Annotated in this window: 103 protein-coding genes and 3 tRNA genes (2 of these 106 running past the window's edge); 60 read left to right on the top strand and 46 right to left on the bottom strand. The window is 57.0% G+C overall.

What is annotated here, in order from left to right; genetic code table 11:
* The 8 genes from glpX to J7447_RS07030 form a co-directional block, all read left to right on the top strand.
* Positions 1 to 221 carry the final stretch of a class II fructose-bisphosphatase gene (gene glpX / locus J7447_RS06995; RefSeq protein ID WP_022999409.1) on the top strand. 775 nt of this gene lie to the left of the window's left edge, so only the last 221 of its 996 coding nucleotides appear in the window; the start codon falls outside the window, past its left edge; the stop codon is at positions 219 to 221.
* Between the two features lie 10 nt (positions 222 to 231).
* Positions 232 to 2,049 (top strand): single-stranded-DNA-specific exonuclease RecJ, encoded by a 1,818-nt coding sequence (gene recJ / locus J7447_RS07000; protein ID WP_209169161.1) that lies wholly within the window; start codon positions 232 to 234, stop codon positions 2,047 to 2,049.
* Positions 2,050 to 2,134: 85 nt separating this feature from the next.
* Entirely contained in the window at positions 2,135 to 2,326 is a 192-nt protein-coding gene (locus J7447_RS07005; RefSeq protein ID WP_022999407.1) for a hypothetical protein, read from the top strand.
* Between the two features lie 117 nt (positions 2,327 to 2,443).
* On the top strand, positions 2,444 to 3,334 hold the full coding sequence (locus J7447_RS07010) for a nitrilase-related carbon-nitrogen hydrolase (protein ID WP_022999406.1): 891 nt from the start codon (positions 2,444 to 2,446) through the stop codon (positions 3,332 to 3,334).
* A gap of 113 nt (positions 3,335 to 3,447) precedes the next feature.
* On the top strand, positions 3,448 to 3,933 hold the full coding sequence (locus tag J7447_RS07015; RefSeq protein ID WP_022999405.1) for an NUDIX hydrolase: 486 nt from the start codon (positions 3,448 to 3,450) through the stop codon (positions 3,931 to 3,933).
* Between the two features lie 32 nt (positions 3,934 to 3,965).
* Positions 3,966 to 5,474, top strand: coding sequence for an inorganic phosphate transporter (locus tag J7447_RS07020; protein ID WP_055653955.1), 1,509 nt, complete (start codon positions 3,966 to 3,968; stop codon positions 5,472 to 5,474).
* 121 nt (positions 5,475 to 5,595) lie between these two features.
* Positions 5,596 to 6,081, top strand: a complete 486-nt coding sequence (locus J7447_RS07025; RefSeq protein ID WP_022999403.1) for an NUDIX hydrolase — start codon at positions 5,596 to 5,598, stop codon at positions 6,079 to 6,081.
* A 120-nt stretch (positions 6,082 to 6,201) separates the two neighbouring features.
* Positions 6,202 to 7,692 carry an inorganic phosphate transporter gene (locus tag J7447_RS07030; protein WP_055653956.1) on the top strand — a complete coding sequence of 497 codons (1,491 nt, stop codon included), beginning with the start codon at positions 6,202 to 6,204 and terminating at the stop codon, positions 7,690 to 7,692.
* A gap of 12 nt (positions 7,693 to 7,704) precedes the next feature.
* Here the strand turns inward: J7447_RS07030 and J7447_RS07035 are convergent, their stop codons facing one another.
* The 6 genes from J7447_RS07035 to J7447_RS07060 all read right to left on the bottom strand — a co-directional run bounded on the left by J7447_RS07035 (position 7,705) and on the right by J7447_RS07060 (position 15,075).
* Positions 7,705 to 8,421: an endonuclease/exonuclease/phosphatase family protein gene (locus J7447_RS07035; RefSeq protein ID WP_055653958.1), complete on the bottom strand. Its 717-nt coding sequence runs from the start codon at positions 8,419 to 8,421 to the stop codon at positions 7,705 to 7,707.
* Between the two features lie 72 nt (positions 8,422 to 8,493).
* Complete coding sequence (locus tag J7447_RS07040) at positions 8,494 to 9,855, bottom strand: HD-GYP domain-containing protein (RefSeq protein ID WP_209169162.1); 1,362 nt, start codon at positions 9,853 to 9,855, stop codon at positions 8,494 to 8,496.
* A gap of 79 nt (positions 9,856 to 9,934) precedes the next feature.
* Positions 9,935 to 10,510, bottom strand: coding sequence for a sarcosine oxidase subunit gamma family protein (locus J7447_RS07045; RefSeq protein ID WP_168686960.1), 576 nt, complete (start codon positions 10,508 to 10,510; stop codon positions 9,935 to 9,937).
* Positions 10,503 to 13,505: a sarcosine oxidase subunit alpha family protein gene (locus tag J7447_RS07050; RefSeq protein WP_168686959.1), complete on the bottom strand. Its 3,003-nt coding sequence runs from the start codon at positions 13,503 to 13,505 to the stop codon at positions 10,503 to 10,505. Before J7447_RS07050 ends, J7447_RS07045 begins: the two co-directional genes overlap by 8 nt.
* Complete coding sequence (locus J7447_RS07055; protein WP_062488901.1) at positions 13,502 to 13,807, bottom strand: sarcosine oxidase subunit delta; 306 nt, start codon at positions 13,805 to 13,807, stop codon at positions 13,502 to 13,504. The genes J7447_RS07050 and J7447_RS07055 overlap by 4 nt, the downstream gene beginning before the upstream one ends.
* 14 nt (positions 13,808 to 13,821) lie before the next feature.
* The gene (locus J7447_RS07060; protein ID WP_031268788.1) at positions 13,822 to 15,075 is read right to left on the bottom strand and encodes a sarcosine oxidase subunit beta family protein; all 1,254 of its coding nucleotides are present in this window, start codon (positions 15,073 to 15,075) and stop codon (positions 13,822 to 13,824) included.
* A 392-nt stretch (positions 15,076 to 15,467) separates the two neighbouring features.
* Between J7447_RS07060 and J7447_RS07065 the strand changes: the two genes are divergently transcribed.
* Both J7447_RS07065 and fghA read left to right on the top strand, forming a co-directional pair.
* On the top strand, positions 15,468 to 16,580 hold the full coding sequence (locus J7447_RS07065) for an S-(hydroxymethyl)glutathione dehydrogenase/class III alcohol dehydrogenase (protein ID WP_022999395.1): 1,113 nt from the start codon (positions 15,468 to 15,470) through the stop codon (positions 16,578 to 16,580).
* A 151-nt stretch (positions 16,581 to 16,731) separates the two neighbouring features.
* Entirely contained in the window at positions 16,732 to 17,559 is an 828-nt protein-coding gene (gene fghA, locus J7447_RS07070) for an S-formylglutathione hydrolase (protein ID WP_209169163.1), read from the top strand.
* 1 nt (position 17,560) lies between these two features.
* Here fghA and J7447_RS07075 read toward each other — a convergent pair whose 3' ends face one another.
* The 5 genes from J7447_RS07075 to J7447_RS07095 form a co-directional block, all read right to left on the bottom strand.
* Entirely contained in the window at positions 17,561 to 18,400 is an 840-nt protein-coding gene (locus J7447_RS07075; RefSeq protein WP_286189078.1) for a lysophospholipid acyltransferase family protein, read from the bottom strand.
* A gap of 230 nt (positions 18,401 to 18,630) precedes the next feature.
* Complete coding sequence (locus J7447_RS07080) at positions 18,631 to 20,061, bottom strand: cytochrome P450 (protein ID WP_209169165.1); 1,431 nt, start codon at positions 20,059 to 20,061, stop codon at positions 18,631 to 18,633.
* 58 nt (positions 20,062 to 20,119) lie between these two features.
* On the bottom strand, positions 20,120 to 20,515 hold the full coding sequence (locus J7447_RS07085) for a DUF423 domain-containing protein (RefSeq protein WP_031268787.1): 396 nt from the start codon (positions 20,513 to 20,515) through the stop codon (positions 20,120 to 20,122).
* A 63-nt stretch (positions 20,516 to 20,578) separates the two neighbouring features.
* Complete coding sequence (locus J7447_RS07090; protein ID WP_286188956.1) at positions 20,579 to 22,621, bottom strand: M3 family metallopeptidase; 2,043 nt, start codon at positions 22,619 to 22,621, stop codon at positions 20,579 to 20,581.
* Between the two features lie 225 nt (positions 22,622 to 22,846).
* Positions 22,847 to 23,455: a pyridoxamine 5'-phosphate oxidase family protein gene (locus J7447_RS07095; RefSeq protein ID WP_209169166.1), complete on the bottom strand. Its 609-nt coding sequence runs from the start codon at positions 23,453 to 23,455 to the stop codon at positions 22,847 to 22,849.
* 484 nt (positions 23,456 to 23,939) lie between these two features.
* Here J7447_RS07095 and J7447_RS07100 point away from each other — a divergent pair, with 484 nt between their 5' ends.
* The 7 genes from J7447_RS07100 to J7447_RS07130 all read left to right on the top strand — a co-directional run bounded on the left by J7447_RS07100 (position 23,940) and on the right by J7447_RS07130 (position 31,367).
* Entirely contained in the window at positions 23,940 to 25,286 is a 1,347-nt protein-coding gene (locus tag J7447_RS07100) for a substrate-binding protein (protein ID WP_031268785.1), read from the top strand.
* Positions 25,287 to 25,375: 89 nt separating this feature from the next.
* Positions 25,376 to 26,404 carry a branched-chain amino acid ABC transporter permease gene (locus J7447_RS07105; RefSeq protein WP_022999387.1) on the top strand — a complete coding sequence of 343 codons (1,029 nt, stop codon included), beginning with the start codon at positions 25,376 to 25,378 and terminating at the stop codon, positions 26,402 to 26,404.
* A gap of 73 nt (positions 26,405 to 26,477) precedes the next feature.
* Positions 26,478 to 27,545 (top strand): branched-chain amino acid ABC transporter permease, encoded by a 1,068-nt coding sequence (locus J7447_RS07110; RefSeq protein WP_228148144.1) that lies wholly within the window; start codon positions 26,478 to 26,480, stop codon positions 27,543 to 27,545.
* Positions 27,546 to 27,556: 11 nt separating this feature from the next.
* On the top strand, positions 27,557 to 28,312 hold the full coding sequence (locus J7447_RS07115) for an ABC transporter ATP-binding protein (protein ID WP_022999385.1): 756 nt from the start codon (positions 27,557 to 27,559) through the stop codon (positions 28,310 to 28,312).
* Complete coding sequence (locus J7447_RS07120; RefSeq protein ID WP_022999384.1) at positions 28,309 to 29,088, top strand: ABC transporter ATP-binding protein; 780 nt, start codon at positions 28,309 to 28,311, stop codon at positions 29,086 to 29,088. The genes J7447_RS07115 and J7447_RS07120 overlap by 4 nt, the downstream gene beginning before the upstream one ends.
* Before the next feature lie 131 nt (positions 29,089 to 29,219).
* Entirely contained in the window at positions 29,220 to 30,320 is a 1,101-nt protein-coding gene (locus tag J7447_RS07125) for a calcium:proton antiporter (RefSeq protein ID WP_353653748.1), read from the top strand.
* 102 nt (positions 30,321 to 30,422) lie between these two features.
* Complete coding sequence (locus J7447_RS07130; RefSeq protein ID WP_022999382.1) at positions 30,423 to 31,367, top strand: ornithine cyclodeaminase family protein; 945 nt, start codon at positions 30,423 to 30,425, stop codon at positions 31,365 to 31,367.
* Between the two features lie 35 nt (positions 31,368 to 31,402).
* Here J7447_RS07130 and J7447_RS07135 read toward each other — a convergent pair whose 3' ends face one another.
* Positions 31,403 to 32,254 carry a GNAT family N-acetyltransferase gene (locus J7447_RS07135; protein ID WP_022999381.1) on the bottom strand — a complete coding sequence of 284 codons (852 nt, stop codon included), beginning with the start codon at positions 32,252 to 32,254 and terminating at the stop codon, positions 31,403 to 31,405.
* 382 nt (positions 32,255 to 32,636) lie between these two features.
* Here J7447_RS07135 and J7447_RS07140 point away from each other — a divergent pair, with 382 nt between their 5' ends.
* The 7 genes from J7447_RS07140 (at position 32,637) to J7447_RS07170 (ending at position 42,527) form a co-directional block, all read left to right on the top strand.
* On the top strand, positions 32,637 to 35,261 hold the full coding sequence (locus J7447_RS07140) for a caspase family protein (RefSeq protein ID WP_209169167.1): 2,625 nt from the start codon (positions 32,637 to 32,639) through the stop codon (positions 35,259 to 35,261).
* A gap of 20 nt (positions 35,262 to 35,281) precedes the next feature.
* On the top strand, positions 35,282 to 35,599 hold the full coding sequence (locus J7447_RS07145; RefSeq protein ID WP_187306522.1) for a hypothetical protein: 318 nt from the start codon (positions 35,282 to 35,284) through the stop codon (positions 35,597 to 35,599).
* Between the two features lie 24 nt (positions 35,600 to 35,623).
* Complete coding sequence (locus J7447_RS07150) at positions 35,624 to 37,249, top strand: caspase family protein (protein WP_083660549.1); 1,626 nt, start codon at positions 35,624 to 35,626, stop codon at positions 37,247 to 37,249.
* Between the two features lie 161 nt (positions 37,250 to 37,410).
* A complete protein-coding gene (locus J7447_RS07155) occupies positions 37,411 to 38,091 on the top strand; it encodes a hypothetical protein (RefSeq protein WP_208984155.1) in 681 nt (226 codons plus the stop codon).
* Positions 38,088 to 40,025, top strand: a complete 1,938-nt coding sequence (locus tag J7447_RS07160) for an adenylate/guanylate cyclase domain-containing protein (protein ID WP_286188960.1) — start codon at positions 38,088 to 38,090, stop codon at positions 40,023 to 40,025. The genes J7447_RS07155 and J7447_RS07160 overlap by 4 nt, the downstream gene beginning before the upstream one ends.
* A gap of 280 nt (positions 40,026 to 40,305) precedes the next feature.
* The gene (locus tag J7447_RS31520) at positions 40,306 to 42,123 is read left to right on the top strand and encodes a M23 family metallopeptidase (protein WP_209169169.1); all 1,818 of its coding nucleotides are present in this window, start codon (positions 40,306 to 40,308) and stop codon (positions 42,121 to 42,123) included.
* A 107-nt stretch (positions 42,124 to 42,230) separates the two neighbouring features.
* A complete protein-coding gene (locus J7447_RS07170; RefSeq protein WP_031268781.1) occupies positions 42,231 to 42,527 on the top strand; it encodes a PAAR domain-containing protein in 297 nt (98 codons plus the stop codon).
* A 91-nt stretch (positions 42,528 to 42,618) separates the two neighbouring features.
* Here the strand turns inward: J7447_RS07170 and tssH are convergent, their stop codons facing one another.
* The 9 genes from tssH to J7447_RS07215 all read right to left on the bottom strand — a co-directional run bounded on the left by tssH (position 42,619) and on the right by J7447_RS07215 (position 54,860).
* Positions 42,619 to 45,426, bottom strand: coding sequence for a type VI secretion system ATPase TssH (gene tssH / locus J7447_RS07175; protein ID WP_055653991.1), 2,808 nt, complete (start codon positions 45,424 to 45,426; stop codon positions 42,619 to 42,621).
* A 25-nt stretch (positions 45,427 to 45,451) separates the two neighbouring features.
* Positions 45,452 to 47,029: a type VI secretion system baseplate subunit TssG gene (gene tssG / locus J7447_RS07180; protein ID WP_209169170.1), complete on the bottom strand. Its 1,578-nt coding sequence runs from the start codon at positions 47,027 to 47,029 to the stop codon at positions 45,452 to 45,454.
* Positions 47,026 to 49,023, bottom strand: coding sequence for a type VI secretion system baseplate subunit TssF (gene tssF, locus J7447_RS07185; RefSeq protein WP_209169171.1), 1,998 nt, complete (start codon positions 49,021 to 49,023; stop codon positions 47,026 to 47,028). The genes tssG and tssF overlap by 4 nt, the downstream gene beginning before the upstream one ends.
* Positions 49,020 to 49,571 carry a type VI secretion system baseplate subunit TssE gene (tssE, locus tag J7447_RS07190; protein WP_022999369.1) on the bottom strand — a complete coding sequence of 184 codons (552 nt, stop codon included), beginning with the start codon at positions 49,569 to 49,571 and terminating at the stop codon, positions 49,020 to 49,022. The genes tssF and tssE overlap by 4 nt, the downstream gene beginning before the upstream one ends.
* 144 nt (positions 49,572 to 49,715) lie before the next feature.
* Positions 49,716 to 50,201, bottom strand: coding sequence for a type VI secretion system tube protein Hcp (locus J7447_RS07195; protein WP_022999368.1), 486 nt, complete (start codon positions 50,199 to 50,201; stop codon positions 49,716 to 49,718).
* A gap of 204 nt (positions 50,202 to 50,405) precedes the next feature.
* Positions 50,406 to 51,929, bottom strand: a complete 1,524-nt coding sequence (tssC, locus tag J7447_RS07200) for a type VI secretion system contractile sheath large subunit (RefSeq protein ID WP_022999367.1) — start codon at positions 51,927 to 51,929, stop codon at positions 50,406 to 50,408.
* On the bottom strand, positions 51,930 to 52,484 hold the full coding sequence (tssB, locus tag J7447_RS07205; RefSeq protein WP_022999366.1) for a type VI secretion system contractile sheath small subunit: 555 nt from the start codon (positions 52,482 to 52,484) through the stop codon (positions 51,930 to 51,932).
* Positions 52,485 to 52,755: 271 nt separating this feature from the next.
* On the bottom strand, positions 52,756 to 54,039 hold the full coding sequence (locus J7447_RS07210) for a type VI secretion system ImpA family N-terminal domain-containing protein (RefSeq protein WP_209169172.1): 1,284 nt from the start codon (positions 54,037 to 54,039) through the stop codon (positions 52,756 to 52,758).
* Between the two features lie 116 nt (positions 54,040 to 54,155).
* The gene (locus J7447_RS07215) at positions 54,156 to 54,860 is read right to left on the bottom strand and encodes an OmpA family protein (protein ID WP_209169173.1); all 705 of its coding nucleotides are present in this window, start codon (positions 54,858 to 54,860) and stop codon (positions 54,156 to 54,158) included.
* A gap of 361 nt (positions 54,861 to 55,221) precedes the next feature.
* Here J7447_RS07215 and tssI point away from each other — a divergent pair, with 361 nt between their 5' ends.
* The 11 genes from tssI to J7447_RS07270 are packed head-to-tail and all read left to right on the top strand — an operon-like array spanning position 55,222 to position 71,782.
* On the top strand, positions 55,222 to 57,084 hold the full coding sequence (gene tssI / locus J7447_RS07220) for a type VI secretion system tip protein TssI/VgrG (RefSeq protein ID WP_145903415.1): 1,863 nt from the start codon (positions 55,222 to 55,224) through the stop codon (positions 57,082 to 57,084).
* Between the two features lie 51 nt (positions 57,085 to 57,135).
* Entirely contained in the window at positions 57,136 to 57,732 is a 597-nt protein-coding gene (locus J7447_RS07225) for a hypothetical protein (RefSeq protein ID WP_139314123.1), read from the top strand.
* Positions 57,733 to 57,753: 21 nt separating this feature from the next.
* Positions 57,754 to 59,475, top strand: coding sequence for a type VI secretion system-associated FHA domain protein TagH (gene tagH, locus J7447_RS07230; protein WP_209169174.1), 1,722 nt, complete (start codon positions 57,754 to 57,756; stop codon positions 59,473 to 59,475).
* 58 nt (positions 59,476 to 59,533) lie between these two features.
* Entirely contained in the window at positions 59,534 to 60,868 is a 1,335-nt protein-coding gene (gene tssK, locus J7447_RS07235) for a type VI secretion system baseplate subunit TssK (protein ID WP_055654006.1), read from the top strand.
* Positions 60,868 to 62,487 carry a type IVB secretion system protein IcmH/DotU gene (icmH, locus tag J7447_RS07240; protein WP_209169175.1) on the top strand — a complete coding sequence of 540 codons (1,620 nt, stop codon included), beginning with the start codon at positions 60,868 to 60,870 and terminating at the stop codon, positions 62,485 to 62,487. Before tssK ends, icmH begins: the two co-directional genes overlap by 1 nt.
* Positions 62,488 to 62,520: 33 nt before the next feature.
* A complete protein-coding gene (gene tssM / locus J7447_RS07245; protein WP_055654010.1) occupies positions 62,521 to 66,174 on the top strand; it encodes a type VI secretion system membrane subunit TssM in 3,654 nt (1,217 codons plus the stop codon).
* Between the two features lies 1 nt (position 66,175).
* Positions 66,176 to 66,850, top strand: a complete 675-nt coding sequence (tagF, locus tag J7447_RS07250) for a type VI secretion system-associated protein TagF (RefSeq protein WP_209169176.1) — start codon at positions 66,176 to 66,178, stop codon at positions 66,848 to 66,850.
* Positions 66,847 to 67,611 carry a PP2C family serine/threonine-protein phosphatase gene (locus J7447_RS07255; RefSeq protein ID WP_209169177.1) on the top strand — a complete coding sequence of 255 codons (765 nt, stop codon included), beginning with the start codon at positions 66,847 to 66,849 and terminating at the stop codon, positions 67,609 to 67,611. Before tagF ends, J7447_RS07255 begins: the two co-directional genes overlap by 4 nt.
* Complete coding sequence (locus tag J7447_RS07260; protein ID WP_077292978.1) at positions 67,611 to 69,590, top strand: serine/threonine-protein kinase; 1,980 nt, start codon at positions 67,611 to 67,613, stop codon at positions 69,588 to 69,590. Before J7447_RS07255 ends, J7447_RS07260 begins: the two co-directional genes overlap by 1 nt.
* A gap of 39 nt (positions 69,591 to 69,629) precedes the next feature.
* Positions 69,630 to 70,052 (top strand): biopolymer transporter ExbD, encoded by a 423-nt coding sequence (locus tag J7447_RS07265; RefSeq protein WP_055654016.1) that lies wholly within the window; start codon positions 69,630 to 69,632, stop codon positions 70,050 to 70,052.
* Positions 70,049 to 71,782, top strand: a complete 1,734-nt coding sequence (locus tag J7447_RS07270) for a hypothetical protein (RefSeq protein WP_209169178.1) — start codon at positions 70,049 to 70,051, stop codon at positions 71,780 to 71,782. Before J7447_RS07265 ends, J7447_RS07270 begins: the two co-directional genes overlap by 4 nt.
* Here the strand turns inward: J7447_RS07270 and J7447_RS07275 are convergent.
* The 3 genes from J7447_RS07275 to J7447_RS07285 all read right to left on the bottom strand — a co-directional run bounded on the left by J7447_RS07275 (position 71,774) and on the right by J7447_RS07285 (position 73,437).
* Positions 71,774 to 72,445, bottom strand: a complete 672-nt coding sequence (locus J7447_RS07275; protein WP_022999352.1) for a MotA/TolQ/ExbB proton channel family protein — start codon at positions 72,443 to 72,445, stop codon at positions 71,774 to 71,776. The genes J7447_RS07270 and J7447_RS07275 overlap by 9 nt on opposite strands.
* A 35-nt stretch (positions 72,446 to 72,480) precedes the next feature.
* Positions 72,481 to 72,837 carry a hypothetical protein gene (locus J7447_RS07280; protein ID WP_022999351.1) on the bottom strand — a complete coding sequence of 119 codons (357 nt, stop codon included), beginning with the start codon at positions 72,835 to 72,837 and terminating at the stop codon, positions 72,481 to 72,483.
* A 141-nt stretch (positions 72,838 to 72,978) separates the two neighbouring features.
* Positions 72,979 to 73,437 (bottom strand): DUF1036 domain-containing protein, encoded by a 459-nt coding sequence (locus J7447_RS07285; protein ID WP_082444406.1) that lies wholly within the window; start codon positions 73,435 to 73,437, stop codon positions 72,979 to 72,981.
* Positions 73,438 to 73,582: 145 nt separating this feature from the next.
* Here J7447_RS07285 and J7447_RS07290 point away from each other — a divergent pair, with 145 nt between their 5' ends.
* Positions 73,583 to 74,008, top strand: a complete 426-nt coding sequence (locus J7447_RS07290) for a biopolymer transporter ExbD (RefSeq protein WP_209169179.1) — start codon at positions 73,583 to 73,585, stop codon at positions 74,006 to 74,008.
* Between the two features lie 129 nt (positions 74,009 to 74,137).
* Here the strand turns inward: J7447_RS07290 and J7447_RS07295 are convergent, their stop codons facing one another.
* A complete protein-coding gene (locus J7447_RS07295; protein WP_209169180.1) occupies positions 74,138 to 75,703 on the bottom strand; it encodes a caspase family protein in 1,566 nt (521 codons plus the stop codon).
* 476 nt (positions 75,704 to 76,179) lie between these two features.
* On the opposite strand from J7447_RS07295, the gene J7447_RS07300 reads away from it, so the two are divergent.
* Positions 76,180 to 77,034 (top strand): hypothetical protein, encoded by an 855-nt coding sequence (locus J7447_RS07300; protein WP_209169181.1) that lies wholly within the window; start codon positions 76,180 to 76,182, stop codon positions 77,032 to 77,034.
* A gap of 54 nt (positions 77,035 to 77,088) precedes the next feature.
* Here the strand turns inward: J7447_RS07300 and J7447_RS07305 are convergent.
* A tRNA-Glu gene (locus J7447_RS07305) sits at positions 77,089 to 77,164 on the bottom strand.
* 125 nt (positions 77,165 to 77,289) lie between these two features.
* On the bottom strand, positions 77,290 to 77,730 hold the full coding sequence (locus J7447_RS07310) for a VOC family protein (protein WP_022999346.1): 441 nt from the start codon (positions 77,728 to 77,730) through the stop codon (positions 77,290 to 77,292).
* 54 nt (positions 77,731 to 77,784) lie between these two features.
* Here J7447_RS07310 and J7447_RS07315 point away from each other — a divergent pair, with 54 nt between their 5' ends.
* The 3 genes from J7447_RS07315 to J7447_RS07325 all read left to right on the top strand — a co-directional run bounded on the left by J7447_RS07315 (position 77,785) and on the right by J7447_RS07325 (position 79,937).
* Positions 77,785 to 78,546 (top strand): Sir2 family NAD-dependent protein deacetylase, encoded by a 762-nt coding sequence (locus tag J7447_RS07315; RefSeq protein ID WP_209169182.1) that lies wholly within the window; start codon positions 77,785 to 77,787, stop codon positions 78,544 to 78,546.
* A 154-nt stretch (positions 78,547 to 78,700) separates the two neighbouring features.
* Complete coding sequence (locus tag J7447_RS07320) at positions 78,701 to 79,282, top strand: cold-shock protein (protein WP_209169183.1); 582 nt, start codon at positions 78,701 to 78,703, stop codon at positions 79,280 to 79,282.
* Between the two features lie 169 nt (positions 79,283 to 79,451).
* Positions 79,452 to 79,937, top strand: coding sequence for a DUF192 domain-containing protein (locus J7447_RS07325; protein ID WP_055654032.1), 486 nt, complete (start codon positions 79,452 to 79,454; stop codon positions 79,935 to 79,937).
* Positions 79,938 to 79,973: 36 nt separating this feature from the next.
* Here J7447_RS07325 and J7447_RS07330 read toward each other — a convergent pair whose 3' ends face one another.
* Entirely contained in the window at positions 79,974 to 80,501 is a 528-nt protein-coding gene (locus J7447_RS07330; RefSeq protein ID WP_206906376.1) for a hypothetical protein, read from the bottom strand.
* 362 nt (positions 80,502 to 80,863) lie between these two features.
* On the opposite strand from J7447_RS07330, the gene J7447_RS07335 reads away from it, so the two are divergent.
* Together J7447_RS07335 and J7447_RS07340 are read left to right on the top strand one after the other, a co-directional pair.
* Positions 80,864 to 80,940 (top strand) — tRNA-Pro (locus J7447_RS07335).
* 231 nt (positions 80,941 to 81,171) lie between these two features.
* Complete coding sequence (locus J7447_RS07340; RefSeq protein WP_209169184.1) at positions 81,172 to 81,882, top strand: hypothetical protein; 711 nt, start codon at positions 81,172 to 81,174, stop codon at positions 81,880 to 81,882.
* Here the strand turns inward: J7447_RS07340 and J7447_RS07345 are convergent.
* Positions 81,854 to 82,360, bottom strand: coding sequence for a hypothetical protein (locus J7447_RS07345; RefSeq protein ID WP_077292969.1), 507 nt, complete (start codon positions 82,358 to 82,360; stop codon positions 81,854 to 81,856). The genes J7447_RS07340 and J7447_RS07345 overlap by 29 nt on opposite strands.
* Positions 82,361 to 82,447: 87 nt before the next feature.
* The gene (locus J7447_RS07350; RefSeq protein WP_055654038.1) at positions 82,448 to 82,696 is read right to left on the bottom strand and encodes a hypothetical protein; all 249 of its coding nucleotides are present in this window, start codon (positions 82,694 to 82,696) and stop codon (positions 82,448 to 82,450) included.
* Between the two features lie 348 nt (positions 82,697 to 83,044).
* On the opposite strand from J7447_RS07350, the gene J7447_RS07355 reads away from it, so the two are divergent.
* The gene (locus J7447_RS07355; protein WP_022998830.1) at positions 83,045 to 83,350 is read left to right on the top strand and encodes an ETC complex I subunit; all 306 of its coding nucleotides are present in this window, start codon (positions 83,045 to 83,047) and stop codon (positions 83,348 to 83,350) included.
* A gap of 236 nt (positions 83,351 to 83,586) precedes the next feature.
* Positions 83,587 to 83,663: transfer RNA gene (locus J7447_RS07360), tRNA-Arg, on the top strand.
* A gap of 191 nt (positions 83,664 to 83,854) precedes the next feature.
* On the opposite strand, the gene J7447_RS07365 is transcribed toward J7447_RS07360, so the two are convergent.
* Positions 83,855 to 84,109 (bottom strand): hypothetical protein, encoded by a 255-nt coding sequence (locus J7447_RS07365; RefSeq protein ID WP_022998829.1) that lies wholly within the window; start codon positions 84,107 to 84,109, stop codon positions 83,855 to 83,857.
* Positions 84,110 to 84,289: 180 nt separating this feature from the next.
* Between J7447_RS07365 and J7447_RS07370 the strand changes: the two genes are divergently transcribed.
* A complete protein-coding gene (locus J7447_RS07370) occupies positions 84,290 to 86,278 on the top strand; it encodes a BTAD domain-containing putative transcriptional regulator (RefSeq protein ID WP_209169185.1) in 1,989 nt (662 codons plus the stop codon).
* Position 86,279: 1 nt separating this feature from the next.
* Here the strand turns inward: J7447_RS07370 and J7447_RS07375 are convergent, their stop codons facing one another.
* Positions 86,280 to 86,561, bottom strand: a complete 282-nt coding sequence (locus tag J7447_RS07375) for a hypothetical protein (protein ID WP_168686929.1) — start codon at positions 86,559 to 86,561, stop codon at positions 86,280 to 86,282.
* Positions 86,562 to 86,750: 189 nt separating this feature from the next.
* Complete coding sequence (locus J7447_RS07380) at positions 86,751 to 87,041, bottom strand: hypothetical protein (protein ID WP_209169186.1); 291 nt, start codon at positions 87,039 to 87,041, stop codon at positions 86,751 to 86,753.
* Positions 87,042 to 87,325: 284 nt separating this feature from the next.
* On the opposite strand from J7447_RS07380, the gene J7447_RS07385 reads away from it, so the two are divergent.
* Positions 87,326 to 88,699, top strand: a complete 1,374-nt coding sequence (locus J7447_RS07385) for a YcaO-like family protein (RefSeq protein WP_209169187.1) — start codon at positions 87,326 to 87,328, stop codon at positions 88,697 to 88,699.
* A 151-nt stretch (positions 88,700 to 88,850) separates the two neighbouring features.
* Here J7447_RS07385 and J7447_RS07390 read toward each other — a convergent pair whose 3' ends face one another.
* Together J7447_RS07390 and J7447_RS07395 are read right to left on the bottom strand one after the other, a co-directional pair.
* A complete protein-coding gene (locus tag J7447_RS07390) occupies positions 88,851 to 89,399 on the bottom strand; it encodes a CAP domain-containing protein (RefSeq protein ID WP_209169188.1) in 549 nt (182 codons plus the stop codon).
* Positions 89,399 to 90,235, bottom strand: coding sequence for a phosphodiesterase (locus J7447_RS07395; RefSeq protein WP_055654057.1), 837 nt, complete (start codon positions 90,233 to 90,235; stop codon positions 89,399 to 89,401). Before J7447_RS07395 ends, J7447_RS07390 begins: the two co-directional genes overlap by 1 nt.
* Positions 90,236 to 90,429: 194 nt before the next feature.
* Between J7447_RS07395 and J7447_RS07400 the strand changes: the two genes are divergently transcribed.
* The 4 genes from J7447_RS07400 to J7447_RS07415 all read left to right on the top strand — a co-directional run bounded on the left by J7447_RS07400 (position 90,430) and on the right by J7447_RS07415 (position 94,279).
* Positions 90,430 to 92,247 carry a glycosyltransferase family 39 protein gene (locus J7447_RS07400; protein ID WP_209169189.1) on the top strand — a complete coding sequence of 606 codons (1,818 nt, stop codon included), beginning with the start codon at positions 90,430 to 90,432 and terminating at the stop codon, positions 92,245 to 92,247.
* Positions 92,231 to 93,142 (top strand): phosphatase PAP2 family protein, encoded by a 912-nt coding sequence (locus J7447_RS07405; RefSeq protein WP_062488857.1) that lies wholly within the window; start codon positions 92,231 to 92,233, stop codon positions 93,140 to 93,142. The genes J7447_RS07400 and J7447_RS07405 overlap by 17 nt, the downstream gene beginning before the upstream one ends.
* Positions 93,139 to 93,900, top strand: a complete 762-nt coding sequence (locus J7447_RS07410) for a glycosyltransferase family 2 protein (protein ID WP_022998820.1) — start codon at positions 93,139 to 93,141, stop codon at positions 93,898 to 93,900. Before J7447_RS07405 ends, J7447_RS07410 begins: the two co-directional genes overlap by 4 nt.
* Positions 93,901 to 93,964: 64 nt before the next feature.
* Complete coding sequence (locus J7447_RS07415; protein WP_022998819.1) at positions 93,965 to 94,279, top strand: lipid-A-disaccharide synthase N-terminal domain-containing protein; 315 nt, start codon at positions 93,965 to 93,967, stop codon at positions 94,277 to 94,279.
* 28 nt (positions 94,280 to 94,307) lie between these two features.
* Here J7447_RS07415 and metC read toward each other — a convergent pair whose 3' ends face one another.
* Complete coding sequence (gene metC / locus J7447_RS07420) at positions 94,308 to 95,486, bottom strand: cystathionine beta-lyase (RefSeq protein WP_209169190.1); 1,179 nt, start codon at positions 95,484 to 95,486, stop codon at positions 94,308 to 94,310.
* 470 nt (positions 95,487 to 95,956) lie between these two features.
* Between metC and J7447_RS07425 the strand changes: the two genes are divergently transcribed.
* The 5 genes from J7447_RS07425 (at position 95,957) to J7447_RS07445 (ending at position 101,176) form a co-directional block, all read left to right on the top strand.
* Positions 95,957 to 96,976, top strand: a complete 1,020-nt coding sequence (locus J7447_RS07425; protein ID WP_031268586.1) for an amino acid ABC transporter substrate-binding protein — start codon at positions 95,957 to 95,959, stop codon at positions 96,974 to 96,976.
* A 228-nt stretch (positions 96,977 to 97,204) separates the two neighbouring features.
* The gene (locus J7447_RS07430; RefSeq protein WP_081713351.1) at positions 97,205 to 98,419 is read left to right on the top strand and encodes an amino acid ABC transporter permease; all 1,215 of its coding nucleotides are present in this window, start codon (positions 97,205 to 97,207) and stop codon (positions 98,417 to 98,419) included.
* A gap of 10 nt (positions 98,420 to 98,429) precedes the next feature.
* Positions 98,430 to 99,581 carry an amino acid ABC transporter permease gene (locus tag J7447_RS07435; protein ID WP_031268584.1) on the top strand — a complete coding sequence of 384 codons (1,152 nt, stop codon included), beginning with the start codon at positions 98,430 to 98,432 and terminating at the stop codon, positions 99,579 to 99,581.
* A 69-nt stretch (positions 99,582 to 99,650) separates the two neighbouring features.
* A complete protein-coding gene (locus J7447_RS07440; RefSeq protein WP_022998815.1) occupies positions 99,651 to 100,454 on the top strand; it encodes an amino acid ABC transporter ATP-binding protein in 804 nt (267 codons plus the stop codon).
* Positions 100,455 to 100,471: 17 nt separating this feature from the next.
* Positions 100,472 to 101,176 carry a TIGR02117 family protein gene (locus J7447_RS07445; RefSeq protein WP_209169191.1) on the top strand — a complete coding sequence of 235 codons (705 nt, stop codon included), beginning with the start codon at positions 100,472 to 100,474 and terminating at the stop codon, positions 101,174 to 101,176.
* On the opposite strand, the gene J7447_RS07450 is transcribed toward J7447_RS07445, so the two are convergent.
* On the bottom strand, positions 101,159 to 101,791 hold the full coding sequence (locus J7447_RS07450; protein WP_075283030.1) for a TetR/AcrR family transcriptional regulator: 633 nt from the start codon (positions 101,789 to 101,791) through the stop codon (positions 101,159 to 101,161). The genes J7447_RS07445 and J7447_RS07450 overlap by 18 nt on opposite strands.
* Here J7447_RS07450 and J7447_RS07455 point away from each other — a divergent pair.
* Both J7447_RS07455 and J7447_RS07460 read left to right on the top strand, forming a co-directional pair.
* Positions 101,775 to 102,674 (top strand): HD domain-containing protein, encoded by a 900-nt coding sequence (locus tag J7447_RS07455; protein ID WP_209169192.1) that lies wholly within the window; start codon positions 101,775 to 101,777, stop codon positions 102,672 to 102,674. The two genes, J7447_RS07450 and J7447_RS07455, sit on opposite strands and share 17 nt — an antisense overlap.
* Positions 102,675 to 102,941: 267 nt before the next feature.
* Positions 102,942 to 104,282 carry a globin-coupled sensor protein gene (locus J7447_RS07460; protein ID WP_209169193.1) on the top strand — a complete coding sequence of 447 codons (1,341 nt, stop codon included), beginning with the start codon at positions 102,942 to 102,944 and terminating at the stop codon, positions 104,280 to 104,282.
* A 20-nt stretch (positions 104,283 to 104,302) separates the two neighbouring features.
* Here the strand turns inward: J7447_RS07460 and sseA are convergent, their stop codons facing one another.
* The 4 genes from sseA to J7447_RS07480 form a co-directional block, all read right to left on the bottom strand.
* Positions 104,303 to 105,148, bottom strand: a complete 846-nt coding sequence (gene sseA / locus J7447_RS07465) for a 3-mercaptopyruvate sulfurtransferase (protein WP_075283028.1) — start codon at positions 105,146 to 105,148, stop codon at positions 104,303 to 104,305.
* 9 nt (positions 105,149 to 105,157) lie between these two features.
* Positions 105,158 to 105,631, bottom strand: coding sequence for a GFA family protein (locus tag J7447_RS07470; protein WP_077292957.1), 474 nt, complete (start codon positions 105,629 to 105,631; stop codon positions 105,158 to 105,160).
* Positions 105,632 to 105,653: 22 nt separating this feature from the next.
* Positions 105,654 to 106,370 carry an alanyl-tRNA editing protein gene (locus J7447_RS07475; protein WP_209169194.1) on the bottom strand — a complete coding sequence of 239 codons (717 nt, stop codon included), beginning with the start codon at positions 106,368 to 106,370 and terminating at the stop codon, positions 105,654 to 105,656.
* 145 nt (positions 106,371 to 106,515) lie between these two features.
* Complete coding sequence (locus tag J7447_RS07480) at positions 106,516 to 106,941, bottom strand: hypothetical protein (RefSeq protein ID WP_139314165.1); 426 nt, start codon at positions 106,939 to 106,941, stop codon at positions 106,516 to 106,518.
* Positions 106,942 to 107,033: 92 nt separating this feature from the next.
* Between J7447_RS07480 and J7447_RS31525 the strand changes: the two genes are divergently transcribed.
* Positions 107,034 to 108,095: an AraC family transcriptional regulator gene (locus J7447_RS31525; RefSeq protein WP_209169195.1), complete on the top strand. Its 1,062-nt coding sequence runs from the start codon at positions 107,034 to 107,036 to the stop codon at positions 108,093 to 108,095.
* Positions 108,096 to 108,148: 53 nt separating this feature from the next.
* Here J7447_RS31525 and J7447_RS07490 read toward each other — a convergent pair whose 3' ends face one another.
* From J7447_RS07490 to J7447_RS07500, 3 genes are all read right to left on the bottom strand, one after another.
* Positions 108,149 to 108,793 (bottom strand): LysE family translocator, encoded by a 645-nt coding sequence (locus tag J7447_RS07490; RefSeq protein ID WP_075283025.1) that lies wholly within the window; start codon positions 108,791 to 108,793, stop codon positions 108,149 to 108,151.
* Positions 108,794 to 108,976: 183 nt separating this feature from the next.
* Complete coding sequence (cls, locus tag J7447_RS07495) at positions 108,977 to 110,491, bottom strand: cardiolipin synthase (protein WP_022998804.1); 1,515 nt, start codon at positions 110,489 to 110,491, stop codon at positions 108,977 to 108,979.
* A 24-nt stretch (positions 110,492 to 110,515) separates the two neighbouring features.
* Entirely contained in the window at positions 110,516 to 111,550 is a 1,035-nt protein-coding gene (locus J7447_RS07500) for a cysteine synthase A (RefSeq protein WP_209169196.1), read from the bottom strand.
* 314 nt (positions 111,551 to 111,864) lie between these two features.
* Between J7447_RS07500 and J7447_RS07505 the strand changes: the two genes are divergently transcribed.
* Both J7447_RS07505 and J7447_RS07510 read left to right on the top strand, forming a co-directional pair.
* Positions 111,865 to 112,521, top strand: a complete 657-nt coding sequence (locus J7447_RS07505; RefSeq protein ID WP_062488847.1) for a ChrR family anti-sigma-E factor — start codon at positions 111,865 to 111,867, stop codon at positions 112,519 to 112,521.
* A 58-nt stretch (positions 112,522 to 112,579) separates the two neighbouring features.
* On the top strand, positions 112,580 to 113,386 hold the full coding sequence (locus tag J7447_RS07510; protein WP_209169197.1) for an SDR family NAD(P)-dependent oxidoreductase: 807 nt from the start codon (positions 112,580 to 112,582) through the stop codon (positions 113,384 to 113,386).
* A 38-nt stretch (positions 113,387 to 113,424) separates the two neighbouring features.
* On the opposite strand, the gene J7447_RS07515 is transcribed toward J7447_RS07510, so the two are convergent.
* Together J7447_RS07515 and J7447_RS07520 are read right to left on the bottom strand one after the other, a co-directional pair.
* Positions 113,425 to 114,654 carry a cyclopropane-fatty-acyl-phospholipid synthase family protein gene (locus J7447_RS07515; protein WP_209169198.1) on the bottom strand — a complete coding sequence of 410 codons (1,230 nt, stop codon included), beginning with the start codon at positions 114,652 to 114,654 and terminating at the stop codon, positions 113,425 to 113,427.
* Positions 114,655 to 114,673: 19 nt separating this feature from the next.
* Positions 114,674 to 115,343 carry the 3' portion of a DUF1365 domain-containing protein gene (locus J7447_RS07520; protein ID WP_286188968.1) on the bottom strand. It continues 113 nt past the right edge of the window, so 670 of the gene's 783 nt are visible here — the last part of the coding sequence; its start codon lies off the right edge, out of view; the stop codon is at positions 114,674 to 114,676.

The following is a 115,343-nucleotide window of genomic DNA, read 5'->3' on the forward strand; positions in this document are numbered from 1 at the left end:
TGGGCATCGAGGACATCAAGAAGAAGTACACGCTTGAAGAAATGGCCGGGCCGGACGTGCTTTTTGCCGCAACGGGTGTAACCGACGGCAACTTCCTGCAGGGCGTCCGCTTCGGCCGTCATCACATCACCACGCACACCGTTGTCATGCGGTCCTCCACTGGGACGGTGCGCTACATCAAGGCCCAGCACACGGATCTTGAGAAGTTTCATCTGGACTAAGCGCGGCTGAATGCTGGGACAATCCGGGGAAGACGAAAGGCGGCTCGTACTTGGGGTCGCCCGTTCCGCAAACGACAACGCCTGGCGCGAACGCCTGAGTGGCGCTGACCTGCGAACCGCGATGGCGATTTCGCAGGTTCACGGACTGCCGGACGTGCTGGCGCGTGTCATGGCTGCGCGCGGCGTCCAGGCCGACGAGGCAACCGGCTTCCTGGAACCTTCACTCAAGCTGCTGATGCCCGATCCTTCCGGTCTGGTCGATATGGACGCCGCCGTGGCAAGGGTCGCGGATGCCGTCCAGGCTGGTCGAAAGATTGCGATCTTCGGCGACTATGATGTCGACGGGGCGACATCGTCGGCGATATTCGCCAAATACTTGCAGTGGCTCGGCCTTGACCCTGTGATCCATATTCCGGATCGGATCATCGAAGGATACGGACCGAACGGTCCGGCCATCGAACATCTTCGCCATGGCGGGGCTGATCTGCTGGTGACGCTCGACTGCGGCAGCACGTCGTTTGAAGCTTTTGAAACTGCCCGGCAACTCGATCTCGACGTCGTGGTCATCGATCACCACCAGGTTGGCGAAACGCTTCCGGCGGTTGCGGCGCTCGTCAACCCGAACCGGCAGGATGATCTGTCGGGGCAGGGGCATCTGGCAGCTGTCGGCGTCACGTTCCTGTTTCTTGTCGGCCTGAACCGCGAGTTGCGACGCCGCGGGGTTTTCCAGGGCAGGCAGGAGCCGGATCTCATGGCGCTGCTCGATCTGGTGGCGCTTGGTACCGTGTGCGACGTCGTTCCGTTGCAGGGCCTGAACAGGGCCTATGTGACACGTGGCCTTGCGGTGATGCACCAACGCCGCAATTACGGGCTGACTGCGCTTGCGGACACTGCGCGCGTGAGCGGAAAGCCGGCGCCTTATCATCTGGGTTTCTTGATAGGCCCGCGGATCAACGCGGGCGGCCGGATTGGCGACGCTGCACTGGGCGCGCGCCTTCTGACGACGGAAGATCCGCACGAAGCACGGGCAATCGCCGAGCGGCTGGACCAGCTCAATACCGAACGTCAGTCCATGGAAGCAGTGATGCTGGAACAGGCCGGCGCAGAAGCCGCAATGGCGATCCAGGCACGTGATCCGGCGGTTCTCCTGACCGGTTCCGACGATTGGCACCCCGGGATTGTTGGACTGATTGCCTCTCGGCTCAAGGAAGCTCACCGCAGGCCTTCCTTTGCGGTCGCCTTTGATGAAACCGGCAAGGGGACTGGTTCCGGGCGCTCCATCCCCGGTGTTGACCTTGGCAAGGCCGTTCGCAGAGCGGTTGACGAAGGTTTGCTCGAAAAGGGTGGTGGGCACGCCATGGCGGCAGGGCTTACGGTTCTGCGGGAGAAGACCGCCGACCTGGAAGCGTTTTTCAACGATGTGCTGAAGGACGACGTCGAGGCGGCAAGTGCGATCCGGGAACTGAAGATTGATGCCGCGCTGACGGCAACGGGCGCAAATCTCGATCTTCTGGAATTGCTGGAAAAGGCGGGGCCCTATGGTGCCGGTCATGCTGAACCGGTGTTTGCCTTTCCCGCCCACCGGATTTCCTTCGCCGATGTGGTCGGTAAGGGACATGTCCGGGCCTCGATTACTTCTGGTGACGGCACTGCGTTAAAGGCAATCTGCTTCAAGGCGGACGACAAACCGCACGGTCAGATGCTTTTGCAGGGCCGGGGACAGTCGCTGCATGTGGCAGGTACGCTGTCAATCGACACCTGGCAGGGGACACCCAAGGTGCAACTGCGCATCCTTGATGTCGCGGATCCGCAGAAAACCCGCCTTTGATGCGGCGCAGGTAAACGTGAATTAACCAAACGCTAAGTCTCCGGGCATAAGGTTTGAACCCACGAAGGAATCGTGAGGATCAGGCATGCGTGCTCAGAATGAGCTTTCGCCCTATTTCGAAGAAATAGACAGGCGTACGGACCGGGCCCTGAAAGGGATTCGGGAAGTCAGACGTTCAGCAAAACTCACCGCCCTGCCGCAAGAGCCGAAAGCAGCCCTTGTCGGAACAGGATTTCTGATGGTTCTGGTAGCATTTCTCGGACTGTTCATCGATTGAACCTTCCGGAAATACCGGACGAGCCACGTTCAGGTGAACGAAAGACAGACAAGGGCTTGAAACGCTCTGCGTGCTGCCTTTAAGTCTTGCGTCTTAGTTATCGAGACGTCGGGCACCATGACAGATTATCCCATTGCACTTTGGTCCTTTAACCTGAGCCGCGCTCCAGCTTCGGTGGCAGCTTTTGCTGCACAGATAGAAGAGGGAATGCAGCGCGCCGCGGGAGAGGGCGCAAAGCTCCTGATGCTTCCTGAATATCTTGTGGAATGTTGCCTGGCGTTCAAACCCGAAGGTCTGCTGCCTGACCAGGAAATGGCGTTCCTGGCGGACGTGGGCACCGACTTGCTCGCGATACTTGCTCCGCTGCCTGCCAGGTATGGTGTGTCGCTGTTGGCTGGATCGATGCCTGTTCAGGCGCCTGCGGGTTTCACCAACACAGCCGTTCTGCTGACAGCCGACGGGCGCGAGATCCGTCAGGACAAATTGTGCCTCACACCGTTTGAGCAGGATCCGGAGATCTGGCATCTGGTGCCGGGAGCTGATCTGAAGACGTTCGAGCTCGACGGATTGAAGATGGCGATCCTGATCTGCCTGGATGTCGAAATGCCGGCGCTCAGCAGCCTGCTGGCGAAGCTGGATCTCGATCTTCTGCTCGTGCCTTCAATGACGGAAAAACTCTCCGGCTATCACCGTGTCTTCGGCTGTGCCAAGGCACGTGCTGTTGAGCTCATGTGCGCGGTCGCCGTTTGCGGTCTTGTCGGCACATCAAAGGGCACAACGCAGAACGACACCAACGTTTCCGGGGCGGCGCTGTATCTGCCGTGTGAAGAGGAATTCGGTTTTACAGGTGTTGCCGCAGAGGTAGCCGCGACCTCCGGAAGCAACGGGGAAGAACCGTTCCTTGTCGTTTCGGTCCCCCTCAACGAACTTCGAGACCTGAAGTCCGGCAAGGCGGAAGTTTGGCCGGGAGCCTGGACAGCCGATCACGTTTCCGTTTCGGCGGCCTGAAGCGGACTTGTAATATTTGTAATAAAAATGTGCGCGCACCGAGTGCACTTTTCTCTAGACGTCCCTAAGGGAACTCCCTATACACCTGCTGTTCCAGAACAACAGGTGTGGAGATGGGATTCGCTAAGGCACTGACAGCGCGGGATGCATCGTGGCTGCACGGTATTGCAGGTTTGTTTGTCAAACCGCTCCGTCTGCAGATCGCGGCTCTTTGCGTGCGTCCGGGCGAGGCGGAGCCTGAAATTCTCCTGGTCTCGACCCGCGAGACCGGCCGGTTGATCTTGCCGAAAGGCTGGCCTGAAAAGGACAAGCCCGCGTTTGAAACGGCGTTGATCGAAGCCTATGAGGAAGCGGGTATTGTCGGCACGGCCGACCCGCGGGCCATTGGCAGCTTCCGGTCCTACAAGGGTCTTGCGGACGGATTGAAGATCCGTACCAAGGTGATTGTCTTCAAGATCCGTTTTGAAAAACAGTTGAAAGACTTTCCTGAACTCGGGCAACGCAAAAGGGTCTGGCTGCCTTTCTCGAAGGCAATCGAGGCCGCCGAAGAGCCGGCGTTGAGACGGTTTTTGCGGCAGCACAAATCGCAAATCTGTTAGACATTTCCTGAGGGATAGCGAGGCGTGTTCGGGTGCTCACCAACAAGGACCTGAAAAAGAAGGCTCTGGACAAGGATCTCGACAAGATCAGCTTTGTCAGTGAGGCGGCGGAGGCTATGGGCCGGCGTCTTGTCGGACCGGGTCTTGCCCTGGTGTTCTTGGTGATCTGCGCCTGCGTTGCCGCATTCCAGGTGTCTTCCAGCGGTTTCTCCAACATGCTCATCCTTGTGGCCGCCAGTGCAATTGGCGGCTACATGGCGCTCAATATCGGCGCCAACGACGTTGCCAACAATGTCGGTCCTGCCGTGGGCGCGCGCGTCGTCAGCCTCACCGGCGCCTTGCTGATTGCGGCCGTTTGCGAAAGCGCGGGCGCATTGCTTGCCGGAGCGGATGTCGTCTCGACCGTTTCCGGAGATATCCTGAGCCCCAGCGATGTCCGAAACAGTTCGGAATTCATGCTGGCAATGCTGACGGCCATGGCAGCCTCAGCGTTGTGGATCAATTTCGCGACCGTGATCGGCGCACCTGTTTCGACCACCCATTCGATCATTGGCGGTGTTGTCGGCGCCGGGATTGCAGCAAGTGGCTTTGCAGCCATCAACTGGACAACCATTTCGACAATTGCTGCTTCCTGGGTTCTGTCTCCGGTGCTCGGCGGTCTTGTCGGGGCCGGGATCATGGCCTTTATCAATTCAAGGGTCGTCTATACGCCGGACCGGCTGAAAGCTGCCAGATATTGGTTGCCGATACTGCTGGGCCTCATGGGGGCGACCTTCACCGGCTACATTCTGCTGAAAACGTCCGACCGGCTCATCTCTGTTCCTGAATGGCTCGCCATCGTGCTGTCGCTCACCGTCGGCTTCGTTGTCTGGCGGATCTATTGCCGGGTAATCCACGCCCAAACGCTTACGCTGGAAAACAGTGCGCGCGCCTTGCGCAACCTGTTTGCAGTACCGCTCATGGTCGCGGCAGGTTTGCTGTCATTTGCCCATGGTGCCAACGACGTTGCAAACGCCATCGGGCCGCTGGCAGCCATCGTTCTCAGCCAATCGAATGATTTTCCGGATCTCGTATTTTGGTATCTGGGGGCGCTCAATCCCGAAGTGCCGATCTGGGTGAGTGCAGTCGGCGCATGCGGGATTTCCGCCGGTCTTTTGCTGTTCGGCAGACGGCTTGTCACTGTTGTCGGCAAGAAGATCACCAAACTTAGTCCCGTACGTGCCTTTTGCATCACCCTGGCAACCGCCGCGACCGTGCTGACGGCTTCTGGTGCGGGGCTGCCGGTATCGTCCACCCATATCGCGGTTGGTGCGCTGTTCGGTGTGGGTTTTTACCGGGAATGGTATCGCAACAAGTATGTTGCGGAAGGCGGGGTCATGAAACCGCGCAAGATGATGAAAAACAGGGAAGAGCGTCGCAGACGCCTACTGGTGCGTCGATCAAGCCTGATCACCATCATCGCTGCCTGGGTTGTCACTGTTCCCGCCTCAGCCTTGCTGGCCGCCGGCCTATTCACGGCGCTCAAGCTTGTCCTCTCATGAGAATTCCGTTCTGCTCTAACAAGTTTGACGGATAACAAGCAGCACACAGTGCGCATTTTCTGGACAAGCCTGAGTTCCGGCCTTATCTTTCGAGTGTCATCAACATTTCGGAAAGGGCATCATGGCGCAGCTTTATTCAGCAATCGACACCCGGACTTCCTGGTTTCAGAACCTGCTTCTGTTGTTCAGGCGCCCTTCGAGATTGCAGATCGCAGCGTTGTGCCATCGTTTGCGTGACGGGGAGCGGGAAGTTCTGCTTGTGACGACCAAATCCACGCATCGCTGGATTCTTCCCAAAGGCTGGCCGATCATGTCGTTGAAAGCACACCACACCGCAGCGGTAGAGGCTTTCGAAGAGGCAGGCGTTATCGGAAATGCGCAGAAGAAACCCTTTGCCAGCTTTCAGTCGCACAAAGGCGGCGAAGGCGGCTTGCAACTCAGGACGGAAGTTCTTGTGTTCCTTGTCGACGTGGAAAGCACGACAAGCAGTTTTCCCGACAAGGACGAGCGCGATGTCCGGTGGCTTCCGATACAGGAAGCCATGCGGCTTGCCGGCGATCCGGGCCTCGTGAAGGTGCTTCGCAAACTGGAAAATTTACCCAACTAAGAAATTTTGGCCAATGAGGGCCGTTTTGGTTGACCTTTTCGGACGATTGTTTAAGGCAGGCGCCAGATGACGCTTGGCTTGCAAGACTTGCCTTCAAAGGACTTCCCGACTGGAACGCCCATGCCGAATTTGAAAAAGCCGACCCTCGACAAGGATCTAGACAAGCTGAGCTACATGGAAGAGGCCGCCGGGTCTCTTGGACGTGGCTTGATTGCGCCGGGTATCGCGCTGGTCTTTATCGTCTTGTGTGCCCTTGGCGCCGGTGCCTCCATGTCGGGAGCACCGGGAACGGTCATCATCGTCGCTGCGGCAGCCATCGGCGCCTATATGGCACTCAATATCGGTGCTAACGATGTTGCCAACAATGTTGGTCCCGCCGTCGGTTCGCGGGCCATGACACTGCTGACGGCGCTGATCATTGCGGCCGTCTTTGAAAGTGCAGGGGCCCTGATCGCAGGTGGGGACGTCGTCAGCACCATCTCCAAAGGCATCATTGATCCCGCTTCGGTGGCCGATGCCAATGTCTTCATGGCAGCGATGATGGCGGCTCTGGTGTCCTCCGCACTCTGGATCAACCTTGCTACCTGGATCGGTGCGCCGGTTTCGACAACGCATTCCATCGTTGGCGGCGTCATGGGAGCTGGCATTGCGGCGGCAGGCTTCAGCGCGGTCAATTGGGCGACAATGGGCGGTATCGCAGCAAGCTGGGTCATCTCGCCGTTCCTCGGCGGTCTGGTTGCTGCAGGTTTCCTAGCCTTCATCAAGACTTTCATCATCTATCAGGACGACAAAATCGCCGCTGCCCGCAAATGGGTTCCGGTTCTGATCGGTGTCATGTCGGGAACCTTTGCCAGCTACCTGGCACTCAAGGGCCTGAAGAAGATCGTGCATATCGACATGCCGATGTCATTGTTGCTTGGGGTTGTTGTCGGGCTTGCGGTCTGGGCGATCGTGCGACCGCTGATCAGGCGTCAGTCTGAAGGGCTGGAAAACCGCAACCAGTCTCTCCGCATCCTGTTTTCCGTGCCGCTTGTCTGTTCGGCGGCTCTTCTGTCCTTCGCCCACGGAGCGAACGACGTCGCAAATGCTGTGGGTCCACTTGCCGCCATCGTTCACACGGCGGAACTCGGAGACGTCGCAGCCAAGGTGAGCATTCCGCTCTGGGTCATGGCAGTCGGTGCTTTCGGCATTTCATTCGGTCTTTTGTTGTTCGGCCCGCGCCTGATCGAAATGGTCGGCCAGCAGATTACCAAGCTCAACCCGATGCGGGCCTACTGCGTTTCGCTGTCAGCTGCCATCACTGTGATTGTTGCCTCGGGTTTCGGATTGCCCGTGAGTTCCACGCACATCGCCGTGGGAGCTGTCTTCGGTGTTGGGTTCTTCCGGGAGTGGTATACGGAACGCTCAAAGCGCCGCCTGGATTTCGTGAACCAGAAACAAGGCAATGGCAACGTGGTACGACCTGTCCGCAATCGCGAGGAGCAGGCACGCCGTCACTTGGTACGTCGGGCGCATTTCATGACCATCGTCGCCGCCTGGGTTGTCACTGTTCCGGCTGCTGCCGTCCTGTCCGCCGGGCTTTACTTCGTCATGGTCAAGCTGATTGCCTGATAAAGGCGATTTCTAACCGGGTAGATGTCCGGCCGGCTCCAGGGTGAGGTTGGCCCAGACCGGCAAATGGTCCGAAGCAACGCGTGCGGTCTTCGATTTATGGACGCCTGCCTGCCTGACGACAAATTCCGGGCTGGTTATGATCCGGTCCAGGCTGCCGACGGGAAGGGGACTGGGAAAGCTCCGTCCCGGCGTCGTCACCTCATAGCGTTCTTCAAACAGCTTGATGCTGCCTGCCGTGTCTCGCCATTCGTTCAGGTCTCCGATCAGAACTGTCGGCAGATAATCCAGATGCTCATGCAGCTGATGCATCAGCGAGGTTATCTGCTTTTTTCGAAAGTGACCGATCAGGCTCAGGTGCATGGCTGCCACACGGATTTTCTCACCGGCAACTTCAAGGTCGACAGCAACCGCACCACGTGGTTCCAGCGTCGGCAGATCTAGCCGGCGATGGTCGAGAATACCGATCGAGTTTCGAACAAGAATAGCGTTGCCGTGCCAGCCCAGGCTCTTGTCGCCCGTCGCGAACGGAACGGGGCGGTAATCCGTTTCCTGAAGAATCGTGTCTCTGTCGAGGGTGCTTTCCCGTGGTCCGAAGCGCTTGTCTGCTTCCTGCAAGGCCAGGATGTCGCAGTCCAGTTCCTGAATAACCTTGAGCGTCCGGTCAGGCCGCCTGCGCGCATCGACGCCTATTGATTTTTGTATGTTGTAAGAACCGATTTTCAGCATGGGCGCAGAGTGAAGGCCTCACGTTAAAAGTTGCAAGGGGAATAGGTTGATTTGGCCGCCTTTGCGACCAATTTAGGCAGCCTTGGTCTGCTCCATGCGCTCCGTCGCCCGTTTGAGCGCAGCAAGGCATTTTGCATCCAGGGCTGTGCCGGCTTCGCTTTCCATGATTCCGAGTGCCTTGGGCAACGGCATCGGTCCACGATAAGGCCGTTCTGCGGTCAATGCGTCGAAAATATCCGCCGTCGTGACAATACGCGTTTCCATCGAAATCCTGCTTGTGGTCAGCCCGTCCGGATATCCGCGGCCGTCCAGTTTTTCATGATGCCCTCTCGCGATCGGTGACAGGTCCTTGAACGTATCGATCCTGGAGAGGATCTCGTCGGAGTAAACGGGATGCATGCGGATTTGTTCCCACTCCAGGTCATCGAGCTTTCCGGGTTTGTCGAGGACTGAGTTGCTGACGCCGAGTTTGCCGATGTCGTGCAGGAGAGCCGCCCGTCTCAGCAGCTGCCGGTCACGCATTCCGTAACCCAACTCTTCTGCGATCATGTCGGTGTAAAGCGTTACGCGCTCGCTGTGTCCGGCGGTGTAGGGACTTTTGGAGTCGATCACGAGCGCAAAGCCGTGGGCTATGTCGTCGAGCTGCTCCTCATCAGCAAAACGAATGTTCTGCGCTGGCTCAAGACCGTAGACGATCTTGTCGAGGTTGTCCGATTTCAAGGTGTTCCAGAACTGGGGATTACTTGCGACGGTTTCTGCTGCGGCCACCAAGGCGGGGTCGAACCAGCTGCCGGCCCGTTCCTTCAATTCCTGCAAGGCCCCCTGTACGCCTGCATTGATCTGAAAGACATCCATGACCTGTGCCAGCAAAGCGATCTGGGAAAATACCGGGATGGTGGAGCCCACAATGCCGTGCGGCCGTCCTTTGCCGTCCCAATGTTCATCCAGACTGTAAATTCCGGATACGACAGTTTCCGAGAAATGCATCTGGCGGGCAATGTCGCCGCCGCGTGTGCAGCGTGTTTCGATCATCTCGTTTGCAATGTCGCCGCCATTTTGAAGAATGTTGACGATGGCGCGCACACGTTCTGCAAAGCCGTGCTTCAACCCGGTGTGAGAAAGCACGAAACGCAGGGCCGCAGGCAGGCTGTCGCTGATCGTCTTGAAGTCGTGTTTGAAGGTCAGGTCGTCGGTGAGATAAAGCTCGCAGATCCTCGCTGCATTGCTTGAACAGCCAAGGTCCTTCAAGAGCAGCGTGTAATAGAGATCGCTGAGTTGCGCTTCAGTCAGCCCGACTTGCCGTCCGATATGAATGCCGATCCAGCAACAGCGAACGCAGTGGCCACGCGGCTGGCCTTCCGTGATGTCCAAAGCGTGACTGAGTGCGCCGAGCAGCTCCGCCAGCCGGAGTTTTCTGGAAACCTGTTCGGACATAAAAGCGAGCCTCGCGCAACGATGTGTTCCGCGAGGCTCGCAAAGTTTCGTTAAAATCAGGTGTTTTCACCGACCCCGGTCAGGCTGCTTCCAGCTCTGTAGCCGATTGGACGAGCAGACCTGCCACGTAGTCCATGAAGGAAACCCAGGCTTCCACCACAAATGTGTCCGCACCTGTCCGCCAGATCATCACTGGAGACTTGTGAAACAGGGTCCTTGTCACTGTGCCGACCGGAAAGACCTCAAGCGAGAAATCGATGAAGACCCCGGTGTTGAGCAACCAGGCAGCCTTGTCGCCACTGACGATTATCGCTTCCGACCGGTCGGAGATATCAACCAGGGCGTGAGGATGCGTTGAGAGCTTTTCCTCGATGCCGTCGAACACCGCCCTGAGGTCTTCTTCAGGTGCAAGCAATGTCCACTCGTCCGGCCCCATCCAGAGCGCTGCCCGCTTGGCGGAAGTGGAGTTCGACAAGGGAGAAAGCGGCAGAGAGGCACCAAATGCCGTGCCGGCTTCCTTTTGCGCAGCTTCACGGCAACGCAGGGAAAGTCGCGTCATGGGCGCGGCTTTCAGGATGGAGACCGACGGTAGGCTCAGAAGCGGTGTTTCACCCGCGTCCGGCGTGATCAGATCGCTTGCCAGAAGTTCAGACATTGATCCGTGCTCCTTCCTTGTCATAGAACACCGTGCTCGTCACCTCGACCGGAATGCTTCCGGTCGGCATCGGCACATAGAGCGTTTTGCCTTCCAGCGCGTGGCCGTTCTTCACGATCGCGAGGGCAATCGTACGGTCGAGCGCCGGACTGTAGTAGGACGAGGTGACATGACCTTCCGCAGGCGTGCCGGTGGCGGGGTTCTCGGCAGTCGTGATCTGGGCACCTTCTTCCAGCTTCACTTTCGGGTCCTTCGTCAGAAGGCCCACGAATTGCTTGCGACCGTCTGCAACAAGGTCAGTACGGGCCAGGCCACGCTTGCCGACGAAGTCAAACTTGTTCTTGCCGATCGCCCAGCTCATGCCGGCATCTTGCGGAGTAACGGTACCATCCGTGTCCTGACCGACGATGATGTAACCCTTCTCGGCGCGCAGAACGTGCATGGATTCCGTTCCGTAAACGGTTCCGTTGTGCTTCTCGATTTCCTTGGCGAGCGTTTCCCACATCATCTTGCCATGACGGCGGGGAACGTTGATTTCGAAGCCGAGTTCACCGGTAAAGGAAATCCGGAAAAGTCTGCAGGGAACGCCGCAGAAGGTCGCTTCCTTGACGCTCATGTGCGGGAAGGCATCGGCGGAAAGATCGACACCTTCGATAAAGGGCGCAATCACCTCCCGAGCCTTCGGTCCCTGAACCGCGGCGACCGCAAACTGTTCGGTGGTCGACGTGATCCAGACATCGAGATCCGGCCATTCTGTTTGCAGGTAGTCTTCCATGGTCGCAAACACACTCGGCGCGCCGCCGGTCGTGGTGGTTACATGGAAACGGTCTTCCGCAAGGCGTCCGATAACACCATCGTCGGTGATGAAACCGGCGTCATTGAGCAGCAGGCCATAGCGGCAGCGGCCGGGCGCCAGCTTCTTCCACGGGTTGGTGTACATCCGCTCCAGGAATTCGGCCGCATCCGGTCCGACAATTTCGATCTTGCCGAGCGTGGAGGCATCGAACAGGCCGACACTTTCGCGGACGGTCTTGCATTCGCGAGCCACCGCCGCATGCATGTCTTCACCGTTCTTCGGGAAGTACCAAGTGCGCTTCCACTGGCCAACGTCCTCATAGACGCCGCCGTTCTCCACCACCCAGTCATGGGAAGGTGTCTTGCGAACCGGGTCGAAGAAGTCGCCACGCGATACACCGGCAAAGAGACCGAATGTCGTTGGAGTGTAGGGCTGGCGGAATGTGGTGAGCCCGACATCCGTTACCGGCTTCTGCAAGGCCCCTGATGCGATCTCCAGGGCGTTCATGTTCGAAAGACGACCCTGGTCGGTGGCCATGCCGGTGGTGGTATAGCGCTTGATATGCTCGATGGACTGCATGCCTTCGCGTACGGCCAGCTTGACGTCCTTGGCGGTAACGTCGTTCTGATAATCGACGAACGCCTTGACCCGTGAAGCGTTCCGATCGTGGGGCAGGGCGCCGAGGATGCCGCCTGATCCGGCTTCTCCACCTGTTGCCGTGACATAGGTCACCTTGGCGGACTTGCCGGTTGCAGCCCTGGCTGCTTCTTCACCGGCCGCATAGCCGTCGTGAAGCGTTGCCTGCAGGCCGTAGAGGCCTTTGGAGCCGCCTGCCGAACGTTCCTTCTGAACGGAAATACCGGGAACATAGGCCCCCTTGTCCGCGTCCCAGACGACCTTGCCGCGAGACTGGGAATACAGGCTGACGGTCGGTGTCCAGCCGCCTGACATCAAAAGCGCGTCGCACGCAATCTGGCCACCGGAGGCAACCTGTCCCGATGTCATCATCCGGCCGAGCAAGGCGCCTTTGACACGCTTGCGACCGAGAGTTCCTGTTACAACGCATCCTGCCTCGACACGAATGCCCCTGGCTTCAGCGATTGCAACCAGGCTTTCAGGCGGCGTTTCGCGCATGTCCACGATGGCGGCAACGTCGACACCATGGTCTGCAAGGTCGAATGCCGCTTGCCACGCACTGTCGCAGGCTGTTGCCACCAGAACCTTGTGGCCGACTTTGACGCCATAGCGGTTGAGGTAGGTTCTTCCAGCTTCCGCAAGCAGAATGCCCGGTCGGTCATTTTCCGGAAACACCATCGGACGTTCGATCGCACCGGCTGCAATCACCACTTCCTTGGCGCGCACCTGCCACAGTCGTTCACGCGGCAGTTTGGGATCCGGGTTGGGCAAATGTTCGGTGATGCGCTCTGCCAGCGAAATGAAGTTATGCGCAAAATAACCGAAGGCCGTTGTGCGCGGCAGGAGTGTGACATTGTCCATCGCGGCAAGCTTGGCGATGGTTTCCGAAACGAACTCCGCAGGATCCTTTCCGTCGATGCTTGCGCTGACTTCAGAAAGCAGCGAACCGCCGAATTCAGCCTGCTCGTCGACCAACATCACCTTGGCACCGGTCTCTGCCGCAGCCAGAGCCGCTGCAAGTCCGGTTGGTCCGGAGCCGACGACAAGAACGTCGCAGTGGGCGTAGATGTTGCCATAGAAGTCGTGATCCGGGTTTTTCGGCGGTTTGCCGAGGCCGGCCGCCGAACGGATGATCGGCTCGTAGACCTTGTCCCAGAAGGCATGCGGCCACATGAAGGTCTTGTAGTAGAACCCGGCCGGAAACAGTGGCGAAAGCAGATCGTTCACGGCGCCGATGTCAAACCCGAGCGAGGGAAAACGGTTCTGTGAAACGGCTTCAAGGCCCTGATAAAGCTCAACCTGTGTAGCGCGCAGGTTCGGCGTCTGATCACCGTTGCGGTAAACCCCGACCAGCGCGTTCGGTTCTTCCGAACCGGCAGTCAGAATGCCGCGCGGACGGTGATACTTGAACGAACGACCGACCAGGTGAACACCATTGGCAAGCAGCGCGGAGGCAAGGGTATCGCCCTTGTGGCCTTGCATTTCCTCGCCGTCAAAGGTGAAGGTGAGTTGCTCGGCGCGGTCGATCCGGCCGCCTTTTTCAGTACGGAATGGCTGGCTCATTTGCCGGCCTCCTTGGCAAGCGCTTCAAGATCCGGTTTCGGTTCGCCGGTCTTGTAGATTTTCAGGAACTTGTCGCTGACGGTATCGCGGACAGCGTTGAAGAACCGTCCGCAGCCGTGGATATGGCGCCAGCGCTCGGCGGCTACACCCTTGGTATTGTCGCGCATGTACAAAAACTCCACCCAGTCCTCGTCCGTGGCCTGGCTCGGATCGGCCGGTCGGGCGATATGGGCTTCACCGCGGCAGGCAAATTCCGTTTCTGCACGCTCGACCTGGCAGTAGGGGCAATAAATCAGCAGCATTCTTGTGATCTCCCCTAGTGGGCCACGGCCGCTGCAGCGGCTTCGTCGATGAGGCGGCCGGTCCGGAACCGGTCGATGGTGAAAGGTGCGTTGATCGGGTGCGGCTCATCCTTGGCAATCGTATGCGCGAAGACATGGCCGGATCCGGGTGTCGCCTTGAAGCCGCCTGTGCCCCAGCCACAGTTGACGTAGAGCCCCTGAACCGGGGTTTTCGACAGGATGGGCGAACGGTCAGGCGTCGTGTCGACGATACCACCCCAGTTGCGAAGCATGCGCATGCGCCGGAAATGCGGGAAAAGTTCGCAGATCGCGTCGATTGTGTGGTTGGTGATGTGAATGCCGCCAGCCTGCGAATAGGAAACGAACTGGTCAGTGCCCGCACCGATCACAAGCTCACCCTTGTCGGACTGCGAAATGTAGGCATGGATCGTGTTTGACATGACCACGCACGGGAAGGCAGGTTTCACGGGTTCGGAGACCAGTGCCTGCAGGGGGAAGGATTCCAGCGGCAGCCGGACGCCGGCCATGTCCATGACGACAGACGTGTGTCCGGCTGCGACAACACCGACCTTCTTGGCCTTGATGAAACCTTTGACCGTTTCCACACCCTCGACGGCCCCATTCTGGCCGCGGCGGATGCCAGTGACGGCGCAGTTCTGGATAATGTCGACACCCAGGGCATCGGCACCGCGGGCATAGCCCCAGGCGACCGCATCGTGACGGGCAGTGCCGCCGACGCGCTGCAAGGCAGCGCCCATGACCGGATAACGGATGTTCTTTGAAATGTTCAGAGGCGGGCAATATTCCTTTGCCTCTTCCGGCGTCAGCCACTCATTCTGAACGCCCGCCAGACGGTTGGCGTGAATATGGCGTTGTGCCACCTGAACGTCGTGAACCGTGTGCGCGAGCATCATCACGCCACGTGCAGAATACATGACGTTGTAGTTCAGTTCCTGGGACAGGTTCTGCCACAAGCCCATTGCGTGATTGTAGAGCCCTGCGCTTTCCTCCCACAGATAGTTGGAGCGCACGATGGTCGTATTGCGACCGGTGTTGCCACCGCCGAGCCAACCTTTTTCGATGACCGCGACGTTGCGGATGCCGTGTTCCTTGGCAAGGTAATAGGCAGTTGCCAGACCGTGCCCGCCGGCGCCGACAATCACGACGTCATATTCGGCCTTGGGTTCCGGAGCGCGCCACTGGCGGCCCCAGTTCTGGTGCGCGGAAAAGGCGTTTTTCGCCAGTTCCAGAAAGGAATATCGCTTCATGAAGCAGCGGCTCCGCACGTTGCCGGCAAGCAAATCGGATAAATCCGCTCGGCCGGCCGTCAGGGTCAATACGCAATTGAACGACGACTTTAGCGACACGGTCGGAGTCTCGTCCATTGGGAGGCATATTCGCGATTGGGGTCGAGGTTGCGTATAAGGTTTCAGTCGCATGCTTGTCTGAATGCGACATGGGTGTCTTACGGCCTGCGATGAATTGTGCCAGACTAACCAAACCCTCGGAGAAACAATGGATTTCAGCGCTTCCTGCAAGGTGTCGGGCGGGGTAGATTTGATCGAATAGCGCAATCCCGACAGCGGATGCCGCATCGGTTCTTGCATTTGCAGATATGGACGTTAACTCTCCCCGGGAAACACACATCAGGAGATCCTTCATGGAAGTTCGCGCCGCTGTGGCCGTTGGGGCCGGAAAACCGCTTGAAGTCACCACTGTAAGGCTTGAAGGCCCGCGCGCTTTTGAAGTGCTGGTGGAAATCAAGGCAACCGGCATCTGCCATACCGATGAATTCACCCTGTCGGGTGCGGATCCGGAAGGTCTGTTTCCCGCGATTCTGGGTCACGAAGGGGCAGGTGTCGTTGTCGAGGTTGGCCCGGGTGTGACTACCCTGAAGCCGGGCGACCATGTCATTCCGCTCTACACGCCGGAATGCCGGACCTGCGAATATTGCCTCAATCCGAAAACAAACCTCTGCCAGTCGATCCGCGCGACACAGGGGCAGGGCCTGATGCCGGACGGCTCGTCCCGATTCTCGACCCTCGATGGTGACCCGATCCTGCACTACATGGGCACATCGACGTTCTCCAACTACACGGTCGTACCGGAAATCGCTCTGGCGAAGATCCGTCCGGACGCGCCATTCGACAAGGTCTGCTACATCGGCTGTGGTGTTACGACCGGCATCGGTGCGGTGATCAACACCGCAAAGGTGGAAATCGGTTCGCGTGCGATTGTCTTCGGCCTCGGCGGCATCGGTCTGAACGTTCTCCAGGGTCTGCGTCTTGCCGGTGCCGACCAGATTGTCGGCGTTGACCTGAACCCGGAAAAGAAAGAGATGGCGGAGCGTTTCGGCATGACCGATTTCGTCAATCCGAGTGAAGTAGACGGCGACCTTGTTCCGTATCTTGTGAACCTCACCAAAGGTGGGGCCGACTATACCTTCGATGCGACCGGCAACGTGAATGTCATGCGTACGGCGCTTGAATCAGCCCACAAGGGCTGGGGCGAGAGCATCATCATCGGTGTTGCTCCGGCTGGTGCTGAGATCTCGACTCGTCCGTTCCAGCTTGTGACTGGCCGCGTCTGGAAAGGCACCGCATTTGGTGGCGCGCGTGGCCGCACGGACGTTCCGAAGATCGTTGACTGGTACATGGACGGCAAGATCGAGATCGATCCGATGATCACCCACACGATGCCTCTCGAAGACATCAACAAGGGGTTCGATCTGATGCACTCCGGTGAATCGATCCGCTCGGTGGTGGTTTACTGATCGAACGTCAGGCGTACCCCGCCGACATTTTGCCAAGGCGTCGTCCCTGCGAAAGCGGGGACGCGCATGCTGCGTCTCTCCGGTCTGGCAAGGCAAGGCCGGAGAAGTCCTTTTGGATAGGCGGCTATTCAGAGATTGGAATTGACTGACAATGAAAACCCTTTCCGAAAACAAGTCCTTTGGCGGCACCCAAGGTGTCTATAGCCACATGTCGGAAGCCTGTGGTTGTGAAATGACTTTTGCGGTCTACATTCCGCCGCAGGCCAAGGACGGCCCCGTGCCATGTCTTTGGTATTTGTCGGGTCTGACGTGCACCCATGAAAACGCCATGACCAAAGCCGGGCTGCAGGCCCATGCCGCAGAGTTTGGTATTGCCGTCGTCTTTCCGGACACCAGCCCGCGTGGCGAGAGCGTTGCCAATGATGAGGCTTATGATCTGGGGCAGGGGGCGGGCTTCTACGTCAACGCGACAGAGACTCCATGGGCGCCGCATTTCCAGATGGAGACCTACATTGCCAGCGAATTGCGCGATTTGGTGACCGAGAACTTCCCAGTTTCCGTGCATCACGGGATCACCGGGCATTCCATGGGCGGGCACGGCGCGTTGACGCTGGCAATGAAATATCCCGGGCATTATCAGTCATTGTCAGCCTTTGCGCCGATCGCAAACCCCACGGCTTCCGACTGGGGCCGCAAACAGCTTGGGGCCTATCTCGGAGCTGATGAGACACTCTGGACAGCGCATGACGCGACGGTTCTGGTCAAGGAAAAGGGCTGGGCCGGTGATGTTCTGATTGATCAGGGTGCAGGCGATCAATTCTACGAACTGCTCAAACCCGCTGCACTCATCGATGCATTGACCGAAACGAAGACGGCTCACACCTACCGCTTGCAGGCAGGCTACGACCATTCCTATTATTTCGTGTCAACGTTCGCGCGCGACCACGTCTCCTGGCATGCCGAGCGACTGAAGGGTTAATCTACCACTTTCGGACTTGGTTCTTTTCGCTCAAGGCTTTCGCGTAGGCGCTTTGGGCGAATTTTCTGGGCAATCTCAATTCGCCTAACATGTACCATTCTTCGATGTGTTCGAGAACGATCGGTTCGAACACATCGTTCATGGCCCGGATTGTTTCCTGTAGATCATAGCCGGTGGTTTCTTCAGATCTTTCAAGAGGCGGCAGAATGACCATCCTGAAACGGGCCGGTCCCAGTCGCACAAGATATGTCGGGATAATTGTGCCGCCGCAGGAATTGGCGATCTTCACTGCGACGATAGCATTTCCTTTTTTCGGCAATGGTCGACCGAAACTGGGCAGATGGACCTGCTTGTCGCGAACTTCGTCCACGAAAATGGTCATGGAATACTGTCCGTTGTTCATCAGCCGGTGCAGTCGATACGCGCTTCTTTGCCCCGGTGGGAAAAGATACTGGTTTCGCTCCTTGCGGATGGCATGAACAATGCGGTTCTTGAACCGGTTTGGTTCCGGTTGAAATGGACCGATGCTCGGTCCGGCGAGCCCCTCGTGTATTGCCACGAAAAGTGCTTCCCAGGTGCCAAGATGCATGGATGTGAAGATCACTGGTGCGCCTTTGGCCTGCGCCGCTTTCAGATGTTCCAGCCCTTCAACTTCAATACGAGCACTTTTCCATAACTTGTTGACGATGCAGAACTCGGACATCGTTCGGCCGATGTTGTGCCACCATCGTTTTAGTCCCGCTTTCTGGCCCTTGTCGGTGTTCCAGCGGTTGACGGTCAGCGTTTCAAAATTACGGCTGATGCGCTGCGGAAACAGTTTGTCTCGATATGACCAGCGCATTACCGGCACGAGCAAATTGCCGAAACCCGATGCGAATGCCGGTGGGCACAGCTTCAGCGAATGATGAAAAAGGGTGTTCAGGACACCGTCCTTGACGTGAACGAACCAGTGAAGCCGAGCTGCCTCCCGCTCTGCCTCCTGTTGAGAAAAGAGATCCCGTAGACGAGGAGCGGCGGGCTCTACGGCAAGAGTTTCAGCGAAGGGAATATCTTCCAGCCGCGTCTGTTTGGTCATGTATGGCGCGGATGCAGCGTCATTGGCAGGTTTTCACCAGGGCGCAAGGTCAACCGCGCTACCGGCTGGACGTCCGTGCCGTCTTTCAGCTTGAGTTCGAAATCCTGGGCGAGAATGGCCAGGCTGAGAATTGCTTCTGTCATGCCGAATTGCAGTCCGGCGCAAATGCGCGGGCCGATGCTGAAGGGGACATACCCGTATTTATTGGGTTTCTTCGATTTTGGATTGAGAAAACGGCCGGGATCAAAAACGTCCGGTTTCGACCATAGCACCGGATTGCGATGCATAAGCCATGGCACCACCATGACCAGCGAACCTTTTGGCACTGACTTGCCGCCGATGCTTGTGTCCGCCATTGCCTCTCGCGCAAGGATAGGGACCGGCGGATACAGCCGCAAGGTTTCCTCGATGACAGCCTTGGTGTAGGGCAGGTTGGGAACGTCCTGGAATGTCGGTGACCGGCCGGCGAGGACCGTGTCGAGTTCGGCCTGCAAGTTAGCCCTGCTCTTGTCGCATTGGGACAGCAGGAACCAGGCCCAGGCCAGTGTGTTGGCGGTTGTTTCATGGCCGGCCATGAAAATCACGGCAGCTTCGCTGATGATTGCCTCACGGCTCAGTGGTTCGCCGTTCTCGTCTCTCGCTTCCAGCAAACCACCAATGACGGATGCTTCGCCTTTTTCCTTCTGCGCTTCGTAGTTGGCGATGATCTTGTCGAGCACCGTCATGATGCGCTCGACAGGTTTCTTGATCGCACGGCCACGAAAACGTGGCAGCCATTCGGGCAGTCCGAAGAGGGAGAGGATGTCGACCTGGTCGATATGGCGCTGATAATCCGAAAAACCCTGAACGACTTCGGCAGCATGATCCTTGCCCAGCTGGCGGCCAAAAATGGTCCGGCAAATGATCTCTGCTGTCAGGTGTGCCATATCGGCGAGCGCATCGACCTCAGCGCCTTCGCCCTGCGATGCCCAGTCGGCTCGCTGTTCCTCGATGGTTTCGATCATGATCGGCGCGAATCCTTTGACGCGCGAGCCGTGGATGATCGGTGCTACCACCTTGCGGCGTTTCGCCCAGGTTTCGGTATCACTGATAAAAAGACCGTCGCCGAGAAGAGGCTGCAAGGCATGACGCATTTGCGGGCTTTTGCGCTGCAAGACCTCGTGATTGGTCTGGAACGCTTCACGAACCACGTCTGGCCGGTTGCAGATCACCAGTTCACGAGTGAAGATCTTTTTGCTTCTGAGGCGGCTTTGAAAATCATCAACGCCCCAAATAGATAGAAAATTGCGCTTGGCCATGCCGATCAGGCTCCAGACCGGCGGCATCTTTTCATAGCGGAACGGGTAGGGCGGCACGAAGTCTTCAGCCTTGGTGGCTGTCGGTTCGGCCTTTTGGGTGTCGCCTGAAATTTGTGCGGAAACAGTCACTAAAAATAATCCGAATTGGTTCTGGTTTTACCGGAATAACCTGTCAGATGGCTTTTAGTCACTTGGGCCGAACACGTAAAGCACAGAGCGCGAGCATCAGCCATCCGAGGATCACCATCATGCCTCCGATTGGCGCCGACATCGCAAACAGGCGCCTTTCCAGAAAAGCCCGCATCAACAGGTCACCACAGAACAGGGACAGTCCTGCGGCAAGGAATATCAAAACGACGGGAAGGAGCGGCACTCTCCGCAATTGGGCGAGAAGGCCGATGCCCAGGAACACAGGCGCGTGAAACAAAAGCATGTGTGCAGCGGTTTCGATCAGGCTTGACGCGCTGGCGTGCGCGGACAATGCCAGACTTACGACGCCGGCTGCACCTGAGACACCGGCCATGGCCATGCCCGTTCTGAGAAGAGGAGCGGTCGGGGTCGCCTGAGGCTGCATGTGGGTCATCCGGTTGTCCTGGAAACGTTTGACCCGCCGGCGTTAGCCGGCAGGCCTGGAGAAGGGGTCGGATCAGGCAGCAAAGCCGCGCTTTTCAAGAAGAGCATCGATCCGTGGCGCACGCCCCCGGAATGCGAGATACGCGGCTTCCGGGTCCTGCCGGCCACCGGCTGAGTAGATGTAGGTCAACAGTTTTCCAGCCGTTTCCGGATCAAATACGTTGCCCTTCTCTTCAAATGCCTCAAACGCATCCGCATCCATCACTTCCGACCACATGTAGCTGTAATATCCAGCCGCGTAGCCGTCGCCCGAAAAGACATGCTGGAAATGCGGGATACGGTGACGCATCGTGATGGCTTGCGGCATGCCGATCTTGCCGAGTTCTTCCTTTTCGAAGGCTGCAACATCTAGTTCTGCCGGATCTTCCAATTGATGGAGTTCGAGATCGATCAGTGCGGAAGCCGTATACTCTACCGTCGCAAATCCCTGATTGAAATTGGCGGCAGCAAGCAGCTTGTCGAGAAGCGCCTCGGGCATCGGTTCGCCGGTCTTGTAGTGAACGGCGTATTTTGAAAGCACTTCGGGTTGAGACAACCAATGCTCATACAGCTGAGAGGGCAACTCGACGAAGTCACGCGAGACACTGGTGCCCGAGATCATGGGGTAGGTCACATTCGAAAGAAGACCGTGCAGGCCATGGCCAAACTCGTGGAACAGGGTCCGGGCATCATCGAACGTCAGCAGTGTGGCTTCACCCTTGGCACCTTTGGAGAAATTCATCACATTGACGATGATCGGCGTTACGTCGCCTTCCAGCCTGTGTTGCGACCGGAATGCACTCATCCAGGCACCGGATCTTTTTGACGACCGTGCGAAATAGTCTCCCAGAAAGAGACCGACGTGATTGCCATCCTTGCCGAGTACTTCAAACACCCGGACATCCGGATGGTAGACCGGCATGTCCTTGAGTTCTTTGAAAGTAAGCCCGAAGAGACGTGTTGCCGTGTCAAAGGCAGCCTGGATGATGTTTTCAAGCTGCAGGTAAGGCTTCAGCTCCGTTTCATCCAGATCGTGTTCGGCCTTGCGGACCTTTTCGGAATAAAAGCGCCAGTCCCATGCCTCGATAGAATGGTTCTCACCGGCATTGCGCGCCATATCCGCCAGCTTGGCTTCTTCTTCCCGCGCCTGAGCGACCGCCGGTTCCCAGACCTTCACAAGCAGGCCTCTGACGTTGTCAGGCGTCTTGGCCATCGTGTCGTCGAGCTTGAATTCCGCAAAGTTCTTGAAGCCGAGCATCCGGGCTTTCTCGTCCCGCAGTTTGAGGGTTTCGCTGATGATTGCCCGGTTGTCGGTCTGGCCGCCGTTTTCTCCCCGGGCGGACCATGCCTTGAAGGCTTCTTCACGCAAGCGCCGGTTCGTGGAAAATTGAAGGAAAGGCTCGATCGAGGAACGGGAAAGCGTGATGACGTGCTTTCCGTCAAGCCCTCGTTCGTTTGCAGCTTCGGCAGCCGACGTCAGCAGGAAGTCAGGCAGGCCGGCACGGTCTTCCTCGGTTTCCAGAACAAGCTGATAATCCGACTCATCCTTGAGTACGTTCTGGGAAAAGCTGGTGCCGAGGGTGGCAAGTCTTTGCGAAATGTCAGCCATCCGCGCCTTGCCGGCATCGTCAAGGCCTGCACCGGCCCGCTGGAACATTTTCTGATACCGCTCGAGCACGCGTGCGTCTTCGGAATTGAGTTCAAGCGAATCCCTTTGTTCCCACAATGCAGCAATCCGGCCGTAAAGCTTGGAATTCAGCAGCATTTCCGAGGAATGTTTGGCAAGCTTCGGCGCCACGTCGCGCTCGATCTTTTGCAGGGCCTCATTGGTATGGGCACCGGTCAGGTTGAAAAACGTCCTTGCAACCTTGGTGAGCGTCTTTCCTGACGTCTCCAGGGCAACAATCGTGTTTTCAAAAGTCGGCGCCACGACCTGATCGGCGATCCTGTCAGTGTCCGCCTTGGCTTCCGCCATGGCGGCGTCGAATGCCTCCTCGAAATGCTCGGGAGAGATCGTTTCGAAGGGAGGCAAGTCGAACGGCGTGGTCCAGTCGGAAAGAAGCGGATTGACGGTCATTTGTGCCTCGGAAGGTATCTTGAAGGATGTCAGCGACATATGGCGCAGATTGGGATCGGTTCCAAGCACTCTGCGGCTAAATAGCGCCTTGAAGCCGGTCAGGCCGCAGAACGCGATATGGCAACCGGTGTTTCTGTTCGGCGGGCAAGGAAGGCAACGGCAATCGCTTGCCTCATGATGTCTTGTGTCGGTCGTTCGATGTTATTGGCATCAATTGGAGGCCGCTTACCACATCGAAGTCTTTGCACGCTCCGGCCATTCGCGGTCATAGGTTTCACCATCGAAACTTGCCTTGATTTCCTTCATGATTTCACCTGGTGACGGCAAGTCGCCCTTGCCGGTCCTGTTCTCGGTTTCCCAGAGGCCGGCACGCATGATGGCGCGCGCGCACTGGAAGTAGACCGAGCCGATCGTGACCACGATCACCGAACGAGGCAAATGGCCTTCTTTCTCGAAGCTGGCAATAAGGTCCTGCTCGACGGACAGTACTGCCTTGCCGTTGATCCTCAGAACGTTGTTCCATCCGGGAACCATGAACATGAGCGAGACACGCGGGTCGCGAACAATATTGCGCAGCGAGTCGATCCTGTTGTTGCCCCGCCGGTCGGGCATCAGCAGCGTCTGGTCATCCTGTATCCTGACAACCATGCCGTCGTCGCCGCGCGGAGAGCAGTCGAGCCCTTCTGGTCCACAGGTTGCAAGTGTGCAGAAGTTGGAAGCCTCGACAACCCTGCGATACGCAGGGCTCAGATGATCGATTTCCTTGATCAAGGACGCTTCTCCGGCAGTACCGTAGTGTGCGTGAAGGTCCTCAAGGGAAGTGAGGATGCTCATTGAAATGATTCCGGGCGGGTGTACGGGGACGAAGGCGAGAGCCGCAGCTTATCCGCCCGTATCCGTCTCCGTCAATTTCGCCGCGGACGTCCTTTGAGCTCCGTCCGATCTTGCACTTTGGTCTAACGCTTTGAAATTCCGGATTTTTGATCCTTTACGTCAAGGTAACTTCGCGTTGCGGTATACGTGAGAAGTAAGTGACTGAAAATCAAAAAGAAACGAAATGACGCAACGCAATAAAAATCGCGAGAAAATTCGAAGATTAGCCGTGATTACTTCGAAAGTATAATGAGTTGGTGAGGGTGAGCGATCCGATAGTCGTATTGCTGTTTTGCAGATGATTTTTTTACAGTCGTTGCAGCTTGCAGTTTTGGTGCGGAGGAGCCGGGATCCCGGACGGGGAACAAGCCGGAATTGCTTGCAGCTGTACAGCTATTGCAGGCGTGCCCGAGGTGGGTACGCGACGCCTTTCTGGGAGGAAAGTATGAGCTTAATTCGTAAACCCCTCAATCGTCGTTCCATTTTGCGCGCTGGCGCATTGGGCGGTGCCGCATTGGCAACGCCGACCATTTTCACCAGCCGCGCATGGTCTGCCGGTTATCTCAACGAACCGACAGGCGCTGAAGTCGTTCTGGGCTTCAACGTTCCGCAGACCGGCGCATATGCCGACGAAGGGGCAGACGAACTGCGCGCCTATCAGCTTGCCGTCAAGCACCTGAACGGTGAAGGCGACGGCGGTTTGTTGAACACCTTCTCGTCGAAGGAACTCAAGGGCAACGGCGTCAACGGCAAGAAGGTCGCCTTCGTGACCGGTGACACGCAGACCAAGTCTGATGCAGCCCGTGCATCCGCAAAGCGCATGATCGAAAAAGACGGCGCTATCATGATTACCGGTGGTTCGTCCTCCGGTGTGGCGATCGCCGTGCAGTCGCTCTGCCAGGAAGCAGGCGTCATCTTCATGGCGGGTCTGACCCACTCCAACGACACCACCGGCAAGGACAAGCGCAAGAACGGTTTCCGTCACTTCTTCAACACCGAAATGTCCGGCGCTGCGCTGGCTCCGGTTCTGAAGAACAACTACGGCACCGATCGCAAGGCCTATCACCTTACCGCTGACTACACCTGGGGCTGGTCTCAGGAAGAATCCATCAAGAAGTACACCGAAGGCATGGGCTGGGAGACAACAGCTGCTGTTCGTACGCCGCTTGGCGCTGGTGACTTCTCGCAGTACATCACGCCGGTTCTGAACTCCGGTGCTGACGTTCTTGTTCTGAACCACTATGGCAAGGACATGGTGAACTCCCTGACCCAGGCTGTTCAGTTCGGTCTGCGCGACAAGCAGGTCAACGGCAAGGACTTCGTGATCGTGGTTCCGCTGTACTCTCGTCTGATGGCACAGGGTGCGGGTGAAAACGTGAAGGGTATCTTCGGCTCCACCAACTGGCACTGGTCGCTGCAGGACGAAGGCTCCAAGGCTTTCGTCAAGTCCTTCGGTCAGGAATACGGCTTCCCGCCGAGCCAGGCTGCGCACACCTGCTACGTCCAGACCCTGCTTTATGCTGATGCCGCACAGCGGGCTGGCACGTTCGATCCTTGCGCGATCGCCGCAGCTCTCGAAGGCTTCGAGTTCGACGGCATGGGCAATGGTCCGACCCTCTATCGTGCAGATGACCACCAGTGCTTCAAGGACGTTCTGGTCGTGAAGGGTAAAGAAAACCCGAGCTCCCAGTTCGACCTTCTCGAAGTGGTGGAAGTCACTCCGCGTTCGCAGGTCGAATACCCGGCAGACATGCTGGGTGGCGAACTCGGCGCGTGCAACAACGGCGCATAAGCTCTTGAACGTCGGCAGCCGCCGGAGGATCTCCGCCGGCGGCTGCTGCTTATCAGGACGCAAGTGACGCAGCAAATAGCGGCAAGACCATGGATGTGATTATTCTTCAACTGCTGAACGGGTTGGACAAGGGCGGAGCTTACGCGCTGATCGCCTTGGGACTGACCCTGATTTTCGGGACCCTTGGGGTCGTCAACTTCGCGCATGGTGCCTTGTTCATGCTTGGTGCGTTCTGCGCGGTGTCGTTCAACAAGCTTCTCAGCCTGGAGATCGTGACGACGGATCCGACCAAGACGACGGCGTGGGGAACTCCCCTCGAAATCCGGACACCCTACATCGAGGCATACCTCGGAGACTTCGGTCACTGGGTGCTCAACTATTCGGTGCCGGTTTCCATCCTGCTTGCCATTCCGGTCATGCTGCTTTTCGGTTTCATCATGGAACGCGGCCTGATCAAGCACTTCTACAACCGGGCGCACGCCGATCAGATCCTCGTCACCTTCGGCCTCGCCATCGTTCTTCAGGAAATCATCAAGTCGATCTTCGGCGCCAACCCGATCCCGCAAACCGCGCCAGATGCCGTACGCGGAGCAGCCGACATCGGAGCTGCCCTCGGCTTGGATCCTGGCGTGATCGTCTATCCGTACTGGCGCATGGTCTACCTTGCCTTCGCAGGCGCCATCATCGCAGCCGTCTTCGCCTTCCTGCAATTCACCACCTTCGGCATGGTTGTCCGGGCCGGCATGGCAGACCGTCATACGGTCGGGCTGCTGGGCATCAACATCGAGCGCCGTTTCACCATCGTTTTCGCGATCGCCGCAGTGGTCGCCGGTCTAGCCGGGGTCATGTACACGCCGATCCTGCCACCCGACTATCACATGGGCATGGACTTCCTCGTGCTCAGCTTCGTCGTGGTGGTTGTTGGCGGCATGGGGTCGCTGCCTGGAGCCGTCGCGGCAGGTTTCCTGCTCGGCATCCTGCAGTCCTTCGCATCGATGAATGAAATCAAGGCCATTCTTCCAGGCATCGACCAGATCATCATCTATCTCGTTGCTGTGGTCATCCTTCTCGTGCGTCCGCGCGGGCTGATGGGCCGCAAGGGCGTCATGGAGAACTAAAAAAATGTCTACAAAAACATCTCCTGCACGCGACTACATCTTCTTTGCGATCTTTGCTGTCGCGGTGCTTACGATGCCGATCTGGCTTGAGCCGATTGGTGCCGGTTATCCCGACCTTCTGCAGAAGTTTGCAATCTTTGGTCTCTTTGCGACCGGTTTCAACATTCTGTTCGGTCTTACTGGATACCTGTCATTCGGACATGCCGCGTTTCTGGGTGTCGGTTCCTACACCGCAGTCTGGACGTTCAAGCTGCTTGGCATGAACCCGATCCCCGCCGTGATCATGGCAATCATCGCCTCCGGCATCTTCGCGCTTGCCATCGGCTATGTGTCGCTGCGCCGGTCGGGCATCTATTTCTCGATCCTGACGCTCGCTTTCGCTCAGATGTCCTATAACCTGGCCTATTCGGTTCTGACGCCAATCACCAACGGGGAGACCGGCTTGCGTGTTCTGCGCAGCGACCCGCGTTTGTTCGATGGCAATGGTGGTCAGGAAGGCCCGCTGATCGCGAACCTGTTCGGCATTGAAATGACCGGGTGGGGCGGGTTCTACTTCTGTGCGGTCATCCTTCTGATCGGCTTCTTCGTTGCACAGCGGATCTTCCGGTCGCCTTTCGGCATCATGTTGCGCGCCGTCAAGACCAACCAGAACCGTATGACCTACACCGGCCTCAATCCGCGTCCCTACACACTGGCGGCGTTCGTGATCTCGGGCATGTATGCAGGTCTGGCCGGTGCTTTGATGTGCATCACCGATCCGCTGGCAGGTGCTGAGCGCATGCAATGGACTGCATCTGGAGAGGTCGTTCTCATGACCATTCTCGGCGGCGCAGGCACCTTGCTCGGCCCGATCTTCGGTGCGGCGTTGATCAAGTATTTCGAGAACATCTTCTCTGCCTTCAACGAGCAGACCCTGCATGAGATTTTCGGTTTCCTTCCGGACTTTATCGAAGGCCCCGTCATCTCCGTTGCCGGCCTGTTCGTCGGTGAAGGCTGGCATCTTACGCTCGGTGTTCTCTTCATGCTGATCGTTATCTTCCTGCCTGGTGGCATCATGGAAGGCGTGTCCCGGATCGGTAAGCTGTTCAAGCGGTCGTCCGGCAAGTCCGAACCGAACCGTGCAACTGCCCCTGCAGAGTAAGGAACAAGAATATGGAAATCCTACGTGTAGAGGGCGTCAACAAGTCGTTCGGCGGTCTGAGAGCCCTCAACAATGTCAACTTCTCGGTGGAGCAGGGCACTGTTCACGCGATCATCGGGCCGAACGGAGCGGGCAAGTCGACCTTCCTGAACTGCATGATCGGCCGGTTGATCCCGGATACCGGCACGGTGAAGTTCGGTGATATCTCGCTCACAGGCATGAAGCCCTACGAGATCAACCAGGTCGGCGTTTCTCGGGTATTCCAGACCCCTGAAATTTTCGCAGAACTCACCCTGCTGGAAAACGTCATCATCCCCACCATGGCAAAGCGCGACGGACAGTTCTCACTGCGTCCGTTCAAGCGGCTCGATAGGGATGCAGAAATCCAGGACAAGGCACTTCACATGCTGGAGGACGTCGGCCTGGCGGAGAAAAAAGACGTTATTTCCGGTTCCCTGTCACGTGGTGACAAGCGCCGGCTCGAGCTGGCCATGTGCCTCTCGCAGGATCCGAAGCTGCTGCTTCTCGATGAACCGACCGCGGGCATGTCCCGCGCCGATACCAACAACACGATCGATCTTCTGAAACGGATTGCCGGACGCGGTATCACCAAGGTGGTCATCGAACATGACATGCATGTCGTGTTCTCGCTTGCCGACAAGGTCACCGTGCTCGCACAGGGAACGATCATCGCGGAAGGCAAGCCTGAAGAGATCAAGGGCGACCCGCGCGTACAGGAAGCTTATCTCGGAGGAGCGCATCTGTGACCCTACTTGACGATCAGTTCAGCGGCCGGTCCGCTCCCGGCGTCCCGCCGCGCAAATCTCAAGGCGGCGCCCCCGCATTTTTCTCTGCGTGGGACCTGCATGCCTATTACGGCGAAAGCTATATCGTTCAGGGTGTCAGTTTTGACATTCGTGAGGGCGAGATCCTGGCACTTCTGGGCCGCAATGGTGCAGGCAAGACATCGACGTTGCGCGCAATCGCCCGGATGGAGGATCCGCAGCTGAAACATGGCGAGGTGTGGCTGGATCACAAGCCGCTTCACACCATGAAAAGCTTTCAGGCAGCCCGCCAGGGCGTCGGCCTCGTTCCGGAAGACAGACGCATCATTCCAGGACTGACGGTTCAGGAGAACCTGGAGCTTTCGCAGATTGCCGAGCCGGTCGGATGGTCGATCGAGCGTATCTACGAGCATTTCCCGAGGTTGGCCGAACGACGGTCGCAGGACGCCATCACCATGTCCGGCGGCGAACAGCAGATGCTGGCTGTTGCACGTATCCTCGCGCGCGACATCAAACTGCTGTTGCTGGACGAGCCCTATGAAGGCCTCGCACCAGTGATCGTTCAGGAGATCGAGCGCATCCTCGAAGGCGTGAAGGATCTCGGCATCACGACCATCATTGTTGAACAGAACGCAATCGCGGCGCTTCACCTTGCTGACAGGGCGGTCATTCTGGACATGGGAGAGGTCGTGTTCGACGGATCGGCACAGGAAGTCCTCGACAATCCGCAACTGCGTCAGGAATACCTAGCGATCTGACCCTGCGGACATTTCAGAAGCTGAAGGCCGGTGCCAAGCACTGGCCTTTTTTGTCTGCCGGCATTGGTTGAAGGCGGCGGCGGCGGCCTATAGTCTGTCCAGACTGTTTTCATTTTTTATCGGGTTTCTTTGTGACCAGCCTCAAATCGGAATTGCCGAGCTTCACTGGATTTGCGGTCTTTGCCGCCTTCACCTTCGCGGGCGATGCCTTGAAACCGGAAACGATCGGGATTGTCCCGTCGCTGTTGCTACTGGCAGTCATATTCGTCGCGGTTATGTGGTGCGCCTTTTCGGTCGTCCGGCACGCGGAATGCCTGGCAACCCTGCTTGGCGAACCCTTCGGTACCTTGATCCTGACCCTGGCGGTCATCGGGATCGAAGTAGCGCTGATTGTTGCGATCATGCTGTCGGGCGACGCCATTCCGACGATGGCACGCAACACGATGTTCTCGGTCGTGATGATTGTCCTGAACGGGCTGGTGGGCCTGTGTCTTTTGGCAGGCGGCCTGCGCCACAAGAACCAGACCTATAATCTGCAAGGCGCGAATGCGTTCCTGTCGGTGCTTGTGCCTCTGGCAATCTTTGCACTCGTGTTGCCGCGAATCACCCACTCGGCTCCTGGCGGAGAGCTGTCTCCGCTACAGTCAGCGTTCGATGTCGTCATGTGTCTGCTGCTGTATGGTGTGTTTCTGGCGATCCAGACGGTAACGCACAGCGATATCTTTCGTCAGCCCGACGACGACGGCCATGATGAAGGGCATCATGGGGTGGTCGTCCGGTCGATGCCGTTTCACATCATTGGCCTGTTTGGGGCACTTCTTCCGATCATCCTCCTGTCGAAGAAGCTCGCACTCTATGTGGAATTCGGTATCGAGGGGCTGGGAGCACCGCTGGCCTTGAGCGGGTTCATTGTTGCGGCACTTGTGCTGATGCCCGAGGGGCTCAGCGCTCTGCAGGCCGCACGTGATAACAAGCTTCAGCGCGCTGTAAATATTTGCCTTGGATCTGCGGTGGCGACCATAGGTCTGACAGTGCCGGCCGTTCTTCTCGTAAGTTGGGTGACAGGACTCAAGATTGAGCTCGGCCTGGAACCTGCCGACATCATCATGCTCGTGCTGACTCTGTTCATAAGCCTGTTGACGTTCGGCAGCAGGGCGACGAACTATCTCCAGGGCGCGGTTCATCTGGCACTGTTCGCCGCCTATGTAATGATGATCTTCGACTTGTCCTGAAAATTACGCTCTCCTGGAGTTTTTCGTCCGAGCAAATGCTTGGACTGCTCCGGGGAATATGATTTGTATCAATAAAGTTAACACTTAACAGATTGGCCCAACATGCTGCTTTTGACCGAAGACCAGACCCGCGATGCGTTGCCATATCCTGATCTGATAGACGCTTTGGCAAAGATGTTCCGGTCTGGCTGCGTGATGCCAACCCGCCACCATCATGACATGGAAATACCCGGTGAACCCGATGCGACTGTGCTGCTGATGCCGGCCTGGGTGCCGGGCGGATATGCGGGCGTAAAGGTGGTCAATGTGGTTCCGGGCAATTCGGAGCGCAATCTTCCCGCAATTTCTGCGCAATACCTTTTGTCGGATGCACGAACCGGAGAGATGCTTGCGCTTATCGACGGTGGCGAATTGACAGCCAGGCGCACCGCAGCGGCCTCCGCACTTGCGGCCAGCTACCTGGCTCGCTCCGACGCGCGGCACCTGCTGGTACTCGGCACCGGGCGCCTTGCTCCCAATCTGATTGCCGCGCATATGGCCGTTCGTTCCATTGACGAAGTCACCATCTGGGGGCGGTCCAGGGAAAAGACGGAAGAAGTCGTGCGCTCGCTTGCCGACCAGTTCCCGGTGAAACTGAAGTCAGCAACAAGTTTGAAGGAAGCGCTTGGGGAAGCGGATATCGTCAGTGCCGCAACACTCTCTTCCGAACCCTTGATCAAGGGGGCCTTGTTGAAGCCGGGAACGCATGTGGATCTTGTGGGGGCCTTCAAGCCCAGCATGCGCGAGAGTGACGACGATCTTGTCAAGCGGGCAGAGATCTTCGTGGACACCCGCGATGGGTGCCTTTCCGAAGGTGGAGATATCGTTCAGCCGATCAAGGCCGGGGTATTGTCGCCAGGCGAAATCAAGGCAGATCTTTATGAACTTTGCCGGGGCGAACATCCCGGCCGGCAGAGTGAGGAAGCCATCACCATGTTCAAGTCGGTGGGGGCAGCGCTGGAAGACCTTGCCGGCGCCATTCTTGCCTACCAGTCAGTCGAGCATTGATTGGAAACACACAGGGCGCGGGGCGGTCTGCCCCCTCAGCCCAATTCGAATGTTGTGATGCCGTAGAGCTGGTCCAAAGGCAGATCGGGTGCCAGGCCGCGATACATGCGGAAGGTTTCGAATTCCGGTGACAGCTCGTATTTTTCCGCCATTAGCAATGCTGCCGCATTGGGTTCGGGCGTGTCGAGGATAATGGTCTGCCCTTTGACCTGTCCGGCAAGTGTGCGGAACAAGGTATCGGCAATTTCCGGCTCATCCGCGAAAAGGGGCCCGATCTTGTAGCCTTCGTGGCACTGGCGGATAATGCCGTAGCCCCTGACATGACCATCTTCGACAAAGGCAAAGCCGCGGCGTGTTTCCAGCATGGGGGCGGCCCAGGTCTTCAGGAATTGCGTGCGTTCAGCCGGAAAGAAGCGCTGGTCATAATCACGTATGCCGGGAAAAAGGCCATGACCAAGTGGTGCAAGGCGCGGGTCCATGGGCGTATCGCACATTGAGATGCCGGCATGCCGAATGTTTCGGTAGACTGATTTGAACCCGTGCTGGGCATAACTCGCAGTCTGCTCATTTACCGCATCCAGACCGATGACCCGAGACCCCAGATATGCCATTGCATGGTCCCAGATCCGGTGGCCGTATCCCATGGTCCGGAATTCGGGCTTGCAGATATAGAGCCCGATGAAGCCGAATGTATCGCCGTAGCGGACTGCCGAAATAACGTTGATCAACTTTCCGTCTATTTCGCCGGCAAAATACCCGTTCGGATCGGCTGTGAAGAATGCTGGGCCGTCTTCAATCCCGGGGTTCCAACCTTCCTCCATCGCCAATTCGAGTGGAATGTGAATCTCACTTTCCTTCAGCTGGCGAATCCTGAACGCGTCTGTCATCTGACCTCCCGAGCATTTGCAGGCTTTTGCAGCAGCGTAGGATGACTCGAAATGAAAAGAAACACTTGCCTGAAGTGGCATTCCCTCGGCTTTGCCCGAACAGCTGACGGTTGCTGATGTCGTCTCCCTTGCGTCGGAACCACAAGTGTGCATCACTTTCCCTAAGGGTATTTGATCGACGGGGGCGCCGGACGCTTTGGAGCCGGAAGTGCCTCCGTGTGAGTTCCATCACAGACAGGCAGCAGCTCTAGCGCGATAGTTACACGCGGATTTAAGCGCTGAGGACGTTATGCAGAATCGGGATTATCGACCTCTTGCCACACGAGTTGGCAAATCTATGACCTCCACCAAGCCTGTTGGCCGGTTGAGGAAAGCTGTCAGGATGGGCCTTCTGAGCCTGCCGGTGGGTGCTGCTCTTGCTTTGCCTTCCGCCCAGGTGATGGCACAGACCGAGGACGGGCGCAGGGTTGCGCTGGTCATCGGCAACCAGGAATACCAGTATGTGACCCCGCTGGAAAATCCCGTTACGGACACGACGGAAATCGCCAGGATCCTTCGGGAGGCCGATTTTGATGTGACGATCGGCACGGACCTCAACAAGAAGGATCTGGAGCAGGTCGTACGCCGGTTTCTGCGGGAACTGAACGACGGCGACACGGCGCTGTTCTACTATTCCGGTCATGCGCTTCAGGTTGGCGAATCCAATTTCATTCTTCCTGTCGACGCCAAACTGTCCTCTCAATACGACCTGGAATTCGAAAGCCTCAAGGTGTCCCATCTGCTGGACTACATGAAGGCCGCGTCCAGCCTGCAGATCGTCATGCTTGACGCCTGCCGGGACAACCCGTTCGAAATCGCAAGCCTGTTTTGGGGTGAGGAAGAATATTCGCTCGGAAAGACCAGAGGGCTCCGCAGGATTCCGAACAAGCTCGGCACATTCATCTCCTATGCCACGCGTCCTGGTCAGGTTGCCTATGACGGCAAGGGGCCGATGAGCCCGTTCACCTCTTCTGTGGTCGAAAATGCTCTTGATCCGGCGCTCGAGATCAAGGACCTGATGACCAAGGTTCGCGATGACGTGGTTCGCAAGACCGGCGGCCAGCAGATCCCATATGAGGATTCAACGCTCGTCACCAGCTTCTATTTCGTACCGCCCAAACCGGCTCCGATCGTGACTGCCCATCACAGGGTCAGTGTATCTGCATCGGCTGAATCCGTCCCGATCAGCATCCCCGAACCGGTTCAGCCGGAAGGTGGAACGCTGAAGGCGAAGCTCACCTTGCTACCTGAAAAAGGTACCTTGAAGCTGCCGGGAGGCCGGGCCGTTGCTGAGGGGGACGTGATAGATGCGGCAGAGCTTGCCAGTCTCGAGTTCTTTCCGGAAGGCTCCCAACCCGGCGACGTGGAACTGATCTCCTACGAAGTAGAGGACCAATGGGGTGGTTCTGCATCCGCGATCGCCTCAATTACGGTCGCACAGGCCGAAGCGCCGGTGCAAAACGAGCAGGTGGAGGAAAACCGCACGAAGCAGCTTGAAGCTCTCCTGTCATGGCTGGGCAACACGGCCTCAAAGGGAGCGGTAGAAGCTGATATCGGCACCGGCCCCGTAAACGTCTATCCGGATGCGCCTGTCGAGGATCTGCCGGCAACAAGCGATTGGTTGAAGGTTGTCTCTGTCGATACGGACCTGCAGCTTGCTTCCGATAACCGCTTGCTGCAGGCCGGCGACCGTTTTCCTGTTTCTGCGCTCGCGACATTGACCGTCCGTCCGCAGATCGGCAGCGAAAGTGAAGCGCGGAAATTTGCTCTGGAATTGCCGGCTGTCGAAGGAACGCCTGCAAGAACCATCACGCAGATCGTTCAACCCCGTGTAACGCAATGCGATCGCCTGGCAACCCAGCCTTTCGATTTGCAGGCGGTTACGGAAGGACGGCTCGCCAACGATCTGGATGCGTCGGCTGTGGATACGGCCTGCGCCGAAGCGATGGCTGCCTACCCGGAGATCGGCCGGTTCGTCTTCCAGCGCGGCCGTGGAGCATTTGCCGCCGGTAACCTGCAACAGGCTGTCGGTTACTTTGAACAGGCCTACCAGATGGGACATGTTCGTGCCGGCCAGGTGCTGGGGCGCATGTATTTCCTGGGTGCGGGGATCGATCGTGACCGCGAGAAGGCTGTCGACCTATACCGCAAGGCTGCGGAGCGGGGAGACGCCTATGCTCTGCATTCGCTTGGTATGGCCGAGATCAAGGGTGAAGGCACGGCCCAGAACGAAAAGGACGGCCTGGACAAACTGCTGCAGTCGGTGGAGGCAGGCCATACGTTCTCGTTCAATGCCATTGGTGGCTTCTACCTGAATGGCCAGCACGTGGAAGAAAACATCGACCGCGCCGTTTATTACTACAATCGCTCGGCATCGCGGAACGACATTTATGGCTACCTGAACATGGGGACGCTGTACCGCGATGGCAAAGGTGTGCCGCAGGACTATGAAGCAGCATTTGGCTGGTTCATGAAAGCACATGAAGGCGGGCATCCCGCCGCAGGCACGGCCATCGGACTGCTTTACTACAATGGCCAGGGTGTTGAGAAAAACGCGGAAGAGGCAACTCGCTGGTTCCGTGAAAGTGCCCAGCGCGGAGATCCCTGGGGTGCATTCAACACCGCGTGGATGCTTGGCCAGCAAGATGGCGATGCCGCAGGCCAGGACCGTGTTCGCATGCTTGCCATGGCTGTGGCTGTTGAACCGTCTTCGCAGGCTGCCGAGCAGGCAAAGACCGCTCTCGGCGATGCGCGGAAAAACCTCAAGGCAAAGGTGTTGCAACAGACCCTGACCGATCTCGGTTTCGATCCAGGACCGGTTGACGGGCAGCCGGGACGGAAAACCCGTGAAGCCCTGGCCGACTTCTTTGAAGCCTCTGGACGGGCGCCTTCCGAAGGCGATGAGGCCCTGATTGCACTGGTAAAGCATCAGTGGGAACAGAACCGTCCCAGATATGATCTGTTTTAATCGTTGAGGGAGATATTCAGATGAAATCGTTCTTGTACTTATTGCCGGTCACAGGACTGCTGACGCTGATGGTGGCAGGATGCCAGACACAGCAAAACCCGGCCCCGCAAGGTGTCAGGCAGCCTGCGACCACGAGCCCGACGACCAATAGGGCTTCGAGACCTGCCTATGATCCGATCAACGATCCTAGCGCTCAAGACCGCAACAACGGCAATAGCGGTGGCGGCAATAGCGGCGGCGGAAATAGTGGAGGCGGCGGCAACAGCGGCGGCGGAAGTGGCGGCGGTGGCGGTGGTGGCGGCGGCCCAAGTGGTGGCGGTGGCGGTAGCTGGGGCTAACCTCGCACAGAAAAGGTAACACCGATGAATGTTCCATTTGGCCTGGCGTCCGGACGATATTTCTGGGCCAGAGTGTGCAGCCTGTTTCTTATCGCAGTGAGCTTTGGCTCGACAGCGGAAGCCGGACAGTGGCGAGCACTCGTTGTGGGCGTCGACGCCTATCAGCACGTTTCTCCCTTGAAGGGGGCGGTCAATGATGCGCGAGACATCGCCGAAACACTGACAGCTGCCGGTGTTACCGACCTGACCACGCTATACGATGCCGATGCGTCGAGGCAGGCAATCCTGTCCTCATGGCAGGATCTCATTTCCCGCGCGGACGCTGATGATGTTCTTGTTTTGTCCTATGCTGGGCATGGGGCACAGGAGCCCGAGTGGGTAAAGGGTTCGGAAGAAGATGGCATGGACGAAGTCTTCCTTCTGGCCGGTTTCGATATTGCGGCACCGGGTAATGGCGAGAGACTGCGAGACGATGACATCGCCGCAATGCTCCGGGCTGCCGGTGGACGCAGTGTTCTGGTTCTCGCAGATAGCTGCCACTCGGGCACAATGACCCGATCCGTGGACCCGCGTATCACACGGCTGGGGACGCGGCTGGTTGGTTTACCCCCGTTCGAGAACGACGCCCTTCGCTCTCAACCTCTTCCGCCCATGTTGGCCGGAAACGCCCAGCAGTCAGGCGACGTCCAGGACCTTCCTAACGTTATCTACGTAGGCGCTACTGTCGATGGACAGGTCATCCCGGAACTTTTGATTGCCGGTGAACCGCGCGGTGCCTTGAGCTGGGCCTTCGCGCGCGGTGTCGAGGGAAGGGCGGATCTGGATCGCGATGGCGGTATCTCCATGGAGGAGCTCAGCCTGTTTCTCAAGGAAACCGTGCGGGTCGCAACGGAGGGACGCCAGTCGCCCAGCCTGACCATGAGCGGTGACAGCCGCGCCGCTGTCCTGCCGCGTGTCAACGAGCAGATATTCGCACATGAAAACGGCGTCTTGACCCTGTCTGCGAGCACCAATGCTGCCACGCCGGTATTGCAGCAGCTGGCCGGCAAACAGGAGGGCCGCCTCAAGGTCGTTGAAGATGGGACCGCGGATCTGTTCTGGGATGTGGAAGAAGGCGACGTCCTGACCAAATTTGGCGACGTGGTGCTGCGCGGCAAGGCGACCAACATCGACCGGTTTTCCGATGTTGTCACCAAATGGGGTTTTCTGACCGATCTTTATGCCTTGTCGCGTGAGCGCCAGCCTATTGAAGGAACACTCCAGCCATCAGTCGGGCATATCCCCGAAGGAGATGCATTCAAGGTTGGTCTTAAATCGGACCAGGCAGGCAATATGGCCGTGTTTGCACTGGAAGCAGACGGCACGCTTCGTCTGCTTGCCCCCAACAAGAAGGCAGACCCGCTTGGCAAGGACACCACGGTTCAGGCAGCCAAGCCTTACGTGTTGAACTTGAGGGCTGCCCTGCCGTTCGGCGCGGACCATATCGTTATGGTACGGGCGGCCAAACCGATGCCTCAATTGGTCGGCGTATTGGCTGCACTCGATGGCAAACCTCTGAGCGCCGAGCTGACACCAAAATTGCTTGAGTTGATTGGCCAGTATGCAGATGCCGTGGGTATTGCCGGTGTCTACACTGAGCCCGCCGGCTGACACGCGAAGTCTCCTTCTATCTTGTTGCGCTTGAAAAGAATTTTTGTGACCATGGCCACACTCATTTCGCCATCCTCTGGTAATATCGAACCATAGTCAGCGCTGGGCTGCGTCGAAAAGGCCGGGCGTATTTGGAATGACCAGGGAATCAGGAGCCCTTCATGAAACGGATTTTGAAGCATGCCTGTTCAAGGCGAAGTTTGCAGGCCACGAGTGCTCTCGCGGGTCTGATGTTTGCGCTGTCCGCCGGATCTGCACTAGCGGATCCGATTGCGCTGGTGCTGGACAAGTCGGAAGGTGTTGATGTGTCCGCGTTTACCGAGCTAATGCCTGGTGACGTAGTCGATCTCGGCGCTACCGGACATGTTGACCTGCTGGACTATTCCGCGTGTCAGGAAGTCAGGATTCAGGCCGGTGTGCTGAAGGTATCTTCAGAAGGATACACCGCAGAAGGTTCTGAACAGAAAGTTTTGAGAGCGGGTAACTGCTTGCAGGCAGACAGCGGAACCGACAGCGAAAAGGCTGACAAAGGTCTGACCGTCACGCTGCGTGGCCTTACACTGGAAAACAAGAAAGCTGCGTCATTGATGCTGCGGTTCGACAACAAGCTGCGCGATCAATACGACACGGTGTTTGTTTCCTTTGGGGGCGGTGAACCCAAGCGCTTCGATATGCTCGACAATATTCTGACCGACATGCCGAACCGTGAGCCGGAAGACGAAGCCGTAGAGGTTGAGCTGTTCCTGCAAGGCAAGGCGCCAGACTATGGTGTCGTCATGCGCACGATCACCATTGACCCGGTCCAGGTTGGACGGAAAACCGCTGTCGTCATCGTGAAATGATATTTGGCGGCCGGTTCGCGGACGCAGCCATTGGACGAAAACAGCTCATCTTGCTCATCGCACTCGTTGCGGTAGGGGCTGGGATCGCCATCGGTTTATCCGCTCAAAAGGCCATCTGGGAAGGGTGGGTGACAGACCGCCTGTTCCAGATCAAGGCCCTCATGGACAACAAGGAGCAGGCAGGTCCTGCACCTGTTGTCGTGGTCGGCCTTGATCAAAAAGCGCTTAACTCCGACCGGTTGGCACCAATACCGCGGGTTCTGATGACCCCGGTTCTGGCAGAGGCCGGACAAGCCATGTTGAATGCCGGCGCGGTGGCGCTGGGCTATGACTTTGTATTTGCCTATAGTGCGGATGGCTTTGTGGATCCGAGCACCGGCGAAGCCAGATTGAAAGGTTTTGACCTGGCATTTCAACGGTTCCTCTATCAGAACCGCGGCAAGGTCTTCATTGCTCACACCGAAATAGGCGTACCTCAACGCATGTTTTCCGCTGCAGCCGGTGAGGGCGGTGTCAGGTCGGTTATCGTTTCAACTGACAGCGACGGTGTGGTGCGACGACACGAGCCGCATTCACCTCTCACCGCTTCGCCACATCTGATCGATGCGCTTTTGGGTATCGCAGGTGTCGAGTTAGCTGAAACCTACATTCCGGTGCCATCCGCCCGCCTCGCAACGTCCGTTCCGTATCTTTCGCTTATCGACGTTCTGCAGCTTCTGGAAAGTGAAGAGGGCAGGCAGGAACTTGCCCGTTTTGCAGAAGGCCGCATCGTACTGTTCGGCGGGCTGTTGCCCTATGAAGACGAGCATCTTTTTTCTGACCGTTTCCTACCTCATCTGCCAGAACAGCTGGCAGAAACGGGGCCAAGCGGGCGACCACGCGTACAGCCGCAAACCGCCGGTGTATTTGTATTGGCCGATTTCATCGGCTCGCCTATCGCCGGAAGGATCGTGACCGAGCCTCCCGCTGGTCTCGTCCCCGCATTTGCGGTCATCTTTGCCGCGGTTGGCGCGCTCGCAGGTCTGTCGCTTCCGCTGGTCGTCTTGCCTGTTGTGGCTGTCGGCGGAGTGCTTTGCGGACTGGGCGTGAGCCTTGGCAGTATGGAGCTCGGCATGTTTCCTTCGCCGGGCGTTGCTCCGGTTGCCTTCGTCACCGCGACAATCATCGCGGCTGTCGGGAAGGTCGGCATCCTGCAGCGCCGGCAGAGGTCTCTGGTAAGGCTCTTCGGTCACTACCTTGCCCCGGATGTCATCAAGCTGATGGCGAGTTCCGAACAATTGCCGGCGCTTGGTGGGGAAACCCGGCATGTCGTCGTGGCCTTCATCGATATCGTCGGCTTCACCAAGATGTCGGAAAAACTCGCCGATAAGGATGTTGTGCGCGTGGTCAATTCCTGTTTCGACAGGATCGGACAGGTGATCACCGCTCACCAAGGGTATATCGACAAGTATATCGGCGACGCGATCATGGCGGTCTGGAACGCACCCAATACGGTCGAGCATCCCGAAAAATCGGCTGTCGATGCCGCAACAGAAATCATAAATCTGCTAGACAGATTGCGCGAAATCACCGGACAACCACCGCTGGACCTGCGCATAGCCCTCAACGCCGGACCGGTTCTGGTGGGCGACATCGGTGGTGAACATCGCCGTTCCTTCACCGTCATGGGTACCACCGTCAACACGGCAAGCCGGGTCGAATCCGTTGCCAAGGACCACAAGGTTCGTCTCGCAGTCAGTCAATCGGTCGCCGAGAAACTGCCTTCGTCCTATCCGGTTGCTGAGATCTGGAAGGGACAATTGCGTGGTCTCAGTTCCGACATCACCGTTTACACTCTGGATCTACCTGAAATGTACATGGAGCCGGAAGAAAAACGGACGATCGCGCGGCAGGAACAGGACAGGAGCAAGCTGGTCACGTTTCCGCGCTCCTGACGAAGCGCTTTCAAACACAGCATTTTTTGCATCTTTCCCAATCATCCGGCATGATCGGGATATTGATTTTCGGCAGCCTGAGCAGCTGCGACGCTGCGCTTAAGGTCTCACAATGGTCCAATGGCCTGACAACCAAAATCCGGGTGCTCATCGCCCAGAGTTTGACAGGACCGTGATCCGTCCGTCGCAAAAGGCGCCACAAGCTGGCCCTACCGCTACACCACCGCCAAAGCCAGGAGCTGCGCCGGCCAAGGGGGCGGCTCCAAAACGGTCACCCATTGTGCTTTATGCTGCAATGGCCATCGGGTTCCTGGTGCTGGGCGGTGCTGCTGGCGGCATTGCCCATCTGATCTCCTCCGGCGCGATATCCCTGTCACCTCCCGAGGAAATCGGGTTACAGGAGATCGCCGAAGCGGTGTCGGACAACGCCTCTCCGGAAAATGCTCCGCAGCAAGATCCGGACGAAACCGTTGCCAACGATCAAGCCCTGGAACAGGATGTTGATAACACTGCGTTGACCAACGAGGAGGATCTCGATGTTCCGGCCGATCCGTTTTTCGACATGGCGCTCTCTGCAGTCATTCCGTTGGCGGGCGACCCGGTCCTTTTGAAGGATGGTGCCGCCAATCGGCGGATAGACTTGTCGGAGCGTCCAGTGCCAGCCGCTGCGATCGGGGACGGTGCTGCGTCGGTACCGTCTGTTGCCGCATACGTGCTGGACAGCCAGATGCTGGACGATGACGGCAACCTGGTTATTCGCGCACCGGGTAGTGAGGCGGACTTTCAGTTCGGCAATTTCGGGGGTGGGGATGAAGCCGAGGGCATAGTCGTTGAAGAAGATGCGCAGCCCGCGGACGATGGTTCTCCCGATTTGCCAGTGTTTCTGAAGCCGTCAACTGACACGTTGAACCTCTATCTCACCGAGCGTCCCATCGGTCAGGGGCCCAGCCGGGTCGAAGTACGCGAGGAGGTAGCAAAAGCGGCCCCGCTCAAGGATTTCCTGAAAGGCAAAGGGTTTGACGAGGAAGTCCTGGATTCGCTGGTGGAATTCGTCAAGGACAACTTTGACAAAAGCGATTTGATCGCAGGCGACAAGATCGCGGTGCGTGGCGTTCGCATGCCGAACAAGGTAGGCCGGATTGGCGATTATTATCGGCCTGTCCAGATTTCGATCTACGGCCGGGAAGGGTATATCGGTACAGCCGCCTATTCGGTCGGAAGAGACGGGGACGGGTACGTAGCTGGCGCCGATCCCTGGTTTGGCAAGACGATCGTGGAACAGAAGATCGCGGGTGAGGAGGCAACTCAACCTGCCAACTCGCATCGCTTGATCGACGGTGTTTATGCCACCGCAGTCCGTAATGCCGTGCCCGCTTCTATCGTGGGCGAGGCAATCGCATATTTGGCACCCATGACCGACCTCAAGCGGTCGATCAAACCAGATGAGAGGGTCACTCTGGTATTCACGGACAGTGCTCGAGACGAGAAGCGTGGCGGTGGCAGGGTGCTCTTTGCCGGTGTTCGGCGTGGGGACGATTGGTCCGTTCGCTGTTACGTGCTGAAAGCGCCCGGTAATCGCGGTTTTGCCTGTGTGAACGAAGGCGGCAAGGTGAGCTTGTCCGGCGCCATGCTTGTCCCGGTCAAAGGTGTTCTGACATCGAAGTTCGGCATGAGATTTCATCCGATCAAGAAAACGGAACGCCTGCATGCCGGTGTCGATTGGGCGGCCCCCACTGGAACCGCGATCCACGCGGCCTTTTCCGGAAAGGTCACCTATCGCGATGTTCGAGGCGGTTATGGCAATTTCATTGAACTTACCCACAAGGACGGAATTACCAGCCGCTACGCGCATATGCATGAATACGCCGATGGCATCCAGCTAGGGTCTGTGGTTCAGGCAGGTGATCTGATTGGTTACGTCGGAACTACGGGACTTTCCACCGGACCGCACCTTCATTTCGAAATCAGACACAGGGGAGAGCCGACAGACCCGTTGGCCTTTGAAATGGAGACGGGAGCGGAAGCACCGCAGTCTGTCGGGGGCAAGGATCTGCAGGAATACCGGACGGTGATTGCCGACATTTTGAGCGTGCAGTGAAACAGGACTTGCGGAAGCGCTGAAATACGCCAGACTGTGATCCAGGTCCCAGTATTTGTCGCAGGAACGTTCATTCTGGCAAGAGTGTAACAACGCACGAGGCTGCCATGACCAGACCAGCTGCCCGCCTGGGCGATTTTCATATGTGCCCGATGACACCCGTTCCGCCAGGGTTGCCGATTGCGCCACCCTGCAAGATCAACGTCCTGATCGGTAAGCGTCCTGCTGCGAGAATGACGGACCTTTGCGTGTGTGTCGGCCCTCCGCCCGCAAATGTCGACCCCATTATCATGGGGTCGCTGACTGTTCTTATCGGAAGTTTGCCCGCGGCCCGCATTGGCGATCCGACAGCCAAGGGTGGCGCGATCACGACCGGGGAATTTACCGTTCTTATCGGGGGCTGAACCAGGACCAGCGACAATCAGGCAGATTTCCGGGCAGAATCGAAACGCCGGACAGGTGGGAGAACCTGTCCGGCGTTTTTGTTGGTTGATGTCAGCTGGCCGGCTCGATTTCGATACCGGTTTCCGTGGCTTTCAAGGTCACGCCCTTCAGTTCTTCGCCGTTCATTTGCGCCGTGAGGAACGCACGCGACAGCTTCGGCAGAAGGTCGTTGGTCAGGATGTTGTCGATCATGCGGCCACCGCTGTCCGGGTCGCGGCAGAGTGAAACGATATGGCTCACCACGTCGTCGCCATAACTCAGCACGGCATCCCGGTTCTGCTTGACCCTTTTGACAATACGGTTGAGCTGAAGCCGGACGATGAACCCGAGCATGGATGGCGATAGCGGATAGTAGGGGATGGTCACGATACGGCCGAGCAGGGCCGGCGGGAACACGTCGAGCAATGCTGGTCTCAAGGTTTCCGCGAGCTTCTCCGGATCCGGTGCGTTCGGGTCGGTTGCCGCAAGATCCGGATCACTGGAAACCGGCGCATCCAGCATGTGACTTGCTGCATTCATGATGATGTCAGTGCCGACATTCGAGGTCAGCAGTATCAACGTGTTGCGGAAGTCGATCTTGCGGCCCATGCCGTCTTCCATCCAACCCTTGTCGAAGACCTGGAAGAAGATTTCGTGAACATCCGGATGAGCCTTTTCGACTTCGTCCAGAAGGACGACCGAGTAAGGCTTACGCCGCACGGCTTCGGTCAACCGGCCGCCTTCGCCATAGCCTACATATCCCGGAGGAGCGCCTTTGAGACCGGAAACGGAATGCGCTTCCTGGAATTCGGACATATTGATGGTGATCAGGCTTTCCTCACCACCATAAAGGGTCTCGGCAAGGGCCAGGGCGGTTTCGGTTTTACCAACACCGGAGGGGCCGCACAGCATGAACACGCCGATGGGCTTGTCCGGATTGCCCAACTGGGCGCGGCTGGTCTCGATGCGCTTCGAGATCATTGCCAGACCATGGGCCTGACCGATCACGCGCTTGTTGAGGCTGTCGGTCAGCGTCAGGATCGTCTGCATTTCGTCCTGCACCATCCGGCCGACCGGAATGCCGGTCCAGTCGGAAATGATGCTGGCAACAGCCTCATCGTCGACATAGGCATAGACCATGCGATCATCTTCGGGGATTTCGGAAAGCTCCGTGCGCATCGCCTGGAGCGCTTCGCGAATGGCGTCTTCGTTGGTCAGGTCCACGTCAAGTTCAAGCTCGATCTCGTCGATCGGAACAAGAGCGGGCTTGTCGTGCTGCGGATCTTCGATTGCCTCGCTTTCCGGATGAGGCGCAGGTTCAACACCGCGAAGCTTTGCAAGAGCGGCATTCAAACGCCGGATTCCGGCTACCAGTTTCCGCTCGTTTTCCCACTGATTGCGGACAGTCTCAATGTCGCTTTCGGTTTCCGTAATCGCGTTGGACAGTGCCTCGAGTTGCTCCTGATGCTCCAGGCCCAGTTCGGCATCGTTGGTCAGGGCCTTTTTCTCTGTCTCCAGAAAACCTTTTCGGGCAACCAGGTCCAGCAACCGGGCTGGCTGTGCTGCTTGCGAGATGTTGACGCGTGCCGAGGCGGTGTCGAGAACGCTAACCGCCTTGTCCGGCAGCTGGCGTGCTGGAATGTAGCGATGTGACAAAGATACCGCTGACCGCACAGCGCTATCAAGGATGCGAACCTGGTGATGATCTTCCATCGGGCCAAGCAGGCCGCGCACCATGGCAAAGCACTTTTCCTCATCCGGTTCGTCAACCTGCACGGGCTGGAAGCGCCGTGTCAGGGCCGGGTCTTTCTCAAAATGCTGGCGGTATTCCGACCACGTCGTGGCCGCGACGGTCCTGAGTGTGCCGCGGGCAAGTGCAGGCTTCAGCAGGTTGGCTGCATCGCCCGTTCCGGCAGCGCCGCCGGCCCCGATCAACGTATGGGCTTCATCAATGAACAGGATCGTCGGCACGATGGAACCATGGACGGCATCAATGACCGCGCGCAAACGTTTCTCGAATTCGCCTTTCATCGACGCGCCGGCCTGAAGCAAGCCGAGATCCAGCGCACAAAGGCGGGTGCCCAGGAGCGCGGGCGGAACATCACCGGCAACGATTTTCTGCGCAAAGCCCTCGACGATAGCCGTTTTGCCGACGCCGGCTTCGCCGGTCAGGATCGGGTTGTTCTGGCGGCGGCGCATCAGAACGTCGATGACTTGCCGGATTTCTTCGTCGCGGCCGACGATCGGATCGAATTCCTTTGCCCGCGCACGAGCTGTGAAATCTACAGTGAACTGACTGAGTGCATCTTCCCCGGGGCCTCCTGCCGCGAGCGGCTCTGCGCCCGGTTCGCCTGCTGCGCTACCGGAGGCTGGACTTGAACCGTCGATGGGCCTCGCCCGCACTTCACCGGATGATCCGGCGATGGCATCCAGGTTGTTCGCGATTTCATCGTGCTTGAGCTTGTTGAGAGCCTTGGACAGCTGGAAAAGCTGCGTGCGGGTGCTCTCTTCGCCAAGCATGAAAAGAAGGACATAGGCCGTGCGGATTTTGTAGTCGCCGTATGTCAGCGTGCCAACGAACCAGGCTCCTTCCAGCGCTTCGCGGAAAGGCTTGGACATGGACGGAAGTTCGGTCTGGTTGATCTTGAACTCTGCAAGCGCGGCCTGCAGGTCCTTGTCCAGGGTGCCGAGATCGACGTCGAAATGCCGCAGAATATGAAATACATCAGAATTTTCGTTGCGGATCAGATAGTAAAACCAGTGGACCAGCTCGAGATGCCGGTGGCCGGCATCCTTCGTAAGCCTCATGGCCTTGTCCAGGCTATCGTAGGCAGTTGAGTTGGTCTTGTTGACAACTTTTTCAACCGTAATGTCATTCATAATATCGGTCCTTCAGACTTGAGACCTATTGGTAGACTGTGGTGTGGCGACGCACAGGCCGGAAACGGGTGTCGGTAAGCATTTCTTCTTCGTCGGCCTCCAGGTCAGTATCGTCGTCGGGGCCGGAAGCGGCGGGCTTCAGCCAGCCGATATGTCCTAGCGTTGCGGAGTTGTTGGCATCCATCCGGACAGCGGATGCGCATCTCTTCGGCAGCGCAAGTTCAATTTCATATTCAATTTCCAGGCCCAGATAAAAATCGATGAGGTCGAAAAGCTTCTCTGTCCAGGGATTGGGTCTTGCCCTGGTTGGCGGGAGAAACTGCCGATATTCCTCCAGGCTGCTCGTGAAAATCCTGATCCGGATCTTGTCACTCACACTGTAGACCTTTGATCCAACGATTGTGTCGGCGCCAAGTTGCCCGGCTCCGCCTGGCCCGAAACCTCCAAGCTTGAGCTGATCGTCCTTGTCCAGATGCAGCCACGTCCCGACACATTGATCAATCTCTACCCGGACATCGAAAACGCCCGTGATGAGGGCCTTCAAACGAGCGGCGCTCTTTGTCTTGGGGGCCATAAGGCCCGCATAGAGCAGCTTGAGCCGATCATCGATCCTGTCGAGGTCCCGGTAAAACGGGGTGCCGATGCCGATCGCCGACCCGAGATAGGCGAGAAACCGGTCGTCGTCTGGACGGTCATGTTGAACGATCGGTCTGGCATCGGCCCACGCGCGGTAGAATAACTGCAGGAAGCGGTTGTTGAACAGGTCAAGGAATCTTGGAAAACTGTCATCGCCTCTGAGCCCGCGCATGATCGCTTCATCGGTATAGGCGGATGGCAGAGCGCCTTGCGGCCCAAGCAAACCAAGGAAGCGTTCCAGCAAGACCAGGCCGCCGTCACCGTCCTTTGTCGCACGCTCAATGGTCGACGTGGCGAATTCGCTGGACGGGTCCTGACCGAAGCGAACGATGTCTTCCATCATGCGCCGGCTTTTCCCGATCCTGGGTGGAGCGGGCTCATCGGCGTTCTTCGGCTTTATTCCGCTTTCTGATATTCCCGGAGCGGTCTGGCCTTCGAGCATTCTCAGCACTGCCAGCAGATCATGTCCACCTGGATGCTTCTCGATGCGGTCTCCAAGGGCTGCAAGCAACGACGCGTATTGCTGCTGGACCGGCACCTCGATACGCGGGGTTTCCGGAACTGCTTCCTCAGCTGTTGGATCAGGCGCAGTCTCTGCGGCCTGCGTCTCAATCATCTCCTTCGTTACCTCGGCAGGGGTCTCAGCTGGAGGATCGATTTGTGGGGCAGGCGTTTCTGGTTGGGTGTCGGCAGGTGAGGGAGCGGCGTGTTCTGGCGATGTGATCGCGGCAGATTCAATCGCGGGCGACTTGATGGCGGGCGCTTCTGCCTCGTCCGCAGGTGTGTTGTTGTCCTGCGGTTTTACGGTCCAGATATCGTCAGCGTCGGCCTTCTCATCAGTTTTGACTGCCGTCTCCGTCTCCTCTTTGGTCGGCCATGCCGGGGCCTTCCGGGAGGATGAAGGCACAACGGTCTTGTCCCGTGCAACACGGGTTTTCGTCAGATCCTTGTCTGCCGGACCGCTCATAGAATTCCTTTCGCGCCGATCCGCGGAGGCCACTTCATGATAACGCCGCGCTCTGTCGTTGCGATCACACACTGCGTGAAGTGATTGATGGAGGCGTATTCGGCGACAAACCGGTCGAGGACAGCCCCCATCAGAAAGGCACTCGCCCCTTCAAAAGCCTTGTCATCGAGCGTGATCGTGATTTCGAGCCCCCTGGCGACACCTGTCCCGGACTTCTGTTGCAGGCGGCGCACAACTGGCCTTGTCGAAACCGACCGAACGGACTGGGCCTGCCGGTCTGCTGAACTGTCGGAAAGTGGCGCGAAGACGCTCAGCACATCGCGGAAAGACCGACCGTCCTGACCTGCCGCATCGTGTACAAGGCCGGTATGGTTCAAGGCCAGAATGTTAATGAGCCGCCAGGCAATGGCGCCGGCGTGACCCTGTTCGCCCAGCCTTTCATTGTAGGAAAGAAGTGGCGGTCTTGGGGGCGTCGGTCCGGCGACACAATCTACCTTGAGGCCGATATCCTCCAGTATGCGAAAATCCCCAATCTCGGATTTGTCCGGGTTGGTTCCCACGGGGAGATCTGCGGCCAGCGACCGGTTGGATGCCAATACCTTAAGTGATAGTTCCGAAAGACGTTTCTTGCCGGTTTGCAGCAGGGCGGCAGCCTGCGCTCCGCTTGAGATAGAGATGAAGGTTTCTGTACCTATGTAGTGGCTCGGCTGCATGCGCCGGATTTCGGAAGACGACTGGCGTCGCGGCAAACGACGAATGGTATAAAACCACTCGTGACCGGCTTTTTCAGTGTCTGGTGCAACGCTGTAGAGCGGTTCAACCGGTCGTTTCTCGCCTCCTGAGAAGTGGGCGGAAACTTCAGTGACGGCATGCACTTCATAATCCAGTGGACGTGTCCGGTCCGTGATGACAGCAAACTCGTGCTGCCCTTTCTTGATCGGCACACGGTCAGTCTGCCTTTCGAACAAGTTGACGGCCGGTGCTGAGTGAAGCGCGAAAATCTTGCGTTCAACGTGAGCAGGCAACCGGTTTTCTGCTTCATCGAACACGAAGACCAGATCGAATGCTTTTGCCTTGACCCTATCCAGGTAACGGCGCAGGCCCGTCAGACGGAACCCGAGGAAGCTGCGCGGAAAGTTGAAATAGTCACGCAAGTGATCAAAGCCGGTGAACAGGCGCAAGTCGTTGTGCAAGAGGGAATCTTCTTCATCGAAACCCAGCTGCTCGATGGCATCGACGGGCAGGCGCTGCAGGCTGGCCTGACCGAAGGCGTCCTCGGTACGGATGTAGAGCGCGATTGTATGTCCGAAGATCTGTTCATAGACCTTCGCAGCCAGATCCAGAGGTCCGATCAATCGGACGGGAAGTGAATCGATCCGACAGCCGGCCACCTGGTATTCTGGTTTCTTCAAGGCTTCTTCGGCTGAAACCTCGTTTTCCGGATCCTCGGACATGCGGTGTGTGAACGTGATGGACAGACCTGCGCGCGTGCGTCTGTCTTCAGCCATCTCCGCACCGAGGCCGGAGACCTGCGCAGCTGAGCTCAGGTACTTTGCAGCTGTCAGCTCCAGGGGCGTCAACGTAATAGGAGAGGTGAGAGTGAACCTGCAGCGAACCTCTCCCTGGCGTTCACGGAAGACGGCCTCCATGGGAGCATGGCGATCGACCTTTATGCCGTTGCGCAAATTCGCGTCGCCATATTTCGGCGTCACGCGGGCAAGTACCAGAGAGGGAATGGGCGCCAGCGCGGTTGGATATAGTTGTTCGAACAGGTTGGAAGTGAATTCGGCGAACTCATGCTTCATTTTCAGCTGCACGCGAGCTGACAGGAAGGCAGTACCTTCAAGCAATCCGGACAGCATGGGGTCGGAACGGTCTTCCAGAAGCCCACCCAGGCGTTCTGCTACAGCAGGATAGGCCTCCGCGAATGACGCCCCTTGTTCTCGCAGGTAGGTGAGTTCCTGATTGTAGAGGTCGAGAAATTCCCGGTTCATGCAGTTGCCCCGATGATCTTGATACGGCCGAAAGCAGGGTCGACGTCGGCTACGAATTCACTCGCGACCCGGATCGGATCGCAGCGTATTTCTGCCTTGATGAGAAATCTTACCTTGAAGGTATCGCTTTCGACCTTGTCGTCGCGCTCGACCTTGAGCGTGCGCGGGTCCATGCGCGGTTCGAAATGGATGAGGGCCTGTCGGATGTCTTCGGCAAGTCGGTCAATGCGAACGCTGTCAACAATATGGACAGAAAGGTCCGGCAATCCGTAATTGATGATCGAGCTCTCAACTTCCGGAAAATCGGAAAGGTCCTGAGTGGAATTGAGGTTGACCGTATTGAGGAGCGCCTGCAGATCTTGCCGGACTTCGGAAAGCAGCGTGTGTTCAGAGACACCGTAGGATCTGGAAAGCCGCCGACCGGACCTCAGGTTGGCGCCGTTCTGTGCTTCTTTTTGCCTGTCCTGAGCGGCCTTGTAGTCTGGGTCGTCCATTGCACGGAAGGCCCACATCAGCGGGGAGTGCATTTTCACATTTGATTTAGCCATCGGCCAAGCCCACGCTGACTGCTGCCCCGGAAATTCCTAAGTGTGACCGTGGCGGTGCCGCTTCGAAAGTTGAAAGTCTGCATCGCCGGTCCAAACCAAAGAAGGCTGCCGCGCCGAAGCGCGGCAGCCCTGCAGGCCGAAGCCTTATTTCTTTTCGTTTGCTGCAATGTCCCAGGCAAACTCAGGGGCTGCGCCCTTGGAGCCGTCCGGCTTCTGTTCGGTGTAGATGTACTTGTACTCACCGAAGTTCAGCGTGACGCTCTCCGTGATGCGATCGTCGGAGCCACTGCCGCCGGTCGAAACGTTGGTCACGATAATGTCCTTCATTTCGAGCTTGATGTATTCCAGCGGGTTATCACCGGCAGCTTTGCGAACAAAGAGAGTGCCTTTGGTGATATGCTTGCCGGTCGACACGTGCTGCAGAAGCACAGGGGTGGATTTGTCGACGAACTTGGTGATGCTCAGATCCTGGAAGTGTGCCTTGCCGGAGCCGGAGCCCGAACCCATGTGGGTGGTGCCGGACTGGGAAGCGCCCCAGGACCAGGAAAGGACGTCAATCTTGTCCTTATGGGTCTTGTCCTGTGCTTCGCCTTTGATACCTTCAAGTTCCAGATAAAAATCGACGGCCATTTTAATAGATCCTCTTGGTTGTTGAGGGCCAGGTAAATGTTCCTGGCTCAAACTCTGCTATTCCTGACAACTACCTCGGACCTCGCGGTCCAAACCCCTAGGCGCTTGCGCACCTTGTTTGTACCTCCGCCCGGGAAAACCGGGCTGCATCCCGTGGGATGCATGCCAGGGGGCGGGCTGCCGCCCCGCCGGCAATTTGTGAAATCAATTACCGTCTTGCGGAATGCGGGACGCCAGGCTCATGCCGATGTCCATGCCTTCCAGCTGATAGTGCGGACGAAGGAAGAACTGGGCCCGGTAATATCCGGGGTTTTCCTCGTCGGGCACGATAGTGACCTTGGCTTCCCGCAGCGGCTTGCGCGCCTTGGTTTCCTCGGTCGAGTTGTCCGGATCACCATCGACGTAGTCCATGATCCAGTCATTCAGCCAACGCTGCAGCTGCGCCGATTCCTTGGTCGAACCGATCTTGTTGCGCACCATCACTTTCAGGTAGTGGGCGAAACGAGTGGTCGCGAACATATAGGGCAGGCGGGCAGACAGGTTGTCCGATGCCGTTGCATCCTTGCCGTCCGGTCCGGAGAACTGGCGCGGTTTGAAGACGGACTGAGCTCCAAGGAAGGCTGCCTGGTCCGTATTCTTGCGGTGGATCAGCGGGATCAGGCCCAGACGGGAGATCTCGTGTTCGCGCCGGTCGGAAATCGCGATTTCCGCAGGGCACTTCTGGTCCACACCGCCATCGTCGGTTTCAAAGACGTGGGTCGGCAGGTTTTCCACCAGACCACCGCTTTCGACGCCGCGGATGCGCACAGTCCAACCGAATTCCTTGTAGGCACGGTTGACGTTGGTTGCCATGGCATAAGCCGAGCTCATCCAGGCGTAATTCTCGTGGCTGTCTTCGCCGAACTCTTCTTCGAAGGCGAATTCTTCCACCGGGTCGGACTTCGCACCGTAGGGCTGGCGAGCCAGCACGCGGGGCATTGTCAGACCAAGGTAACGGGAGTCCTCGGATTCCCGCAGCGTCCGCCACTGGGCATGGATCTCCGTATCGAAGATCTTGGACAGATCACGCTTGGCCGGCAGTTCCGTCCAGCTGTCCATCTGCATCAGTTGCGGATTGGCCGCTGCCAGGAACGGTGCATGGGCTGCCGAAGCGATCTTTGCCATGCCGCGCAGCACGGTGATGTCCTGCGGGTCGTAGGAGAACTCATAGTCACCCACGAGACAGCCGTAGGGCTGACCACCCAGCTGGCCGAATTCGGCTTCATAGATCTGCTTGAACAGCGGGCTCTGATCCCACTTGGCGCCGCGGTAGCTCTTGAACACGCCTGCAAGTTCTTTCTTGGAGATGTTCAGGAACTGAAGCTTGAGCGATGCGTCGGTTTCAGACTGGTGCACGAGGTAATCGATCCCGCGCCAGGCACTCTCAAGTGTCTGGAACTCCTCGGCGTGAATGATCTCGTTCACCTGAGCCGTCAGTTTTTCGTCCAGCTTCGCGATCATCTCATCGATCGTGTCGTAGACGTCTTCCTTGATAAGCGCCTGATCGGACAGGGCTTCAGCGAGGAAGGTCGACATGGCGTTGTCAACCAGCTGATTGGCCGTATCGTTTTCGTTCTTGATCCGGAAATTCTGTTTCAGGATCGAGGCGAACTCCTCGGGGCTCTTCTCAACCGCAACTTCGCCGGCTGCTGCGCCACTTGCCTGGGCGCTGGTATCGGTGCTGCTCATTTATGCCTCCTCCGTGCCGTCGCCGTCTGCCTGCTTGTCGGCGGACGATGCCTTGTCGGCTTCGATTTTCTGAGCAAGTGCCTGCATCAGAGCCGGGTCCCGGGTCAGCTCCTCGAGCTGGGAGATCGCCTGGACACGTCCGTCCATCATGGTGCGCAATGCAGCCAGGCTGCGGCGTGCATCGAGCAGCTTCTTGAGTGCCGGAACCTGTTCGGCAACGCGTCCCGGGGTGAAGTCGTCCATGCTCTTGAAACGCAGCTGGACGCTCATTTTGGAGTTTTCTTCGCCGGACAGCTTGTCCTTCACGGTGAAGGAGGTGCCAGGTTCAATTGCTTCCATGCGCTTGGAAAAGTTGTCCATGTCGATGTCGAGGAACTTGCGGTCATCGATATCGGCTTTTTCCACGCCAGGGTTGTCGCCGGAAAGATCGGCCATGATGCCCATGACGAATGGCAGTTCCACCTTCTGTTCCGCGTCAAACGGATCTTCATAGAAAATGTGGACCCGCGGAGGTCTGTTGCGCTTGATAAAGCCTTGCCCGCTGTTCGATGCCATTGTACTTGCCTTTCATTTTCATGACCCAGAAGAAAAAAGGTCAATTTTAGTCAAATACTAGCGCGTAACTCTTGTTTGCTAATTGCTGTACTTAGGTCGGCGCTGCGTTTCGTTGATATCTATGTACTGCGTTTCTGGGGAACGGGAAGTGATCACGGTCACATGATCGATGGTTTATTTTTTTCTCGAAATATTGAGGACCCGTTGGCCATTGGTGTCAAGTAAGAAGCTGAAAACCCTAGGTAACATAGGGGTTGTAATGGCAGTTGAATCAGTCCTCCTCCGGCCTCAGGAAGAGGTTGAGAAGACCGGTGAATGAACCGGAACTCATATTCTGCGCCTCGTCCAGCAAAAGGGGGATCGGGCTGGTGGGTTCATTGGAAGAATAGTAACCCTTGACCGCCGCAATACCCTTCATTGCGTCACTTCGGCTTTCGATCACCATCACTGCGAAATCATCAATTTCGCCCAGTTCCCGGTCACCACAGTCGTTCAGGTCGATCAGTCGGTCGTTGGAAAGCTGTAACCCGCTCGCACCCAGAATCAGCGCTACGTCGTCGAACCTGCGCGGCATCAGTATTTTCAAGGCATCCAGGTAGGACTTGCCGACGAGGCCGCGAGCCTCGCGCACCAGAAACAGCGCCGGATGCGACGGTTCCCGGCTGGCGAAATAGTCTTCGACAGCGTCCAGAATCAGTTTTGCCTGGGCGGCATTCTTGATTTCTGATTGAGACGCCTGCGATGTGTCAGCTGCTGCTGCCTCTGCTGCAGTATCTTCAGACGAAGAGACCTCCGTCTCTTCAGGGGAGAGGCGTCCGAGCCGCTTGTTCAGTTCGGCATTCATCTCCTTCAGGAGAGTGGACAAGGCCTCATAATTGGGAGGAGCTGCTTTCGCACCGCTCGCCTTGAGCTTTTCGGTGCACAGCTCGGCTATGGTCTGAAGTTCGTCCGGCAGGTCTCCAAGGTCCTTGAGGATCTCGTCGATAGCGTCCTGCTCGAGTTCGCCCGATGTCAGTGCAGCCTCAATCGCACCAAGTGAGATTGTATGCTCATCCGGACGTGCCGTGGCATCGCCGGCCGCAATCTGGATGGCGCGATAGCTGATGGGCCCTGTCCGTCTGGTTTTGAGCAGGGGCGCTGCTTCCAGCGGAAGGACGACCGTGGGCCTGTTGTTGAGGGACTCGAGCGCTCCGATTCGTTCCATGTGGCCGAAGTCGGCATCGCTTGGATGGACGTCGTCCCAATGGTTCTCCAACAGTTTGCGAATGATGCGAATCGAGTTCGCAAACGTATGGACTTGACCGCTCAGAAGACCGAACTGCGCGAGAATGACAAGCAGTCTCAAGTCTCTGGACTGCTTCAGGAAGCCGTCCATCTGCTTGAAGAGGTCGGTAAAGTCGATCTCGGATCGGTCGAATTCGCTGTATCGCTCCGGCAGCAATTCCTCACACGAATCCAGAAGCGCGGCAAAGGCGGGTTCGGTATCGTAGAGGTCCGGCCCGCAGCCAGCACCCGGCGCTACTTCAGTGCCGTAGGTTTCCGGATCGAAATTCATTCGTGCTCCCCAGCCCGGTATGCATTCCGGTGGTATGTCCGGGATCGGTCCCGGTTATTGTTCAGGAGACCCGGACCGGGAAAAGCTCCGGTCCGGCATGTCTGATGTGTGAATTATTACTGCTCGAGTACCAGCTTGCTTTCAACGCGGCGGTTTGCCGGATCGTTGACATCCGCAACCTTCGGCCGGGATTCGCCGTAGGCAACAGTTTTCAGCCGGTCCCGGCTGACGCCGAGGTTGACCAGATACTGCGTAACCGCCTGCGCACGGTCTTCGGAAAGACGCTGGTTGTAGTTGGTCGAGCCAATTCCGTCGGTATGGCCTTCGATCACGAATGTGGCTTTGGCCAGGTCGGGATCATTGATGCCCTTGGCAAACTCACGAAGGTTGGCCTGTGCGGACGTGCTGAGCTTGGCCGATGCATATTCGAACGAAACCAGCAGGTTGAAGGCAGCGTCGATGGCGTTGGTTTCCGGATCGACCACAAGGGTCTGTTCCGTTTCACCACCTTCGGTCTTTGCGCCGTCCTGGGAGACTGCGACCTGGCCGCCTTCCTCCGGTTTGGCGTTCGGATTACATTCGTCGCGAGTACCGATGCAAAGAGCTCGCGTTCCGCCAGCCGGCTTCAGTGAACGCGTTTTCAGTTGCTTGAAGTGCTTGCTGACTTCATCGGCCGAATAAGTGGCGTCCTGGGCAAATGCCGGAGCGGCTCCAAGTGCCGGCAAGGCAATGGCAAGAGAAACGGAAGCAGCCAGGAGGGCGCGGCGAAGGCCGGTCCGAGCGGCATTGTTCCGGTCGAGCGAAAATACAGTAGGGGTCACGATTTCAATCCTCCCTTGTGGAGTGTTCAAAAGCGATGTCGCTTTGGGCTTCGAAATGGATCGTGCCATATGGATAAGAATAATAGTGTGGCGAAAGTCACTAAAGTGCGATTTGATGTCAGTATGTCGTTTTATCGGCAATAAGCAAGAGGAGAGCTGTTGGGGTGACGTCGGTGAGCAGGGTTGGTATTTAAAAGCAGCAGGCGGTGTTTTTTAGCCGCACTTGGGGAAGGGGCAAGTGCCTCCTCCTTCACAAAAGAGTTTGAAGTTCAAAGTATTTGCATCAAGTGTGTTCTTGAGCACACTATTTTTGCCGGAAACGCCTTAGTGTCTGAAACGTGGTAGCCGCCAGGCTGCCTTTTTGCAGAAAACCGCGTTATTTCCGAGGAGATCTTTCGTGGCCGAAGGACAACTTAAACAAGCTAACCGAATGGCCGAGCTGACATCGGTCTTTGGCAAGGATGAGCTTTCCGTTGTCACCATCGAGTGCGACGAGGGGCTCAGCGAAGATTTTGAGATCAGGCTTGAGGTTCTGAGTCAGAAAGAGGATCTGAATTTCGACCAGGCCATAGCGACTTCCATGACGGTGAAGGTTGTCACCAACAATGGTGATACGCGGCATTTCGACGGTCTTCTGACCGATGCGAAATGGATGGGCTATCGCGATTCCTATTACATCTACAAATTGACGCTACGCCCGTGGTTCTGGCTGCTCACCAAGAATTCAAATTGTCGAATTTTCAAGGACATGTCCGCGCCTGACATCATTAAGCAAGTCCTGGGGGAGCATGACTTCGCCGATTTCCAGGATAAGCTGACTGAGGCCTATGATCCGATTCATTACTGCGTCCAGTACAGGGAATCGGATTACGATTTCTGCTGCCGGTTGATGGAAGAATTCGGAATTTCCTATTTCTTCGAGCACAAGGACGGCAAGCACGTCATGATTCTGGCGGACGCCAAATCGTCCTACAGCCCGATCGTGGGTGACAGCTCCATTCCCTACATTGCTCTTGGCGGCGACAGTCAAAGGAATACGGAGCATCTTTACCATTGGATTCCGACGCGCAAGTTTCGGACCGGCAAGTTTGCAGTCAATGATTATGATTTCGAGAAACCGAGTGCGCTGCTGGAAGCAGAGCGTGATGCAGGTACTCAATATCGAGCCGGGTCTCTGGAAAATTATGACTATCCGGGAAGGTACACCGAAAAAGACAAGGGCAGCACTTTCAGCAAGATTCGTATGGAAGCCGAACAGGCTGCGGACAAGCGAATTGAAGCAGCCGGCGAAGTGCCGCGGTTCTTTGCAGGAGGGCTGTTCGCGTTAGTCAAACATCCACACAGTCCGCAGAACGCGGAGCACCTGATCGTGCGTGCAAGCCATCGGATCATCACCGAGGCATATCGATCCGGTGGTGGTGGGGCCCAGGGAGAAGCCTATACCGGGACATATGACGTTCTGCCTGCCAGTATAACGTACCGCACACCGGCCATCACCCGCAAACCGCGAATACCAGGCCCGCAAACGGCAAAAGTCGTGGGGCAAGGCGAAATCGATGTGGACGAATACGGTCAGATCCTGGTCGCCTTTCACTGGGACCGCGACAAGACTGCGTCTCGGCGGGTTCGTGTGGCGCAAGTGTGGTCAGGCAAGAACTGGGGCGGCATCTATATCCCGCGTGTCGGCCAGGAAGTGATTGTTCAGTTCCTGGAAGGCGATCCGGATCAACCGATCATCGTCGGCACAGTCTACAATGCGGAAAACATGCCGCCTTATTCTCTGCCAGGCGAGAAAAACAAAGCCGGCATCAAGTCGGATTCAACGGTAGGCGGCGGCGGTTACAACGAGTTCGTGCTCGATGACACCAAAGGGAATGAGCTTGTTGGGGTTCATGCCCAAAAGGACATGGAGACCGTCATCGAGAATAACGAAATGCTGCATGTCAAAAACTGCCGCGAGACCCAGATCGACGTTGACCGAACGGAATCGGTTGGCCGAAACACGACCGAAGATATCGGCATGAACTGGAAGGTAACTGCCGGAACGAAGATCGAGTTTATCTGCGGCGCCAGCAAAATCACCATGACGCCTGCCTCGATCAAGATCGAGTCGGTGAAAATCGATATCGTGGCTTCGGGCATGCTCAACGCCAAGGGTACAATGACCAATGTGACAGGCAGTGCGTTGCTGAAACTCAAGGGCGGCCTTGTACTGATCAATTGATGCTGCGGTTCTTGAACGAATGCGGCCAAGAGAAAAAACGGAGTAGAGCAGATGGGATCACGTATCCGCTTTACAAAGGCTAGACAGGTATTTGAAACTTTTCCGGAGTTGTCGGAAACGGTAAGCGAACCGGCCACGGATATCGCTCCGGACGCCTATGCTCTGGAATTGCAGAAAAGCGAGGCACCGCTGTCGGCGATTGCCTATTTCGCTCATATCCTGCCGAAACGGGAATCGGTCTGGTGGGGCATGAATTGCGTTGCGGGTCTGGATCAGGCCAAGAACGAGGATGACCGGCAGGTTCTTAAACTCAGCGAGACCTGGGTCCGCGAGGGGGATGAAGATGCCCGTGTTGCGGTTCACGCTGCGGCTGAGGCCGCCAAGAAGGACAGCGCGTCCGTCTGGATCGGTCTTGCTGCAGGCTGGTCTGGCGGATCCCTTTCGCCCAGCCCCGAGCACCGGGTGGACATGCCTGACGACCTGACGGCCAAGGCCGTGAATACAGCTGTGTTGATTGCGCTTGGAACACTTGAGCCTGCCAAACGGGATGAGGCTCTGAAATCTTGCCTGTCTGCCGGGCTGTCCTTCGCCGGAGGTGGGATGATGCCCGCGGTGACTGTCGGCGGCCCTTCGTCAGCCTTTTCCTAAGCGCAAAGAGGAAATGTGGGAATGCGCATAACGCTCCAGATTGAAAATGTTGACCGGTTGGAGACCGGCGGTCAGCTGTCCTACAGCTGTGCCGACCGAGGCTTCGACATTGGTCGGCACGAACATCTGGACTGGAGTCTACCCGATCCCCAGCGGGTGATTTCCGGCAAACATTGCGAAGTGCGCTTTGAAAGCGGGAATTTCGTTCTTTACGACTATTCGACAAACGGCACTTTCCTTAATGGCAGCCAGACCCGCATGGACAAGGCACATGTGCTGCGCTCCGGCGATCGGCTGATGATTGGCGATTACATCATTGTCGTATCGCTGGAAGCCGGATCCGGGCAGCCGGCCATGTCCGCAGCACCAGTCGCCGCCGCTGCTCCGCAGCCTTGGGACGCACCTCAAACTTCGTCTATGTCCGGTGGTGGCTCCTCCTGGCCTACGGGACCAGGACCGGCGGGCGCGGCTCCTGGTCACTACCCAATGGAAAATCAGGGTGGGCCCTGGGCTACACCGGGAGCGGGCATGGAAGGGCGACACGCTCCGCCTTCCTCCAATCCAGGCGTAGGCACGCCGGCAGATGATGTCTGGAGCCAGCAAGGACACGGTTGGGGTACGGCGGATCCTTCGCTGTACGATCCGAATGCGCACATCGGCGAACGGGAAGCGCCTCGACCGGCCCAAGCAGACCCGCTGGATCATCTTGCCCAGCAACCGCATCTTCAATCTGCCGGAGCCGCACCCGCAGAGCCGCTTTTTGGATTTCCGGAACCTGTAGCTCAATCTCCGTTTCCGGCGCTGTCTGAAAACCCGGCGCAGGAAAGTGCTGAGCCGCTTTTCCAGATGCCGGATCTTCAACCAGAGGCACCAACCCAGCAACCGGCGGCCGAATCTGCTCCGCCACCTGCTGGAGAGCCCACAGCGTCGCCGTTTCCCGAAGCGCCTGTCTGGAGCGCGCCAGAGGCAGAGGAAACACAGCCGGCAACGGTCCAGGAACCACAGCCTGAACAACCAGCTCCAGTGGAGCAAGCTGCTCCTGCGGCCATGCCTGTTGTTGCCCCGCAAGAACCAGCGAAGGCAGACACAGCGGCGGTTGCAAAGGTCGATATTGAGCCGGCTAATAATCCGGCGACCAATGTTGATTTCATCAAGGCCTTCGCCGAAGGAGCCGGTATCCCGGCTGCAACGCTAGCCGGCCGCGATCCGGAAGAATTTGCCAGGGAAGTCGGGGCCATATTGCAAGGCATCACCGGCGACTTGATGGGTCTTTTGCAGGCACGCAGTCAGGTGAAAGCCATGACCCGGAACGCCAACCGCACACTGATCATGCGTAGCGGGAACAATGCCCTGAAGTTTTCGCCGACACCGCAAATGGCATTGCAGACGATGCTGGCCCCAGGAGCGGAAGAAAACGGGTATTTGCCGATTTCAAAGGCCATGCAGGCTGCTTTCAAGGACATCCAGAAACATCATGTCTGGACCTATGCAGCCATGCAGAAGGCTGCAGGAAGATTTGAAGAAAAGCTTTCCCCCAAGGCGATCGAATCAGAAGGCCAGGTCGCCAAGAGTACATTCGGTAACCAGAAGGCCAAGCTATGGGAGCGGATTCAGGAACGCTGGAGTTCCTTGTCCGGTTCGTACGACGATGGCGTGGTCGGGCTTTTCACGCAATACTTTACCGAAGGTTATGAAGAATTGAGCAGTGACGATCCGGAGCAGAGCTCCGGACTGATGAATTAAGACCTTTGCCAGTTTTAAGAGCGCGAAGGCGCGAAAGTGTTAAGGGAGCAGTACCTTTATGTCGTGGTATAGCAAGGTTGCATGGACCGAAGGCTTGTTTCTGCGGCCTCATCATCTCCAGCAGAGCGACCGGTACGCGGAGCATATGCTGGACGAACGAGTCCGTTTTGCCTCTCCCTATCCCTGGGGCTTTTCCGAGCTGGAAATAGATCAGGACGTAGGACAGCAATGCCGGTTCGCGCTTCGCTATGGCCGAGGCATATTCTCCGACGGAACGGTGTTCAACTTCCCGGCAGACGGCACACCGCCGCCTGCAATCGACGTTCCGGAGGACGCGGCAGGACAAATCGTCTGGCTGGGAATTCCCGAGACGACCGTCAATGCAGTGGAAGTCGCCAATGGCCGCGACGATGCCGCTACGAGATATATTCAGGGCAGGGAGACGATCATCGATTCCACCTCCACCATCCGCCAGGAGGAGGAGATCGATGTTGCGCATCCGCGCCTGCAGTATTCGATTCGCTCGACACCCCATCCCGGTCAGGTCTGCCTGCCGGTCGCCCGTATCACGGAAATCAAGGATCGCATTGTCATAACCGATGGTTCCTTTGCGCCGCCGGTACTTGCCTGTCATGTGCATCCGGTCGTCACCGGCTGGATTGACTCCGTCATTGGCTGGGTGGAGCGCAAACTGAGCGAACTGGCGCGTTACGCCGCCGATACGTCCGCCGGAGGCGGATTGCAGAATTTCGATTATCTGACGTTGCAGCTGCTCAACCGCACTTATCCTTTGCTGATGCACCTGCGCAAATCGGCTTATGTGCATCCGGAGCGGCTGTACATACTGTTCCTGCAGCTGGCGGGGGAGCTTGCAACGTTCGCAACGGAAGAGCGCCGAGCGCGCAACTATCCCGTTTATGACCACGACAAGCTGCATGATATCTTCAAGCCGGTCCTGGCCGACATACAGGCGTTCCTGTCGGCCGGTTATGACCGGCGGGCAATCCGCTTGCCTCTGGAACAACTGGCGCCGAATGCGTTCAAGTCGACCATCGTCGATCGCAACCTGTTCTCGCAGGCGGGCTTTGTCATCGAAGTGGCTGCCCGCAGGCCTTTGACGGAAATTCAGAACGAGTTTCCAAGGCTCTTCAAGGTTGGCCCCTTCGGTCAGATGCGCCAGATCGTCTACTCCAACCTGCCGGGTATTCCGCTGATCCACATGCCGGTACCACCGGCACAGATCCGGGCTCTCACGGACCGTGTCTACTTCCGGCTGGACAAGACGACCCCGCTTTGGCGCGAATTTAGCCAGGACTCGGCGATCGGGCTGCAATTCTCCGGCAACTGGCCGGATCTGCAGCTTGAGTTCTATGCCGTCCGGGAGGGCCGCTGATGTCGGACAATGACGATCCCTTTGGCGTTTCCAAACGCAAGGGAAAGACAATTGTAATGCCCAATCCGGGCGGGCGATGGAGCGAAGGCCAGCCAGGACAACCCGGGCAGCCGCCTCAGCAACCTGCGCCGCCGCCACAACAGGTTCCCGGTCAGGCGCCTCCTGGACACGCAGCTCCGCCACCGCCACAAAATCCGCCTTCCGGTGGCTCGGATCCATGGCAAAGCGGGGGAGGCGGCGGAGGACGTGATCCTTACGCTCCAACGCCAGCCGGGTATGAGTATGGCCAGCAGCAGGCGCCGGATCTCAGAACCCCACCAGGCGGTTACCAGGCACCGCAAGGCGCTGCGCCACAGCCGGCGGCCGCACCTGCGCAAGGTGCCGGTAAACTGGCGCATATGCCGGACATCAACCAGATACGCGTTGCCAATCGAAATCCGATTTCCCGTGCTGCTGCCCCGTTGCTTCTGCTTCTGGGCCGGCTTCACCTGACAATGACGGACGCCCAGTTCGACCAGTTGATGCGCGATGTCTACAGTGCCATCAAGACGTTCGAGAAAGAATTGCGGAGCGCCGGAATCACGGACGACCAGATCCGTTCCGCCGCCTATGCGCTCTGTGCGACATCAGACGATATCGTGCAGAACCTGCCGTCTGCCGGACGTCACCAATGGACGCAATATTCCATGCTGACCCAGTTCTTCGGTCAGGCAACCGGCGGTGTCGAGTTCTATCAGCTACTGGAGAAGGCAAAGCAGGATCCCGGTCGGAACTACGGTGTTCTGGAGGTCATGCATTCCTGTCTGTCACTCGGCTTTTACGGCAAGTACCGTGCGATCCAGGGTGGCCAGCAGGGTCTTGAGCGTGAACGACGCGACCTGCATGAAATTCTGCGTCGTGTTCGCCCGCGGCCTGGAGACGATCTCTCTCCCCATTGGCGTGGCCTGGAACTCCTGCAAAAGCGGGCAGGGTTCTCGGTACCGATCTGGTCGGTCGCGGCCGTTGCAGGCGCATTGCTTCTTGGGGGCTACGTCACCTTGATGCTTCTTCTGTCGAGCGGAAGCGAAGTTGTCGCTGGACGCGCAAGTGCGCTTTACCCGTCAGGCCCGATTGAACTGGCGCGCGAAGGCTACCAACCCAAACCGCCACCCGCGCCACCACCACCGGAAGATGCGGCGATCGATACTGTCTCCGCTCAGCTGGCAGGTATCGATGGCCTGGAAATTTCGCAGGCGGGACCGGCAATCATGTTGCGCATGCGCGCGCAGTTCGACGTCGCAGCTGCCACGCTGCGTCCTGAATTCCAGCTTCTTGTCGAGCAGGTCAGCCAGACCCTCGACCAGGTGGAAGGTGAAATTCTGGTCGTCGGCCATACGGACAGCGACCCGATCCGCAATAATCCGCGGTTCCCGACCAACTGGCACCTGTCCGTTGAAAGGGCAAAGGCAGTTGCCGCTGTCATGGAATCAGTCCTCCAAACACCAGGGCGGGTGCAGGTGGAAGGACGTGGCGCCGACGAGCCGATCGCTCCCAATACAAGCAGGGAAGGCAAGGCGCTCAACAGACGTGTGGAAGTCTTCCTGAAACCACCGGCCAAAGGGCTGGTGATCAACAACTGATATCCGGGGCAACCGCAGAACAAGGCTGTATCTATGAAATTCTGGCTCGGAATAACGGCAATCGTCATCGGCATACTCGCCCTGATCGGTCTGATCTGGTTTGGCGGGCCGTTCCTGTCGATCGCCGGTGTGAGGCCCTTCGAACCTCTCTGGGTAAGGTTGTCGCTGGTTGCGCTTGTCCTTCTGACCGTTGGCGGCTGGACCGGCTACCGGATCTACAAGCGCGTCAAGGCCAACCGGGAACTCGAGAGTGAGATCCTGCAACCCAAGGCAAGTGATGCCGACTTGCAGATCATGTCGGAGCGCATGAAGGACGCTCTGAAGACGCTCAAGACGTCCAGCGGAAACGCGCGCACCTATCTTTACGACTTGCCCTGGTACCTGATGATCGGCCCTCCGGGCGCCGGCAAGACCACGGCTTTGATGCACTCCGGTTTGAAGTTTGCCGGTTCGCGCGCAAAGGGAGAGGCCCAGAAGCTGGAGGGCCTCGGCGGAACCCGGTATTGCGACTGGTGGTTTGCTGAAACGGCTGTGCTGATCGATACGGCAGGGCGTTACACAACGCAGGATTCCGACGAAGAGCATGACCGCGAAGCCTGGCACGGGTTCCTCAATATTCTGCGCAAGGCCCGTCCGCGTCAGCCGATCAACGGCGTCATGGTGTCGATCAGTCTTGAAGACCTGATGACGCTGTCTGACGATGAGTTGAAACAGCATTCCGATGCGATCCGCACGCGCTTGATCGAACTTTACAAGACCTTGAAAATCGATTTTCCGGTCTATGTGATCTTCACCAAGGCCGACACGGTTGCGGGCTTCATGGAGTTTTTCGGCTCCTATCCCGAAACCCGTCGCAACCTGGTCTGGGGAGCGACCTTCCAGACCCGCGAAAAAACCAAGAACATGGTGTCGGAAGCGCCCGCCGAGTTTGATCTTCTGGTGGAGCGTCTCAACGAGGAAATGGCGGACCGTCTTCAGGAAGAACCGGATCCGCGCGCCCGGCTGATGCTCTATGGCTTCCCGACACAGGTCGCTGCTCTGAAGGACCGTCTGACCGGTTTCCTCAATGCGATTTTCGAACCGAGCCGGTATTATCCGAATGCTGTTCTGCGCGGTTTCTATTTTACCTCCGGCACCCAAAAAGGCACGGCCATCGACAGGGTCATCGGCTCAATGAGCCAGGCCTTCGGGACAGCCTATCAGGCGGCCGCTCTATCCGGTCAGGGCAAGAGCTACTTCCTGCGTGATCTTCTTTCCAAGGTGATTATCGGAGAAGCCGGCTGGGTAACCCATAACCGGCAGGCCGTCAGAGTTGCGACCGCAACCCGCATTGCGGCTTACGCAGCCATTGCGCTCGTGACCCTGGGCCTCGGCAGCTTGTGGGGGATCAGTTATCTCAACAACAAGGCCTTGATTGACGAAACCGCCAAGGCTGTGGACACGGTGCGCGTAAACGGCGAAACCGTTTTGGCGGAGCGGGTTGTACGTGACGACAATCTGGCGGATACCGCCTACATCCTGTCGATGTTGCGGAGCTTGCCGGCCGGTTACGACAGCCGCGATACGCCAACGCCTGTCATGGAACAGTTCGGCCTCAGTCAGCGCGACCGTCTGGAAGCAGCTGGCGTGACGTCCTACAGAAGTGGTCTTGAAAGGTTGTTGCGACCGCGTTTGCTCTTGAGGATCGAAGAGCAGATGACCGAGGTGCTTGACAATCGCACCGGTCCGGGCGGACAGGACGTCGATACGCTGTACAATCTGGCAAAGCTGTACCGCATGGTGGCGGGTGATGCGCCGGAGATCGACAAGGAGCAGATCAAGAATTCGTTCCGTGCCGACTTCCTGCAAAGCTTCCCTGGACCTCAGGGCGAGATCTTGCGCAATGAGCTCAACAACCACGTTGCCGCGATGCTCGATCTCGATTTCGGTGGCAACGTCCTGACCGATCAGCTGGACGGCATTCTGGTTGCCGAGGTCCAGCGAGAGCTCGGACGTGTCAGCCTGGCCGAGCGTGGGTATGCGCTTCTCAAGTCTCGTGCCAAGGGTCTTGCCAGCGAAGACTGGATTGCAGAACAACGTGGCGGCTCCGACATGGAGACCGTTTTCGAAACGGAGAATGGCGACACGTTGGACACGGTCGCGGTCGACAAGTTCTTCACCTATCCGGGCTTCCACCTTTCCGTTCTGCCGAACCTTGCCGGCATTCGTGAAGAACTGGAACGGGACAAGTGGGTGTTTGGAGACGTCGGGGAAGCCGATGCCTTTTCCGATCAATATCAGTCGCTTCCCGGCGAGATCCTGGCGCTTTACACCAAGGATTTCATCGAGGCCTGGGAAGAGGCGCTCGGCAACTTGAAATTCAAGTCGATGCGCAACGACAAGCCGCTTTACACGACGCTTCAGGCCGTCTCGGCACCAACATCACCCGTCGTGCAGCTTCTTGAGAGCATTCGGCGCGAAACCCTGCTCACCCAGGATCTGTCGAGTGAAGGCCTTGCCGGAAACCTGACAGGCGGCAATGCGCAAGATGCCGGCACTGACGCTGCACAAAAGATCTTCCAGCGCTACGTGCTGGATTCGTCCGGTGGATTGAAACGTATCGGCCTTGAAGCCGGACTTCAGGCAATCGCACCGGGAGGTTTGTCCAATGCGCTTGGAACGGCCGCTGGTGGCGGAGGTCCAACCATTATTCCGGGCAAGGCGATCGAGGATCACTTCCGTCCTTACCATGTACTTGTGGAAGGCGAGAACAGCCGCAAGATCGATGCCTTGCTGCTGAACTTCAAGAACATCCTCGACAATCTTCTGATCGTGGCCAACAACCCGCTGCAGAGCGAAACGGCAAATTCCAACGTGCAGATTCAGGCGTCTCTGCTGAGAAGCAACGCGACGCGTTTCCCGCCGCCCTTCGATAAACTGATTATCCAGGCTGCGAAGGAATTTGACGAGGAGTTCAAGGAAACCTCGATCACTCAGCTGAATGAGAAGCTGAGCACCCAGGTTGTTGGTGAATGCCGCAGGATCGTCGCCCGGAACTACCCGTTTGAAAACGGTCGCTCCGAAGTGCCGATGACGGAATTTGCCAAACTGTTCGCACCGACGGGAATCATGCAGCGGTTTTTCGATGAAAACCTGAAGCCGCTAGTCGATACCTCGACGCGCCCCTGGAACTGGAAGCCTGAAGTGTCTCAGGCGGACCGTCTGTCGAACGCAACGCTTCGGCAGTTCGAACGTGCAGACCTGATCAAGCAGGCCTTCTTCCCGACAGGAAACGCGTTTCCGTCCGTCGGACTTCAGGTGGTTCCGCGCGCCCTGTCTCAGCAGGCTGACGCGGCCAGCCTGGAAGTGAACGGCAATCTCGTACTGGTGACGCGTGGTCCCGGCTTCAATGCGGAAATCGAACCGTTGCCGGCCAATTTTGATTGGCCCAGCAACACGGCTACCCCGCGCGTTGTACTGGTGATTCAGCCGGAAGTGCCTGGCTACAGATCTCGTCGTGAAATCCATGGAGATTGGGCCTTCTATCGTTTCGTTCGCGATAACAGGGTCAGTTCCGGTCAGAACAAGTTCGTCGTGCGCGAAACGCTTGGCGGCAGACAGGTTGCCTTCACGGTGACACTGAGAACGAATCCGAACCCGTTCTTCCTGTCTGCAGTCGGCGATTTCAGTTGCCCTACGAGCTTCTAGAATGGGAACCGGTTATTTCGGCAAACTGCCGGCACGAGCGGATTTTGTCATCGGGCAATGCCCTGCCGGCTTTCTGAAAAGCTGGGAGGCCTTCCTGATGACCGGACTGGCTCAATCCCGTCTGGATCTGGGCGCGGGGTGGGAGGAAGCCTTCATGACAATGCCGGTGTGGCGATTCTGGCTATTGCACAATTCAGAGGGTGACGAACCTGTTCAGGCCGTCGCCGGTGCTTTCATGCCAAATGTCGACAAGGTCGGCCGGACCTTTCCATTGACACTTGTCTGCGACATCCGACTGGAAACGCAGAATGATCGGCCGGAAGAGACCTGGTACGACCGTGCCGAGATAATCTTGCGCGACACCTTGCAGGAAGATGCCAGCCTGGAAGACTTCCAAAAGGCTGTTGCAGGTCTGGAATCGCCAATTGCGGTGGAGGCAAGCGGCAAGAAGGGCAGGGATGCCGAATTACCGACGATGCCAGGAACGGATGTTCTGTCATCCGAATTCTGGTGCCGTGCAGGAGAAGTGGGTTTTGAGTTTTCGTGTGCAGGGCTGCCGGACGCAAGCGCCTTTCAATGGCTGCTGCTCCCGGAAACCTACGCCGGTTCGGAAACTCGACAGGACGTGGCAGGGAATAGTCATGGGCGATTTTATCCGGAGGATCATCGAACATGATCGAACAAATGGAAGCCTCTATGCGTGGCTTTGCGATTGGACTGACCCATGTAGGCAGGGTTCGGCAGCAAAATGAGGACACGTTCTACGTTGACGAGGGCAAGGGCGTTTTCGCAGTGATGGACGGAGCGGGAGGCATGCATGACGGTGCGATGGCGTCCAGTCTCGTGCGTGAGGCCCTTGCCAGTATCGCGCAACCGCGCAGTGCGGAAGACCTTCTGGAGCAATTCGAAAGCAGGTTGATTACTGCAAAGGACCGGATCGAACAGGCCGCAGCCAAGGCGAACGGAGCTGCCATGGGCACGACGATTGCCGCGCTTCTGATTTCCGGATCGAACTTTGCATGCCTTTGGGCAGGCGACAGCCGCGTCTACCGTCTGCGCAATGGCCGTCTTGAACAATTGACGACAGATCATACCGAGGCGCAGGAACTGGTGGACCAGAACGTGCTGACGCCTGAAGAAGCAAGGACGTTCGCCCGCAGGCATGTCATCACCAGGGCGATCGGATCCGGGATTGAGCTTGAACTCGAACTGGTTTCCGGAAATCTGCGTCAGGGGGATAGGTTTCTTCTGTGTTCGGATGGCTTGACCGGGCATCTGGACGATAGTGTGATTGGTACTTTCCTGATGAACGGCGCGCCGAAGCCGACGGCACAGTGTCTTATCAATGGAGCCCTCGAAGAGGGCGGTTCGGATAACGTGACTGTCGTGATTGTCGATATCGATGCAATGTCTGCGCGCGAAGGAGTTCGCAACTGATGAACGTTGGTGCCCACCTGCTGCCTGCCGGAACCCGGCTCAACAATCTCTATGAGATTGAAGAACATATTGCCGATGGCGGTATCGGGACGGTTTACAAGGCAAGGGACGTGGAAAGCGGGGATCCGGTTGCCGTCAAGGTCCTTCTCGCGACCTTCTCGCGCGACCCGATGATCCTGGATCTGTTCAAGCGGGAAGCGAAAATCCTTCGCAAACTCAAACACGACGCACTGACCCAGTACTACGTGTTCGCGAAGGAACCTACGCTCGGGATTTATTACCTGGCGATGGAGTTCGTCAGTGGCCCTTCATTGAGCACGCGCCTTGAATCCGGTCCGCTGGAACCGGAGGCGGTGGCACGGTTGATCAAGCGTCTGGCTGAAGCCCTGCAGGCGGTTCACGACCGGGAAGTGATCCACCGGGATCTTTCGCCGGACAACGTCATTCTCCAGAACGGAGATGTCGCGCAGGCCAAAATCATCGATTTCGGTATTTCGCGGGCAAACACGGGCGGGCCGACCATTATCGGTGACGGCTTTGCAGGCAAGGTCAATTATGTTTCGCCAGAACAGGTCGGCATTTTCGATGCCAAGGTGACGGCGCGCAGCGACATCTATTCGCTTGGCCTGGTCATTGCGGAAGCCCTGACCGGCAAACAGATCGACATGGGCGGCACGCAGGTGCAGATCGTCGACAAACGACGGCAGACGCCTCCCTTGGAAGGTATCGACAATCGTTTCCGTCCGTTGCTGGAGGCCATGTTACAGCCCGACCCGGCAAACCGTCCGGCCAGCATGAAGGAGATTGCGGACTGGACGCTAGGTGCTCCGATGGGGCGGCAGGACCAGGACCGCACGATCATTCGGCCATCTTCTGCGCCACCGCCGGAACAATCCGCACTGGATCAGCCGCCGCCTCAGGCAAACTGGGGCAAGCGCATTCTGGTCGCCTTGTCGCTGCTCGGTTTCGCCGGTGTCGGTGCCGGGGGTGTCTATTTCCTGGTCGGTCAATCCGTGCCCGAGCAGGACCAGAAACCTGTGCTCGTAGCACCGCCACGACCGAATGCGCCGGACGCACCGTCGCAGCAGACGAATGTGACACAACAAACGCAGACGCCAACGACCCAGCAACCGGCAACGCAGCAACCAGTGTCCCAGCAGCCAACTGAAACGCAAACAACTGCACTTCAGTCGCCTTCAACACAAACGCCGGAAACGCAGGCGCCGACGACGCCGGACAACACCGTGCCGACAATTCCGACCACGCCTCCAGAGGAGACCGTCGACACGAAACCGGAACCGACCGAAACCGTTACCCGGCCACCGGTGGCAACCGATCCGCAAGAGACGCCTGAAAACGTGACCCCTGAAGACCGGATCCGGAACTTCGTGAGCAGTTACCAGGCGGGCGATTGCATGTACTTGCAGCCGATAGAGATCGCGAGCCGTTCCGCAGAGATTGAGGGATTTGCTTCCAGGACGCCGCCATTCATCAGTTTCGACAGCGACTTCACCCAGTCACAGGGGTTTGAAGCGAAGATCCAGGTCAACCTGGTGAGCGATGCGCAATGTCCGGCGATAGCTTTTCTGAGAGGAACACCACAGGGAAACGCCAAGACCGAACTGCGTCTCGACATGCAGCGGACGGTCGTGCCGAACGGTAGCAACATGGCCGGACGCATTTCCGGTTATGAACCATCAACGGGTGGGCTCGGGCTTATATTCGTCAACAGCAAGGGGGAGACGGTCAATCTGTCCCCATATCTGCAGACGGACGACCGGGGCGCCGGTTTCGTTGTGCCGCTGACCTTGAAAACGTCTACTGAAGAAACCGGCCTGATCATTGCCATGGTGGGCCCGGACATAACCAAGACGCTTTCTGAGCGCCGCGAAAACGATCCGGAAGACTATTTCGAAAAGCTGATGCAGGATGGTCCGGTCTTGCGGGCAACGGCAACCACGGTCAAAGTGGTGCCCTGACCGGGAAGAGACCTGGCGCAGCGGATATTCTGGCCAACCATGAAACGCTACACCAAACCGATCCATTTGCAGGAGCTGAAACCGCACCGGCGTGCGGACAGCTCCCTTGCATTGATCAACGTGGTGTTCCTGCTGCTGCTGTTTCTACTGGTATCCGGAACGCTGCGGCCGCCCTTGCCTGAAGGGTTCGACTGGGCGGAAACGCAACAGAACGATGGCAGCGGCAAACTGGAAGGCAGTCTTGTGCTGGACAGGGCAGGGACTGTCTGGTTCGACGGTGAAGTTCTGGCTTACGACGACCTGGGCCCATTTCTTGAAGCTCGGCAATCCGACAGGCCCCACATGGTGGTTCAGGTCGACAAGCGAACCAGAATGGAAGCCGTTTCCGCACTTGCCGACAGATTGAAAGCTGGCGGTGTGAAACGCCTGACACTGATGACTGTTGAGGCAGGTGCACCTTGACCGTTGTCGCCTATAACCAGGACCGGCAATGGGATATCCCGGGGTACGTCTGGCCGGCTGTTCTGGGCGTTTCGGTTGCCTTGCATGTTTCCGCGCTGATCTACGGCCTGCCAGCGTTGCCTTGGACGGAAGAAGCCCCCTTGCCACCGGTCGAGACCGAAGTGATCCTGGAAAGTGGTGGTCTGCCATTTGAAGATCTGGCAAGTGTCGAAACTGAAATCACACAACCGCTCGAACCGGACACTCCCTTGCCCGTCGAGACTTCTATGCCAGTGGAAACGGTTGTCAATTCCGAGACTGCGGAGATCCTGGAGCCGGTATTGTCTGAGCCGGTGGTCACCGAAAGCCCAGTCAATACACTGGTTGAAGCCGTGCCGGTAACCGTTCTGGATCAATCGCTTTCCGACGACACGCCTATCATTGAAGCGCAAGAAGTCAGCCCCGTCGAAACAAGCCCGGTCACCGCAACGCCGCCGGAGCAGCTTCAGGTGACTCAGCCTTCTGTTGTTCCGCAAACCGCCTCCACCGTTGTCGCCGCCACGCCTGTACCGGATGCCGTTGTCGCTGTGACGCCCGTCGCGCCAAGCGTTGTTGCCGGATCTGAAGTCACTCTTTCCGGTGCCGAAGTCCCTGCCACGGTGGAAGTGGTGCCTTCGGTAGCGGTTGCAACGGATATCGGTGAGGTTGCCGCCGCAGGTGAGACGCAGACAATCGTTTCGGCTGTGCAGGAAAGTCCTGTTCTGGCTCCGCTCGCAGTCGACCAGACACCTGCCGAACCCACTGGCAACGAAATCGTGTCTGAGGTCTTTGTTCCACAAACGCAGCCTTCCGTTGAAAGCCCGGGCATTGTTGCACCCGATACCAGCGTAACTGTCGATCCGGTGGTTACTGCGGAGGTGGATGCGGTATTGCCAGCGGAACAACAGGTTGCTGCCCTGCAGCCCACGGAAACGGAAACGCCCGAGCTAGCGCCCAATGCCTCGGTCTCTTCAACGGTCCCCGCAACGCAGCCTCAAGGGGAGTTGACAGAAAACGTGCCGCCCGTCGCGGTCGCTTCCATAGATCCACTGGCAAAGGTGTCGGACTATGTTGCCGGTTACAAGTTCGGTGAATGCACACATATGTCTGTTCTTGCAGCTGGTGCGGACACCGCGGAAGTTACGGCCTTTGGCGCAGGCATAGCGCCTTTCGCTATCTTCGATCAGCGCTTCAAGGCGGATCAGGGTTTCGAGGCAAAGATCGAAGTCCGACTGGTGACGCGCAGGCAATGCGCCTTGCTGGATGCCCTTGGCGTTTCTGAAGGCATTGAAGCTGCCGGTCTGGTCGAATTGGACCGGACGGTTGTGCGCAGCGGAACCCCTGTTTCAGGAGTGATTCAGCGTGACTTGCCGATCGAGCGGATTGCAAGCGCGGAACAGTCGGGACTGGATCTCAGCGGCAAGGGGCCACCTGAACTGTACCTGATTGATGATGCCGGGCAGATCCATGACGGCCGGGAGTTTCTTCTGCCTGCATCGAACAGTCAGACTGCAGGCGGCTGGCGCTTCAAGGTGCCGGTGACGATGATTGCCAGCGACAAGAGTGACGAGACAGCGCTCGTGCTCGCAATCTGGAACCGACCTTCAGAGCGGCAGCCTTCTCGATTCGGACGGCTTCCTGCCGAACGGGTGGCCGAGATACTGGCAGAGCCTGGGGTCTATTCGCTGACGGCGTTCAAGGTGTCACGCTGAGGGTTGCGATGATGAAGCACCGGCAGTGAAGACGCCGGTGAGGAGAACTTCCAGCGCGGCCCGTTCCTTTTCCAGCCTCGTTTCGAACCAGGTGACGGCAATTGATACCGGCATTGCAACGGCAAGGCCGCAGGCAGTTGTCAGGAGCGCTACCCAGATGCCACCGGCAAGCGTGGCAGGATTGGCGGACGCACCCGATTCCTGAAGTGTCTGGAACGTTTCGATCATCCCGAGAACCGTGCCGAACAGGCCGAGCAAGGGCGAAATCTGCGTCACCAGATCAAGCGCCTTCAGCCAACTGGCGAGGCCGAAGAGACGGTCGGCAGCCCTGGCTGAAATTTCCTCACGTAGTCGTTCTTCCCTGATGTCGCGCACCTGAGAGGACAGGGGCTGCTGATCCAGCATCTGGATGGCGTCCATGGCGCTGCGCACCAGTGCACCCGACAAGGACCTGTCCTTCAAAAGGTTTTGCGCGGCTTTGGTGCGTTCACCACTTCGCCATTGCGTGACAGCCTGTCGAACAAGTCCGTGACGGCCAACACGGGCCGTGGAGAATTGAACGGTCTTGGCGAGGATGACTGCAAGCGCTGCAACGGAAATTGCGAGCAGGATGAGCACGACCGGCCCGCCAAGCTCCAGAAGGGAGGAAGATGTCTCGACCATGCGAAAGACGCTCCATCAGACGTTCAAGGGTAGGGTCAATCGCCGAATTCGATGGGTGTACGATTGCTCAGGTCCAGCAGATCCGGGCAATAGACATCGGTAATACTGGAAGGCACACAATTCATGACGTCGTTGATGTGAAGCCGCGAAAGGCTGTCGCATGCCTTCCCGGCAAGATCGAACTGCAGGATCTTGGTTTTACCGGCGGATATGCGGGAGAACTGAAGACGCAGAAACTGATCCACCAGGCCGTCCTTGTTGAAGGCAACCATTTCCAGGCCGAGCTTGTCCATGGGGCGTTCAAGGCCATTGGTCGCGATGATCGAAAGGCGGCAGCCGCCGTCCGCTGTCGGTTGCAACTGGTTGAGTTCGAGGCTGATTTTACCCGTCACTTGCTGTGCCTGTGCGGGTGCCGTCAAAATGGCAACTGCAATCGCTATAAAAACTCTTTGAACCAATATCCGCATCTTGTTCCCCCGGTTAATGCGTCAATGAATGTTGGAAAGGATTGTGAATGCCGGTCTTTGCCGTTCCTAATCGTAAGACAGTAGGACCGTCCAATCCTGTTTTCCCTCGGTTTCGACCTGAAAGAAATCTGCTTCGATCAGCCCGCGTTGCCAGCACTGATCGCCATCGAAAAGAACGAATTTTTCCTCGCGAATACAAAGCGTGATATCGCCTCCAAGACGGCTTTCGCCAAAACCGTCTGCCACGTGCAGATAGTAGCGTGCTTTCTCGAGAGGTTCCTGCAGCACCTGGCTGCAGGCGTTGGCAGTGATTGTCCACCAGCCTTCAGTCCGCATGCCTTCGTCCGTTTCATAGCCGATCGCGACGTTCACGAGATCAACGGACCCGTTGCAAACACGCAGGCCCGCGTGAGCAGCAGAGGTCGACAAAATTCCAGACAGCGCCACCGCCCCGAATAACGCGATCCCGCGTAACCCGATCCGGCGTCTTTGCCTAACCTTGCCGCTGTCGCGGTCCGTTTTCATGGTCGTGTTTCCAGTTTGCCAACCTGCTAAATACGCTAAGGAATTGCGAACCCGCGGTCAATTTAGGAAAGTCGATTGAGCTGAAGTCCTATTTCGGCGAAACTCGATTTTCGGAATGACCTGAAGACCCGGGATGGCCTGAGCCATGATCTCCATCGAAACACCGCTTGCAAGGCGAAAGCGCATTCCGCTGACACCTCTGATCGATGTGATCTTCATTCTGATCATGTTCTTTCTTTTGTCTTCCACATTTGGTGTCTGGCGGCCGCTGGAAGTTGCGCTTGGTGGTGGTGCGCCGGCAGGGGGGGCAGAGGCACAATCGAACGCCAGCGTTCCCGCTGTCCTGATCGTCGTGAAGTCTGTTCCCGGTGAAGATCTGTCTGCCGTGACTGTCAACGGGAATGCACTACCACTTGCGGGATTGGCAGAGGAACTGAACCGGTTGGCAGAAGCTGGTGCCAGGGATGCTGTTCTTTTGCCTGACAAGGGAACCGATTTTCAGCAGGTCGTGCGGATTCTGGACGAAGCCCGAACCTCAAAGCTGACAAGCGTTCGGCTGCATCTCGACTGACAGGAACACAAGGCGTTCCCGCAATGCAAACGAACCGTTCGTACGCAAAACCCCATCTGTGGCTACAAAAACGGCCCGGTTTTCAAGACCGGGCCGTTCTGGTTTGGCATGTGATTACAAGTCGGTTGATCAGCGACCGATTGCACCGCCGATGATGCCACCCACAACGCCACCGATGAAAGCGGCTCCAGCCGGGTTGATGCCACCACCATTGTTGTTGTTGTTCGCACGGCGAGTGGTGGTGTTGTTGGTGCGGCGCGTGGAAGTCGCACTGCGAGAAGCGCTGGCAGCCGCTTGCTGCTTGCGGTTCACTTCAGCCTGGTAAACCGAATACTGCGTTGCCGTTTGTGAGGTCAGCAAGGCGTATTGGGCGGCGGTGAAGTAACCCGTGGCGACGATGCCGTTGGCAGCCTGCCATGCACTCACACCGGCGCGGGTCTTCGGACCGAAGGCTCCATCCGGGCGGCCGACATCCTGACCAGCCAGGTTCAGGCGGGTCTGAACTTCGCGGCGGGCAGTACGGTTCCAGCCGAGTGAAGCTTCGGTTGCCTCAGTACCCGGAACGGCCTTTTGCGGGTCCGGCAGGGTAGCCACAACGCCTGTCGTGCTGGCGGCAGGAGCCGTTGCTGCACCCGGGACGACAGTCGGATTGACCGAAGCAACCTGGCTGCCGGCTTCGAGCCGCTTGATGGAATTGCGCGCAAAGTCCGCGAAGAGGCCTGAAGGGTAGGCATCCAGGTAAGCCTTGTAGTCAGCAACGGTGTTGCTGGACTTGGCAGTTTCCCAGATGAGCTTCTCACGTTCCCATGCAATTGCCGACTGGCTGGGGGAGGCCGTTGCTGCATTGTTGACAACCGGCTGCTGCGGAGCGGACGTCGCGGTGTCGCCAAGGGAGGCAACAGTGGTCGTCGCGGCCGGTGCGGCCTGCTTGTTCAGGAACACTTCGCCGATCAGAGATGCATTCACCCACGGGCGCTGCTTCTTTTCCGTCTCTTCATAGACTTCACCGGTAACGCGAGTCATGACGGTCTGGATGGAAGCGTTCGGCGTGTCGATATGTCTGATCAACGCAGAGGTGAAGGGCGAGTTCGCACCGTCGCCGTCCAGGGCAACATCTCCCGGGCTGGTCGCGAATGCGATCACGGAGCCTTCGCCGCCGGTTTCCTGAATCTTGATTTCAGCAAGACCTGCACCAATGCTGCCGGAGCGGCTCGGTCCCATGCGGCGTGCGAGGGTGCGGGCCAGCGGATTGTCGCGGCAGGCATCCAGGAACACCATCTGAACCTTCACGTCCTTGGACATCTGGCGCATGATGAAATCAACGGTAATGGTTTCGAAGTCGAGCGAGGTTTCATCCTCGATCGTGGCGTCAATAGGTACCAGGTGATTCTGACCGGCAACCTGAAGGCCGTGGCCGGCGTAGAAGAGAATGGCGATATCCGCGCCATATGCCTTTTTCGCAAAATCCATGACGGATCTGCGCATTTCGCCATAAGTCTGGTCCTGCCCGGCGACGACTTCGAAGCCGAGGGCCTTGAGTTTGGCAGCCATCTGCTCGGCGTCATTTGCCGGATTAGGAAGTTGTACTGTGTGCTCGTAAGCGCCGTTGCCGAGTACGAGGGCAACGCGCTTAGCCAGTGCCGGAGCCGTCCCTGCGAGAATTATTGCCAGCACGGCGATCATTCGTTTGAACATATCCTGTCCTCTCGTAGATCATGGTTGCCTGTCGGTTGAACCGATCTTTACACGAGGTCTTTGTCCTCTTGAGAGGAACAGGTACCCCGGATGGCACTATGTTTCTGTAATACGCGTCACAGGAACGTCAAATAGAAGAAGCTGTCCCTGCAACCAACTGAATCCGGACCGCAACGGTCCGTTGATGACCCCACTAAAATCAGTTGCAGACTATAGCCAATCCTTTTTTTAAAAACCACTTTTCAACAGACAGTTGCTGCCATTTTTCGAGTTACGTTAACACGAAAGGACGTTAGGGAAGGTGGTAGCGGATTTTTTGCCGGCCACAACTTGAAAACGGACCGGGTTTTTCGACCTGAAAAAACGCTTTGTGACTTGAATCACCGAGTTTGGGAGACTGTCTGGTAATCTGGTTTCATTGCAAATGCGCGTTTTCGCAGGCCCGGTTGAAGCCTGCACTCAGCGGAGAACACATTATGGCCGGAAGAGCAGATATTCTCAAACATATGAGAGCCAAGCATGTCGGCGTATTTCAGTCCGCAGCCCGGCTCTACAACGTTGCGATTCTGGTACGACGGACAAACACAGCATCCCTTGAGCACGTTGGCGAACCCTACGCCACGCCCAAGCGTCTGGATTGCAAGGCAAAGACTGCGGATTTCGATGTTAAGCCCGTCGGAAGCAAGTGTCCGGACGCGCAGCGCAAGAACTTTGCGGGCCTGGTAGTCGATCCAAAAATCGTTGGCGAAAAGGCCTTCAAGGCGAGCAAGATGGCAAAGGTGATCGAGGAATGGGGGGAATTTCAAAAACAGTTGCGACCTGAAATGGCAACCTTCGAACAGCAACGGAAACTGACTTATATTCCGCGTGGAGGCGTTTATTTCGTCGAACGCAATCCAGAAGACCCCTATTTCGGCTGTGTGAAGTTCTCGTCCAGTTCGCTTATCACCGCGGCCAAGTGTGTGCATGGAGACTTCGATCTCTACGGCATCGTCGATATGGACGCTCCTGACCAGCTGATCCGCGTCAGAGAGGATCGCCTGGGTCAGAAGCACACGCGCTCGCCAAAGTTTTTTGACGTGCAGCATTTCGTCAACAACCGGCTCGGCATTGCCATGGTCTTGCACGGATCGCAGGAAACCTATGCGACGGAGCACAAGGATGACGACCTCGACATATTCTTCCCGAGCGGACGGATAGAGTATGCCGGCCCTGCAGCCGCAGATATCGAAGCATTCTACAAGAAGGAATTTCCGGGGCGGACATTGTTCCGCAAGGACGAACCTGCCCTGGATATAAAAGGCAGTTACGTATCGCCAGGTGCACTTTGACCAGTAGCTTACGCCAATGCCAGGTGCCTGCTTCTGAACCGGAAGGGAAGAAGTTGGCACGCCCAACGGGACTCGAACCCGTGTTTCCGCCGTGAAAGGGCGGCGTCCTAGACCGCTAGACGATGGGCGCGCGGTCGACGCGGCTGCGTCGTGGGGAGGCTTATAGGCGGGATTGGAGCAGCCCGCAAGAGCCTTTGCGACAATTTTTTGCAAGCCCGGAATCCCGGGCCTGCGCCTGTTGAAAACTGTCCGGTTTTACCATTCGCCGGTATTGGGCATGGAGGCCCAGGGTTCTTTGATTTCAAGCGCTTCACCCTTTTGAAGCAGCTCGAAGGAGATGTTGTCCGGCGAACGGACGAAGGCCATGCGGCCGTCACGTGGAGGACGGTTGATGGTGACACCTTTGTTCTGCAGGTTCTCGCAGAATTCGTAGATGTTATCGACCTCATACGCGAGATGGCCGAAGTTGCGGCCGCCGGTGTAGGTTTCCGGATCCCAATTGTAGGTCAGCTCCAGAAGCGGCGCAGCGTTTGCCTTTCCGGCTTCGACATCGTCGGATCCGGCGAGGAAGATCAGGGTGAACCGGCCTTTTTCGTTTTCGTAGCGACGGACTTCCGTCATGCCCATCTTGTTGCAATAAAAATCAAGTGAGTCTTCAATGTTGGTCACGCGGACCATCGTGTGCAAATAACGCATGTCCTATCCTTTTCCTCAATCGAGGGATTTTCCAAACGGGCACCGGACCGGCCGATGAAGTGCATTGATACCTTGCCCGAAGCTCAGCGCTTTGTGGCACAGTTCAAGGAAGGTTCCTACCGGCAGATCGTTGCCCTGACCGGGGCGGGGATATCGACGGACTCCGGAATTCCGGATTTCCGTTCACCTGGCGGGATATGGTCCAAACGTCAGCCTGTTCAATACCAGGACTTTGTCGCCGATGAGGATAGCCGCCTGGAAGACTGGGACCGCCGGTTCGAAATGATGGACTATTTCGCAAGAGCGAAGCCTAATGCAGCACATCTGGCCATGACGAGCCTGGCGCAGGCCGGCAAGCTTCATTGCCTCATCACACAAAATGTCGATGGCCTGCACCAGCGAGCTGGGTTTCCGGAAGACCAGCTTGTCGAGATCCATGGCAATTCCACATTCGCAACCTGTCTTTCCTGCGGGGCGCGGGCTGAACTGGAAGCTCAGAAGCCGATTGTTGACGCCGGGCAAAGTCCGAGATGTCCAGATTGCAACGGACTGTTGAAGGCGGCGGTCATAAGTTTCGGGCAGCAGATGCCGGAAATGGAACTGGAGCGGGCAGCGGAGGCTGCTGCTGCTTGCGATCTGTTTCTGGTGTTGGGCTCGTCACTTGTCGTGCATCCAGCTGCACAACTGCCGGCCATCGCCGTTCGTGGCGGTGCAGACCTAGTGATTCTAAACGGCCAGGAAACGCCGCTCGATTCTTACGCGTCAACAGTCATTCGAACGCTTTTAGCTCAAACATTTGCGAGATTTGGCGAATAACCGGCCTGATTTCCGTAAATGGTCTGTGGTTAGTCCGACAATTTCCCTTCTCGCCAGAAAGCACAATGTTATCCTTTTGTTAGGAATCAGCTGGCTGGTGAGTCGAATTTTGCCTTCAGCTTAATGATGCGGACCAGAGACGGGACAAAAGGCTATGGGGGTTAAAACCGCACGGGAGCCCCGCGCACTCGAAACATTGGCGGACGAAGTCGCCGTTGATGTACTCGAGATTGCCGGAACGATTAAGTGGTTCGACGTCGGGAAAGGATATGGCTTCATCGTCCCGGACGACGGCGACGGTGATATCCTTTTGCACGTCACCTGCCTCAGGCGAGACGGGTACCAGACTGCTTATGAAGGCGCGCGGGTTGTTTGCGAAGTACTCGACCGGCCGCGCGGTCTTCAGGCCTTCCGCATCCTGTCGATGGACGAAAGCACCGCGACCCATCCGTCGCAGCTGCCTCCGTCGCGCACCCATGTTCAGGTTGTCCCCGAAAGCGGTTTCGAAAAAGCGACCGTGAAATGGTTCAACCGCGTCAAGGGTTTCGGGTTTCTGACCCAGGGTGAAGGTTCAGAAGACATCTTCATTCACATGGAGACGCTGCGACGTTTCGGCATCACTGAATTGCGTCCCGGCCAGGATGTGCTGGTGCGCTTCGGCGAAGGCCCGAAAGGCCGCATGGCCGCTGAAATCCGTCCGGTCGGGACAGGCACCCACATACCTGCCTCTCACTGACCCCGCTTTCCGTCATTCTGCACATTGACTTGGCCGGACATGTTCCGGCCTTTTTGTTTGTCGACCTTCAGGCAATCTTCTTTGGCAAACGGGAAGTGTTATTCCGGTCTTGCACTTGACTGCCAGTTTCCCAAACCGGTTCTGCCGGGTCTTTCAGGAAGTTTTCAGAATGCGTCCTTTCTTTCTGTGCCTCTCGCTTTTTGCTGCAACACTCTGGATTTCGCTCGCGGGTTCGCCAGGACAGGCGCTGGCACAGGACCCGCAGTTGAACCTGCCGGTGGAAGACCTCGTCATTCGGTCTGGAGACAAGGAACACCAGTTCAAGGCGGAGGTTGCGGCAACGGACCGGCAACGGTCGATGGGATTGATGTTCCGCAAAGAGATGCCGGCGGAACGCGGCATGCTGTTCCTCTTCGAAGGGGAGGGCGACCGTTACTTCTGGATGAAAAACACGCCCCTGCCGCTCGACATCATTTTCATTGACGCAAAGGGTTCCATCGTCAGCATCGCCGACAACACCACGCCTTTTTCCGAAGACGTCATTCCCTCGCTTGGTCCGGCGAAGTACGTGTTCGAAATAAACGCCGGTCTGGCGGAAAAACTCGAAATTTCGGCCGGAGACAAGGTCAGCAGCCCGTCCATGGAGCTGGAGTGAACCCGAGCTGTACCTATTCCAGCCCGCCCGAAAATTCTAAAAACATGAATTATATGCGTTGACCGATGAGGCGGCCAGACTGGCGACCGACAGGACCAGCAGGACGCCTGTTGGTGCAGACACGGCGGTGATTACCGCGGAAGCAGAAAGCTCCATCACCGCACCGATGCACTGAGCCTTCTTTTTGTCCCCGCCTGCAAAGGACACGATAATACCTGTCTTGTTGACGACTGTAGCACTGACAGCAACCATCGCGGCTCCTGGCGATAACCTGGTGACACTTGCTAGATTCGCTGTCTGCTGGAATTGGCTCAAAGCAAAAGATCCCGCGCGAACAGCATTCTTTGTCCGACGGTCGGCAGAGGAGTGTCCAACGGCCATATTGGCTACACCCGCTGCTGTATTCGCTATCGACAGCTTTTTTTGGAAGATTGACGAATCTTCTGCGACGGTGATCAGCAGGTCAAAGGTAGCTTGGTATGCTTGCGGATCCTGAAGTATTTTCTGGGACTCGGATCCACCGAAGTCTTTTAGTGCCTTTGTGAAGTCATCTTTGGTGATCATCTAGTTCTTTTCCTGAAATCTATATCAAAAATTGTAATTGAGCTGATGTAACCGTTTTGGTATTTGAATCAATTGATTGGATACTTTTCATTCGGGAGAATGCCGCCAGTAATCTGGTTGATCAAGCAAATATACTGAAGTTCAGTTTGCAATTTCAAAGACCGTGACGGCACGATGCCTTGGCCGTCGCGTTTACGAGGCTCGTTCGCGGTCATCGGGCGTGCCGTTTTGCTTTTGTGTGCAAACTGAGAACAAAGTACGGGACATGTTTGTCAGGTTTTGCCCACAAACTCGGATATTCTTGGTTTGTTCTAGCTTGACGATAGAGTCTGTGGCCTATAAATCCGAGCGCATCAACTGTTCGGGGTATAGCGCAGCCTGGTAGCGCATCTGGTTTGGGACCAGAGGGTCGCAAGTTCGAATCTTGCTGCCCCGACCATTCATTCTCCTGAAAATCGATGTGATGCGGTGCGCGTGACCTGGGACTTTGCAATGCAAATCCATGCGCTTGCTGTGGTTCCGTGCCTAAAGGCCGGGATAACTAGGGCCAAGCTACGCAGGCGTCTTGTGCAACTTATCGCCGCATAACAGACTGGTCAGACGGGCGTTTCCAATGCCTGTGGGAGTGACGCCGCTTGCGACGGCATGCAGGCCGCGCCGGATGGGGCTGATGATACCGGATCCTGACGACCAGGCGACGCTGGATGTATCGGCGGCGATAGCCGTGCTGCAGTCCAGAATTGAAAAGGCCGGGCTTTCTCTGAAGGAAAGCGCGGATTTTGGGCTTTTCGAAAAGACCGTCCGGAGCACCGAAGACAAATACCTGATGGAAGATTTTTCACCGCGGTTTTTCGACCTGCACGGGACGACCGCGTTCTGGGTAGGGGCCGTCAACAGCCATGGTAACGTCGTGTCTGTGCAAGCTGCAAAGGTGGAAGACCTGAAAGACAGGAGCCTTGCCGAGCACTGGCATCAGCAGCAACGCAGGATGTTTGTCGATCCAAACCCTCAGGTTCGCTTCGGGACAGAGCACGCGCATGACGCCTATTTCATGCGCGGGCGTATCGTTTATCACGGCAATCTCTGGCTGAGACGGGACATCCGGGGGCAGGGCCTTGCCGAGCCTTTAACCCAGTTGGGGTTTCTGCTCTCACTATTGAAGTGGTCGCCGGATTATCTCTATGGCCTGATGGCTGCAAAAAGCGCAGAAAAAGGCTTTGGCATCCGGGTCGGTTACCGCAGGTTCGTGCCACGCGGAACGCATTGGGAGATTGCGCCTGGACATATCAGGCCGGATGACTGGCTGGTCTATGCCACCAGAAGCGATCTACACGGCCTTGTAAAACTTATCCTCAGGACGTCCGCTGAAGATCCTGAATGACACCCAGGTAGGCGCAGAAGCGAAGATCGGATTGCAAGGAAGGCCGTACGGCGACGATCAACCGCTCGAACGCAACTTCATAGAATTCGCCATTGACCTGAATTTTCGTGTGGGCGTAGCCGTAATAAGGCGTGCCTTCCAATGCCTTGCGATAACCTTCCGCCGAAGCCTTCTCCAGGTCCGGATCAGGTGTGCGCAGACCGCAAGCGGGTGTCGCCGGGCTTGCCCAGTCTTCGCCGAACAGGTGTCGCTGCCCACTTTCCTTACCGACATAGAAGATCGGAGGAGGAGCGTTGCCGGGCATCTTGTCCGAGCAAAGGCTCAAATGAGGCAGGAACGGTTTCAGGCATTGCTGGATCTGAACCGCATCGGTCGACATGATGCTGTCGTAGAACGCAGACACAGCCGGGTCGGCAAGCCCTTTTTCAATGGCCTGTGTGCCGAGTTCCGAAAAATGAGTATCAGGGCGTGTTAGCACGGTCCTCTCTCATGTTTTGATTTGTTCCATCCGGCAAAAATCGACCAGGGACACCGCACATGTTTGGCCGTTTGCCAATAACCATTTCTACCGGTCGAAGGCTTTCAACAACAGCGACATGACATTCAGGAATTCGTCGCGTTTTTCCGGTGACAGATCGGTGGGATCGGATACCGAATAGTCCAGCGTCAGGATCATGTCCCACATTTCAGTGAGATTGGCGTCGTCGATCGCCGCTTTCAGTTCGACCGGCGCAATTTTTTCCGGCGCTCTGGTAACCGGCCGAACATGTTCTGGAACATAGCCTTCCAGTCTTTTCAGAAATTCGTAATGCATGTCAAAGCCTTATCGTTTTGATCTTTGGATCGGCCCTTTCAGGCTGTCCGGCCCTGCGATTCTGTATTTTTCGAACCTGCACTGCGTTCCGAAAATCGGCGTCTTCCAGACAAGTTCACGTTAGGGTAGTTAATAGCATGAGTTGCGCCTCCGTGTCATGTTACGTGAATGTCATAAATCGCCTCTCCACCAACACCGTTAATACATACTTGTGCTGTTAAATGAGTCGTCGATGAACCGAAGATTGCGGGATGTGGCCAATATCGGTGTTGACACCGGCGGCAAAGGCGGGAAAAAGCTGCTGTAAGGAATTGCATCTCACATATTCAGACTTGAGGGCACTGTCACATGGTTGCGCGTATCTACCGTCCGGCGAAAACCGCCATGCAGTCAGGCAAGGCGAAAACCCAGAGATGGGTGCTGGATTACGAGCCGGAGGTCGCCAAGTCCGTCGAACCTTTGATGGGCTACACGTCGTCTTCCGACATGAAGCAGCAAATCCGGCTCTATTTCGAGACTTCAGAAGAAGCTGTCGCATATGCGAAGCGCCATGGCATTCCGCACAGGGTTGAGAAAGCCCAGGAACGCAAAGTGCGCGGGTCTGCCTATGCGGACAATTTCAAATTCAACCGGTCTGCGCCCTGGACCCACTGAACAAGAACGTTCGGCTCTTCTGACCTGTTCGGTAAGAGTTCGGATTGTCTGTTGAAAGCGCAGAATTCGAATCGACACGAGCCGGGTTTTTGACGCATTAGGGCAGTGGAGGCGATCGCCGGATCGGGTTGCCTCCGGACGTTTGGTCTCGATCCAAATTTGCATGAACGTCTGGCAGGCCTCAGAGATACTGCCTGATAGTCTCATCTGGGAACAGCTTGCGTTCCTGAGAAATTGGCTCCGTAGCTCAGCTGGATAGAGCACTCGCCTTCTAAGCGAATGGTCGCAGGTTCGAATCCTGCCGGAGTCGCCATCTCCTTGATTTTTTTGAAAAAAACTGATCTTCGATGCCTCTACCTTGCGTGGAAAGGCTTCCTGCCGTGCAGATGTCCTAAACTGGACGTTCAAGTCGGGTACTTGGAAAAAGCCTGCAAAAAACAAAAACCGCCGGCCCCTGCAATATAGGAGCACGGCGGTGTTTCTAGACCGCGATTCGCCTGAAGGTCAGAGCGTCTCGGACTTTCCCGATTCCACCTTCTGGCCAACCATGAGCGGCGTGATCTTTGTTTTCAGGATCATGTCCACGTCCTCGGAACCATCTTCCAGGGACTGAAGAGCCATATCCAGGAAATAGGAACAGAACGTACGGCCGTCCTTGTCCGATTCTTTTTTCGTGTAGCGGATCATGCGCTTGATCGCCTCGATTGCAGGCTCCTGCTCGAGTTCAGTGCGGTCCGATTTGCTAACGGTCTTAGACATTTTACTACCCACCAGTATTTGATTTGCCGATTGCAGCGTCGCTGCTGTGACCATCCGATTAAAGCATGCTGTTGCAGCGTGAAATGAGCGTGATAAGGTGCTGTTGTGTTTCAGGTTGCGTGATATTCGCGGTTGCGCGAAGGCGACGGCTGAAGCGTGCATTTCAATTACGGGGAATTGATGGCAATCGCGTCCTGCTTTGCATGCCTTGGGCGGCCTTTGCTCCTTGATAGCGACCAGGAACCTGTGGCGGTCAAAACCCGCAAGGCTCTGGCGATCATGGGCTATCTGAGCCGCATGAGCGGTATGGCGTCGCCCCGGGAAGCACTGGCGGATTTGCTTTGGAGCGGGACGGACCGCCACAAGGCGATGCAATCCTTGCGTCAGGCATTGCGCCAGTTGAAGAGCGCCGAGGAAACGGCCGGCATCGATGTAGTGCGCTCAGCGCCAGGTCACATTCAACTCGACCCATCGGCGTTTGCGTCTGATCTCATGGCCATGAATACGCTCCTGGAACGTGGGCAGGCAGCGGATTTCCGCAATGCGGGGGAACTGTGGCGCGGCGAGTTTCTGACCGGCTACGACGATATCGATTCTGAATTTTCCGAGTGGCTGACGGTCGAGCGTGAACGGGTGCGCTCAGAACTCATCAGCGCCGCCTTCAAGCATCTGAACAGGATATCCACGGAAGACGGGGGTGTGCAGGCAGAGGCCGGGGCGCGTTTTGTCCTGAAGCTCGATCCCGCGTTTGAAGCGGCCCATCGCGTTCTTATTCGTCTCTACATGAAGCTGGGACAGCGAGAACGTGCCGAACAGCAATTCCGGTCATGCGAACGGGAAATGCACCTTCATCTGGACGCTGAGCCTGATGACGAGACTCGGAAACTGCTTAGCGAGGTCGAGGTTGAGGCTACTGGGGAAGAGCTCTTCAAGCGCCAGGAAGCATTAGGTCCAATCGGGGGAGGACTTTCAAACAGCGACGAAGTTGTAAGGCTGCCTGAAATTTCGATTGTATCTTCATCGCTCCTGAAGAAAGGACTGAGCGACGCAGTTCACCTCAGAGAAGAAATCGTGTCAGGCCTATCGTCCTTTAGATCATTCGATTTATTTGAATCCGAATATTTCGGCGACGAGAATACCCCGAAACCAACCCTTGTCGAAGGTCATGAATTGGGGGCTTATCTGCTTCGGTTTAGGCATGACGAACGTTCTGGGAAAATTGTTGTACAATTCGAAGATCGTACAAACGGGCAGATTGTCTTTAATGAGATTGTTGACCTAACGCTTTGGGAAGGCATCGTCCCTGCAGCTAGTCAGATTGTCGGTCGAATTCATGGTCACGCTACAGGTCGCTTGAGGAACCCTGCCAATACGTCGGCATTCGCGCGTTGGTGTCAGGCCGAGGCACTACTTTGGGATTTTACGCCGCAATCCGATGAAAAAGCTATGCGTCTGCTGAACGAGCTGGAGCAGACGAATAAAACCTTCTCCATGATTTATGCCGGGAAGGCATCAATAATTATGAAGCAAGAGTTGCATTATCCCCTTAATGACAGAACGTCTTCGGAGGGAATGAGCAGTCTGCTTGATATGGCAGAGCGTGCAATCGTACTGGATCCTTGGCAAGCTGTGAATCAGCGAGTTTACGGTTGGTCCTTAATTCTTTCCAATATGCCTGAAGAAGCAAAACGCGCCTTCCAAAACGCGGGGCGCCTCAGCTCTTCCGATCCCGCTAACCTCATGTCGGTGGCAGAAGGACTTGCACTTTCGGGAGATGTCAACGAAGCCCGCGAAACGGCCGAGCGCGCGTTCCGCTTGTTCTCTTTCGTGCCCAGGGTGTTCTACGAATACCTTGCAAATATCTTTTTTGCTGCTGAGGACTACGAAAACGCCATCGTTCAAATTGAACGGGGTACGGGAAGCAGTCTTGGTTGCCTGACGACACGCGTAGCAGCACTTGTTTGCTCAGGAAGAGAAGGTGAGGCAATCACTATTCTGGAGAGTTTCAACGAGAAACGAAATCATTTCTTGTTGCCTAACGATAACCTTAATGTTCAACCTGAGCAGTGGCGCCAGCGCATCAATTTTTTCCAGGATGCGCGTGTTCGGGCAAATTTTGATCGGGGCGCTCAGTTGGTCCAAAGGGTGTTGTTCAACAAGCCAGATTAACCTAGCTCAAGAGTTTCGCAACACTAGTGACATATGAGACATCCGCAGAGGACAGCTTAGCTGGATTGAGTTTGAACGGCAGAACACGAGCTTTGTAGCAATCACGCTCGTCAACAACCTTGAAGTCGATCAATTCTGTTGTTTGGGCAGGCAATCCGAGTTCTGCCAGCACAGATCGGGGGTCGCTTTTTAGCTTTTCTGCAAAATCTGGATTTAAATTCGCCTTCGCCAAAAGGCGTCCTAGGTCTGCTGTGTTTCTCCTGTAATATGGAAATCTCGCCATGGCTTTCCACCTTCCTGTCAATTCAGAATAGTCTAACTCAAAGATCTATTGAGGTGTTCGCAAACCATCCAACAACCGACCATAATTGTCTGAAGGGAATGGAAGTGTGTCTGCGGCGGATCTGGCAATGCCAAATGAAACGCCGCACGACGATTTTGTCGGGTTTGGGAACGTGTCGCCTAGAAAAAGTTATTCCGGCAGGTCGTCGTAAAAGCATGTCCCGAGCGCAGCTTTACCGAGTTCTTCGAAATAGCTTTCATCGCCAGCAGCAACGCGCGCTGCATCTATTTCTGCCGGGATGATGAGGTGGACGAGGTCAGCAGTGTCGGCGAAGATTGCGGGATCGGAGTCGATGCCAACTTCAGCCAGGACTTCAGCCGGGTTGGCAACCAGCCGCTCACGTGCTGTGGCGTTCTGAATGATCGCGCCAAGTTTCGCGCCAATTTCCAGTTCAGTCCGGGAAGTTGTGTCAGCGTGCATTATGAGCCTCCGATAGGTTGAGTTGCAATGTGTCCTGCCTGGTGGTGGGATGGTCACCTGGTTTTTTGAAATTAGGTCAAACTTTAGTAAATAGTTATGTATTGAGACTGTTTACTACTGATCGACTGCTTTCGAATAGAATGTAGAACGAAGGAATGAGCTCGCTCAATGGCAGTTTTGTTAATCTACGTTGTGTGCAATTGCAGGGTGAGGCGAAGTAAATTGCCATATCAAAACATAAGCAGCCGTCGTGCTTCCTCACTGTTGGCGGCGGTGTCTCTTCTATGATCGTTGAAAGTGGATTTGCGGGCGACGTGCTTGCGGACCTGTCGCGTTTGGGCCTGATATCGGTGGAGCCGGGCGTTGAGGGAGATCGTGTGCGCTTGCTGGAGCCGGACCTTCGTCTTTTCCTGAAGCTGCTCTCGTCATTCTCCCCAAGACTGGTCCCGATGACACGCCCCGGATGCCCGGTGCATTTTTGCACGGGGTTGCTCAAGTCATCTGAACCTGATGCAAAAGAAGTACCTGCTGCTGGGGCACCAATTCCTGCCGGGGGACAGGGGGATATCGTATCAACTGCAGCCATTAGTTGTATTGGAGAGCTTTCCGAAAGGCTAACCCTTTGTAGTATCGGGATTAGTGACAATAGGATTTTCAATTACGACAAAAAACAACCTCAGGTAGATTTCGGTCGATTGCTTGGATTGAGTGAAGCCCAGGCAAGTGTCGCTCTCGGCAGGCTCCGTCTCGGGTGGGATCTTTCACGCGTCAACTCTTCAGACTGGTCATCTCTTTCAGACAGGCGTGTCCGGTTGCGGAATCTGCAGACTGATGAAGAGGCGCAGTGCCTTAGTTTGGGAATTTTGTTTAACGAAGCCGATGAGGTTACGGGCTTACGTTTGCCCTTTGCTTCGAGCGTAGGATGCGCTGTCTGGCATGACCTTGAGGGAGCGCGCGCGCGCGCGCTTCTTGAGCTTGTAGAGCGTGATGCAGTTGCGCAGGCCTGGTACAACCGCCTGGGGATAACTTCTCTACCTGAAGGCTATGTGAGGGAAATGCTCCCTCCAGATCTGGTCCAATATCTCGATGACCAGCCGCGGGAATGGGAGCTCTTGCACGTCGACACGGACCTGCCGGTCCAGGTGGTGATTTGTGTCTCTCATGACGTTTACGGCCGGGGGAGTGCGTTTGGATCATCCGCCGGCTGGGACACCGCACAGGCCTGCACCAGTGCAATTCAGGAAATGTTGCAATCGGAAAACGCGCTCTCTCTGATGGACAAATCCTATCCCGCCAGTCACGGCGCAAAAGAAGCGCTGAGGTCTCTACCCAGGCAGCTGGCGTATGCCAGAGAGCGCGTGATTTTCGAAGATCTGCCGTTGCAGGGTGCGGTTGCCACGCGTCCTGAGGTTCTGGAGAAGACCTCGACTTTTGAAAGCCTGCTTCAGGGCTGTTTCGACCGCGAGATCAGCCTTTGGGAGTTTGATGCGACCCGCCAAGACCTTGCAATTCCCTGCATCAAGCTGTTGTCCCCCGAGCTTTGCAGTTGGGAGCCAAGGTTCGGCAAAAAAAGGTTGTTCGACGGGGTTGTAGAGCGTGGTTTGCGAGACATTCCCGCGTCCGAAGCAGAATTTGCCGCCCGACCATTTCCCTTTTGAACGATTGACAGGCTGATGCGCCGGCCTTAATAAAATATGAGCCGTGCATTCATGTTTTGTTTGCGAGGCGTCCGGATGACAACTGGGTCATTCGATCTCTGGAAGAAGCCTTTTGGCGGAGCTTGGCTCCGCCCTTTTTCCAGGTGCCTTGTTATCGGACGGTCGGTCGGCCGTCCGCATAAGGGCGGGACAGTGTCATCACCCAGAAATTGCGCCATTTGCCATTGTTGCGGTTTGTTCTGGCAATACCTACCCGTGTCACGTAGGGGTTGAGAAGGTTCTTGTTGTGGCCTTCTGAGCCTTGCCAGCCACGGAAGGCCGCTGCCAGATCAGCGTATCCCGCACCCAGGTTTTCCGCGCCTGCGTAATTTGCGTATCCTGCCTTGTCGAGCCGTTGTGACAGACCGAAGGCACTGTGAGCCCAGGTGTCCATACTGTCGCGCTCGGCGATATGGCGTGCCATCTTTTGGGAAACGACATCCAGTTCCGGGTCGTGGCGCAAAGCGGGCAAGCCTTTTTGCTGCCGGTAGGCGTTTATCATCGATAGCATCTGTGCCTTGTCGACCGGCTGGTCTGTAAGCACTGTCTTGTCTTCAAGGTCGCTTTTTCCCGGCAAGGCGCCGCAGGCGCTGAGTGAGGCCGCGAAAAGGCCAAGCAGCAACAGCGCCAAGAAGCGTTTGGGCAGGGCGGTTACGGACATCAGGTTTCATCTCCCGGCCAGACGACGCCTTCATCGGCGAAGAAATGGTACGGGCCAGGATACGCTTCCACGTAGGCCATATGAGACACCACTCCGGTTTTCGGCGAATGATAGTGGAGAAAATAGGCTGCGGGTTCGAAGTTGAACATGGCAGGGCCGTCTTCCGTCAGGTCGAGGACGACCTGGTGACCGGTGCTGGGAGCAAGCGTCATCACCTTTCCGGCAAAGCTCGCGATGATCGGACGGTGAAGATGACCGCACAGGAAGCGCGCAACATGCCGGTGTGGCGAAACAACTTCTGCAAGCGCATCGGCATCCACAAGTCCGATGTCGTCCATGTGTCGGATCCCGGAAAGTGCAGGCGGGTGGTGGAGGGCGATTAGCGTTGTCTTGGCGCTTTCGCGCAGCCGGCTGTCGAGCCAGTCAAGCTGTGCCTGACCGAGCCGACCACGCGGATCACCCGGAATATGGGTGTCCAGAGCAATCAGGCGGATGTCACCGATGTCCGCCGTATAGCAGATCTTGTCTTCAAGGCTGCCTGAAAGACCTGGAAAGCTGCCGAGCTCGCGGCGCATGACATCTGTGCCGTCGTGGTTCCCGGGCACAAGATAGACAGGCATGTCGACGCGCGAGAGGATGGAGCGGGCGAGCGCGTATTCCCTAGGATCGTTTCTGTCGGTTATATCGCCGGTTATAACGAGAGCATCAGGTTTCGGGGTGAGATTCTGCAGCGACTTGATCGCGCGCTCGGCGAGCATATTGGTGTCCGAAACGCGATAGCAGGGCAAACCTCGCGGACGCAAATGCAGGTCCGTCATATGAGCAATCAATGTCATGGAAAACCTTGTGACTCGTCAGGTGGATCATCTGCCCGGACGATAACCGTGCGTTCGAAGAGGGCAAGCACTAGTTTCCCTTTTTGAAAAGCTCATGTAGGAGAAGCGTTCAGAAACGGGCGGGCAGGGGCGACCGCCCAGACGCAGGACACCGGGCGCAGGACACCGGACGCAGGAACTGGACAAGAAAGTTGATGTCGGACACGCGCGACGATCAGAAGCCCGAGGCGGCAGGCAAGGCAGCCGGGAATTCCGAACGCAAGGACAACGTGGACAGCCCGTCGGCTGCCCCGGTTCGGAAGCCGGTCTGGTTGCATATCTTCGGCCACGACATCACAGCCCCGTTCCTTCTGCTGCTTCTGTCGCTTGCCTTGTTCGTACCAGGTCAATGGACGGTACCTCCGCTGGACAGGGACGAACCGCGTTTTACCCAGGCAACCAAGCAGATGCTGGAAACGAACGATTACATCGACATTCGTTTTCAGGATCAGGCACGACACAAAAAGCCAGTCGGGATCTATTGGTTTCAGGCAGCTGCCGTAAAGCTGACAGGGCAGGGGGCGGACGCGCCGCTTTGGGCTTATCGACTGCCTTCCGTCATAGCCTCGATAATCAGCGTTCTGGCAACCTTCTGGCTTGCACGAGCATTCATGGGGCCTGCCGGTGCGCTGTTGGCGGCAGGTTTCGTGGCGCTGGCGATCATTGTCGGCGTCGAGGCGCGACTGGCAAAAACCGATGCCGCGCTGTTTGCAATGATCATAATAGCGCAAGGTGCCCTGGCGCGGGTCTGGTTGAAGGATCCGGACAAGCGGCTATGGGGTCTTGGGTTCCTGTTCTGGACTGCACTTGCGGGCAGTGTGCTCATCAAGGGGCCGGTTGGACCCATGGTGATTGGCCTTACGGTTGTTGGCCTCATGGCCATGAAACGGAAAGCTGCATGGTTCAAGGGAACGGCGCCAATCGCGGGTCTGCTGTGGTTCGTGCTGCTCGTCTCACCCTGGTTCGTGGCAATCTGGATCGCGACGGACGGAACGTTCTTCACTGAAGCCATCGGCAAGGACCTCCTTGGCAAGGTCGGGCAGGGTCAGGAAGGTCATGGAGCACCCCCGCTTACCCATCTCGGGGCGATGTTCGGCATATTCTGGCCTTTGCCTGCATTCTTCCTGATTGCCTTGCCGCTCATCTGGCATGAACGAAAAAGTCCGCTGGTGACGTTTGCCGTTGCTTGGTTCGTCCCAAGCTGGATCGTGTTCGAACTGGTTGCAACGAAGCTTCCGCATTACACGATGCCGCTGCTGCCTGCGCTCGCATTGCCCGTTGCTGCTGCGCTGATGGAGGGGGCTGGCGCCACGACAAGAACGTGGCTGCGTTGGGTAGCGGCAGTGTTGCTGGCGGTGCCTGCGTTGGGGTTGGCCGTCGCCGCGTTTGCCGGTCCTTTTGCCCTGGGTGTCTGGCCGTCACCTCCCGGAGCCGTTCTGCTTGCAGTGGGAGCTGTTTTTGCGATTGCAGCAGCATCCCGGGTTCTGCGAGGACCGGCACTCTATGCTTTCCCCGCCATCTGTCTGACAGCGATCTGCGTCAGCATCGGGTTTTGGGGCTTTGTCGGCCCAGCTCTTACGCCGATCTGGGTCAGTCCGCGCCTTGTCGCGGCCATGGACGAAATCCCCGGTTGCGCAGACAAGTCGAACCGTCTGGTCGTGACCACCGGTTTTCACGAACCCAGTTTCATATTCCTGGAAGGCACGACGACAAAGATCGTTTCCGCGCAGGATGCCGCCGCCTTTCTTGCTGCCGATGAAGCCGCGAATCCAGCTACCTGCCGTATCGCGGCAATAGAAAGCCGGGAAGAAGCCGCGTTTTTGGCCGCCGCAAAGGAGATTGGTCTTGTGCCGGAGGCTGTAAAAAGGGTAGACGGCCTCAATATCAATGGCGGGGACGATGTCGATATCGGGCTTTATGAGAAGTCCGTGCCGACGACGGTTTCAGAAGACGGCAATGAGCAACAGCAGTAAATTTGTCTGGCATGTTCTGGCGCGCATGCGCGGGAATTCTCGGCGGGCTGCAATACTGTTTTCCGGTCGCAGGGAACGTGCGCGCCACAACAGGGATCCGCTTCCTCCCGGGCAGCGGCCGCAGGATATCCTCGCAGTCCTCTTGTTGACGGTTGGCATTGCAGTCGTTGCGTTCGATGTTCCGACCTATCCTTGGCTGCGCTCGCTCCCGGGCGAATACCGGGCCGCCTTCCGAACCTTTACCGATATCGGCAAGGCCGACTGGATCCTCGTTTCTACCGGTCTATGCTGCCTGTTTCTGCTGGCGCTGGATGCCGGGCGCTACGCATTCCGCCTGCGCATGGCAATCGGCGCAGTGTTCACTTATGCGGCCTTCATCTTTTATTCAGTCGCCGCGACGGGGCTTCTGGCCATTGCATTCAAGTGGTCGCTCGGCCGGGCGCGTCCCAAGCTTTACGAGGAAGTTGGTCCGGTCCGCTTCGACTTTTTGGCCTTCGACGGCACCTTCACCAGTTTCCCCTCTGGTCATTCGACCACTGTCGCTGCACTTGCAACTGCGCTGGCCTTTATTTTCCCGGCCTACCGGTGGCTGATCATTGTTGCGGGCTTCTGGCTTGCGTTCAGCCGCGTCATGGTCGGGGCGCATTACCCCAGCGACGTCATCGCAGGCACGCTATTGGGGATGACGTTCACCTTTTTCACGGTTCGTGCCATGGCCCGGCGGCGGATCGGCTTTCACCTGTCTTCCTCCGGAAAGATTGTACCCAACATGAATGTCCTGTCTGCCAAGGCCTGTGTGCGGGCTGTCTGGCAGGTTCTGCGCGGCCAGCGTGGCGCCGACCGTGTGGAAGCCGAGGCCCCTGCGGCAGACACGACAGAACGGACAAGCGCATGACACAAAGCTATCTGGAAGCTGTTGCGGCCAGCAAGGGCGCGCTCGCTGTCACGGTCGTGGTTCCCGCAAAGGACGAAGCGGAAAACCTGCCCATCCTGCTGGATGAAATCGAGGCAGCATTGCAGGGCAGGCGTTTCGAGGTCATCGTCATCGATGATGGCTCGTCCGACGGTACGGATATCGTGTTGCAGGATTACGCGGCAACCCATGACTGGCTGCGGCCGGTCAGGCATGAGAAGTCTTGTGGCCAGAGCTGCGCGGTGCGTACCGGTCTTTTGAACGCGAGGGGCGACGTCGTCGCGACCATAGACGGCGATGGCGAAAACAACCCCGCCTATATTCCAGCGCTTTTGGACGCTCTCGACGCTGCCGGCCCGGCAGTTGCTCTTGCCGCCGGGCAAAGGCTTGGCCGCAAGGCCAGCCTGGCCAAGCGCTATGCGTCGAAGTTTGCCAACAAGCTGCGCGGCGCGATCTTGCGGGATAACACTCGCGACAGCGGTTGCGGCCTGAAGGCCCTGCGCCGGGAAGTGTTCCTGCAACTGCCGTACTTCGACAGTTGGCACCGGTTCTTGCCCGCACTCGTTATCCGCGAGGGTTACGGTGTCACCCATATCGACGTTCAGGACCGGCAGCGGCGCCATGGAACGTCTAAATACGGGATCTTTGACAGGGCGCTGGTCGGTGTGCTGGATCTGTTCGGAGTGTGGTGGCTACGCCGCCGCCGCAAAAAAATTCCGGATGTCCGGCCGCTGACCTGATTAATGCCCCAATCCGGGTGGAGAAGCCCGCCGACCTTTCAAAAACACTGACTGGACCTGAGACATGAGCGCTCTATACGAATGGATCCATGCGGTTTTCATCGCGCAATTGGACTTCTGGATCATTCTGGGTTTCTTCGCCCAGGCCATGTTCATGATGCGCTTCGTCATCCAATGGATCGCATCCGAGCGCGTCGGCCGCTCAATCGTGCCGGTCGCTTTCTGGTTCTTTTCCGTTGCGGGTGGGTCGCTGCTGCTGATCTACGCCATTCAACGACAGGATCCGGTCTTCATCGCCGGTCAGGGACTGGGTCTGCTAATCTATTTCCGGAACCTGTGGCTGATCTTCAAGGAAAAGCGGAACGACCCTACGATTTGAGCCGTTCCGCCGTTCGCTCGACAGTCTGTCAGCCGAATGCCTTCGCCAGTGCCTGATCCAGATCGGCAATCAGATCTTCCGGGTCTTCCAGGCCGATGTGGAGGCGAACCGACTGGCGATCCAGGTTTACCGGGGTTGCTGTGCGGCTGCCCTTGAGGCGAACCGGAATGGCAAGGCTTTCAAAACCACCCCACGAATACCCGAGACCATAAAGCGTGAGCGCATCAAGGAAGGCGTAGGCCTGTTCCTGTGTCGTGCTTTCACTGAAGTCGAAGGCGCACAGGCCCGAGGCTCCCGAAAAATCTCGTTTCCAGAGAGCATGACCAGGATCCGCTTCAAGGCCTGGATAGCGGATGCGATCGATGTTGGGCTGGTCCTTCAGCCACCCAAGAACGGCTAGTGTGTTGCGCTGGTGCCGTTCAAGGCGCACGGACAGAGTTCTGAGGCCTCGCAGGCCGAGGTAGATGTCATCCGGCGCGACGTGACACCCCATGGCACCGCAGAACGCATCCAGTTTTTCCCAGGCGCGTTCGCTGGCAGCGACCGTACCGAGCATGGCGTCGGAGTGTCCGACAAGATATTTGGTGCCCGCCTGGATCGACAGATCGACCCCCATGGATAGTGGCTGGCAGTAAATCGGGCTCGCCCAGGTATTGTCCATCAGAACGGTCGCGCCGATGGCACGGGCCTCGGCGGCAATCGCCGGAACATCCTGCATCTCGAAGGTGAGGGAGCCGGGTGCTTCGGTGAACACGGCTGTAGTGTTTTCCTGGAACAGTGACTTGATATCGGCGCCGATCTTCGGATCGTAGAAGGTCACGGAAACCCCGATGCCTGGCAGAACAGTGTCGGCGAAATGGCGGGTCGGTCCGTAAGCCGTATCGACAATCAGGATGTGGTCACCGGATTTCACGCAGGACAGGATGGCCAATGCAATGGCATTCAAGCCCGAATTCGCGATCTTGACCCCGGCTGCCCCTTCGATCTCCTTCATGGCACCTTCAAGGGAGTCCGTGGTCGGGTTGCCCCTGCGGGCGTAGGAATAGGTCTGGGCACCCGTCACCATGGTTTTGGTGTCGGGGTAGAGAACAGTCGAAGCATGCACGACAGGCGGATTGACGAAACCGTGAAATGCAAGCGGGTCACGCCCAGCATGCGCCAGTTTGGTATCCTGCCTCAACGGCGGCTTGGAATTGGTGGAAGACATGAAGGCTCTTGGGTGTGTGTTTTGCGAGAGGCGGCGCGACATTGAACTGCCGAGCGCCGAGCGCTCACTTTAGTCATTCGCGTCATGGTCGCAACCGCCATTTCACGTGTTGTGCGCGGGTCTTTGTGTGGAGAATTTTTCGATTAGCGTTAACCTTCGCAAGGTCTCCGCTAAATGCATTGAACCCTTTTTAGGCATTGAATGAATTCGATTTAGACATGTTCGCTGTTTGTGCATCCAACCTGATGGCAAATGGCGGATAGCTCGAGAAATTTGACGAGATATCTGCAGCAAGTACTTGACCCGAACAGCTAAATGCCATCGTATGGAACCGTTGGGTGGGACGAAAGATATCTGGAGGAAGCAGCCGTCAAGGCTGGCATCCGTCCGGTTACAAGAGACGGAGAAGATGTCTTTCGAACAAACCCGGCATAATAAAAGTATGGGTAACAAATAAAGGCTGCATATCCATGTCCAATAAATTCCTTCCGCTCGTAATCGGCGCTGCTATGGGAGTCGCCGCGACGACGGCTGCTGGTGCAACGACGCTGGAAGACGTCAAGGCAAAGGGCTTCATTCAGTGTGGCGTGAGCCAGGGTCTGCCGGGTTTCTCGAACCCGGATGCTCAGGGGAACTGGACCGGTATCGACGTTGACTACTGCCGCGCTATGGCTGCAGCAGTGTTCGGCGATGCGTCCGCTGTGAAATACACTCCGCTGTCCGCAAAAGAGCGTTTCACCGCGCTTCAGTCCGGCGAAGTTGATGTTCTGTCCCGTAACACCACCTGGACCATGTCCCGCGACACCCAGCTGGGTCTGAACTTTGCTGGTGTGAACTACTATGACGGTCAGGGCTTCATGGTTCGCAAGGACCTGGGCGTGACTTCCGCACTGGAACTGTCCGGCGCTTCGGTCTGCACCAACACCGGTACGACCACTGAGCTTAACGTTGCCGACTACTTCCGCGCCAACAACATGCCGTACGAAATCGTCGCCTTCGAAAAGGCCGACGAAGTTGTGGCTGCATACGACGCCGGCCGTTGCGACGTTTACACCACTGACGCATCCGGCCTGTACGCACAGCGCCTGAAGCTGACCAACCCGGGCGACCACATGGTCCTGCCGGAAATCATCTCCAAGGAGCCTCTGGGTCCGGTTGTCCGTCAGGGCGACGATGAGTGGTTCAACATTGCAAAGTGGACGCTGAACGCGATGCTCAACGCAGAAGAGCTCGGCGTGACCTCTGAAAACGTTGACGAGATGAAGTCTTCCGACAACCCGTCCATCAAGCGTCTTCTGGGCGTTGAGGGCGCATTTGGTGAAGCTATCGGCCTGCCGAACGACTGGGCCTATGCGATCATCAAAAACGTCGGTAACTACGAAGAGTCCTTCAACGCCAACGTTGGTCCGGACACTCCGCTCGGCATCTCCCGTGGCGTAAACGCTCTGTGGAACGACGGCGGCTTCATGTACGCACCGCCGGTCCGCTAATCCTCTTCTTTGATTGAGGATTGAAGGGGTTCCGGCGGTTGTTCTGCCGGAACCCTCAATAAATTCCACGCAATAAAAACCGGACAACATACCCGGCAACCGCGTGGGGGAACAGACTGCTTCCGTCGATAGGGGAGTGCCGACGAAGTTCGGCCAGGGAAGCAGGTCAGACACGATTGAGGAGAGGCTGCGTGCCGGGCTCTTTCGTGAAAACTTGGGCGAGGTTCTATGTCAGTAATGGAGCAGGACTCGGCGGGGGCGCCGGCGCGTGCTTCGCTGTTGAACGATCCCAAAGCGCGCGGCATCTTTTACCAGCTGCTGCTGGTCGTCGCGCTGGTGACTTTGGGATATGTCATCGTTTCGAACACGATAGCCAACCTGGAGAGGCAGAACATCGCCTCCGGTTGGAGCTTTCTAGAAAATACAGCCGGGTTTGGAACCAACCAGTCACTGGTTTCCTACTCTGAGACATCAAGTTACGGAAGAGCGATCTATGTCGGCTTCCTGAACACTCTGCTTGTGGCGGGCGTAGGTATCTTCTTCGCCACGATCTTTGGGTTCATCATCGGTATTGCCCGCTTGTCGAACAACTGGGTCATCAGCCGTCTGGCGTATTGCTATGTCGAATTGGTCCGTAATATCCCGCTGCTGCTGCAGATCTTTTTCTGGTACTTCGCGGTGCTGCGATCGATCCCCGGCAAGCGTGAAAAATGGTCGTTGTTCGACACATTCCACCTGAACATTGGCGGTCTTCGGCTTCCCAAACCCATCATGGGGACCGGATCGGAATGGATCGGCTATGCGTTCCTGATCGGGATAGCAGCAGCGTTCCTCGTGGCACGTTGGGCGCGCAAGCGTCAGGAGGCCACAGGGCAACCGTTCCCGTCATTCCTGACGGGGGTCGGATTTATTATTGGCCTGCCTTTGCTGACGTACTTTGCAACCGGCATGCCGATCACTCTTGAACATCCAAACTTCGTCGAAACCGGGCCAATCCTGCGTCAGGGGTTCGAGCTCAATGTCGGGCTCAATATTATTCCTGAGTTCCTGGCTCTTACCGCAGCCCTGGCAATCTATACCGCATCGTTCATCGCAGAGATCGTACGTGCCGGTATTCAGGCAGTGAGCCATGGTCAGACCGAAGCTGCGCATGCACTAGGTTTGAGGAACGGACCGACGTTGAGACTGGTGGTCATTCCCCAGGCGATGCGCGTGATCATTCCGCCGCTGACGAGTCAGTACCTGAACCTTACCAAGAATTCTTCACTGGCAGTTGCCATTGCCTATCCGGACCTCGTCTCGATGGGTGGAACGGTGCTCAACCAGACCGGCCAGGCGATTGAAATCATCGGTATCTGGATGGTTGTCTATCTGTCGCTCAGCCTCATCACATCGGCCTTCATGAACTGGTACAACCAGCGCATGGCGCTCGTGGAACGGTAAGGAGCGCAAAATGGCTAACACTGATATGTTCCAAATCAGAACCGAGGAGGCGCCGCGACTGCCGGCGCCGATCTCGACCACCGGCGTCATCGGCTGGATGCGTCAGAACCTGTTTTCGTCCATCGGCAACACCGTTCTGACTGTAATCGGCATTCTGATCGCCTACTCACTTATCGCGCCTTTGATCCAGTTCGCATTTATCGATGCTGTCTGGAGTGGCGACAATCGTGAAGCGTGTCTGCCGCAGGATGGCGGCCATAGCGGTGCCTGCTGGGCTTACGTGGAAGCATACTTCCCGCAGTTCATCTATGGACGGTATCCGACCGAGGAAATCTGGCGGGTGAACATCGTCTATTTCCTGTTCGCGGTGTTGCTCGTACCGCTGGCAATCCCCAGCGCGCCGTTCAAGAAAATCAACGCAATCCTGTTTCTGGTCGTCTTCCCGATCATCGCATACTTCCTGCTGACCGGCCTGGTCATCGGAGATGCGGTAATCCTGCCGATCGTTGAAACAGCGGTTTGGGGCGGTTTGCTTGTTACGCTTGTCATCGCGGTCACGGGTATTGTGGCCTCGCTACCGCTAGGTATCGCGCTGGCGCTTGGACGTCGATCAAGAATGCCGATCATCAAGCTTGTCTCGGTTATCTTCATCGAGTTCTGGCGCGGTGTTCCGCTGATCACGGTACTGTTCATGTCGTCGGTGATGCTGCCGTTGTTCCTGCCGGAAGGCGTGACCTTCGACAAATTGCTGCGCGTTCTGATCGGCGTGACCCTGTTCTCTGCCGCCTATATGGCAGAAGTGGTCCGTGGTGGCCTGCAGGCCATTCCGAAGGGGCAATATGAAGGTGCCATGGCGCTTGGGCTCCGGTTCTGGCCGATGATGTATCTCATCATTTTGCCGCAGGCTCTGAAGCTCGTGATCCCCGGGATCGTCAACACCTTCATCGGATTGTTCAAGGATACGACTCTGGTTCTGATCGTCGGCATGTTCGACCTTCTCGGCCAGATCCAGTCGTCCTTCACGGATCCGACATGGTCGACGCCCAGTACCGGTCACACGGGTTACCTGTTCGCTGCAGTGGTGTTCTGGACCTTCTGCTTCGGCATGTCGCGCTACTCCATCTTCATGGAGAAGAAGCTTCATACAGGACACAAACGCTAGCAAACCGCTTCCGGGGCGCGCGATGAACCGCAGCGCCCCGGCCACAGGACACTCTTGGAGTTAAAAACTATGTCTGAAAACGCTGTACGCGACGAGGAACTTGCAGCCGACCGTTCCAGAATGACCATCTCCGATACGGACGTGGCTATTGAAATCAAGAACATGAACAAGTGGTACGGGGATTTCCACGTTCTGCGCGACATCAACCTGAAGGTCATGCGCGGCGAACGTATCGTTATCTGCGGACCGTCAGGTTCCGGCAAATCCACGATGATCCGTTGTATCAACCGTCTGGAAGAACATCAGGCTGGACAGATCCTTGTGGATGGCATCGAGTTGACGGACGATCTGAAAAAGATCGACGAAATTCGCCGCGAAGTCGGCATGTGCTTCCAGCACTTCAACCTGTTCCCGCATCTGACGATTCTGGAAAACTGCACTCTGGCTCCAATCTGGGTTCGCAAGATGCCCAAGAAGGAAGCCGAAGACATCGCGATGCACTATCTCGAGCGCGTCAAGATCCCGGAGCAGGCCAACAAATATCCGGGGCAGCTGTCCGGTGGTCAGCAGCAGCGCGTTGCTATTGCACGGTCTTTGTGCATGAACCCGAAAATCATGCTGTTCGATGAGCCGACCTCGGCACTCGACCCGGAAATGATCAAGGAAGTTCTGGACGTGATGGTCGGACTTGCCGAAGAAGGCATGACCATGCTGTGCGTCACTCACGAAATGGGCTTTGCCCGCAAGGTTGCAAACCGCGTTATCTTCATGGATGCGGGGCAGATCGTGGAGCAGAACGAGCCGGAAGAGTTCTTCACCAATCCGCAGCATGAACGTACCAAGCTTTTCCTGAGCCAGATCCTGCACCACTGATCGGCTAAAGACTGCGGATGATGAAACTGCTGCGCAGGTTCCTGATTGGAATTTGCCTTGTTGTCTTCACTGCTGTTGTAGCACTGGGCCTCGGAGCACTCGTTCCGAGGCCTTTGTTCGATTCCAACCCGGTTATGGAAGTTGCGCAAAGTTTCGCAGAGAAACGGCGTATTCTGATACTCAACAATCCCATCCATACTGATATCGCTCTCCCGGCCGATCCGGACGTGCTGGAGGCGTTCGGATTCGTATCGGATGGCGGGCTGGAGCTGGATTATCCGGGTGTTTTCTGGATTGCTTTCGGCTGGGGTGGGCGGTCCTTCTATATCGAAACGCCAACGTGGGGCGATTTGAAACCGGGTCCGGTAATAGACGCGTTGACCTGGGATGCCTCGGTCATGCATGTCCGTCGCACCGGCGATATTCCGCTTGAACAGGAAAGCGTCCGCGTAATTGAACTGAGCCAGCTGGAATTTGATGAGCTGGTCAATGATATCAGGACCAGTTTCCAGTCAGATGGCACAGCGCCTCCGACGGCAATTCCCGGAGTGGCGTACGACGCACACGACATTTTCTTTCCGGCAGTTGGCGGCTTCAACGCGATGATGGGCTGCAACACCTGGACGGCCGACATGTTGAGGCGGGCAGGGGTGAAGACCGGCATGTGGACGCCGCTGCCCCTGACGCTTGACTGGTCGCTGGATCTACATAACGGGCGCTGAAGCAGGGTCCGGTACAAGCCGGTCAACAGCAGCCTCTGCCAGTTCCACCAGGATATCGCGAGATTCCCCAGCGCGGGCGCGAACCGAAAGACCGTGCAGCATCAAAGACAAATGCTGGGCGGTGAACTGGACGCTTGCTTCCGGAACCGAGTCTTTCATCTCCGCGTAAATCAGACCGGCGAACCCTCGATCCATTCGCTCAACGACATGCGCCAGCATTGATCTGAAGTCAGGATCGTCAGCTGCTTCAGTCGTCAGTGTGGAGATGGCCAGGCAACCATAGGCCGCATCACCAAATGTCGACCTGCCGCAATAAAGATCGATAGCAGCTGTCATGATGGCCTTGAGCCGGGGTTTCAGCCCTGTTTTTGTCTGTCCTGCCGCCTTCAGGTGGGCCTGCATCTGGTCCGCGAACCGTGAAATCACCTTCAGATACATGTCTTTCTTGCTGCCGAATGCGGCGTAGAGGCTGGGTCTGTTCAGGCCGGTTGCTTCTGCTATCTGGTCGAGACTGGTAGCGGCATAGCCGTGCTGCCAGAACACCAGCATGATGCGGTCGAGCGTGATGTCTTCGTCGAATTTGCGCGGACGGCCGCGTTTGCTTTCGGCTTTCATTTTATACCAATTCGCACATAAATATCGACATGTCTATTTTTATGCGATACGGTACATAAAAATGGAGCAATCAATGGAGACGTTTTGGGAGATGCCGGAAAACACTGCAGACATGGGGACGGTTGCTTGGGGACGAAGGTCTGGTCAGTTCGGCAATGGGCGACTGACAAGAACCGAAAAGCTGAAGGTGCTTACAAATCTTGGCCGTATGGGGATGCTTGAAGCGCTGGATGCTTTCAGAGGAAAACTGGGCCTGATCAACACCTTCGGTGCAGACCTTGAAGGACTACAGCCACCGGAGACCGCATTGGTCCGGGATGCGTTGGACTTTGCCGACGAAGTCCAGAATTTGGACCTGATGCGGCACAGTTGGCGCACCTATTACTTTGGCCTGTTGTTAGGTGGCTATCGTAAGCTCACTGTAGACAAGGAAATCCTCTTCTGTGCAGCCATATTGCATGACGTAGGCCTGGCGTCAGGCCGGACCAGTGAGCCGCGGGATTGCTGTTTCGTGGTCCATGGTGCGGAACGCTGCCAGCACCACCTTGTCGGCCAGGGACATGACCGGGCAAAGGTACATCGGATTGCCGATGCTATCGGACTGCACCTTAACGGGTATGTGTCTGCCAGAAGATATGGTGCAGAAGCACATCTTATTTCGCGAGGAGCAATGTGTGACGTGTTCGGAATGGGGCAGCGCAGGATCGCGCAGAACGTTCGCAAGGACATCTTCTCTCGATACCCGAAAGGGAAACTGAACGATGCTCTGGAAATCTGGCCAGGCCATCATCTTGCCGGCACACGTGCCGACTTTCTGATCAGTCTGGAGCCTTCACGCAAGAAACCGGATGGGTTGAAGGCAAGACCCCAGCCGGGAGAGTGAGCCTTGTTTTGGACAACCGGAATACGACCAAAGTATCGCTGCCTGCGTTTTCAGGTTGTGTTCGCCGCTCCCATCGGAAAGAATCGGGTATCGCGTTTTTATTGCCTAAAAAACGGCCAAAAACCGGGGGGATTGGTAATTATTCCTATTTCGTTTTCGTTGTGGCTCAACGCGCCATTGTCACTATGTCGTACGTAAAAATACAATTTATGGTTTATTTAGAATTGTCGGGTCACGTAGGGTCAGTTTTTATCAAGGTGACCTGCCATGAGCGATCAGGAATACGACTTCCAATCCCGTTTGAAATTCGCCCAAATTGATCATTCCACAATCGAAAATCTCAGAAAGCTCTGGCCGGTAATCGAGCCCGTGTTGGACGGTGTGCTGGCGGGTTTTTACGTTCACATCAACACCCAGCCAAATCTGGCTGCACTCGTCGGCTCGCATCAGCCCCGACTTGTTTCAGCTCAAAAGGGCCATTGGAAGAAGCTGTTCACGTCGGGCTTCGACCAGAGCTACCAGCAGAGCATCAACCAGATCGGTCATGTGCATTGCCGTATCGGGCTGGAACCGCGTTGGTACATTGCCGGGTATCTTTATGTCCTGCGCCATCTGCATGCCCATCTGACCCGTAAATACAGACGGTCTTTTCAAAACCTTGCCGTCTTGTTGAACGATGTCACGGCGGCCGTCTTCCTTGACATGGACCTTGCCATATCAACCTACGAAGAAGAACTTCTTCTGGAGCGCGCAGCGCAGACGGAACGATTGAACAAGGCTATCGAAAAGTTCCAGAGCAGCGTCAAGCAACCGTTGGCCGATGTGGAGGCCGGTGCTCGCAGCGTTGCGGGAGAAGCCGAGCATTTGACGAGCGTATCGCAGACCGCGAGAAGCCAGGTTGAGAACGCCGGTCATGTTTCAAAAGACTCTAGCGTCAGCGTCCAGACCGTAGCCTCTGCAACGGAAGAGCTCTCCAGTTCCATCCAGGAAATTTCGAAGCAGATCTCCGGTGCATCCCGTATTGCCAGCCAGGCGGCAGGCGGCACAGAACAATCGAGCCTTCAGGTGGCCAGCCTGGCAGGTGCAGCCCAGAAAATTGGGGATGTGATCGGTCTCATTCAGGCGATTGCCGAACAAACCAATTTGCTGGCTCTGAACGCAACGATCGAGGCTGCCCGTGCCGGCGATGCCGGCAAGGGATTTGCGGTGGTCGCAAGCGAAGTGAAAACCCTCGCAGAACAGACCGCGAAGGCAACCGAGGAAATCAGCCAGCAAGTCACCGAAATCCAGAGTTCGACGGACAATGCCGTTGCCTCCATCCAGTCGATTTCCGAAGTGGTCAAGCAACTAGACGAAATGACGTCGTCGATTGCAGCGGCGATTGAAGAGCAGGGTGCTGCAACGCAGGAAATTTCCCACAGTATCCAGACGGTCGCTTCGGGAACGCAGACCCTCGATGAGAACATTGGCGGTGTCGAACAGGCAATCACCGCCACCGATCAGGCGGCCGACAGTCTGTTGGCTGCATCCAGCAGAATGTCTTCAAGCACCAGTTCTATCTCGGATGAGATCCGGGATTTCTTTGAAACCTTGAAGACTGGCACCTGATCAAAGCGCTATTTGATCTCTCAAGCTGGGCCGGTGACGACGTCCGTGTCGTCCCGGCTTCCCCATTCCGCCCAGGACCCGTCGTAAAGCGAAAGATCCCGAGCACCGAGCACGGTAAGGCCAAGGGTCAGGATCGCCGCTGTGACACCGGAGCCGCAAGAGGTCGTGACGGGCTTGTCGAGATCCACTCCAGCATCCTGAAAAGCCTTTGCCAGGTCTTCCTTCTGCAAGAATGTGCCGTCTTCCGCGATGAGTTGGGTGAAGGGTAGGTTGAGCGCGGTCGGCATGTGACCCGACTTCAGTCCGGCACGCGGCTCTGGCGCTTCTCCGGCAAATCGTTCGGCAGACCTTGCATCCAGTATTTGCCGCGAACCATTTGCGATTGTGGAGCGGATCTGGTCGAGGTCAGCAACGGCACCATGGTTCAAACGGGACGAGAAGTGGCTTTGAACTCTGCGGGGCGTATCGTCGTCAAAGGCACGGCCTTCTGCCCGCCACTTCGGAAAACCACCATCCAGAACATAAACTCGTTCCGCGCCCATGCTGCGTAGCGTCCACCAGACGCGTGGCGCGGAATAGAAACCGAAATCATCGTAGACCACCAGTGTCTGACCGTCGCCTATCCCCATCTTCCGCATGGTTGACGAAAACACATGCGGAGCTGGCAGCATGTGAGGCAGATCGCTGGCCTTGTCACAGACCTCGTTGACGTCGAAGAAGACGGCGCCTGGAATGTGGGCGTTCGGATAGACAGGCGGAGCATCTGGATGTGTGACCGGCGGCATCCAGGCATTGATGACAATCAGATCTGGCGAGGAGAGATGATCGTCCAGCCATTGAGTCGATACGAGGGGATGGTCGGTCATTACGGCTCCTTAGGTCTCCAGCAAGCCTTTGGACTTGTGCCAGTCCTCGATTGAGAGGTCCGGATAGTTCTGGAAGTGAACGTGTCCGGGACCGCTCGGCACCTCGATCCAGTCAGGCTTGAACGCCAGCATGATATGGACAATCTCTGGCGGTGTTGGCAAGGGGCTATCGACCGCTCCTGCATGTGGATGCACCAGTTCGGGCCAACGCGGATCCCATAGCCACAGGTGAGATCCGCAAGCCTTGCAGAAATGACGTTCCGCAGGACTGGTCTTTCCATCAATGACAGCGTTGTAGACCGACTTCGTCTCCGCACCCGATACCTCAAGGCTGCCGGCGTCTCCCATCAGATTGACTGCATAACCGCCGCTGCCACCTGTCTTACGGCAGATGGAACAGTAACAGCGCATGTAGGGGTAGGGGGTTCTGCTTTCCACTTCGAAGGAAACAGCTCCACACCGGCAGCCACCTGACAGTTTCATTTCAACTTCCCCCGTTTGCTTGTCAGTCGGTCAGGCGGATCCGGACGCGCCTGTTCTGCTTGCCCTTCTTTTCAATCTTGCCGAGTTCAAGCAGGCCGATTTCAGAGGTTCTCGTTACATGGGTACCACCGCAAGGCTGCAAGTCCACGTCGTCGCCGATCCTGACCAGTCTTACCCTGCCAGACCCGCGGGGCGGCTTGACGGACATGGTCTTGACCAGACCCGGGTTGGCATCGAGTTCTTCGTCTGTGATCCATTGGGTGGTTACTTCGTGATCACCAGATGCCAGCGCATTGAGCTTCTCCAGAAGCGCTTCCCGGTCGATTGTGTCTTCGCCCATATCGAAATCAAGCCGTCCCTCGGGATCCCCGATTTGACCACCTGTAACGGGAAAGGGCAGGGCCACGGACAATAGATGCAAGGCAGTATGCATGCGCATCAACCGGTACCGTCTCGCCCAGTCCAAATGGGCGGTCACTTTTGTGCCGGCGGCAGGCAGGTGTTGTCCTTCTGAAGGGACATGGACGATGGTTTTCTTGTCGTCATCATAGACCGTGGTGGCAATGTCGATCTTCGTGCCGTCTTCCAGCTCCAATGTGCCGCTGTCGCCCGGTTGACCGCCACCGGTCGCGTAAAAAACCGATCTATCAAGCACGATGCCGCCACGCTCGTTGATGCCGGTCACTTCGGCTTCACATGTTCTGAGATAGGCATCGTCGCGAAACAAAGGCGTGGTCATCCGGAACTCCCTGAAACGAATAGCGTCGAATTGACCAACGAACAGCATGCGGTGCAAGGCCCTATTTGCAGGAAACCGGGGTCATGAAAAACAAACGCCCGCAATCCGGCCGGACCGCGGGCGATAACAATGATGTGGACCAAGTTCAGTCGGCGAAATTCAGATCCACAAAACCTTCTGACCAGTTCTGTGCGTTTGCCTTGCCTTTTGCATTTGTGAAGATCGGCTTGGCCGGGTTTTCGCGCGTCACCGTGAAACAGAGTTTGCCCCAGCCATCGCCGCTCCAGTCTTCGCAATATTGACCAGTCCCGTTAATTTCGACGGCTTCCCACGGAATGTTCCGGATCTTGTCGCCCTTGACCACGACAACGGCGAAGCCGTCGGCGTGGTTGTTCTGCTTGTACTCCGTCACGCCGTCGGGAAAGAAACCATGGATGGAGTTTCCCGACATCATGTCGTTGATCTCGTCTGCCGTCAGGTTGGCCGGATCAGCCAGTGCGTAAAAGCTGCCCGTCAGTGTTGCCAGCGACGTCAGTGCAAGAAGTCGTAGCTGAGATTTTAAGTTGCGCATGTTCCCCTCGATTTCGATGCTTGCATTTGCGCTAAACCCTTGGTTTCGTTCCAGGGCACACTTCATCCTGCAGCACGGTCGAAAGAAGACCTGTGAATATCGACGCCAAAATTTCCATTGAGCCGCAACAAGGTGCGGAGAACGTGCGTGTCAACGAACCGCTCGGAGAAGCCTATTCGGCGTATTGGAACTGGTGGTTGAGGCATTTTGCAAAGCAGGCTGAGGCACGGTTTCCCGCAATTTATGGGAATTCCGTTTTGCAGGGCACTGAGGCGAAGGATCCGCTGTCCCGTACCGGAATGCTCTACGCTTCACGAGGATGCGGAGCGGTTTTCAATCTGGCGCGTGCTCTAGGTCGCCCAGCCGGTTTCGATGTGATCAGTCATCTCCTGACGAGTGCGCAGAGCATGCCTGACCTGGTGAACAGATGGTCGGGTGTCCTGGCACTGCAGGCGTCCTTTCGGTTTCACGAGAGCGGTCAAGGAAAGGATTTTATTTCTTCCGTCCAGCGCAATTCACTGGTCTTGTCACCCTACAAGGTACGTCCCGCGAACCAGAAACCATTCGGACCGGCAATGCTGGCCGGTGTCGTGACCGGAACGCTTGAAAGCGCAGGGGTACATATTCAGGACATCTGGGCGGTTAGCCGCGGCAGTGCTTCCCGGCCGATTTATCGGTTTGGCAATTTCGTCGACGGCAACTTGGACTTCGACAGCGATATCCTGATTATTCCTGCAGAAGAAACTTCCGGGTTCAAATCCGAAATCGGAATGATGTCTTCTGCTTCAAGCCTGTCTTTTCGCCACCTGCTGAACAGGCCGCAGGGGCCGGGTACAAACCGACTTCTTGCGCGGGTCGTCGGCGTTCTCGAACTTTCAGTGGGGGAGCATCCTGGCTTGTCGTCAACAGCGGCGGGACTTGGTTTGTCGCCGAGAAGTCTGTCCCGGCGGCTATCGGAGGCGGGGTTGGGCTACGCCAGGCTCGCTCGTTTCGTCCGTCTGCGAAAGGCGACGCGTATGATGGCGTCGGGCGACTGCTGTCTCGATGAGATTGCCTACCAGGCGTCCTATTCGGACCGCCACCATATGAGCCGGGACTTTCGTAAGATGGCCCAAGTTACTCCCGCCGGCCTGAGAGAGCTGCTGGCACGCTAGACTGGTTTTGGACGCTCAGTCACCACGGGTCACCGGCAGCCAAAGGAACCGGTTCAGCTATTTGCCTTGGCCACCAGAAGCTTCAGGGCGAAGGTGCCCATGATGCCCGCAAAAGCCCAGTCGAAGGCTCGCATGAACTTCGGCGAGGACTTCAGGAAACGGGCAAACGCACTGGCTCCCAGAACCATCGCCGCGCAGATGGGCATTCCCAGAACGACGAAGTAAAACCCGAGGAACATCAGTTTTCCTGTCGCGTTCGGATCCGCCGCGCTGACAAACTGAGGCAGGAAGGTCACGAAGAACAAGACGATCTTGGGATTGAGGATGTTGATCCCGAGTGCCTGTAGCCAGACCCGGTGAATAGGTTGCCTCTTCACGGAGGCTGCTTCCAGCGCAAGGCTGGACCCGTTCCTGACGGCTTGAACTGCGAGATAAATCAGATAAGCGGCGCCGACGATCTTCAGCACTGTAAATGCAAGTGCCGATGCTGAAAGCAGGGCGGAAACACCGATCGCGGCAAGCACGGTGTGCAGGATCAGACCACAGGTTGCCCCAAACACAGCAGCAAGCCCGGCGCGCCGGCCTTGTGTCAGCGTCTTGCTCATGAACAGCGTCATGTCGGGTCCTGGCGTAACGGTCAACACCAGTGCTGCGGCCGTAAAGGCAAGCAGGGTCGCGTAGTCGGGTATGTAAGCCATGGTTTGCAGATGCCGGAGAAGTTGGTCTGATAGAGATTTAGATCATTCGCCTCGACGGCACCAGCCCGGAAGGGGGCGCTCTTCGTTCGATTTCACAAAACAGGCGCTGGATATTGCCTTTAAGCTGCACGAGGCGCTCTGCATGGCCGCGCAGTCAGAGACTGAATATGTCCCGAACACTGATCAAAGTATGGGAGACAGCAACCTGGCACCTTGAGCCAGGACACGAAAAACATAACTGCGGGACTGGAACGCGTCCGGCCAGGTCAGGCGGGAGTTCTGGAAATCGGTCTCCAGCATGCTTTCGACATTGTCGATCATGCGCGGATGGGTGAACCAGAGGGTCAATTCAAAATTGATCTGGAAAGATCTGTTGTCGAAGTTGACCGTGCCGATGGAAACGAGTTCGTCGTCCATCAGCGTAACCTTCTGGTGCAGAAAACCGTCGATATAGCGGTAAACCTTCACCCCGCGCTGCACCAGGGTGTCCTCGTAGGCGTGGCTTGCGAGCCATACAGTCCAGTGATCACGTTTTTCCGGCATCAGAACGCGTACGTCCACACCGCGCATTGCTGCCGAGCAAAGCGCTGTCTGGATGTCGAGAGACGGCACCAGATACGGTGTGGTGATCCATAGCCTCTTTCGTGCCCGGGCTGCCGTTTCGACAAAAGCCAGAGCGCATTCCTCCAGCTTGTCTGCAGGCCCTGTCGGCATCACCAGAACGGCTTCGTCACCTGGCATCGGAATTTCGCCAACCTGAGGCAGTTCGATGCGCTCGCCGCTCGCCCAGAGCCAGTCTTCGACAAAGGAGAGTGCGCAAGCAACGGCAGCGGGCCCTTCGACACGGACATGGGTGTCACGCCAGTGGCCAAACCAGTTGTCCCGGCCGACATACTGGTCCGCAACATTGTGGCCGCCGACAAATGTGACGCGGTAGTCGATCACGACCAGTTTGCGATGATTGCGATAGTTGAGACGCATCGGTCCAAGCAGTCGCAGGAACTTGTGGTTTTCGTTGAAACCGCAAACCTTGACGCCGGCGTTCTTCAAGCGGGTCAGATAGTCTTTTGACAGAGAATGGCTGCCGACATCGTCGTAGAGGAAATAGACTGTTATGCCATCCTTGGCACGGGCGATCAGGGCGTCGGCCATGTCACGTCCCAGTTCGTCGTCATGGATGGCGAAGAACTGGAAGAATATGACGTTTCTGGCCTTTGCAATTTCATTCTTGATGGCTGTGAACGTCGCATCACCATCGATAAGAAGGTCTGCCTTGTTGCCGGCCATGAAGGGAACCCCGGCAACGCGGGAAAGAACCGGCCAGTCTCTGGTTTCCTCGTGATCGGTCAGGCCAAGTTCGTCTGCACGCCTTGCCCGTTCTGCCCGGCCAAGGGTCGCTTGAATCTTCTCGTAGTCGGAAAAGGATCGCCAGCCGAACACGAAATAGAGTGGCACCGTGAGATAAGGCAGAAAAAACAGGGACAGCAGCCATGCGACGGACCCTTGGGAAGTTCTTGAATTCATTACTTCGCGAACGGCGCAGATGCCTGCCGTCACGTACATGATCGCGACAAATGCCGCGACCAGTCCGAGATTGTTTGCCATGACATCCAGAACGCCGGCATCTGTGACGGCATCACGGATCACCGCTTCGGCCGCGTCACCGCCTTGCGCCAATGCTTGATCCGCTGAACTCATGTAATGCCCCCCGGTGTCAATCGATCAGGCGAAGGGTGGCTGGATCGTGACTTTTCGCTCCAGCCACGCCGGAACCGGCAAATTCTTTGATCTGAGGAAGTCCGGATTGTAGAGTTTGGACTGGTAGCGGGTGCCGTGGTCGCACAGGATCGTGACGATCGTCTTGCCTGGACCAAGCTCGCGAGCGAGGCGCCGGGCGCCGGCCAGGTTGATAGCGGTCGAGCCACCCAGCAGTAGCCCTTCCTTTTCCGCGAGATCGAACACCAGCGGCAAGGCTTCTTCGTCCGGAATTGTGTAGGCATGATCGATTTTAAGATCGCCGACAATCGCGGTACTGCGGCCAAGGCCGATGCCTTCGGAAACCGAACCACCTTCGGAGGCGACAGCCTTGCCGGTGGTGAACAGCGATTGCATGGCAGCGCCACGCGGGTCGGCGCAGCCGATGACGACACCCGGCTTGTTCTCCTGAAGATAGGTTGAAACGCCAGCCAGCGTGCCACCGGAACCGACCGCACAGATGAAACCGTCAACCCGGCCACCCGTTTGGGCCATGATTTCAGGACCTGTGGTTACGAAATGAGCCTTGCGGTTGTCGAGGTTGTTCCACTGATCGGCAAAGATAACGCCATTAGGTTCGGTCCGTGCCATCTCTTCTGCAAGACGGCGGGCGACGTGCTGGTAATTGTTGGGGTCGGAAAAAGGCTTGGCCGGAACTTCGACAAGTTCAGCACCACATAGGCGCAACATGTCCTTCTTTTCCTGGCTTTGCGTTTCCGGGATAACGATCACGGTCCGGTAACCGCGTGCACTGGCTACCAGCGCCAGTCCGATACCGGTGTTTCCGGCTGTGCCCTCGACAATCACACCACCGGGCTTGAGATCACCGCGGGCTTCGGCTTCAAGAATCATCTGCCGGGCAGGGCGGTCCTTGACCGATTGACCGGGGTTCATGAACTCGGCCTTGCCGAGAATTTCGCAACCCGTTTCCTCGGACAGAGCTTTCAGACGGATGAGGGGCGTGTTACCGATCGCATCGACAACAGAAGCGGACACAGACATTTATTCTTTCCCGGCTGATCTGGTCCGGTGGCGCTGACCGGCCAGATGAAATCTGATAAGCCCCGGACGCTAAAGGTCTGAAGGGCCTTGATCAAGGTCGCAATGTAAGGCTTCAAATGGGGAATGCCAGCACCTGAGGCCAATCAGGTTCCTTTTTCCCTCTGGTGTCAAAAACACGCCATCAGTTGTTCCGTGAAATCAGCTTACTGAAATTCTATTTCTAACAATTCTGGTGTAATTGTTGATCCGATTTTTGTTGCCTGTCGTATCGCCGGTAAGGCAACTTGGGATTCTAAAGCCAAATGAGAGCGGTAATGGAAAAAAACGTGACCGGAATGGACGAGTTACTGGCCGGATATGCGGCCGGGACCTTGACCTATCCGGCGCAGGCATTGGTCGGTGCTCATCTCGAAATGAGCGACTGCAACAGGTCATATGTAAGCTCACTTGAAACTCTTGCCGGCTTTGAGCTGGAAGACGCCGAACCGGTCTCCATTTCCAATCGGGACGAATTTCTCGGATCGATATTCAGTGGCGCCGTTGATGACCTGAACGATAACGCGCCTGCCGCCGAACTGTCTGAGAAAGGCGGACCGGCCGTTCCCGAATCGCTGCAGTCGATTATCGGTTCCTCGATGGATCAGCTACCCTGGAAAACGCTCCTTCCTGGCGTCAAGGAATGCAAGTTCGGTGAAATTGACGGCTGCGCAAGCAGTCTCCTTTGGGTGCGGGCAGGTCGAGCAATGCCGTCCCATACGCACCACGGCACTGAGCTTACGCTCGTATTGACGGGCGGGTTCAAGGACGAAGACGGCCACTATGTGGCTGGTGACGTTGCCTTTGCCGATGGCGATGTGGACCACAAGCCTATAGCTGACGAAGGTGAAGACTGCATTTGCTTCGCGGTGACAGCGGGACGCCTGCAGTTGACCGGCCCTGTTGGCCGCTGGTTCGCACCCTTTATCCGCTAAAATTCAATCCGACACCCGGTCTGTTTGCGTAAAGAGGCAAACGAACCGGGAGAATGAATTGCCCAAGACGAATTATGTTGCCCAAGCTGATCACGGTTGCGCCTGGATCACGGGAGCAAGTTCCGGTATCGGCCGGGAGCTTGCACTTGACCTCGCCCGTTCGGGCTGGAAGGTCATTGTAACTGCCCGCTCGGAACAGGATCTGGCGGAGCTGGAGAAGCAGTCTAAGACGCTTGCCGGTTCAATTCATGCGCTGCCTGGGGATGTCACGAAGACGGACCTCATGGCCGAACACGTGAAAAAAATTCAGCAGGACTTCGGCGGTTTGAGCCTGCTCGTGGCTAATGCGGGCATTTATCTGCCGCAGGATGGCCTCGATGCCGATGCAGACGCCTTTCGCAAAAGCTTTGATGTAAACCTCATGGGGACGGTCAATGTGCTTCTGCCGGCAATCACAGCCATGAAGGCGGCGGGCAGGGGGCAGATCGCAGTGGTGTCGTCTGTGGCAGGTTATGGCGGTTTGCCGACGTCTGCTGCATACGGTGCCACCAAGGCGGGGTTGATCAACCTTGTTGAATCCTTGAAATTCGATCTGGACCTTGCAGGGATCCGAATTCAGATCATCAGTCCCGGTTTTGTCGATACGCCGGCAACAAAGTCCAATCCGTTTCCGATGCCTTATCTGATGTCTCCGGAAGAGGCTGTCGAGGAAATCAGGAAAGGCCTGTCCCATCCAGCCCGTTTCGAGATTGCATTTCCGCGTAAATTTGTTCGGCAACTGAAGCTTATGCGCTGGTTGCCGTACAGTGCCTACTTCGCGCTGGTCGCCCGGTCCACGGGTTGGAACAAGAAAAAGGCCGGGTGACCCGGCCCTTGAAGTGTGTCTTCAAGATCAGTGCCTTGTCAGGCAGATTTGACGTAGACCATCTGGCGAACATCGATATTGCCGGACCGGAAGCCTGCCTCGCAATAATGCAGGTAAAACTCCCAGAGGCGCTTGAAGCGCTCGTCAAAACCCAGCGGACTGATCCTTGGCCAGGCTTGTCGGAAACTCTGCCGCCATTCTGCAAGCGTTCTCGCATAGTCCTGGCCGAAGATCTTCTGATCCATAAGGTCCAGGCCCAGTGACTTGCCGATTTCCGCCAGACGACCGGGCGGAGGCAGCATTCCACCTGGAAAGATATAACGCTGGATGAAGTCTGTGCCTCTGCGATAGTCGTCGAACATCTTGTCCTGGATCGTGATGATCTGCAGACCCGCCTTGCCACCCGGCTTCAAGCACTTTGACAATTGGCGGAAGTAGGTCGGCCAGTATTTTTCACCGACGGCCTCGAACATTTCGATGGAGGCTATCCTGTCGAACACGCCATTTTCGTCGCGATAGTCCTGGAAGACCACTTCAACCTTGTCGTTGAGGCCGGCCTTGTAGATCCGCTCGCGCGCGTAATCGAATTGTTCCTGCGAGATGGTCAATGCTCGCACGTTGGCACCAACCGATTTTGCGACATATTCGGCAAAACCGCCCCAGCCACACCCGATTTCCAGAACCTTGTGATCGGGAGTAATGCCCGTCTGCCGGACCAGAGAAGCGTATTTCTCGGTTTGGGCCTGTTCCAGATTGTTGGTTTCGTTGCTGTAGATCGCCGAGGAATAGGTCATCGAAGGATCGAGCCATTCCCGGTAAAATGCATTTCCGAGATCATAGTGCGCCGAGATGTTGCGTTTCGACCCGCGTTTGGTGTTGGAGTTCAGCCAGTGGCGTACCGACATCAAAAAACGTGTAAACGGCTTCCCCTGGAGGGCTTCCAGCGTCGATTCCTGGTTTATGCAGAAGACTTCCAGAAATGTGGTCACGTCGGGCGACGACCAGTACCCCGCCATGAAGGCTTCTCCGACACCAACGTCGCCTGCTTGGACGACCATACGGAAAAACGCCCAGTTATGGATCTTGAGAACACCGTGTGGGCCATCTTCCTGCCCTTTGATATGGAACCTTCGACCGTCTGGAAATTGAACTTCAAGAGACCCGTAACGGATTTTGAGGGCAAGGCCGGCCGCCATTTTGGCGAGGCGTGGAGTACCCTTCAACTCCGCGCGGAAGTTTTCCTTGGTCAGAACAATCGGCTCACTCATAGCAGAACCTCTTGAAACGTCAGTTGTTTGAAACTGGCAAGACAGAACCTGTCTGCCCAGGCAACCCGTCATTCCCTGCATCTTCTGCGGGTCGAGCGTGAAATGGTACACGCTTGCGCCAGATTTTAAAGGCTTCCCAATGGATGGCGCCGATGACCTTGAACGTCAGCAGCGGCACCTGAAGGCAGGCCTGCAGAATCGAGCCGTTGGACAGGGGGCGTTGTGTGCCGGAAAATGTCGCCGACAAAAGCGGGCCTTCGCAATCCTTTTCCAGAATGCGAACGCGGACGGTTTTTCCCGGCGGCATCATGCGGAAGTAATAGTGTTGTTCCATGCTGACGAAGGGCGACACGTAGAACAGCTTCTTCTGATCTTGGCGTATCCCTGCATCACTGCACTGGCCGGCTTTGACAGGTGCTACGTAGGTGTGGATGCCCCCAAACGTGTTGCGTACCTCGTAAACGAGTGCAATCAGTTGGTTCGACCGGTCATAAGCATAATAAACGCTGAGAGGGTTGAAGCCGTAACCCAGCATCCGCGGATATGCGAGCAGCAGGACCCGAGCAGGTGCCTCTAGTCCTTCCTTGGCGAGCAATCGGTCGACATGGAGCCGCAAATCAGACCCGTCCCTGGGGCCATGGTCCTTCTGATGAAACGACAGCAAATTGAACCGGTTGACGGAGAAGAAC

It is taken from the genome of Labrenzia sp. R5_0 (assembly GCF_017743835.1).
Classification (GTDB): Bacteria; Pseudomonadota; Alphaproteobacteria; order Rhizobiales; family Stappiaceae; genus Roseibium; species Roseibium algicola.

Coding starts and splice junctions, on each gene's coding strand:
- J7447_RS07160 (WP_286188960.1), top strand. CDS start 38,088: ATGATATTTGGCGGCCGGTTCGCGGACGCAGCCATTGGACGAAAACAG.
- J7447_RS07490 (WP_075283025.1), bottom strand. CDS start 108,793: ATGGCTTACATACCCGACTACGCGACCCTGCTTGCCTTTACGGCCGCA.
- J7447_RS07110 (WP_228148144.1), top strand. CDS start 26,478: ATGCCGATCTGGCTTGAGCCGATTGGTGCCGGTTATCCCGACCTTCTG.
- J7447_RS07470 (WP_077292957.1), bottom strand. CDS start 105,631: ATGAAACTGTCAGGTGGCTGCCGGTGTGGAGCTGTTTCCTTCGAAGTG.
- J7447_RS07300 (WP_209169181.1), top strand. CDS start 76,180: ATGGCCGGAAGAGCAGATATTCTCAAACATATGAGAGCCAAGCATGTC.
- J7447_RS07390 (WP_209169188.1), bottom strand. CDS start 89,399: ATGTCCGTAACCGCCCTGCCCAAACGCTTCTTGGCGCTGTTGCTGCTT.
- J7447_RS07275 (WP_022999352.1), bottom strand. CDS start 72,445: ATGGTCGAGACATCTTCCTCCCTTCTGGAGCTTGGCGGGCCGGTCGTG.
- J7447_RS07325 (WP_055654032.1), top strand. CDS start 79,452: ATGCGTCCTTTCTTTCTGTGCCTCTCGCTTTTTGCTGCAACACTCTGG.
- J7447_RS07255 (WP_209169177.1), top strand. CDS start 66,847: ATGATCGAACAAATGGAAGCCTCTATGCGTGGCTTTGCGATTGGACTG.
- J7447_RS07355 (WP_022998830.1), top strand. CDS start 83,045: ATGGTTGCGCGTATCTACCGTCCGGCGAAAACCGCCATGCAGTCAGGC.
- cls (WP_022998804.1), bottom strand. CDS start 110,491: ATGAGTTCAGCGGATCAAGCATTGGCGCAAGGCGGTGACGCGGCCGAA.
- J7447_RS07030 (WP_055653956.1), top strand. CDS start 6,202: ATGCCGAATTTGAAAAAGCCGACCCTCGACAAGGATCTAGACAAGCTG.
- J7447_RS07285 (WP_082444406.1), bottom strand. CDS start 73,437: ATGAAAACGGACCGCGACAGCGGCAAGGTTAGGCAAAGACGCCGGATC.
- J7447_RS07045 (WP_168686960.1), bottom strand. CDS start 10,510: ATGTCTGAACTTCTGGCAAGCGATCTGATCACGCCGGACGCGGGTGAA.
- J7447_RS07060 (WP_031268788.1), bottom strand. CDS start 15,075: ATGAAGCGATATTCCTTTCTGGAACTGGCGAAAAACGCCTTTTCCGCG.
- J7447_RS07370 (WP_209169185.1), top strand. CDS start 84,290: ATGGCAATCGCGTCCTGCTTTGCATGCCTTGGGCGGCCTTTGCTCCTT.
- J7447_RS07380 (WP_209169186.1), bottom strand. CDS start 87,041: ATGCACGCTGACACAACTTCCCGGACTGAACTGGAAATTGGCGCGAAA.
- J7447_RS07310 (WP_022999346.1), bottom strand. CDS start 77,730: ATGCGTTATTTGCACACGATGGTCCGCGTGACCAACATTGAAGACTCA.
- tssF (WP_209169171.1), bottom strand. CDS start 49,023: ATGAACCGGGAATTTCTCGACCTCTACAATCAGGAACTCACCTACCTG.
- J7447_RS07195 (WP_022999368.1), bottom strand. CDS start 50,201: ATGGCCGTCGATTTTTATCTGGAACTTGAAGGTATCAAAGGCGAAGCA.
- J7447_RS07405 (WP_062488857.1), top strand. CDS start 92,231: ATGAGCAACAGCAGTAAATTTGTCTGGCATGTTCTGGCGCGCATGCGC.
- J7447_RS07505 (WP_062488847.1), top strand. CDS start 111,865: ATGGAAAAAAACGTGACCGGAATGGACGAGTTACTGGCCGGATATGCG.
- J7447_RS07440 (WP_022998815.1), top strand. CDS start 99,651: ATGTCTGAAAACGCTGTACGCGACGAGGAACTTGCAGCCGACCGTTCC.
- J7447_RS07065 (WP_022999395.1), top strand. CDS start 15,468: ATGGAAGTTCGCGCCGCTGTGGCCGTTGGGGCCGGAAAACCGCTTGAA.
- J7447_RS07295 (WP_209169180.1), bottom strand. CDS start 75,703: ATGTTCAAACGAATGATCGCCGTGCTGGCAATAATTCTCGCAGGGACG.
- J7447_RS07150 (WP_083660549.1), top strand. CDS start 35,624: ATGAATGTTCCATTTGGCCTGGCGTCCGGACGATATTTCTGGGCCAGA.
- J7447_RS07395 (WP_055654057.1), bottom strand. CDS start 90,235: ATGACATTGATTGCTCATATGACGGACCTGCATTTGCGTCCGCGAGGT.
- J7447_RS07140 (WP_209169167.1), top strand. CDS start 32,637: ATGGGCCTTCTGAGCCTGCCGGTGGGTGCTGCTCTTGCTTTGCCTTCC.
- J7447_RS07095 (WP_209169166.1), bottom strand. CDS start 23,455: ATGAGCATCCTCACTTCCCTTGAGGACCTTCACGCACACTACGGTACT.
- J7447_RS07075 (WP_286189078.1), bottom strand. CDS start 18,400: ATGCGCTGGTCATATCGAGACAAACTGTTTCCGCAGCGCATCAGCCGT.
- J7447_RS07340 (WP_209169184.1), top strand. CDS start 81,172: ATGATACCGGATCCTGACGACCAGGCGACGCTGGATGTATCGGCGGCG.
- metC (WP_209169190.1), bottom strand. CDS start 95,486: ATGTCTTCCACCAATTCCAAGCCGCCGTTGAGGCAGGATACCAAACTG.
- J7447_RS07130 (WP_022999382.1), top strand. CDS start 30,423: ATGCTGCTTTTGACCGAAGACCAGACCCGCGATGCGTTGCCATATCCT.
- J7447_RS07450 (WP_075283030.1), bottom strand. CDS start 101,791: ATGAAAGCCGAAAGCAAACGCGGCCGTCCGCGCAAATTCGACGAAGAC.
- J7447_RS07135 (WP_022999381.1), bottom strand. CDS start 32,254: ATGACAGACGCGTTCAGGATTCGCCAGCTGAAGGAAAGTGAGATTCAC.
- tssG (WP_209169170.1), bottom strand. CDS start 47,029: ATGAGCGGTCCGGCAGACAAGGATCTGACGAAAACCCGTGTTGCACGG.
- J7447_RS07460 (WP_209169193.1), top strand. CDS start 102,942: ATGAGCGATCAGGAATACGACTTCCAATCCCGTTTGAAATTCGCCCAA.
- J7447_RS07480 (WP_139314165.1), bottom strand. CDS start 106,941: ATGCGCAACTTAAAATCTCAGCTACGACTTCTTGCACTGACGTCGCTG.
- J7447_RS07515 (WP_209169198.1), bottom strand. CDS start 114,654: ATGAGTGAGCCGATTGTTCTGACCAAGGAAAACTTCCGCGCGGAGTTG.
- tssK (WP_055654006.1), top strand. CDS start 59,534: ATGTCGTGGTATAGCAAGGTTGCATGGACCGAAGGCTTGTTTCTGCGG.
- J7447_RS07375 (WP_168686929.1), bottom strand. CDS start 86,561: ATGGCGAGATTTCCATATTACAGGAGAAACACAGCAGACCTAGGACGC.
- J7447_RS07265 (WP_055654016.1), top strand. CDS start 69,630: ATGAAACGCTACACCAAACCGATCCATTTGCAGGAGCTGAAACCGCAC.
- J7447_RS07315 (WP_209169182.1), top strand. CDS start 77,785: ATGAAGTGCATTGATACCTTGCCCGAAGCTCAGCGCTTTGTGGCACAG.
- J7447_RS07260 (WP_077292978.1), top strand. CDS start 67,611: ATGAACGTTGGTGCCCACCTGCTGCCTGCCGGAACCCGGCTCAACAAT.
- J7447_RS07115 (WP_022999385.1), top strand. CDS start 27,557: ATGGAAATCCTACGTGTAGAGGGCGTCAACAAGTCGTTCGGCGGTCTG.
- tssC (WP_022999367.1), bottom strand. CDS start 51,929: ATGAGCAGCACCGATACCAGCGCCCAGGCAAGTGGCGCAGCAGCCGGC.
- J7447_RS07225 (WP_139314123.1), top strand. CDS start 57,136: ATGGGATCACGTATCCGCTTTACAAAGGCTAGACAGGTATTTGAAACT.
- J7447_RS07105 (WP_022999387.1), top strand. CDS start 25,376: ATGGATGTGATTATTCTTCAACTGCTGAACGGGTTGGACAAGGGCGGA.
- J7447_RS07500 (WP_209169196.1), bottom strand. CDS start 111,550: ATGTCTGTGTCCGCTTCTGTTGTCGATGCGATCGGTAACACGCCCCTC.
- J7447_RS07010 (WP_022999406.1), top strand. CDS start 2,444: ATGACAGATTATCCCATTGCACTTTGGTCCTTTAACCTGAGCCGCGCT.
- tssH (WP_055653991.1), bottom strand. CDS start 45,426: ATGAATGACATTACGGTTGAAAAAGTTGTCAACAAGACCAACTCAACT.
- J7447_RS07145 (WP_187306522.1), top strand. CDS start 35,282: ATGAAATCGTTCTTGTACTTATTGCCGGTCACAGGACTGCTGACGCTG.
- J7447_RS07430 (WP_081713351.1), top strand. CDS start 97,205: ATGTCAGTAATGGAGCAGGACTCGGCGGGGGCGCCGGCGCGTGCTTCG.
- J7447_RS07435 (WP_031268584.1), top strand. CDS start 98,430: ATGGCTAACACTGATATGTTCCAAATCAGAACCGAGGAGGCGCCGCGA.
- sseA (WP_075283028.1), bottom strand. CDS start 105,148: ATGACCGACCATCCCCTCGTATCGACTCAATGGCTGGACGATCATCTC.
- J7447_RS07330 (WP_206906376.1), bottom strand. CDS start 80,501: ATGATCACCAAAGATGACTTCACAAAGGCACTAAAAGACTTCGGTGGA.
- icmH (WP_209169175.1), top strand. CDS start 60,868: ATGTCGGACAATGACGATCCCTTTGGCGTTTCCAAACGCAAGGGAAAG.
- J7447_RS07475 (WP_209169194.1), bottom strand. CDS start 106,370: ATGACCACGCCTTTGTTTCGCGACGATGCCTATCTCAGAACATGTGAA.
- J7447_RS07320 (WP_209169183.1), top strand. CDS start 78,701: ATGGGGGTTAAAACCGCACGGGAGCCCCGCGCACTCGAAACATTGGCG.
- J7447_RS07015 (WP_022999405.1), top strand. CDS start 3,448: ATGGGATTCGCTAAGGCACTGACAGCGCGGGATGCATCGTGGCTGCAC.
- J7447_RS07055 (WP_062488901.1), bottom strand. CDS start 13,807: ATGCTGCTGATTTATTGCCCCTACTGCCAGGTCGAGCGTGCAGAAACG.
- J7447_RS07290 (WP_209169179.1), top strand. CDS start 73,583: ATGATCTCCATCGAAACACCGCTTGCAAGGCGAAAGCGCATTCCGCTG.
- J7447_RS07100 (WP_031268785.1), top strand. CDS start 23,940: ATGAGCTTAATTCGTAAACCCCTCAATCGTCGTTCCATTTTGCGCGCT.
- J7447_RS07085 (WP_031268787.1), bottom strand. CDS start 20,515: ATGACCCACATGCAGCCTCAGGCGACCCCGACCGCTCCTCTTCTCAGA.
- J7447_RS07035 (WP_055653958.1), bottom strand. CDS start 8,421: ATGCTGAAAATCGGTTCTTACAACATACAAAAATCAATAGGCGTCGAT.
- tssM (WP_055654010.1), top strand. CDS start 62,521: ATGAAATTCTGGCTCGGAATAACGGCAATCGTCATCGGCATACTCGCC.
- tssE (WP_022999369.1), bottom strand. CDS start 49,571: ATGGCTAAATCAAATGTGAAAATGCACTCCCCGCTGATGTGGGCCTTC.
- J7447_RS07385 (WP_209169187.1), top strand. CDS start 87,326: ATGATCGTTGAAAGTGGATTTGCGGGCGACGTGCTTGCGGACCTGTCG.
- J7447_RS07155 (WP_208984155.1), top strand. CDS start 37,411: ATGAAACGGATTTTGAAGCATGCCTGTTCAAGGCGAAGTTTGCAGGCC.
- J7447_RS07040 (WP_209169162.1), bottom strand. CDS start 9,855: ATGTCCGAACAGGTTTCCAGAAAACTCCGGCTGGCGGAGCTGCTCGGC.
- J7447_RS07005 (WP_022999407.1), top strand. CDS start 2,135: ATGCGTGCTCAGAATGAGCTTTCGCCCTATTTCGAAGAAATAGACAGG.
- recJ (WP_209169161.1), top strand. CDS start 232: ATGCTGGGACAATCCGGGGAAGACGAAAGGCGGCTCGTACTTGGGGTC.
- J7447_RS07425 (WP_031268586.1), top strand. CDS start 95,957: ATGTCCAATAAATTCCTTCCGCTCGTAATCGGCGCTGCTATGGGAGTC.
- tagF (WP_209169176.1), top strand. CDS start 66,176: ATGGGAACCGGTTATTTCGGCAAACTGCCGGCACGAGCGGATTTTGTC.
- J7447_RS07350 (WP_055654038.1), bottom strand. CDS start 82,696: ATGCATTACGAATTTCTGAAAAGACTGGAAGGCTATGTTCCAGAACAT.
- fghA (WP_209169163.1), top strand. CDS start 16,732: ATGAAAACCCTTTCCGAAAACAAGTCCTTTGGCGGCACCCAAGGTGTC.
- J7447_RS07090 (WP_286188956.1), bottom strand. CDS start 22,621: ATGACCGTCAATCCGCTTCTTTCCGACTGGACCACGCCGTTCGACTTG.
- J7447_RS07445 (WP_209169191.1), top strand. CDS start 100,472: ATGATGAAACTGCTGCGCAGGTTCCTGATTGGAATTTGCCTTGTTGTC.
- J7447_RS07025 (WP_022999403.1), top strand. CDS start 5,596: ATGGCGCAGCTTTATTCAGCAATCGACACCCGGACTTCCTGGTTTCAG.
- tssB (WP_022999366.1), bottom strand. CDS start 52,484: ATGGCATCGAACAGCGGGCAAGGCTTTATCAAGCGCAACAGACCTCCG.
- J7447_RS07400 (WP_209169189.1), top strand. CDS start 90,430: ATGTCGGACACGCGCGACGATCAGAAGCCCGAGGCGGCAGGCAAGGCA.
- J7447_RS07170 (WP_031268781.1), top strand. CDS start 42,231: ATGACCAGACCAGCTGCCCGCCTGGGCGATTTTCATATGTGCCCGATG.
- J7447_RS07415 (WP_022998819.1), top strand. CDS start 93,965: ATGAGCGCTCTATACGAATGGATCCATGCGGTTTTCATCGCGCAATTG.
- J7447_RS07050 (WP_168686959.1), bottom strand. CDS start 13,505: ATGAGCCAGCCATTCCGTACTGAAAAAGGCGGCCGGATCGACCGCGCC.
- J7447_RS07365 (WP_022998829.1), bottom strand. CDS start 84,109: ATGTCTAAGACCGTTAGCAAATCGGACCGCACTGAACTCGAGCAGGAG.
- J7447_RS07210 (WP_209169172.1), bottom strand. CDS start 54,039: ATGAATTTCGATCCGGAAACCTACGGCACTGAAGTAGCGCCGGGTGCT.
- tagH (WP_209169174.1), top strand. CDS start 57,754: ATGCGCATAACGCTCCAGATTGAAAATGTTGACCGGTTGGAGACCGGC.
- J7447_RS07410 (WP_022998820.1), top strand. CDS start 93,139: ATGACACAAAGCTATCTGGAAGCTGTTGCGGCCAGCAAGGGCGCGCTC.